The following is a 113,855-nucleotide window of genomic DNA, read 5'->3' as shown; positions in this document are numbered from 1 at the left end:
AAAGGCTGGAGTTCCACTACACCCCCAAGCACGCCAGCTGGCTCAACATGGTCGAGATCGAAATCGGCGTCCTGCGCAGCCAATGCCTCGACCGCCGCATCGAAAGCCACCAGCGCCTCATCGTCGAAGTCGCCGCCTGGGAGCACCAGCGAAACGCCAGCGGCGCGCGCATCAATTGGATGTTCTCGACCGAACAGGCGCGCCTCAAATTGGCCAAAGCCTATCCAAAGCCCACCGCCAAAGAGTCATAATCTCTGTGCACAGGTACTAGCTGTCGGCATCCTTGATGTGGCGGGACCCTCCGGCTGGAGCACGTCAAGTCGCTGCCTTGGCCATCGGGCCTCGCTGGGCCTCAGCTTCATCCAGGCGCACCATCAAGGTTTGGGATTGGCTTTCCGCCAAGCCTCATACTCATCGTTCGCACTTGGGTGCAGCGGATAATAGCGTTGCAACGGCGCACCCTGCATTAGCTTCTCTCGCGAGAACTCCTCCCAATCGTGATGCTTCTGTGCTTCATCGATCACCTTTGCGGCCATCGCGACGGGAAGCACCACCACCCCGTCGTCGTCGGCGACGATGATGTCGCCGGGGATCACCGTGACACCGCCGCAGGCGATCGGAACGTTGACGGCGTTTGGATAGATGCTGGTTTGCACGTGGTAGTTGGGCGTCCAGCCGCGCAGCCATAGCGGCAGATCGAGCTTTTCGACATTGGGCCGGTCGCGCATGCATCCGTCGATGACGATACCCGCGCCGCCTCTGCCTTTGAAATACGTCGACATCATATCGCCGAAGACGCCCGAGCTCATGTCGCCACGCGCGTCGACCACGACCACGTCGCCTTCCTGAGCGTGATAGAGCACGTGCCGATGCAGTTGCGTCTCCGGATCGGCGTATTCTCCCTCGCTGAAGAGGTCCGGCCGCTGCGGCAGGAACTGCAGCGTCAACGCCGGCCCGACGATCGACTTGCCGTGGTTCTGCGCCACCGGACCGACCATGTGCGGATTGCGGAAGCCCATGTGGCCAAGCGTGCCGGCAACAGTCGCGGCTCCGATCTCCCTTAGCGCGTCGATCAGATCCTTGGGTGGCCGCGTGATGTCGGGAGTATGCGTCATTATCGAACTCCGGTTGAAAGGAAACTACCAGTTCGTGACGGAACCGTCGCGGCGCTTGAGATGCGGCGCTTCCCAGAAACGGAAGCTCTGCGCCTGGATCGCCGCCTCGTTGACCTCGATTCCGAGCCCCGGCAGGTCGCTGACCGGGTAATCGGGGCCTTCCAGCCGTGGTTGCACAGGGAAGAATTCGGAATTGTCGAAGCCCAGCTTTCTTTCCGGCGCTCTGGTCTCGAGCCACGCGAAGTTCGGCACGGCGGCGCCGAGATGAATTGTCGCGGCCGTGCACACCGGACCAAGCGGATTATGCGGCATCAGGTCCACATAGTGCGCCTCGCTCCAGCCGGCGACCTTCATCGCTTCGGTGAGGCCGCCGACATTGCAGACGTCGATCCTGTTGAACTGGTGGATGCCGCGCTCGATGTAAGGCAGGAACTGCCACTTGCTGGCAAACTCCTCGCCGACGGCAAAGGGGATGTCGGTCATCGTACGCAGGGACTCGTAGGCCTCCGGCGTCTCGTCGCGTATCGGCTCCTCGAGGAAATCAAGCACGCCGCGGCCGAGCTTGCTGCAGAAGCTCGCCGCCTCCGCCACCGACAGCCGATGATGATAGTCGATGCCCAGGACGACATCGCCGCCCAGCGCCTCGCGCGCCTTGTTCAGCATTCCAGCGGTGGCGCCTATCGACTCGCGCGGCTCGAAGATATCCCTGCCGCTTTGCCCGATGGGGAAGAAGCGGATTGCCTGCCATCCTTGCGCGCACAGTTCGCGGGCTCGTTCGATGGCAACATCGCCCTCGGCCTCGTCTCCGGTCGAGGCGAAGGTGGGGATGCAGTCGCGCTGCTTGCCGCCCAGCAACTCGTAGACCGGAACCCCCAGCGCCTTGCCCTTGATGTCGTGAAGGGCGATGTCGATAGCCGAAATTGCCGCCTGCAGGACCCGCCCGCCTTCGAAGTACTGGCTGCGATAAACCTCTTGCCAGATCCGGCCGATCTGCATCGGGTCGCGGCCGATGAGAAACTCGCGATAGTGCTCGACCGCGGCGGCCACGGCCCTCTCGCGACCGCTCAGGCCGCTCTCGCCCCAGCCGAAGATGCCTTGGTCGGTTTCGACCTTGACCAGCATCTGGTTGCGGGTTCCCACCCACACCGGATAGGGCTTGATCGCGGTGATCTTAAGTTTCGCAGTCATCCACGTTCCACGCGCATCGCCCTGTCTCAGTAGGCATCGAGAGCCATTTCAGTTTCGCCGTCGAACAGGTGCGTGCGTTCCTGATCGAACTCGAGCCAGATCTGCTCGTCTGGTTTGACGACGATGTTGGGGGACACGCTGATGTTGACGATGGCGCCGGAGAGGAACGCTTGCACGAAGGTGACGTCTCCGGTCGGTTCCACCGTATAGGCCTTGGCCGGAATGGCACCGGGGACTGCGCTTTTGTGCAGCTTGATCGTCGAGTGTCGCGCACCGAGCACGATCTTCCTGGTGGTCGCTCCCTGGACCTTGCGCGCGTTGAGTTGCGACAACTCGAGTCTCCAGCCTTCCGCGCTCGTCAGAACGGCGTCGCCGTTTGCCGTCGATGCCTCCAGCGGAATGAGGCTCATCGCCGGGCTGCCTATGAAGCTCGCGACGAACATGTTCACCGGATGGGCAAAGACCTGCGCCGGTGAATCGTATTGCTGCAGGTAGCCGCCGTTCATCACCGCCATCTTGTCGGCCATGGTCACGGCTTCGAGCTGGTCGTGCGTCACATAGATGATCGTCGCCTTCAGGTCCTGGTGGAAGCGCTTGATCTCCGACCGCATCTGCACGCGCAGCTTCGCATCGAGGTTGGAGAGCGGTTCGTCCATCAGGAACACAGCCGGATCCCGAACGAGGGCGCGGCCCAGGGCCACGCGCTGCTGTTGCCCGCCTGAAAGTTCGCGCGGCTTGCGCTCGAGCAGCCGCGTCATGTCGAGCACGCGCGCCGCTTCCTTGACCTTCCTGTCGATCTCGTCACTGGGCAGCTTGCGCATCTGCAGCGGGAAGGCGAGATTCTTATAGACGGATTTCTGCGGATAGAGCGCGTAGTTCTGGAACACCATTGCGATGTCCCGGTCCTTGGGGTCGAGGTCGTTGACCACCCGGTCCCCGATGACGATGTCGCCCGATGTGATGGGGATCAGCCCCGCTACGAGATTGAGCGTGGTCGTCTTGCCGCAGCCCGAGGGGCCGACGAGCGCAACGAATTCGCCGTCATTGACCGTCAGCGAAACCTCGTTGACGGCTTTGAAGCCGCCATAGGTCTTGACGAGATCTTTGAGGACCACGTGGGCCATCAGCAGCTCCTTAATGCTTGACCGCGCCTTCTGTAAGGGCGCGTACGAAATATCGTTGCAGGACGAGGAACAGCACCACGACGGGCACGCTCATCATAAAGCTGGCCGCCATCAGGCCCGGAAAGTCCGTCGTATTTTCCGAGAAGAAGCGCTGGATGCCGACCGGCAACGTCAACTGGTCGTTCTTGGAGAGGAAGGTGTAGGCGTAGATGTACTCGTTCCACGCGCCGATGAAGGAATAGATCGCCGTGGCGATGATCCCAGGCGCCGAGAGCGGCATCACGATCAGGATGAAAGCTTGCAGACGCGTCGCTCCGTCAATGCGCGCCGCCTGCTCGAGTTGTACCGGGATGTTGTCGTAGAAGCCCTTGAGAAGCCAGATCGCCAGCGGCAGCCCGAAGGTGAGGTAGGTGAGAATAAGCGAACCATGCGTGTTCACCAGCCCGATCGCGCGCATCAGGATGAAGAGCGGCACGAGAAAAATCACCGCAGGGAACATGTTGCGCAGCAAAACGGCGAAGAACAGGAAGTTCCGGCCCGGGAAGGTGAAGCGCGAAAACGCGTAGGCCGCGGGAACTGCCACGATCACTGAAAGGATGGTCGTGGCGGTCGAGACGAAAAGACTGTTCCAGAAGAAGCGGAGGAAATCATGGCCGACGCTGTTTTGAGGATCGAGCAGCTTCTGGTAGCTGGCAAGGGTAGGCTGGTCAGGCCACCATTGCGGCGGAAATTGCATCGCCGCGAAGCCGGACTTGATCGATGTGAGCAGCATCCAGATCATCGGCAACGCGGTGTAGAGCAGCATGAACACGAGGAAGACGCGCCCGCCCCACCGCCATCCGTCGACGCGCATGCGGCGGCGGCTGGTCTGGCCTCGAGGGGCTATCTCGGCAACCGTGCTCATGCGCTTGTGTCCTTCCGTTCGTTGCCGCTCAGCGCACGGACGTAGAAGTAGCCGAGCGTCATCAGAATGAGGAACAGAAGCACCGAATAGGCTGACGCGACCCCCCAGCGCTGGCGGCCGAAGGCGAGCTCATAAATGTGGGTGATCCAGATATGCGATGCGTTCGATGGGCCGCCGCCGGTCATGATCCAGGGGATGATGAAGGAATTGAAGTTGGCCACGGCCAGCAGCAGGATCGTCACCGTGGACACGTTTCTCAAGTGCGGAAAGGTGACGTGCCAGAAACGCTGCCATGCATTGGCCCCGTCGACTTTTGCGGCGCGCAGCAGTTGATCGGGGACCGTCTGCAGGCCGGCCATCATCATGATCATGGCAAACGGAAACTCGCGCCAGATATTGACGACGATCAGGGAGGGCAGGACCGTGCTGACGCTATCGATAAAATTCGGCGGCCGGTCGGCCAATCCGAGGCCAACCAGGATCGCGCCGATGATCCCAAAGTCCGAATGGTAGATCCACTTCCAGATATAGGAGGCGGCGACCGCGCTGATGACCCAGGGGATGATCAGGACAGCACGCAGGACGCCACGGCCGATAAAATCGCGGTGGAGCGCCAGCGCGGCGGCAAACCCCAGCACAAAGGAGATGAAAGTGGATGCCAGTGTCCAGATGAGGGTGTTCAAGGTCACCTTCCAGAACACCTCACTGGTCAGGATGGCCGTGTAGTTGTCGATGCCGACGAAGATCTTGTCCCGGAGTTGCAGGCCGGGCGGCGTGTTGAAGAACGACAGCTCGATCGTGTAGTAGATCGGATAGGCGATGACGATGAGCATCACCACTATCGCGGGGAGCACGTACGCGTAGTCAGCGCGATGCTGCCAAATCTTCCGCGGCAGGGGTCGCAATCCTCGCCGAGCCCCGGTCTTGACGGTCACGATCGTCACCTTGGCGTGCCCTTGTTCCTCGAAACGAACCGGCTGCACGGTCGGCGCAGCCGGCGAGATGGTCAGGTTTCGGCTACAGACCACCGCCCATCAGGTCTTTGACCTTCTTGGCCGCGTCGTCCGCCGCCTGGTCGACCGTCATCGCTCCGGTCAGGGCATTCTGCAGCATGTCCGGAACGATGATGTTCATGATCTCGGGAGACTGCGGCAGTGCTGGGAACGGTATGCCGTATGGCAGCATAGAGGTCGTGACATCGAGGAACTTGATGCTGTCCAAACGCTCCTTCATCCATTTGGTCTTGAAGCCGTTGAGGTTGCCGGGATTCGAGCCGGCATAGGCCATCTTCAGCGACCATTCGGGGCTCGTCCACATGCAGATGATGGCCTTCGCAGCCGGCTCGTCCACCTTGCCGCCCTCGACATATTCAGGCTTCAGGATGTGAATGTTCGAGCCGCCGAACACGACTGCGCGCTTGCCGTCGGGACCCGTCGGAATGAGGCCGTAGCGCATGTTGTCGATGACCGTCTGCGCCTTGTCCTTGTCGGTCCCCGTCGCCTTCTTCTGCAGGTCGAGCATGACGTTGTAGTCGGACGGGTGCGAGATCATCATGCCGAGCTGGCCGGCCAGGAACAGGGGCTGGTTGTCGGCCTGCTGGTTCGTGAGTGCCGAAACAGGAACCGACTTGTCGCGAACATACATGTCGTAAGAGGCCTGCAATGCGGCCTTGCTCTGCGGGCTGTTGAGTTCGATGTCCTTATAGGTCGGGTTCGCCGTTGCTTCGTCGAAGACGCCGCCGCCATAAGCCCACAGCTGCGGCATGAAGCGGTAGGGTGTATTGCCGGCATTCTTGCGGGCCACGAGGCCGTAACCGGCAATGCCGAGCTTGTCGTGGATTTGCTTGGAATATTTGACGACGTCGTCCCAGGTAGCCGGAGCCTTGTCCGGATCGAGACCCGCGCGCTTGAAGATGTCGGCATTCCAGATGAACGCCATCGTTTCATTGTTGGTTGGAATGCCGTAGGTCACGCCGTCCCAGGTCACGGCTTTCATGGCGCCGGGCCAGAAGTCCTCGGTCGAATACCCCACATCCTCCGGCTTGAGCGGCTGCAGATAGCCCTTCGAGGCGAACTCGGTGCCGCCCAGGATTTGCAGGCGGACCGCCATCGGCGCCGCATTGCCAAGGAGCGCCGTGCGGAACTTGTCAAGAAGATCGTTATAGGTGAGGGCTTCTTCCTCAAGCTGGATGTTGGGGTAGGTCTTGCGGAAGGTTTCGAAGAAATCCTTGTAGTATTGGCGCAGAAGGTCAGGGTCACCCTCGAACACGCCCTGATACCAGAAAGTCAGCCGCCCCTTGTAGTCGAGCGGAGTGACCTTGGCGCAATCGCCGGCCGTGTCAAAATCCTGTGTGCCCGCGATGGAGCGCACATATTGCGGCGACCACTTGCTCAGGTCGACCGGTGGCGCGCCCAGCGCCGATGTGGACATCAGCGATGCAGCCAAAACTCCGACGACAGTGCCGCGCAGGACCGCACTGCCGAGCATAATCCTCGTCATAGGTATCCTCCCTGGTTCTCCGCCCTGCGATCGCGAGGATGCTTTTTTCAGAACGGTGTATCCTCTCGATCATTTGGCACGTTTTCAGATCGTGGATTGCCTGTCAACGCACTGGATCGTACATTGTTTGTGAGAGCTGTGTGTGATATCGGGCAAAGTGTGTATTAACCTGGAGAAGCCGGCCTTGGCCGAAATGAGCGATTTCAAAGCCATGCCACCCGTGGGGATTGATCCCATTGGGGCTTCCAGCGAAGGCGCCTCGCTTTACGAGCGGATCAGGGAAGATATCATCGAGGGACGGCTCGCCGCCAACGAACGGCTTGTGGTTACCGATCTCGCCCGGCGTCACGGAACTTCGACCAACCCCGTGCGCGAGGCGCTGCAGCTGTTGCGTGGGGAGGGCTTTGTCACTTTTGTCGCCAACCGCGGGGCGCGCGTCCGACCCATAGATCAGGATTTTGTCCGGGATATCTACGAGATCGGTGTTCTGATCGAGCCAGCATTGACGCGATGGTTTGTGAATATGGCGACCAGCGAGGACATCGCCGAGCTCGAACGCCTCCAGGGCTTGATCGAAGAGAACAACTTCGCCGACACGTTCAGGCACAGTGAGCTGGATACCGCCTTCCACACCGTGATGTACCAGAGGCACTACAACCGCCATGCCGCCGAGCTTTGGTGGAAGCATCGCGAAGTGCTGCGAGCCGTGAGCCGGCGTTTCAATTTCACGCTCGCCCGGCGTGCCGCGATCATTCGCGAGCATCGCGAGCTCATTGCGCTCATAAAAGCGGGAGAGGCGGACAAAGCAGCCGAACTCATTTCCCGCCACGTCGAGGGTTCCGGCCGGCATGTTCTCGAGCAGATGCGTGCGCGCAACGCCGCTCGGGCCGGATAGGGCGAGGGATCAAGTCTAGAACATCGTGGCTGACCATTCGGACAAAGGTAGTTGAAATGAAGATCACCAGCATTCGGCCGTGGCTGATCAAGTCCGATGCTTCCTATTGGGGAGAGTACCTGTTCGTCGAAGTGACGACGGACGAGGGGGTGAGCGGGTGGGGAGAGATCACCACCACCACCAAGCTTGCCAACCGGGCGCTCTGCACGATCCTGCGGCAGATCGGCGTCGCCGTGACCGGCGAGGATCCAGCGCGTATCGAGCACCTTTGGCACAAGATTTTCCGCAGCTTCACCTATATGGGCAGCCGCGGTGCCGCCGTCGAATGCGTGAGCGCCGTCGATATAGCGCTGTGGGACATCCGGGGCAAAGTCCTCGGCAAGCCGATATACGAGCTGCTGGGCGGTCCGGTGCGTGATGAAATCGCGCTCTACACCCATCCCAACCAGGCCAAATTAACCAGCAAGGAGGGTGTGGTCCAGGAAATTCAGGACATCGTCGGATCCGGACACACTGCGCTCAAATTCGATCCGTTCCCCCACCAGGGCCGCACCGCCGATGGCCTTTCGCGCGAACAGCGGGACGGCTACCTCGATGGCAGCATGACCCGCAAGGACGAGCGCGAAGCGGCCGAACTCACGGCTCTGATCCGCGAAACGGCAGGGCCGGATGTCGACATCCTCATCGATGCCCATGGCCGCTTCGACGTCCCCACCGCCATTCGGCTCTGTCGGAGTCTCGAGGAAGCCGGCCAGATCGACTGGTTCGAGGAGCCTTGCCCGCCCGAGAGCCTTAACGCGCTCAAGCAGGTGCGCGAGAAGGTCAGCGCCGCCATCTCGTGGGGCGAGCGCGGCCACACGAAGTGGGATTTCGTACCGGTGCTCGAGAACAAGCTCGCCGACTACATCATGCCTGACGTCACCTGGACCGGCGGCATTACCGAGCTCAAGAAGATTTCCGCCCTGTGCGAAGCCTACTATGTGCCGGTCTCGCCGCATGACGCCGCGGGACCGATCAACGTGGTGGCCGGAGCGCAGGTCATGATGACCGTTCCCAACTTCTACAGACTCGAAACGTCTGAATGGAACCTGGGCAAATACGATCATCTCATCGACAGCCCACTCGACGTTTCGAACGGCAACCTCAAGCTGACGTCGAAACCTGGTCTCGGTGTCGAGATGAACCGCGACTATCTTCAGGCCCATGAGATCGAGCTGAGCTAGCAACGCTCTGCGCCGGCCTCCCTGTGGGCAGTGAGCCCGCCGACCAGAACGAGGATAAGTCATGTCAAAGACCGGTGGAGCCGACGAGGCCCTCAATCGGGTGAACACGAACTCCAGGCCGTCCGACCTTCGCATCATCGACATGCGGGTGGCCGAGATCGTCGGCGCGCCGTTCACCTCGGCGCTGCTCAAGATCTACACCAACCAGGGCATCGTCGGCCTTGGCGAGGTGCGCGACGGCGCCAGCGCCACCTATGCATTGATGCTGAAGAGCCGGCTGCTTGGCGAGAACCCCTGCGACATCGACCGCCTGTTCCGCCGCATCAAGCAGTTCGGCGGCCATGGGCGGCAGGGTGGCGGCGTGTCGGCTGTCGAGATCGCATTGTGGGATCTCGCCGGCAAGGCCTATGGCGTCCCCATTTACCAGATGCTCGGCGGCCGGTTTCGGGAGAAGGTGCGCGTCTACTGCGACACCGACGCCGAGAAACCGAGCGGCACCGAAACCGGGAGGCGACTTAAGGAGCGGATGGACCGCGGGTTCACTTTCCTCAAGATGGACCTGGGCTTGATGCAGATCGCCCATATCCCAGGCGCCGTGGTCGCCCCCGCCGGCGCGCTCGACGGGTTTCACGCCAATTCGCGCGGCCGTGGCGGCACGCTCGAGGAGCGCAAGGCTCGCAATCTCGCCTACGATGCGCAGAACGTGCAGCACCCGTTCACCGGCCTGCATTTCACCGAAAAGGGGATCGACCTGCTGGAGCAATATATCCATGAGGTTCGCGAGGTTATCGGATATGAGATTCCTTTAGCCATCGACCATGTCGGCCATATCTCGCTGCAGGACGGCATACGCCTGTCGCGCCGTATCGAGAAATACGTCCCTGCCTGGCTCGAGGACGTGATTCCCTGGCAGTACACCGAGCAATACCGACAGCTGCAGCAAGCGACCTCGGTGCCGATCTGCACCGGGGAGGACATCTACCTCAAGGAAGGTTTTGACCCTCTGCTCAGGAGCGGCGGCCTCTCCGTTATCCACCCGGACCTGCTTACCAGCGGGGGCATTCTCGAGACCAAGAAGATCGGCGACATGGCGCAAGACCACGGCGTCGCCATGGCGATCCATATGGCCGAAAGTCCAATCGCCGCGATGGCCGCGGCACATGTCGCGACCGCGACCGAAAACTTCATGGCGCTCGAATACCACTCCGCCGATGTCGACTGGTGGGACGATATCGTCACCGGCGTTCCCAAGCCGCTCGTCAAGGACGGCTTTATCACTGTTACGGACAAGCCGGGCCTGGGGATCGACGACGTCGTCGACGAGGTGATTTCGCAACACCTGCAGCCGGGTGTCGCCGGCATCTGGCAGCCGACGGATCACTGGGACGACGAGTATTCCTGGGACCGCACCTGGAGCTGAGGCGAAAAGAACCGAAGATGAAGATCACCGACCTCCGCTGCGCCGTCATCGGCAAGCATCCGATCGTCCGCATCGTGACCGATGAGGGTCTCCATGGCCTTGGCGAAGTCGAGTTCACCAAGACCTACCTAAAGCCCTGGGTGCTGCATTTCCGCGAAGCGCTGATCGGCGAGGACCCGACCGACGTCGAGCGGGTGATGCTGAAGATCCGCCAACGCGGCTCCTTCAAGCCCAATGGCGCGGCGGTGAGCGCTATCGAGCACGCGCTGTGGGACATTGCCGGCAAGGCCGCGGGCGTGCCGGCCTACAAGCTGCTCGGCGGCAAGGTGCGCGACAAGGTGCGCGTCTACAACGGCTCGATCCGCCGGCAGCGCAGCGGCGACCGGCCGGAGGACTATGCCGCCGACGTCAAATGGATGATGGAGCAGCCGCAGAACTTCTTCATGATCAAGCAGGGAATCTCGTTCCACTCCAACATGAAGGACACCATAGAGGGGTTCCATTACGGCGTGACGCAGAAGAAGGCCGGCTATCACGGCGCCATGGATCAGGGCGTGATCAGCGAGCGCGGTTTCAATCACATGCTCGATTGCGTGAGCGCGATGAAGGAAGTGCTGGGCGACAAGGTCAGCCTGGCGCTCGACTGCGGCCCGGGCTGGATGCTGCCTGATGCCATCAAGTTCGCTCGCGCGGTCGAGAAGCACAATTTGATGTGGCTTGAGGACATGCTGACTGGCGACTATGTGCCGTGGGTCAATCCGCAGGCCTATCGGGAATTGACCACCTCCACCTCGACGCCGATCCATACAGGCGAGCAGATCTACCTGCGGCACAATTTCAAGGAACTGATCGAGACCCAGGCGGTGCGCGTCATCGGCCCCGATCCTGCCGATATCGGCGGCATTGCCGAGCTCAAATGGGTCGCCGAGCACGCTTATATGCACTCGATCCTGATGGCGCCGCACGGCACGGCGAACGGCCTGCTCGGCCTCGGCGCTCTGATCAATGTCTGCGCCACCTTGCCCGCCAATTACGTGGCGTTCGAATATCCCAGCGCCTCGGACCCGTGGTGGAACGACATCGTCATCGGCCTGCCCAGGCAGATCGTGAAGGACAGCATGGTGGATCTGCTGGAAGCACCGGGGCTGGGTCTCGATATCGACGCCGAAGCAGCCAGGAAGTATCTCAGGGAAGAGGATACAGGCTTCTTCGATTGAACCACTCTTCTTTTCGCGTGACGCCGACGCTTTATGACCCCTTCGGCTCATTCAGACTAGTGGCGCTGCACCAAGGCGTGCAACGGAGCAAAATTCTGCACCGTTGCGGCGCTTCCAAGTCACGGCACAGGATTCTATGGTCTGCGCGCGTCGCTTCGCTCCTTGCTCCGCCATAGAATGACGAGGCTGGGGCGGCCTCGACCAATCCCGGCGTTTGCGCTGATTTCACGGAAATGAACGGAAAAACCTTACACCAAGACAAACGGCAACCTTTCAAAATCCCTGTGTCGGGGAACTAGGGGGTGCGCCGTCCTCCGCAATTAGGGCGCCGTTCTTGAGACCAGTCCACAAACTGGATGGAACATCCTCGCGCGGGACCCGACATTCTATTTCCAGCTCTTCAACCGATCGATCTCGCCGGCAGATCTGCCGTACGGCGCAGGTTGCCGACTGTTTGCGCGAAAATACAATCAGTTCGGTAGATTGCCGTACCCAAGCCTCTGGGTTATTTTAGAGGTTGGTTGGATACGCGATCTGCCTTGCCATCGCGGGCGCGTTTCCTTCCCTGCCGTATTGGCAGATTGTGAAGTCTTTAACAGACCACGATGTCGCAAGCCGTGTTCTTGTGGCCGACAGGTGATAGCAGTTAGGGATTTTGCCATGCTGCGACGCTGTGCGCTGATTGCAGCCTTGATCCTCGTGGGCCTCACGACAGTGCAGGCGCATGCCGATCGAAGAGTTGCGCTTGTCATCGGCAATTCCGAATACCTCGAAATCCCGGCCCTCAAGAATCCAGACAAGGATGCCGAGGATGTGTCGAATACATTTCGGCTGGCCGGGTTCGATGTGTTCGTCGCCAAGGACCTCACCAAACTCCAGTTCGAGAAGGAATTCCGCGATTATCTCGCGGCGGCGGACGGCGCCGACCTGGCGGTCGTCTATTATTCGGGTCACGGCTTTCAGATCGGCGGCGAGAATTTTCTGATCCCGGTCGATGCGTCGCTCAAGGATGCGGCCGACATCGAGGTTCAGGCGGTCAAGCTCGACGACGTCCTGCAGCAATTGCGCGCCAAATCGAAGATCCAGGTGGTCATCCTCGACGCCTGCCGCAACAACCCGTTCCCGCGCAAGGACTACTGGCTGCGCGACCAGTTGATTGCAGCCGGCGGTACCGGCCTTGCGCAGGTGAAAAGTTCGCTGAACACGCTGATAGCCTTCGCCACCGAGCCCGGCGCTGTCGCCTATGACGGGTCGGGCGATCTCAGTCCGTTTTCATCCGCCTTCTCCCGCCGTGCGCTGGCGCCGAACCAGGAGATACGCTCGGTCATGGCGGCCGTCCGCCGCGACGTGGTCGAGGCTACCAAGGGCGCGCAGGTCCCGTGGGAGAATTCCTCGCTGATCGACGAGGTGGTGCTGATGCGACGCGCCAATCGTCCTGCACTGCCGCCGGTGCTGGAGAAGGTCGTGCCATCGGGCGTCGGCCCTGTCGCGCTCGACCTGCCGGTGCCGGTCGATGTCGACGGCGGCGCGGTCACCGTCAGCATTGAAAGGCCGCCGGCGCTGGGGCGTCTGATCCTGGACGGCAAACCGGTCGCAACAGGTGTTGCGATAGCGGGCAAGGATCTGCCGCGGCTCGAAATGGATGTACCGAAGGGCGCCCGCGCTGAGGACGAAGTCGACATGCTGGCCTATGCCACGCATGACGAATGGGGCGGCGGATCGCAGGGCATCCTGGTCTTCCGGGTCAAGAACGGCGACGGTGAAGCGGGCAAGCAACTCGTGGCTTCGCTTGAGTCCGAACAGAAGCAGGAGACGGTGGAGCGCGGCATCCACGTCACCGGCGCCGCCGACGCAATCGACAACCGCGACGTCAGCGTTCCGGTCGGTGTCGGGCCAATTCCGCTGAAGCTGGACTTCCCGACGAAGGATCCGGCGGTCAGCGTGAAACTGGCGAGCTATCCGGCAACCGGGACGCTGTCCCTGCCGGACAGGACCTTGTCTCCGGATTCGAGTCTGATGGCCGACGAGGTCGACAACTTGCGGTACGAACCCCAGATCGGCTCCGTCAAACCGCTCATAGTCGGCTTCGAAATCCGAGCCGACAACACGACAACGAAGCCGGCGACGATGAAGCTGTCGCCAAGCGTCGATCCGTGCGACCAGGCCGCAGGCGAGCCTCTCGACCTGCAGGGTGTCGTCCCCGGCCTCTTGCCGAACGAGATCGGCGCCGGCGCGATGGAAGCCTGCCAGGCAGCGGTGAAGGCCTATCCCGGTGTCGCTCGCTTCCACTATGAACTCGGGCGGGCACTGCTTGCCGCGGGCAAGGTTGACGAGGCAAAGAAGGCCATCCAGAAGGCTGCCGACCAGGGTCATGTCCGCGCCGTTTTCGAGCTCGGCTACCTCAACGCGACTGGGACGGGAATGCCCGCCAATCGCAAGCAGGCCAACACCTTCTACGCAGCGGCGTCTGACAAGGGCGATCCCTACGGCATGACGTCATGGGGCCGCGCCTTGTTCAACGGCTACGGCGTCGAGCGCGACACCGGCAAGGGTCTGGACTTGCTGCTCAAGGCGGCTGCGATGGGGCACACCTATGCCATGAACGATCTCGCGGCGATCTTCACGGAAGGCCGCAACGGCGTGCCCGCCGATACAACTCGCGCCGTGGCGTTCCTCAAGGCTGGCGTCGAGCGGCAGGACATGTATTCAATGAACCTGCTTGGCCGTAACTACCTCGCCGGCACAGGAGTCGAGAAGGATCCCAAGGCCGCGCTCTCGCTCTTCCAGAAATCCATGGATCTCGGCCAGCCCTACGCTCCTGGCAGCCTTGCGCGCATGTACAGGGACGGGGTCGGCGTGCAACTGGATCTTGCCGAAGCGCAAAGGCTGTTCGAACTGGCGACCGATCGCGGCGATCAGTCCGCTGCCTACGATCGCGCGGCCCTGGAGATGCAAAGGGGCGACAAAGCCGATCAGGCTGTCGCCGTACGCTACCTTGCTTTCGCTGCCGCGCTCGATCTCCGCAACGAAATTCCGGATGCAAGGGTCACGCTGGCGAAATTCGGAGCCAAGGCGAAAACGGCGGCTTTGAAACAGATGCGTGGGGAACTCAAATCGAAGATTTCGGCGGACGGTTCGTTGGACGACCAACTGGTCAAGACGGCCAGGGCGGTTTGGGAACAGGCCAATCCGCGTCGGGACTTGTTCTGATCAACAAGGAGGCAATGTGGTGGGCTGGGTATCGAAACAGGCAATCGTCGCAACAATCCTATCCGGCGCTCTGGCTGTCGCGGGGTGCACGACCGCGACACCCGAGGTCGAACCGACCCCGACGGCGAAGCACAGGACTAAGGTCGTCCGCACGACTACTGCGCCAAAAATCGTCAAGCAGAAGAAGGTCACCGCCAAGAAGTTGATCAAACCCATTCAGAACGAAACCGCGCCTGTCATTGCACCTTTGGGCGGCAGCGGAGGCAGCGGGGGCGGAGGTAGTGCCGGCGGCAACGGCGGTTGGAGCGGCTAGAACCGCTCGCCAAGCCGAAACAACTGCTCTATGCTCCCGTCACATGCCGGTATCGATATAGCGTTGTCCTGGGCAAGGGGGGCGTTCCGTGGTCGAAGTCGTCGCATTCTGGCGGAAGACGCAGTTGCGCGCCGTTGCAAGAGCCGCGAGTCTCATCGTCGCCACGCTATTCGCTTTGCTGCTGTTCGAACCACCAGCCGCGAGCGCCGCGCCGAACTGGACGCTCGATCCGTCCGCCTCGGTGCTGACCTACCAGTCGGTCAAGAAGAACACGATCGTCGAGACCAACAAGATCAGGAACATCACCGGCACGCTGAGTTCCGCCGGCGACGCCAAGATCAGCTTCGACCTCAATTCCGTCGATACGGGCGTCGACCTGCGCAACGTCCGTATGCGCTTCCTGTTTTTCGAGACCTTCACCTATCCGACGGCCGAGGTGACGGCGAAGGTGGACCCCGCGGCGTTCGCCGATCTACCGACCAAGCGCCGGGTGAAGACGACCCTGCCGTTCCGTCTCAGCCTGCATGGCGTCGACAAGGATTTGGAGGCGAGCGTCGTCATCACGATGATCAGCGACACCCAGGTTTCCGTCGCTTCGGAAGCGCCCGTCGCGGTCCATGTCGAGGATTTCGGCCTGCTGCCCAACATCGACAAATTGCAGCAGGCCGCCAATGTGACCAACATCGTGCCCACCGCGTCGGTGTCCTTTGATTTCGTCTTCACCGCCGACGGCGGCAAGCTGGCTGCCGTGCAGACCGTTGCGGCCAGCACAGCCGAGGTTGGTCCCGTCGCCACCGATGCCGCGAAAGCCAATTTCAACGACGAGGAGTGCCTCAACAGGTTTGCCGTGCTCTCGCGCACCGGCGCCATCTACTTCCGCCAGGCAAGCGCAAGGCTCGACGCGAAGAGCCGCCCGCTGCTGGCGGAGGTCGAAGGCGTCGTCGGCAAATGCCCGACCCTCAAGGTCGAGGTGTCCGGCTACACTGACTCCGACGGATCGCCCGAGGCGAACAAAGCGCTCTCCGAACGGCGTGCCCAGGCGGTCGCCAATGCTTTGCTTGCCGACGGCGTTCCGCACAACCAGATCAGTTCCGCCGGCTATGGCGAGGACAAGCCGGTCGCCGCCAACGACACGCCCAAGAACAAGGCGCTCAACCGGCGCATCGAATTCTCCGCCAGCAAGCTCGCCAACTGAGGTGGCGGTGGAGCCCGATGTGATCGCCTTTTTCGGTGGCATGTTTCGCGCGGCAGGACTTGTGGCGCTAGCCTTGCTCGCGACGTTGACAGCGGCAAGCGCCGAGCGGCGCGTCGCGCTGGTGCTCGGCAACTCGCAATATCAGCACGCGGCGCCGCTCGCCAACCCGGCACGGGATGCGCAGGCCATGGCCGAGCGGCTCAAGAACCTCGGCTTCGAGGTGGTCTCCGGCTTCGACCTTACCAAGCAGCAGACGCAGGCTACTGTCGCCCAGTTCGCCAAGCAGGTGCGCGGCGCCGACATCGCATTGTTCTTCTATGCCGGCCATGGCCTGCAGGTCTCGGGCAAGAACTATCTGCTTCCGGTCGACGCCGCGCTCGAGGACGAGACCTCGCTCGATTTCGAGGCCGTCTCGGTCGATTTCGTCCTGCGCCAGATGTCGCGCGAGACCAGCATCAGGCTCGTTTTCCTGGACGCATGCCGGGACAACCCGCTTGCCGACGTGCTGGCGAAGACCGCCGGCATAAAAGGCGCAAGCAGCGGCCTTGCCGAAATCCCGATCGAAAACGGCGGCGCCGGCACGCTGGTCGCCTTCGCCGCCAGCCCGAACCAGCTTGCCTATGACGGGTCGGGAGACCACTCACCCTTCACCACGGCATTGCTCCAGCATATCGGCGAATCCAACGTTTCCATCTCTGAAGCCATGAACAGGGTGACCAGTGACGTTTTCAAGGCGACCGCCGGCAAGCAGCGTCCGTGGCTCAATGTCTCGCTGACCACCGAGGTCGTGCTGCACAAGGTCGACCTCAACGCGCCGCTGATCGTCGGCGAGGCGAATGGGCCGCAGGCCGAAGCGGGTTCAGGGACGCGCAATACCGGCGCGGCATCCGGCCAGACCGACGACCAGCTTGCGCTCAATGTTCTGCGCGAGAAGATCCCGAAACTGGCGACGGACGGGCCGATCTTTTTCGATCGTCCGGTCAAGTTCGGCGACCCGGCGATAGACGGCAAGAGCATAGCCCAGTTGATCAAGGGGGAACCGCTTTTCAGCCCGGTCGAAGGCCTGGACAAGTCGGTCTGGCAAGGCAAGCACTGTGACGGGTGTCATGAGTGGAACGAGAGCCGCCTTTGCGAGCAGGCGAAGAATTTCGCCGCCAACGACGTCTCCGTCCTGCGCCTGCAGCATCCGCTCGGCACCCGCTTCAAGGTCGCGCTCGCCAGATGGGCGCAAGGCGGCTGCCAATAATCGTGGATTAGGCTTTCAGAGCGTTGCCGGCGGAAAGCCCCTAATACGCGTCGACCGATTGTCGTTGCGCCTCCATTTCCACCATCTGGATGCCCATTTCGACGAAGGCCGAAAGCACGCCAAAGCGGTCTGCGGTCGAGACGCGGGCCAGCCCCGCCAGGATACCGGCGTTGACCGCGTGGGCGGCGGGAAATCCGGTCGATATCATGTCGAAGGCCGGGTCACGCCACGCCGCTGACAATGCGATCCATGCAGCCGGTGTTGCCGGCGACAGATCAACGGCGTCGCCCAGGGCGGCTTGGCGGTGGCGATTGCCGGGCTCGCCCACCCAGCCGTTCACGAGCGCCAGCAATTCGAGATCCCTGTCGGCAAGCAGCTCGGCGAGATTGCTCAGGCATTCATGTCCCCACCAGACCGCGGCGCGTTCGGGCAGGAGGTAGGCACAGAACGTGATGGCTTCCTCGGGCACGCGTCCCGCGAGCAGGGTGCGGCAAAACTCGAGCGGGGGCTGGGCGGCGGCCGGCGATTTCATGTCCCGGGCGATCGCGGGACAGGCGAGAAAGAGATCCCTTGCTGTTCTGTATCCGAGTTCATTGGCCATGGCTGCCGCACCCCGAGAGCCAGCGAAATGGCACTCAAGCCTGCGGCCGAGCGCCGGTCAAGCCACTCTAGCAGGCGGCGGTCACCGGCAACGTGGACTTGTTCACAGACAATCGCTTCAAGATTTGATATAGTCCACGCCAACGAAACCCGCTTAAAAGCGAACCCCCTCAAATAGGAGTGACGGTCATGCGGTGCGGCAGCTCAGCCTTGGCATTGGCGGCTATGCTTCTTTCAACGCACGTATCCGCCGATCCCCTTCAGAAGTCGGAAGACATCGTGAAGTTCTTCGCCGGCCAGGGCAACCTTGGCGCCTCACGCGGCATCTGCGTCGGCACCGAGGAAGAGTGCAAGAGCAAGGCCGAGAAGAACGGGGCGCCTCAGAAGGGCGGCCTCGACATGATGATCAATTTCGCCCTGGATTCGGCCCAGCTCGACCAGACCGCGCGCACCGAATTGGACGAGTTCGCCAAGGCGCTGAAGGACAACCGGCTGAGCACCTTCAGCTTCGTCGTCGAAGGCCACACCGATGCGACCGGAACGGATCGCTACAACCAGGACCTGTCGCAGCGAAGGGCGCAATCGGTGGCTGCCTTCCTGACGGCGGACGGCGTTCAATCCACCCGGCTCGAAGCGATCGGCCTAGGCAAGTCGCACCCGCGCGTTGCTAATCCCTACGATCCGGTCAACCGCCGCGTGGAAATGCGGGTCAGGTCGGAATAGGCCGCCGGGCGCTGTCGCCGGCCAAGTCCTGGCGAAGCAGACTGCGTGCTCTGCCGACGGAGGGTTGTCCTCGTTCAGTTCTTGAGCGCGCCCACAGCAAAAACGCGGTGTTTGGAGAACCGAAACCGCTCTAGCCGGGCTCCAGCGTATTCTGGATCGAACTTATCAGCGCGGTTATTGCCTGCTTGTACTTTTCGAACTCCGGCGACGTCTGCCGGACTTCGGTCGTGGTCGCCGCGGGCTGGCCCTGATCGGTCACCACGCGCGGCGCTTTCTGCCCCATCTTGCGCTCGGCCCAGTCGATGACGTAGCCGACGCTCTTGCCGGTCAGGAAAGGATTGGCCTGGATGACGGCTGATCCCAGCACGGCGCTCAATTGCGACGAACCAGCCGCCGCCAGCACCTGGTGCGCCCCTTCCATGCCGAGGAAATGACAGAGATAGAGGCGCCCGGCGGTGATCTGGTGGCCTCGGGCGCGCAGATAGGCTTCCCCTTCGCGCGCCAGGTTGCGCACCATTTCGCGCGACAGCGTCGCGTCGTAGCGAAGCGCGAGCAGGTCGGCGGTCGAAAGCGATCGGGCAAGATCGGGACGATAGGTGTTCATCATCCGGATCCAGGTCTTGGTGATGAACTGGCCGGCGCCGGTCGCCGACGAGTTGGGATTCTTGGCGCGGGCGCTGCCGCCGCTTTCGACATGCACGATCCGCTCCGTCAGCGTCTCGACGGCGGAATCGCCAGAACCGCCGGAAACGGCGGTGGCGACCGTAGTGACCGTCCCCAGCGGATCGATCGCCTCGCCGTTCTGGTAGAGCTCGAAATGCAGATGCGGGCCGGTCGAAAGCCCCGTTGTGCCGATATAGCCGATGACGTCGCCGGCTTTTACCTTGGTGCCGACGCCGCTGGCGATGGCGAATTTCTGCATATGCGCGTAACGCGTCTCGCGACCGTTGGCATGCGTGATCTTCACCAGATTGCCGTAGCTGCCGCCATCGCCCTGGAAGGAGATCTCGCCGTCGAAGGCGGCCATGATCGGCGTGCCGACCGGAGCCGCCCAGTCGACGCCCTTATGGATTCGAACCGTGCCGAGGATCGGATGCTTGCGCGGGCCGAAGGTCGAGGTCATCACCCCGCTCACCGGCGTGACCATGCCGTTGGTGACGGTCAGCGAGCGGACCTGATCGTCGCCCGTCACGCAGGCATATTGGCCGTCGCTCTGCTGGAAGACGAAACAGTCGAGGCTCTTGTCCGTGCCCTGGACGCCGACATAGAGCACCCGTCCGGAGATCTCGCCTTGGCCGCGCGGCGTCTGCGAATAGATCAGCACCAGGCGCTGGTCCTCGCTGGCGAAGGCGTCGAGGTCCTGCCCTCGCGACAGATACATGATCGCCTCGCCGATGACGCTGGTCGGCACCTTGTTGCGCGCTGCCGTCGAATAGATCGCGTCGAGCAGGCGGTATTGCCGCTTGGGTCCGCCCTGGTCGGAAGCGCCGGAATAGTTGAAGAGATCCTCGCGCACCCAAGGGTCGACGCCCAACACGAAGGCGCCGGCCGCATTGCGCGTCAGCGTGCCGACATAGACGTTCTTGGCGTAGACGGAGACCTGCATCAGCGACATGGTCGTCGTCTCGCGGTTCGGCCGGAACCCGCGCATGGCCACGACAAAGCCGGGTTCCAGTCCGTCGCGGTTGAACAGCGTCTTCAGCGCCTCGCCGGCAAGCTTCGCGTCATCGGCGGAAAAATGCGCGTCGAGCGCCACGCTGTCCAGGCTGCGGTCGTTGAGGATCTTCACGAAGGTGTCCTCGGTCGCCTCGAAGCGCTGATATTCGCTGATGACGGTCGCAACGGTCGTGTTGTTCTCGATCGCGGTTTTCTTGAAAGCGGGGAGCGCTGCTTCACCCTGGTCGATAGTCTCGCCCCAGCCGGCCTCGGGGTCGTCGGCGTCGGCTTTGGGCGCTGAACCGGCGGGGATGTCGCTCTCGTCCTGCGCCGCCTGGAGATCGTTCTCCAGATCACCTTGCTGACCGTCGGGCGCCGCGGCCGGAGCAGGCGGGGCCGATTGGTCATCATCGGGTGCCGTTGCCGAAGGTTTCGGAGCGGACTGCCGCTGCGCCTGGAAGAAGGCGAAATCCTCCTGTGTCGAGGGGATCGTCGTCATGAACTTTTCGCTGGCGCTCAGCATCACGTCGGACAGGATTTCGATCTGCGGCGAAGCTCCGGAACTGTCGAGCTCGGCCGGGCGCGCGATCGTATGGCCCTTGGTCGAGGTGTCGGCGTCGGGCGCGAGCGTGATCCACATAGGGTCGCCGGCAAGGTCGATGATCGCCGGCACATAGACCGAGGCGTCGGGGGGGACGTCTTCCATGCCCTCGACGGCATGGAGCTCTTCGTCCTCGTCGCCGAACGACCAATAGTCCTTGGTCAGATAGAAGCCGGTGGCGATCGCAATGACGACGAGCGTGGCAAGGCCGGCAAGGGCCCGGCGCCAGAGCTTGCGCCGGCGCTCGGCCAGCCGCGCCTGTTTCTTCTGCCTGAAGCTCGTGTCGATCGAGTGCGTCACGGGCTGCTTCCGGTCAGGAAATAGGTCCAGCGCACCTGCTCGAGCGTGTCGACCTCGACGAAGCGCGCCGCGATATGGCCGCGCTGCCAGCACTCGTCGATGCCGCGGATCGAGAAGCGGCGCCGGTCGATGCACATCTCGGTCGATCCGTTGAGGATCGCGTGGCCGAAGACGTCCGTCGCATAGAGGTAGATGTAGCGATTGGCCAACTCCTCGCGGATGACGTTGACGCACTGGTTGGCGCCGATGGTCCACCATCCGTCCGTCTGGTCGGCATTGTCGACCTTCTGTCCGACGGCGAGATTGACGACGTCGAGCGTCTGGTTGCAGACGGTGAATTCCGCGTGTGCCTTGCTGGGCGAAAGGATTGAGAGCAGCACCGCGCCGAGCAGCGCGGCAAGTTTCATGCGGCCGGAGAAGTCTGGCAGGAATCCGATCCGGCTACGCTGCTTGCGTGGCGAGGGCTGGCACAATGAACGCGGGCTGCGAAGGTCCATCGACGTTCATGCTATCCGCCAAGCCGGAAATACGTAGCCGTGGCGGAGAACTGCGAGCCGTCGGCCTCGATCTCCTCGAGGATCCTGGGCAACAGCTCCGAGGCCGGCGTCGGCCTGGAGAACATCGCGGCCTGGATGTCCTTGGGTCCGGTGATCACCAGCATGATCTGCGGCACCGCCTTGCCGGCTGCCTTGTCCGTGGCGGCAAGGCCGATCGGGATGTTGAAGGTCACCTTGTCGGTTTGCGGCACCATGCGGTCGTTGAGGTTGAACGCGATGCCCTTGTGGTCGATCAGCATTATGTTCGAGATGAGCCCGCCGCCCGTATAGAGCGCGCCGCTGACCGGCGTGCCGTCCGGGACCGATGTCCGGTCGAGTACAAGCTGTGGCTTTTCAGCTGAACCGCGGTCGAGAAAGCGAAGGAAGGTGGGCACTCCGCACTGAGGCGGGGTGATGAGTCGCACGCTGATGTCCGGCTCGATATGGAACCTGGACTGAAAATCGTTGAGCATTTGCTCGAAGGGCTGGACCGCCGTTCCGAATCCCTCGATCGCGGGAGAAGCGCCGGGTCCCGATGTCACGTTCGCGTAAAAACAGCTGCCGCCGCTGAAATCGCGCACCCAGGAGCGGCGCTCGGTCCACTTGGCCGTATCCTGTTCCAGTGACGGAAGCGCCGGCTTGGGCACATTGATGGCGACGTCGGTGTTATCGGCCTGCTTGGTCGGCGGCGGCTGCGGTTGCTGCGCTGGCTGTGCCGGCGCAGTCGGCGGTTCCGGCTGGCTGGCTGTCGGGAGCGGCGCTGGCTCGGCCGGCCGCGCCGGTGTCTGGCTTTCCGAAGCCGTGGGCGGGGCAGCCTTCGGCTTTGGCAGCTTGGAAAGCATCTCCACGAGGTCTTTTACGCTGGGCTTGGTCGCCGGCGGATTTGCTTCCGGCGCTGGCTTGTTTTCAGCCGTCTGGCTCGGTTCCCGCGTGTTGACCGCCGGCGGCTCGCCGGGTTGCGCCGGCTTCGGGCTCTCCGCGGCCTGCGGTGCAGGAGCCCGTGTCGGCGATTGCTCTGCCAGCTTGGTCTCGACCTGGGGAACTTGCACCTGATTGTTGGCTTCGTTCTCCGGCTGAGTGGAAGGCGGCGTTGGCTTCTCGACGGGCGTCTTGAACTCCGCATCCGGTTGGGCAGATGGCTTCGCCGTCTCGATGGTGGTGGCGCTGTCAGGTTTTGGTGGTTCCGGCTGAGGCACGGCCGGCGTCTGCGGCTGAGGTTTCGGCGCCTCCGGTTGTTGCGCTTCGGTTGCTGGTTTGGCTGCTTCCGCGACGGTTTTCGGCGTCAGTGGCTTGGATTCTTCCGCTGGCGGAGGCTGCAGGATGCCGCTGAAATAAAGGCCGCCCCCCACCAGGACCGAGAGCGCCACGGCGCCGCCGGCGATGGTTGGCATCCGCGAAGCCTTTTTCGGCGCAGCGGGTGCGGGCGCGCTGGCCGGAGCGGCCGACGGCGCAGGCCGCGGCTCCGACAGGTACGCCGGACGCACATGCTCAACGAAGCGCGGCTCGCCGGGAGGCGTGGACGGCTGGGGTTTGGAGTCGGGCGGCGCCGTCCAGCCGGCGCGCGGCAGGCCCGAGCGTTCGCGCGCGCCAAACGACACCGGTGGCGGCAATGTCGCCTCGAGATCCTCGCCGCGCGTCGCCCTGGCGATCTCGGCCATGCTGGCCGGCCGGTCGCGCGGATCCGGCTGCAGCATCGCTTCGATGAGCTCGCGGAAATCGGGATCGATGTCCGACAGGTCCGGCACAGTCCGGCGTTTCTCGACGACCTCGTATTGCGAGCCGCTCATGTCGAGCGGCTTTCCTCGCAATGTGGCTGCGAGCACCAGTCCGAGGCTGTAGATATCGGACTGCTCGCTGACCTCGCCACCGTAGAGACCGAGTTGTTCCGGCGAGACGTAATTGTATTTGCCGGCGAACTTTCCGCCGATCAGCGTCTCGCCGCCTACGGCCGCCGAACGGGCGATGCCGAAATCGATGATCTTGGCGCGCTCCACCCGCCCGCCGGGCAGGATGATGTTGTCCGGCGAGAGATCGCGGTGAACCGCGCCCGCCTGGTGCACCGCGGCGAGCCCCGATGCCAGGCGATGGCAAAGCCGACGCACATCTTCCCCCGGCATCGGCCCGCGCCGCATGATGTCGAACAGCGACTGGCCGTCCACGAACTCCATCGCAAGATAGGGGCGGCCGATCCCCGGATCGATGGTGAAGACGTGGTAGCGCACCACCGCGTCATGCGACAGATGGTTGAGGATCGACGCTTCCTTGCGGAACAGCGACAGGATCGTCTGGTCGCGGGCGAATTCGGGCAGCACGATCTTGATCGCCACATGGTCGCCGGTCTGGATGTTGTGGCCGCGGTAGACTTCGCCCATGCCGCCGGATGCGATCCTCTCGTCGAGCTCATAGATGCCGCTGAGCTGAGTGCCGACGCCAGTATAGGTGACGTTCGTCGATATCCTGGTCTTGTCGTCGTCGCTCATCTTGCCAGGCTCTCCGCCCCGGACCGACCCGAATGGTGCGCGCCGTCGTGCCCGCCGCCGATTTTCACGAGCACGATGGTCACATTGTCGGTTCCACCGCGCGCCAGGACCGTATCCAGCAGGTTCTGGCATGCCGCCCGCGGCGTGGCGGATCTGGCCGCGGCTTCTATCTCGGCGTCGCTGACATGCGCCGTCAGCCCGTCGGTGCCCAGAATGAAAATGTCGCCCGGCATCAATTCTCCCTGCTGGAAATCGATCTCGAGCTCGTCGCTGACGCCGACCGCGTGCGTGATCACATTGCGGCGCGGCCAGGTGAGCGCTTCCTCGGCGCTGATCATGCCGCGGTCGAGCAGTTCTTGGACCTCGGTGTGGTCCTTCGAAACCTGGAAGATCGAGCCGTTGCGGACGAGATAAATGCGGCTGTCGCCGGCCCATAGGCAGGCGAACCTCCCATCCATGGCAAGCAGAGCCGCGAAAGTGGATCCGATGGTGACGCCGCGCGATCGCGATATGTCGCGTATCTCGGCATTGGCGCGGCTCAGCCGGTCCTCGAAGCGGGCGCGAAGATCGGGCGCCGAGCTCGCAATGCCGATCGTCGCCAGGTGATCGACGATGCTGGCCGAGGCCACTTCGCCGGCCTCATGCCCACCCATCCCGTCAGCTACGACCCAGAGGCCGGTCTGCGGTTCGATGAGGTAGTTGTCCTCGTTGTGATCGCGCACGCAGCCCTTGTGGCTCACGCCGAAGCTCTCGATGGGGAGGGCGACAGTGCTCAATTTGCCACCAAGCGCTTCGCGAGCGTCCTCTGTGACCAACCATGGGCAGCGTGCCCACGCCACTCTGCCACAAGCGCATACATTAGAGTACCGAAATGAAGGCTCGAGCTGGACATCTCAGAACGCCTTCGGACAGCTGAAGCCGGACAAGGCCGGCAGCAGGAAGGGGTTGACCCCAGACCCTGTCTGGATGGTGTAGGCGACATCGCGCCCGCCGATCACGAAGCGGGCTTCGGTGTTGGCGCCGTCGCCGGTGATGGTCGCCTTGTCGAGCAGCCGCTTCAATGCCCACGGCCCCTCGAATTTGAGCGCGGACTCGCGGCCCGGCATTTCCGGCACGAGGCTGAGGCTAGCGGAAGCCGATGCCGTGCCGTTCGGCCATGTCACCGTACTTGGTGCATTGCCGGCCTGGCTGCTCTGCACGGTCTGGCCATCGATGTTGAGCACCGCGCCGTCCGCATCGCCGTTCAGCGAAGACGGCGTGAAGGTGATCGACACCGATGGTGCTGAGCCGCCGGACGGGAAAAAGGCACTACGGATCTCCGCCGCGGACTGGAACGCTTTCAAGGTCGACTTCGCAAGATCGCGGCTGGAACGCGCGTCCTGTTTCCAGATCCACTCCTGGCCGGTCATGTCGATCAGCGGCGCGAGATTCTGCGCGAAGAAGCGGTCCATCAGGCCACCCGGCGCGAACAGCTTGGCGAAATCCGCCATCGAGATGTCCTCGGTGCCTTCGCTGGCAAAGGGATAGTGGCCGTTGACCGCCTCCTCGCAGGCGCGCGTCACCGTCTGGTCGAGGTTCTGGTTGAGGTTGGCGACGGAGGTCTCGGCAACATTGCCTTCGAACTCGTCCGCCGCCGCGTTGACCATGCGCGCCAGCGGCTTGGGAAGGCGCGAGACATTGGCGCGCAGCGTGGAGATCTGCAGCTGCAGGTTGGCGTTGACGCGTTCGGTCTGCGAGGGGACATCGGCTGAGAGCTTCAGGCTCTGGAAAATGTCGTGGAAATTCTGCGTCAGCGCATCGAGCGGCCGGCGTCCGGCGGCCCCGCCGACCAGCGCCTGGAACGGCCGGAACTGCGCCTCGACGCTCGCGCCGGCATTCTGCGCAACGGTTGAGCTTGCGCCGGCGCGGCTCTGCGACTTGCCGCCGGCGATCTGCAGCCCGATGCGGGCCAGGCCTTTGGCCATGCTGGCGGGGTCCTCCTGCGCCGAGCCGATCTCGCCCTCGGCGGCGCTGTCCTTCGTCAATGCGGTCACATCGGCGATCGCCGTGAACAGCTGGTCGAGAGGCGAGTCCGGCGACGCGACGGCCGAGAGCGCCAGATATTGCGGCTTGTCCTTCAGCATCGCCTTGAGCTTCAGCTGGTCGAGCACGCCGTTCCAGGCGGCGGCGAATTCCTTGCCGTAGCGGTCGATGAGCTCGGGACCGAGCCTGGGCAGGTCCTGGTCGATGCCGCCCTGTTCGCCGCCGCCGCCGAGCACCCACTGGTCGTCGACGAGCATCTGCGCGATGCGCGAGAGCTGCGGCAGGAAGAAGCGATTGAAGCCGGCGCGCGTGTAAAGGCCGGGGACGTGAAGGTCGCCGAGCTCGCTGCCGTCCGTGCGCTCGAACAACAGCTGCGCTTCGGAACCGGCTTTCGCGGCGACGGAGAAATCCTGCAGCCTTGCCGCGTAGACCGCCGACTTGATCTGCGCCGAGGCACGGTCGGCGAGGCTCATGCGCCCCAGCGAGCGCTGCGCGGCCTCGACCAGCGGCCGGTTGAGCTCGAAGACCGGGTCGTAGGCGTCGTCGAGCGCAAGCATGGCGCGCAGGTGTTTTTCGAGCTGCGCGCGGCCCTCGCGGTTGTTCTCGCCGGGGTAGCGGTTCTCCTCCCAGTCCTGACGCATCCAGGAGACGATCAGCTCGTCGTCGACCTTCGGCGCCTTGCCGCCCAGCATCAGGTAGATCTTGAGCGGCTCGTAGAGCACGATCGGATACGCCATCTTGGCCTGGATCGTCCGCTCGGCCTGCACCAGCAGCCGGGAGCGGAAGGTTCGCTCCAGCGCCTGCCGGTAGGCCGTCTTGGAGGCCGACAGCAATCTCTCCCGCTGGCTGAGCCCGAACGTCTCCTCGATCGGCTTTCCCTGGTCGCCGTTTTCGAACCCGGCCGGCAGGGTGCGCAATTGGTCGAGCGGATCGATGACGTTTTCGAGATCGACGTCGGTCACCGTCGTGCTCTTCAGCAGCGAATCGGCGCTGTCGCGATAGTGCGCCATGGCTTGCCTCGTGGCGGCGATCAGCGACTTATTGGCGAAGAAGCTGAGGCCCAGCAAGCCGAGCGCCGCCAATGACGCCAACGCGATCGCGGCCAGGCTGCCGAACCTGGCGAGACTGGCGCGCCGCTCGGCGGCCCTATCGAAGGACACCCAGCCCGATTCCGGGAAGATCACATCGGCTAGCAGATCGTGCAGGAAGAAGCTCTTGCCGGCCCCGGAAAGATGCGCCTGGGAAGTGCTGCCGAAACTGCGGCCGATCGCGCCCAGCACCTGGTCGAAGGGCGTCCCTTCCTGGGTGCCCGATGAGAAATAGAGTCCGCGCAGGCTGACATTGACCTGTGACCGCGAGGCGTCGAACAGGCTGCTGACAAACTGGGTTATCCGGTCCTTCAGGGCCCCGAACTGCGCCGGGAAGCCGAACAGCGCGATCCGCGCTACCGGGTCGGCCTCTTCCTGCAGGCGGTCGGAAACCTCTTCGGCGAGCCGCTTCGCCAGCCCGTCGAATTCCGCGGGCGCATCGCCGGCCATGTTCTTGGTGCGATCGGCGGTCTGGAATGTCGCTCCCCACACCTTGCGCCTGCGCGCCTCGTCGAAATCGCCGAAATAATCCATGAAGCCGGAGACGAGATCGGCCTTGGTGAAGAGCAGATAGACCGGGAACCGGATCTTCAGTGTCTCGTGCAGCTCGCGCAGGCGGCTTCTGATTTCGGTGACATGCGCGTCGAGCTGCTGGTCGTCGAAGCCGATCAGATCGGCAAGGCTGACGGCGAGGATCACGCCGTTGATCGGTTGCCTGGCGCGGTGTTTCTTGAGCAATCCCAGGAAGGCGAGCCAGCTCGCCTTGTCGCGCTGGCGATCCGATTCCTGCGTCGTATAGCGGCCGGCCGTGTCGATCAGCACCGCTTCGTCGGTGAACCACCAGTCGCAGGACCGCGTGCCGCCGACGCCGGCTACCGGCTGCGCGCTGCCGGAGCCGGCAATCGGAAATTTCAGCCCGGAATTGACCAGCGCCGTCGTCTTGCCGGCGCCCGGCGGGCCGATGATGATGTACCAGGGGATGTCATAGAGGAAATTGCGCTTGCCGCTCGTTCGCTTCAGCGTCGCGAGCGCTTCGCTCATGCGCACTTCGAGCACCTGTGAATCGTCGTTCCGCTCGTCGCTGCGCACGATGGCCGTTTCGAGCGCCTTTTGCGCCTTGCGCCGTTGCCAGAAGCGAACCCCGTAGAACAGCGCGAGCCCCGCAATGGTGATGCCGACGATCGTTGCCCTGAGCCACACAGGTCCAAGCGGGTGTGTATCGGCAAAGCGGATCAGCGGCCCGGCGTACCAGATCGCCGCCGAGAAGCCGGCGAGCGCAAGCAGGCTGAAGATACGCAGCATCCAGCGCATCAGTGCCGTTCTCCGCGGCACCAGATCACAGCGTCGCCTCCTTTGGGATCATGACGTCGACGCGGCGGTTCTTGGCGCGGCCGTCCGCCGTTCCATTGTCGGCGATCGGTTCGTCCTCGCCCTTGCCGTCGGCACCGAGCCGCGACGGGTCCTTCAATTGCTTGGCCATCATCGCCTGGACGGCTTTCGCCCGGGCGACGGAAAGATCGAAATTGGATTTGAACATGCTCGACTTCTTCGGCTTCACATTGTCGGTGTGGTCGACGACCTTGATCGGTCCGGGTTCGGCGTCGAGCGCCGTGGCGATGTCGGCGGCGATCGGCTGGAATTGCGGCTTCAGCTCCGCCTGGCCTGACGCAAACAAAAGCTGGTTGCTGATCTCGACGACGATGAACTCGCCCTTCTCGCCGACGCTCAGTCCGCCGCCGGCGATCTCCTTGGCAAGCGCCGCGCGGATGCGGTCGATCTGGCTGGTGTCCGGAACCGCGGGTGGCGGCGGGCTGGCTTGCACCGGCTCAGTGGGCGGCGCCACGCTGGCGCGCTCGATGGTGACGGGCGTCGACGGGTTGAGCGCCAGCAACTCGCCCGCGGTCGCATCGCCTTCGTCGGTGATCAGGACCCGCAGCCCGAAGAAGGCCGCCGTCACCAGCGTCGCGGCGGCGGCCGCGACCGCCCAGAGCGGCAGCCGCGCCCTTGGCTTTGGCATCGCCGCCGCCATGCCTTGCCAGCGGGGCGAGATGTCATCGGCGGCGCGCGGCTTGAAGTAGCGCAGCGTGTCATAGACGTCGCGCCGGACACGTTCGAGCGTGTTCCGCTCTTTGGCCAGCCCGCGATACTGGCCTTCGAAGCCCAGCGACAGGCAGGCATGCATCAGCTCGAGCAGATCGTAATGCGCTTCCGGCTTGGCCAGGATATTGTTCAACGCCTCATAGAAGCCGGCGCCCGTTGGCCGGGTGTGGAAGAACTGCGCCAGCAGGCTGTGCTGAAGCCAGCTGTCCTTGCTCGGCCAGGGCAGATTGCCGACGAGGTCGTCGGCGGTTTCGCAAAGGGCGAATTTGGCGATCCGCGCGTCTTCCTCCCCAATGCCGGCTTTCGCGATTGCGCGCTCGAAGGTCTCGATCGCGTCGGCTATATGCTCCGCCAACGGCGCCGCTTGCCGTTCGACCGGCATCAGCCGCAACTGGCCGAAGAGCATCAGCAGCGGTGCAGCGGCGGCAAGGATCGGATTTGCCGCAGGGTATTTCACGCCGTCGGCGGCGTTGAGCAGGGCATCCTGCGGCAACCCCGGCGCCGCACTGGCGGCCGCTCCCGGAGTGGGTCCTTGAAAGAGCACGGTTCCGGACGACCAGCCGGGCGGCACCTGCCGGCCGCCGCCGGGATCGAACACCGTCGATTCACGGGTAGGCGACGGAGCACGCCGAACGCTGTCCGGACCGGAGCTCTCGGGAGCCGCAAGCGGTCTTTGCTTCGGCCGCGGCGCGCGGATCACGGTTTTGTCCGCTGGCCTGGAGGAATCGTCCTTCGAGCTCATCGGCGGCGCCCCACCGTCCAGGTGCAACGGCCATGTGTTCGCCCAGGGAGACGCGTTTCAGGCAAAGCCTCGGCGACGGGCCGCATGGAAAGGCTCATCTCGCCGAAACATGACATTGCTGCACACGCCCCAAGCCACGCCGCTTTGCCCGCCAGGCAAGCTTCCCTGCGTATCCTAATCGCCGAACCATCCAATTGAAACGGGCAGCCGATTGAAATCGAAAAGCAAGATGATCGAAGGGGCAGCCTCTTCTATGAGGCCCGTCACATACGGTTGGCGCGGTCCGTGCGCATGCGGCTATTTCTGCTTGTCAGCCTTGGCGTAGGCTTCGGCGAAATAGGCGAGGAAGACATCCAGCATGCCGTTCTCGTGCTTGTCTTCCATCGTCCGCCATGTCGAGACAAGCGCATCCCAGGCCTGGCTTTTCCTGGACGAAAAGGACGCAGGCGGGATTTTCTTGGCGATCGCCTCCGGCGACAGGTCGTCGAGCAGCCGAGACAGCGCGGCCTGCATGGCGGCGTAGGTGGCGATTTCGTGCGTCTTCAGATCACGGAACGCATCCTCGATACTGCGCCTGGCATCGAGATAGCCGGCCCTGCGCTTGGCGAACATGATCTCCAATATATCGTCGGTGCCCGGCACGAATTTCAACGGATTGTTGTCCTCGGCGCCAATCATCGTGCGGTGCGCGCTCTTGGCGAGCACCTTTGCCGCCGCGCGTGCCTTGAGCAATTGCGACAATTGCTCGACCGTGGTCCTCAGTACGGCACCGATCTCGGCCGCGACGTCATGCGGATCTCGCGCGTGCAGCAATTCCGGCGCAATGCCGGCCGCCTTGGCGATCTCCCGCAGCATCGCGTCCGCTTCCGCGGGCCGATTGGCTGGGGCTGCCGGGCCGGGCTGCAGCGCCGAGGATGTCGACACCGGGGCCGCCTCGGTCGGGCGCTGCTCCATCGGATTGGAAAATGGCTCGTGGCCGAGATCCAGGGGGCGGCCGGTCGAGGGCGGTAGCTCGCGTAGCGTCGACCCGGTCCTGGCCTGCGGATGTCCGGTCGCGGCTTGTTCGTCTTCAATCGAAACGCCGACGACATAACGGCCGATCAACAGCCGGTCGCCCTGGGCCAGCCGATGCGGCCCGGCCATGCGTTGGCTTGAACCGTTGACGAAAGTGCCGTTGCGCGAGACATCGTAGAGCCAGAACGAACCCGCCTGGTAGCGGACCTCGCAATGCCGGCCCGAGATGAACTTGTCCGGATCGGATAGCGTCCAGTCGCAATTCTCGCGGCCGATCTCGAAGCTGCGGTCGCGGGCGGCGTAGCTGGCGGTGGTGCCGGTCGGCAGCCTGTCGACATTGCTGATCTGGAGAGAGATGAACATCCGGAAGCGTCGCCGAACCTGGTCAATAAATACTTACTTTCGCGCAATTCCCGGCGGAAAACCGTTGCGCGCTTTTCCCGGAATTGCTCCGGCATTCTAGCAGCTTGCAAGCCCAGCGGGAGAGGAGCGTTTCACACCGGCGCACGGGTGCGGTTTAGCCATCGCTGTTATTTGGCCTCCATCAAACATGTGCTAGGCTGACGCCGGTATGGTGCGGTGAATTCGAACGCTCCCGAACGTGATGCAGTTAATAGAGCGGGGGCTTCAAACCATCACACTGGCGGCCGCGTCGAGGAGGGGCACGACCCATGCCGAACGAACGTGCCACGGTTGTGCAGACGCCGGCTGGCGCCGACCTGACCTTCACCCATCTCATCGGCCGCGATGAGATTAGCCGTTGTTTCGCCTATACCGTCGGCTTCGTCTCGAAGAACCGCGACGTCGACCCGTTGAAGATGCTGGGCGGCGTCGTCTCGGTAGAGGGCGAATCCGATCCGAAACGCTGGTTCAGCGGCTTTGTGTCGGATTTCAAGCTAACCCGCATCGAGGACCGGCTGGCTTTCTACGAGGCCACCGTCAGGCCATGGCTCTGGTTCCTCGGCAACACCACCGACTGCCGTATCTTCCAGAACATGACGGCGGTGGAGATCGTCGAAAAGATATTCTCGAAATATGGCATCGCCAAATTCGAAAAACGGCTGCAGGGATCCTATCCCTCGCGCGAATATTGCGTTCAGTACGACGAGAGCGATCTCGATTTCGTTCAGCGGCTGCTCGAGCACGAAGGCATCTTCTATTTCTTCGAGCATGACGAGGGCAAGCACACGCTCATCCTCTGCGATGCGATGAGCAAGCTGAAGCCGGCGCCCGGTTACGAGAAGGTGCTCTATAATTTCGAGGGCCAGGGCTCGCGGCGCGACGTCGAATACATCACCGAATGGATCCCGGGCAGCGCGGTGCGGCCGGGCGCCTATGCCCATACGGACTATGATTTCGAGAAGCCCGGCGCCGATCTGATGGCGAAATCCGCCCAGCCTTTCGCCCATAAGGAAGCCTCGGGCGAGAACTACCGCCAGCCCGGCGCGCATCTCGATGTCGGGCGGGGCGACAAGATTGCGGGTATCCGCCGCGAGGAACTTCAGGCGGTGCACCAGCACAGCACCGCAGTGGGCACCGTGCGCGGCCTTTTTTCAGGCTGCAAGTTCATGCTCGAAAGTTTTCCGCGCGACGATCAGAACCAGGACTATCTGGTGATCAGCGCCGAATACCGGCTGTTCGATCCGGGCTATCGGACCCAGAACGAAGCCCACAGCGAGAACTTCAAGGTGGTGCTCGGCGTTGCGCCCACCAAATTGCCCTACCGGCCGCCGCGGATCACGCCACGGCCGATCATGCGCGGGCCGCAGACGGCGACGGTGGTCGGCCCTTCGGGCGAGGAAATATTCACCGACAAATATGCGCGCGTGAAGGTGCAGTTCCATTGGGACCGCCTCGGCAAGAAGGATCAGAACTCTTCCTGCTTCGTGCGCGTGTCGCAGACCTGGGCCGGCAGCGGCTGGGGCTTCATCCAGATTCCGCGCATCGGCCAGGAGGTCATAGTCGATTTCATCGAGGGCGACCCGGACCTGCCGATCATCACCGGCCGCGTCTACAACGCCGCCGAGATGCCACCCTACGCGCTGCCGGGCAACGCGACGCAATCGGGCTGGAAGTCGAACTCCTCGAAAGGCGGCGGCGGTTACAACGAACTGATGTTCGAGGACAAGGCCGGCTCCGAACTGGTCAATTTCCAGGCGCAGAAGGACCACCATCTGCTGATCAAGCATGATCGCAACAAGACCGTGCAGCACGACCAGTCCGATCGCATCGACCATGATGCCAAGCACTCCGTCGGCCACAACCTCGATGAAGACGTCGGCAACAACAAGACGGTCAAGATCGGCGTCGACCAGACCACAAACATCGGCAGCAACGATACGGAGACGGTGGGCAAGAACAGGTCGCTGACGGTGATGGCCAACGAGACGATTCACGTCGTCGCCAATTCGACGGAGAATATCGACGCGAACCACTCGCAGACGGTGGGTCTCAACCAGACGGTGACGGTGGGTGTGGCGCGGGTCGATACGGTTGGGGCCGCTGAAGCGAGGACCGTGGGTGCTTCGCAGACGAACACGATCGGCGCGTCGCGATCGGTGAGTGTCGGGATCGACCAAAGTCATAGTATTGGCGCCGCGGACAGCTGGGACATCGGTGCGGCGCAGACCGTCAATGTTGGCGCGGATCAAAGCGTCACGATTGGAAGCGCCCAGTCATTCAACGTCGGCGCGGCACGTAGCGCCAGCATCGGAGCCGACGATTCCACAAGTGTAGGGGGTGCTCATTCCCTGACTGTGGCAAAGGACAGTTCAATCAGCGTCGACAAGAACAGTTCGATCACGGTAACCAAGCAACTGGTGATAGATGTAGGCGACGAGATTCTGATTAAGTGCGGTTCGGCCAAAATCATGATGAAGAAGGACGGCACAATCGGCATTGAGGGCAAAGACATTTCGGTGAATGGATCAGGTAAGATCAACATCAAGGCTTCCAGCGACATCACGATGAAGGGCTCGAAGATCAGTGAAAATTGAGGATGCAGCGATGAGCGACGTTCGCGAACGCATTGACGGTGTGGTTATCGGCATCTTTCTCGGTTTCGACGACGACGCCTCACCACTGGTAGTCTTTCCCGGCAATCCGCAAGACACGGCGTTGCCCGCGCGCAGTTTGACCGAATTGACAGCCGGTATGATCGGCTCGGAGGTGGCTTTGCTGTTTCAGGAGGGCGATGCCAGGAAGCCGCTGATTGTTGGACGCATCGTCGAGCCGGCGCGCAAGATCACCGCGCCACAGATCGCCCGCGACGGCCAGCGCGTTCGCATCATCGGCGAAGAGCGAATCGAACTGCGTTGCGGCATGGCGACGATCCTCATGGAAAAGGACGGTCGAATTACCATTCGCGGCACTTATGTCACGAGCCAGGCGAGCGCAGCCAATCGCATCCGCGGCGGCTCGATCGATCTCAACTAATGTCGGCAGCAACCGAGAAACGAAAATCGGACGGCGCGCTGGAGAGGTCAATCGTTCCGGACGTCGTCAGACAGCACGCCGAGCAGGCCGCGTTCTTCTGGGCGCAGCGCGACACGCTGATGCTGGACGATCCGCCAGACCTTCATATCGTGGCCGGCGTCGACCGGCGCTTGGAAGCCAACCTCGATGGGTTACGGATTGCGGGACCGGTCGCCTGGCCGTTCATCGTCGCGGCGTATGATGATTTCCCCGAAAAGGGCGAGTTGTTCCTCTACGCATGGATGGCGATCGAGCAAGACGACGGCCGCATGGCCGAGGCAGTCGAGTTGGGACGACGAAGCAAGGATGAAGCGCGTGGGCTGGTCGGTGCGCTGGGATGGCACAGGCCGGAATCGATCGCCCCGCTAGTGCGGGACTGGATCGGTGCGCAAGATGCGTTCAAGCGATTTCTCGGCGTATCGGCCTGCCTCAGACACGGCGTCGACCCGAAGCAGATGCTGGGGCGACTTATCCGCGATTCAGATGGGCGCGTTCGTGCCGCCGGCCTGCGCCTTGCCGGAGAGTTGAAACGAGCCGACCTTGCCAACGAATTGCGGACCGCGCTGGAGGATACCGAGGAGCAGCCGCGGTTCTGGGCCGCGTGGGCGCTGGCTGAAGTCGGCTCGGGCGATCTTGCCGGCCCCGAATTGCGGAAAGTGGCGGCCGGCGGCGGCCCCGATGCCATGACGGCCCTGCGCGCCGCGATCAAGGCCGCGCCCGACAAAGATGCGCGCGCCTGGATGGGCGGATTGCTCAAATCGCCTGAAACTGCGCCCTTGGCGGTGCGCGGCGCCGGCATGCTGGGCGACCGCACCCTCCTGCACTGGCTGATCCGCCAGATGCGCAATCCGGCGCTGGCGCCTGCGGCCGGTGCGGCATTTCTGGAACTTTTCCCGGAAGCACGCGGGGCGGACCTGTTTACCAGCGAGCCAGGCCAGGTCGGCAGTGCCTTCCAGGATCACTTTGGCGACGATGTTGCGAAAGTACCGTTTGCGGACAAAGTGAAGGATTGGGGCGCTGCCTCGCAGTTGTTGTCTGACTCGGCCGTTACGGCCCAAGGCTGACGGATCGAATTGGCGCCACATTTTGATGGACCCATTCCAGCACGTTCAAAAGACTGTCGAGCGCGCTCTCGTCGGCGCGCATTATTTTGATGAACCAAGCCACGTAGTCGGCCTCGACATTCATGACATCTGGTCCAAGAAAGACGATAGATTCCTCGGGTTTGAACATTTCATTAGCGAATCCTCCCCGATGGGTCGCAAGCAGCCAGGCAGAAAGCGCGTCCACAACCTGGTCCGTTACCGCTTTTGGCTGTGGTGCCGTCAGTTCAATCTCCAAATCGATATCGTCGATCAGTTCACCGATCTCGAGCTCGAAGGAATATCGTGGCCATGGATCGGGAAATTGCGGCTCATCAGTGCGAACCACCCTTTCATGGGCGGGCCACAGAATGGTCGCACGCTGCAACGGGATTATCTTTTCGTGAAGCCAATGCAGCATATTGGCCAGTACGAACAAACTGGCCGGATCAATGATCACATCCCGAAAAGCTGCGCTTACCGTTCTCTCCCTCAGATCGATCGTACGGACAAGTGCTCGAGCTAAGCCCGGATCGTGAGTTTCTCCTGACAATCCTCCACATTCCGCCAAGCCCTGAAATGCCTTCCACACGTCAGTAATTCCAGTTAGCGCCCGATCGTCGGGCGGGTGCGCCAGTGCTAGGTTGACCACCAACTCGCTTCGGTGTTCATTCGGCAGAGCCGACATTGCAAAGGGCCTGTTCATTGGCATCCCGATCAATGCCCCGGCGGGTCAAAGCGCATCGGCCAGCGTGTTGCCAAATCGAGCTCGCTTGGTCCGAGCATCTCCAGTTCGATCCGCACAGGTTTGGTGATTTCGGCTAGCTTTTGAAGGCCCTTCACGTCGGCGGCGCCCCGGTTGACATCGCCGACAATCGGCCGGTCCGCGGCACGTATGATCAGAGCCTCCCCTACATCGAACATCGCGAGCTCGCTTGTTCTCTGTTGCCGCAGCTTATCCTTTCCACCCAACTCTGCCAGGATGTCTGGCCCCAGAACGGTCAACCACGAAACGTTGTAAACGCGGTTTCGAGCCCAGATCCTTATCGCATCTTCCGGGACGTCGAAACCAGTGTATCTCATTGCCTTGCGCGCGATGAATTCGAGCGCCTCGTTCGTAAATGTCATGAACAGGTGCTTGAACGCATAACCGCAATAGCCGGAATCGGGAGCTCGGATCCTGACAAGTCGTGCAAAGAACTCGGCAAGCCTCTCCGCTGCTGGTGGCTCCGCAAACTCCATGGGAAACTCCAGATGGAGTATATTCGCTTCCTTGTCGAAAAAGTCGTCGTCCAAGGGGCCTGCCTTAAAGTGCGCTCCATAGTCGCCGACATTGCCTGCAGGCTCCTGGCCAAAATGAAATTCTGCATAATTGCCTTCTCCGACATCCAACAGGTTGGAAAATACAGAGTTGAAGGTCCGTTGAGTCGCTTTCTTCCAGCTACCACTGTCAGACAAGTAGGTCTGCAAGGCGCCGTCGGGGATAAATTTGATGTACTCCTCAAGAATTTTTGCCACGTCCGCGCCGATGACGTTGGCAGTATCAGCGTAGATCAGGCAAATTGACAAGCCTGGTCGCACGATTGTGTAATCACCATCTGTTGTATCGATAGTAAACGTGAGGTCACTATTTTTCATAGGTCAACCTACTTCTTACAGCGCTTGTTTGTCAAAAGCTCTGGAGGATTCTTCACCTTCGGATTTTGCTTTGCCCCGAGCTTGATCGTTCGAGTCCTTTGGTCTTGCTTGACGATCTTGCCTTTCCTGTTCTTTTTTGCGGGAGTCCAGCTGGTGTCGGCTGTGCCCTGCGAAGGCTTCTTCCTCTTTCCACCTTTGGTCTTTCCCGTGGGTGTTCCAGCGGGGCATCTGAACTTGTATTCAATAAACCTGTTGGTCGAACCGTCGGGGTTGAGCATGGCGGCATCAGGAAAGATCTTCCCCGAGATGCCCGCGAAATAGTCCTTCGCGTCCATTCCAGGCGGCCATTCGCGAGACGCGCTCGGGTCGTGCTCTCCGGTCTTCTCGTCATACCCCTTCTCGGGATCAAATTTCGGCTCTCCGCCGACCTTTTTTACGGCGTCGTCACAGCATTTGTGTTTGGCATCTCCGAGCTCCTTGCAATTCATCATCTTTTGGTTTGACGCCTTGAGCTGCGCCTGCTTAGCATCCACCTGACGGTTGCATTCACAAAGGATGTCTTTGAGCTTTTGGATGCCGCGCGCGGCGACAGCCGGGTCGAGGTCTCCTGCCAAATTCACCGTATTCTTGTCATTGTGGAACTTTTTGTCGGTGTGGCGGCAGGCATTCTTGCCATCCATCTTCACGTCGAAAGAATAGGTGATCCAGTCCGTCGCCTTTTTGAAGACGTTCGACTTAACGCCCCCGACCGTGCCGGGCTCATCGCCGGTGCTCATCCCGTATTGCGAGCCCTTGATAGCGATCATCTTGCCGCCCTTGGCAAAGACGGTCGTCGTTCCGTCCTGCAGGGTCCCCTGGTTTGCGAAGTTGGGGTACGGCATTGGCACTGGGCCGCCAGGGGTTGGCGTCTTGCAGACATCGGGTATCGTCGCGATCGAAACGCCTATCGTGCCCTTGTAGGTCAGACCGAGGCTGTTGACGACAATGTGCGTGGGCATCAGGCTCTCCTCGGTCCGCCCAGCAACACTGCGGCGCGCGAGCCATTTTCGGACCCTGCCCAGATCAGCGACAGAGGCGCGCTCTGGTAGTTGCGCACTTCGGCCTCGGTAATCAGACTGACGAACAACGGACCGGATGCCGCGCCGACATCGCCCCAGCAATCGGCTGGCGTCTCGAAGTCCGCCGCATTCTTGAAGCGGCCTGGATTGCGGATCACAGCGAAGCCGTATTCGTTGCCGCGATAGCGTTCGCCGTTCATGTCGCAAATGATCCGCCCAACCGGATCGACAGGCGCATCTTCGAAGAGAAAGCGGAACGCCGCGCCCAACCCTTCGCCGAGCACCACCGTCTCGGTCTTGATCCTGTTTTCTTCGCTTGCCGTGGAGGCTGCGACGACCTCAAGGAGAGGCTGCAGCCCATACGCCCATGCCGTGGTCAACTTCGTCAGCAGACAGAACCCTGCTGCCTCCCCAGGGCAGAAGCCGTAGATGTTGGCCTCGGAATGGAGCTGCTCGTTTTCGTCAAGCCACTCCAGAGTTTCCGGTTCGAGATAGGTATCGACCCCGCCTGTCAGGCAGAATTCAGCTTTGCCATCTCGCAGTGTTTTGCAGGCATGGTAGATCGCGAGAAGTCCTCCAGCGTGACCGCCCGCGGTCGACCCACCACCTTCGAGGACCGCGTGCTGGGCCAATTGACTGCGCAATTTGGCGTTAACCTGCTCTGCGAAACCCTCCGGCTGTCCCGGCCTCGCTTCACCAGTCGAGAGAATCAGCGAAACCGATGCTGCATGCCGCACAGCTTGCAAGGGCAGTAGCGCGTCGAGGGCAGGCGAGACCGCGATTGCTACCGCACGGGCCGGGCCGGTAAGGGTCACGTCGATGCCGATGTCGCGCGTCACCTTCATCCGCTCGCCGAACCGGTCGATCATGTACGGATGATCCTGAATGGCAGAGATGCCGGCTCGGACCGCTGCGGCACTCGAGGCCGCGTCAAAACCCAGCGGGGTACGCGCTCCCACGCCGACAACGACAATCGTGTCTCTTTTGGCCATCATTCCTCTTCGTCTGCCAGCCAGACACCCGTCGCCGCGATCGTTGGAGAAATCCCGGTGCGTTCGCGGATACTTAGTGTTGTCTGCTTCAGGCGCTCCTCGTCGAACGGCACCGGCAACGTCGACATCCACGTGATTGAGAACTGCCTGAGATCGGGTTTGATGCGAAGCGTGTGAACGATGGCTTCGCCGTTCTTGCGATCCGGGCGGTTGTAGAACTCGGTGTTCATGTCGAAGGTGATGCGCGGCAAGAGGAATTGCCAGAATCCATCTTCTGTGAAGTTGCCCAGCCGGACGGCCTCGTAGCCAATCAGCGGAATCTTGGTTTGCTGATCCTCAGCGGCGCACTGGTAGTACAGGCGGCTGAAATCGCGGGGCAAAAGCGGATCGCGGGTTTTCTCCCATTCCTCGCCGTAGGTGCCGGCATATCTCATGCGCGGCAGCCAGTGCCGCGCCACCGGGCCGAAGCCGGCGGGCTTGCCGCTTCTGTGATCGCGATAGGGCGCATCGGGATACTCAAAATTGGGTCCGGCCTTGCCAATCAACCGCTGCGGGTCGGCCGCAAACCCTGTGCCGACAGGATTGCGCTGGTCCCAATCCGGCTTTGATGCCTCCGTATCCGTGCCACCATACGTTCGGCGCCAACTGATCGGTATCTTCGTAAATGGCTCCGGCCGGCTCATTCGTACCGATACCGGGCCAGGCATGAACACGCGATCACCCACCACCTTGAGGGTCTTGTCCAGATCGCCGACCTTTAGGCGCGCCATGCTCGCGACATTTGGGCGGCCACCAGGCGCATAGACATGTCCTTCAACCAGAATGTCGGTATGCTTTTTCTCAAGATTGAGATCAGTCTCGTCGAGAAGCTCGTTCGGATCCGCGCCATGTACTGGCGCCAGATTCACCGGCGTCTGCTCCTTCATGAGACGCTGTTTGCCATCAGGATCGATCTCGAAGGATGCCTTGATCGCGATCAGCCAGACCTCATGTCCGCGCTCGTCACGCGTCCAGCTTTCCTGGGCGGCGAATGGCGTACCGTTGGACAGTATCCACATTCTTACGCACGCTTCCTTAGGCGATGGCGAAACAACAGGTCTTCACGAGAAGAAGAATTTCCGGTCGCGGCCTCTTCGTCCGCACCGCAGATTGAATGTCGTTAAATGCTCCCTGCATCAGCTCGTCTCCCAGCTCGCGGCGAAGATCTCTTCCAGCGTCGGCTGCGGCGCCTGCGGATCGACGTCGAAAATATCCGTGCGCGCGGTCCACATGACGAGGTCGTCTACGACATCGCCATCCTCGTCGATGGGAGGCGCGGGCAGGGCAATCAGCGCCCCGTCCAGTTCGTCGGGCGTCAACTCGCCCCGCTGGGCTGCGAAGGCGGCTTTCTCGATGCCGTCAAACCAGCTGTCCGAGTAAGCCAGCTTGAGGGACGCCTCGGCGAGCGGAGCGACGACGCTGAGCGGGAACCGTCTGCCGACCCGGTCGGCGCTCTGCACGATGACACCCATCGATGCGCCGAAGCAGGCCGGACCGGCGAGGAAGCGCAGCGCCATGCTCTGGGGCCAGCTTTCTACCCCAAACAGCGGCACGATGTGTTGCGCAAGCCACCGGTCCCAAACGCGCACGAAATCCGCCGGCAGCCGCCGCGTCACGAAATCGCCGGTGGCGGGCATCTTGCCGTAGAAGCCGGGCAGGATCAGATCTGCGGCGGACATGTGAACTTCTTGAACATTTCGAGTGTGTATGGGTTTTCGACGCTGGCTGCCTTGAGTTCGAAATCGGCCCACATCCCCTTCGTGCCGAGCCGCAGGCTGTAGACGTCGGTGAGCTTGGTCGCGTTGAAGCGGCCGCCGCGCAGCATTCTCAGCCACGCCCAGCTGCCGGTTTCGTTGAGCATCACTTCGGGCGAGCCGTCGACCGGCTGGAAGGCCAGCGAGATCACGCCGGTGCCATCCTTGCCCGGCCATGTCATCGGCTGCGGCCTGGTCGCGTTGTTGTAGTAGACAAGGTTCTGGCCATCGAGGTTGAGCGCCACCCGTGCCACGTTGGGCGACAGGTCCTTGGGCTCGAGCGTGAAGTTCATCACCGGGCCGGTGCCGCCGGGAAACAGGTCGTCGCGGATATGCCTTGCCTGCTCGAAGGCTGCGAGCGCCGCCGGATCGAGGCCGAAATCGGCGCGCCATTTCCACGGTTCGCTGGCGGTGTCGACATAGTTGATCAGATGGTCGTTGGTGAAGGCGTCGATCAGCCCGGTCGGCCCGAACAGGCGCTGGAAGTCGCGCACGTTGACGTCGACCGCGCTGTCCGGGCTGAACGGATAGCGGTTGTTGAGCGCTGCCTGGCAGAAGGGCAGGATATCCGCCCGCCAGATGGCGTTGAGCTCATTGGTGACGGCCTTCTGCGACAGGCCGCTGGTGTCGCCGGCAATGCCGCCCAGCCAGTCGTTGATCGGCGAAGGCAGGATCTGCGCCTGCCTGGCGACCGCGCCAGTGAGTTCGGCCAGCCCGCCCTGCTTCTTGATCGCATCCTGCGGGTTGGGATTGGCTGTCACTGTTTGCAGCACATTGGACAGCGCCGTCAGCGCCACTATCGCCGCGTCGAGCGCCGGCGGCTGACCCTCGACCTGTGCGATCGTGCCCTTGAGCGGCTTGAAATGCTCGGCCACCAGGCTGCCGGTCATGTCGACCTGATTGGCGGAGCCGGCGCGCGGCAGGAGCTTCGCGCCTGAGGTCACCACCTTGCCGAGCTTGCCGAGCTTGCTCAGCAATTTCGATCCGGTCTTGGCGGCGCCGCCCTTGTCGTCGGCCGACGCTTCGTCGGAGTGGGTGAGGTCGGTTTCCTGCACCACTGCCGTCAGCAAGCGCTTCAATGCGGAATCGGCGCTCGACAGATCCTTGAGATTCTCGCTGGCGACGTTGAGGTCGGTTAGCGGTGCCAGCCGCATGTCGCGCAGGAAACTATCCCATTGCGCGATATAGTCGTCGTAATAGAGCTTCAGGATGTCTTCCGACAGCGCCGAGACCGACGTCTCAGAATTCTCCGAGCAGCCGCCGGCAAACACCGCGCGATCAAGCGCCGCCTGGCCCGCGACATCCTCGACACGGTCGAGGACCGCGTCATGGAAGCCGGCATAGGTGTAGGGGCCTGGAACGCCGACACGCAGCGTCTTGTCGGAACGGCGCGCGAACACTTTGGCGCCGTTCGGTCCGGCGAAATTGGCCGGCACCCATTCCTTGACGGCTGCCACTTCCGGGTCTGCCAGAAGCTGCTTGTAGGCGCGCTCAGGCAGCGAGATCGTGCATACTGTCTTCAGCGCCTCGGCGACCAGCTCCTTGTCCGGCGCGATGTAGCTGTCGTCGACCGCCATGCGGCGGATCGCGGCGAGCTGATGTTCTTCGGCGTCGGCGGTCGGGAAGGGTGGCGCCGGCGCGAATTGCGGCAGGTTGTTCACCCACCAGTTCTGGACGAAATCGGTGTCCATCTGCGACAGGCCGGTCATCATCCGGTAGGTCTTCAGCGCGCCGAGCATGAAATCCGGGTCGCGGATCTGCCGCCACATCGTGGCCTCGAGCAGCGCGACCATATGCGGCTCGAGCAGGTTGCGCAGCGCATGGTCATAGGTGTCGGTCTGCGCGCGCACCAACTCCGCCGAAGCGGTCGGGCCGAGAAGATTGTGGACGGCATCCGGCGGTGCGGTACGCGCCGTCGCCACCGCATCCATCGCCGCCAGCGCGCCGTCCATGGTCGGCTGCTCGACCGCAGCCGGCATGGCGGCTACGTCCGTCAGTGGCGCCTGCAGCGCCTCGAACTGACCAGCCTGTTCGGTGATCGCATTGCGGTTGTCGAGATAGGACCATGTGAACAATCCGCCGGCGAGCAAGGCGGCGAGCGCGCAGGCGGCGGCCGCGCCGCGCCAGATCCAGGCGCGGCGACGCTGCGCCAGTGGATCGAATGTGCCGAGGCCGGCTTCCTTGAAGATCACGTCGGTGAGAAGGTTCCTGAGGAAGAAGCTGCGCTTCTCGACACGTGCCGCCGGCATGGCGCGGCGTGGCGGCAGCCCGAAGGAGGATGACAGCGCCGCGGTCAGGCGGTCGATCGGCGCGCCTTCCTGGGTCGCCGACGTCAGATAAAGACCGCGCAGCCAAGCCGCCTCCTCGTAGCGGCTTTCGCCGAACATCGCCTCGATCAGCACCTGGATCGGCTCGGAGAGGCTCGCCAACTGTGCCGGGAAACGGAAGATTTCGGCACGCTGGCCGAGCTTGTCCTCGTCCTCCAGCCGCGGCACCAGCCGCCGCTCCAATTCGGTGGCAAGCCTGGCAAGTTCCGTCTGGATCGTGCCGACGTCGACACGGGCGGCGAGCGGGAAAGTCGTTCCCCACACCTGCTCGCGCGCCGTCGTCGACAAGCCGCCGAAGAACGCTTCGAACCCTTTGATCAGGTCGGCCTTGGTCAGCATCAGGTAGACGGGCAGGCGGATCTCCAGCCGGTCGTTCAGTTCCGCCAGCCGACGGCGGATCTTGCGCCCATGCGCCTTGATCGCCTCGTCGCCTTCCGAAAGCGCATCGATCGACAGCGCGACGATGACGCCATTGAGCGCGCGGCGGCCCCGGTGCTTTTTCAAAAGGTCGAGGAAGCCCAGCCATTCCGCCGCATCAACGTCCGGCTGGCTTTCCTGCTGGACGTAGCGGCCCGCGGTGTCGATCAGCACCGCGTTCTCCGAGAAGAACCAATCGCAATTGCGCGTCCCGCCGACGCCCTGCAAATCATCGGTGAGATCGATCGGGAAATTGAGGCCCGACTGGCGCAGCGCAGTCGTCTTGCCGGTGGCCGGCGGACCGACGATCACATACCAGGGCATCTCGCGCAGGAACTTGCGGCCGCCGAGCTTGCGCCGCTTGAGTTCCGCCATCACCTCGCCGAACTTGGCGCCGACCGCCGCGACACTCTCCTCGCCGGGCGTGAGCTGCTTTTCCGCCACGGGCGCCGCGATCTCGGCAACGAACATGCGGTTGGCGCGGATTGCGCGGCGCTGCGCGACGATCAGCCAGATCAGCCACAGGATGATCAGCCCCGCGATCATGGCGATGCGCACATTGTCGGATTCGAACGGCGCGTAAGGACCGACCTGAACGATCGGGCCAAACACCCAGATCAAAAGCGAAAGCAGCGCAATGCCGATCAGCGTCCACAGGAATCGCGACGTGATGACGGCCCAGAGGAAGCGCAGGATGAACATCTCAGAGCCTCTTCTCGACCAGGACCTCGACGCGCCGGTTGAGCGCGCGGCCCTCGCGCGTCGCGTTGTCGGCCACCGGATCGGTCTCGGCCCGACCTTCGGAATGGATGCGGTCCTGCGGCACGCCGGCCTGAACCAGAAGCTTGGCTATGGTCTCGGCGCGCGCTTCCGAGAGACGCTGGTTGCTGGCAAGCGGATTGGTTTTTTGCAGGCGCACATTGTCGGTATGGCCGATGACCGTGATGTTTCCGATCAGCTCCTGATTGGCGAGGATCACCTTGGCGATCGACTCGACCAGCGGTTCGTAGCCTTGGGTCAGCGTCGGCCGCGAAGACTGGAACAGCTCGGGATTGGAGGACTGGATGACCAGCTTGGCCAGCGAGACGCTCTCGGTACCGCTCAGCGCCCCCTTGAGGTTGTCCGGCGCTTCGGCCTTGAATTCCGGCAGCAGCGCGAAATCGACCGGCTGTGGCTCGGGCGCGGGTGCATCCTGCTTGGGCGCGGCGCGGGTAATGTCGCCGCGCGAGGCCGGCGGCAGCGTGCGTACCAGCGCGGAGAGTTCGACCGCCTGGCTGCTCAAGCCCATCGACAGACCGATATAGGCAGCGGCGGCGACGACAACCGCGGCAAGCGCCATCACCCAGATCGGCACGATGAAGCGCTGCGGTTCGTCGGAGGCGATCACGCCTTTCCAGTTCGGCGACAGCGGGGCGTCTTCGGCGTCGGCGTTGCGCAGGAAGCGCGCCGCGGCGACGCGCACGGCGTTGAGCGACCGGTCGCCGGCGCGGCCGGGCACGCGATATTTGCCGCGGAAGCCGAGCGCCAGGCAGTAATATTGCAGCTCCAGCATCTCGCGGTCGCGGTTCGGGTGGCGCTCGAGCTCGTCAAGCCGGGTGAAGAACTGGGTGCCGGCATCGACGTCGCCGCGCAGCATGACCACCAGCGGCTGGCGCGGCCAGGCGCTGGCGCCGCCCCATGGCGTGTTGAGCGCGAGATCGTCGAGCGTTGCTGCCACCGCCCATGCCGCCTGGTCGGCGCGCTCCAGCGAGGAACCCGCCGCAATAGCGGCGTCGCGTGCCCGCACCAGCTCGTCGAGCAGGCGCGTGCGCATCACTTCAGGGTTCTCCGGCGCCAGCGCGCTTTCGAGCTCCGGCGCGAATTCGAGCAGCGGCGCGAAGATGTTGATGAGCGTGTTGGGGTGCGCGCGCGCCCGTTTGACCGGTGCTCCCGGTGCCAGCGGCGCCATCGGCCGGGGCGCAGCACCCGTCAGCCGGATGCGGGTGCGCTCGCGATCCTCCGACAGTCCGAAAGGATCATCCCGGCTCATGGCCTCACCTGTTCACCGAATAGCAGTCGACCTGCGGCTCGCTTGGCAGCACGCCGGAAACGCCGATGACGAAGCCGGGGGCGTCGAGCAGCGAGGCCCAATGCTCGCTCTTCTGGTCGAGCTCCAGGCACAGCCGGTCGCCGTCATAGGGAATCTCGCGCGGCTGCGAATGGAGTGGTTTCAGTGGAATGCCTGGGAGGCGGGATTTCCACAGCCCTTCGAACTGGTCGGCGGCGCCGACCGTCGCCTGATTGACGAAGATCTTGCGCAGCGCGTCTTCCGAGAGTTCCGATCCGACGCGGATGACGATGCGGCTCGCGACCAAAAGCTTCGGGTTGTCGATGCGCACTTTCCAGACATTGGTCGCGTGCCGCATGACCGGCAGCGCGCGTGATTTCGGTTCGATGTAGCGCAGGCTGAGGATGAGCGAGCGCAAGGCGTCGGCCAGCGCCATATAGGCCGGACCGGGCGCCATGTGGTCGTAAGCCGGCAATTCGCCGAGCCGGCGAGAGCTCGAGCCGTAGGTCGCCATCTCGCCGGCGAGACCGGCAAGTTCGAGATAGAGCTCGGCCGGATGGAAGACATCTTGCGCAAGCATATGCGCGAGCCGTGGCCGCGCGGCATTGGCAAGATGCAGCATCAAAAGGTCCTCGACGCTGCGGCCGGCGCCGCCCATCACCATCTTGCCATGCGCTTCCGCGATCTGGTCAAGGCCGGTCACGACCTCCTGCAGCAATTGCCGGTACCAGTGGATGGCGCCGGTGATCAGCGTCGGCGGCAGGAATGTCTCGTCGAGCGAGATGCCGCCATCGGCGCGCACACCTTTGACATCGGCGATCGGCAAAGCGGTATAGCCGCCGACCGATTTGCCGGGCGCCAGCAGCACCGCTTGCGGCCGGGCGATTTCGATTTCCTCCGGATCGGCGCCACCCTGCACGGCATCGCGCACCGAGACGATCTTGCCGTGGTATCGCGCGCCCGTCGATGCGGCATGCGCCGGATCGAATCCGACGCCGCCGGGCGGCTCGAGCGGCAGGGCGACCAACACCGGCCCGGCGCCGGTGTCGGCCGTGACGGGCAACGGCTTAGGCGCGTCCATCAGCTCCGGAATGGAGAAGGGCGTGCCGTCCGGGAAGATGCCCCGGGCGGACACGATCGAGACCTGCCCGGCATCGAGCAGCGACTGGTCGAGCGTCAGTTGCTGGAAACCGAACGTATGGAGCTGGCCGGCCTGCAAGGCGCCGCGCACCATCCCCTCGAAGAACCGGTCCTGCTGCTGGAAGTGCTGGGTCCTGAGAAACAGGCCCTCCGACCACAGCACCCTGTTTGCGTCGCTCATGCCGTTACTCTCTGCACGGAACCATCTGCTGTCGATTGGGTCAGGAGCATGATCGTTTCCAAAACCGGTTCCCACTTTTTGGGATCATGCTCTAAGCGGAAATGCCGCCCTTGCCGAGGCTGACGTTGATGGTGAATTTCGACCCTGGCGAAACCGACTTGGTCGTGCGCCAGTTGCGTCCGCCAGGTTCGCGGATCAGCGCGACGAAGCCGAGCGCCGTCGCGTTCGGTTCGACCGTGATGGTCTTTGCCGAGGTCTTGCCCGGCGCGACCGAGATCGCGTCGGAGCCGATCAGGTCGGCGCCGAGCGCCGAGCCGGCATCGCCCTGCAGGGCGAAATAGTCGGCCGAATTGAACTTGCCGGTGCTGGCAAGCCGCATCACCAGCACGGTCACCGGCCGGTCGCCGCCGCCCGGTCCCGGATTCATGCCGGCGCCACCAGTCACATTGACCGAGATAACCGATGGTTTCGGCGGGCCGCTCTGGCAAGCCGCAAGCAGCCCCGTCGCGCCGATGGCAACGATGAATTCGCGTCTGTCGATCATGTCCCTACTCCTCTTCATATGCATCCCTGAAATCTGCGCCGATCTCGCCCAGGAAGCTCGATTCCGCGCTCTGGGCGATGTCGCGGTGGCGTTTCTGGTAGAGCTCCCACAGCTTGGCGTTGCGTCCGCCGGACAGCAGATTGCCGATTGCGGAATTGGATTTGAGCTCTTCCTCGATCGCGGCCGGATCGAAACGGTCGATCATGCGCCGCAGAGCTGCCTGCACGCCGCGCCAGGCGCGCACGTGATGTTGCGCGAGGTCCTTGACCGCGTCGCCGATCGCCGCCTCGCCGGAGAGAAAACCGGGACTGCGTTCCGCGATGATGGTGACGATGACATCCTCGACCGTCGGCAGGAATTTGAGCGGGTTGACCTCGGAGGCGCCGACCATCGTCTGGGCGACACGCGCGCTTCCCTTCTCCTCGGCGCGCTTGCGCAGCAGCTGCATCAGGCCGTCGAGCATCAGCCTGTATTCCCGCCCGAACTTCTCCATTTCGGCAATCGCATCGCGCCCCGGAAAATCGGCCTCCTCGATGCCCATGCCGCGCAAGAAAGCGGCGCGCAGTGCCATGTCGCTGGGCGCCGGTTGCGTCGGGCGTGACGGCTTGGGAACGGGAACAGGGCGTGGCGGCGGAGCAGGGGGTTCGGCCACCTGCACCGGTATCTCCCATGGACGAGCGGCCTGCGGCTTTTCGGCGGGGCGCTCGACACGACCAGCTGGATCGGTGCCGTTGCCTGGAGCGGGCGTCGCGGCCGGCCCGAAACTGAAATCGTCATCGAAGCCGGACGGTTTCGGCGCGGGTTGTGCTGAATCGCCGCGCGAAGGCATCTCGCCGAAGGCGAATGGATCCGACCGGCCAGCGGCGGGCTCTTCGTTCGAGGCCGGCGTCGCCACCGGATCGAGGCTGAACGGGTCGTCGAAGGCCGGCGAGTTGCGCTGGCTCGAGGCGCGATCGTAAGCCCCGGGCACCGGCTGCTCGAACGGATCGGGCAGCCCGGCCGGGCGCGGCCGCTGCGGCTCTTCCTCGACCTTGGCCGAGAAGAAGTCGTCGCCGCCGATGCTGGCCGGAGTCGGTGCTTTCGGCGATGACCATGCAGGTGCGGGGTGGCTAGCGACCGGGGCCTGGCCGACTGACGTCCGGTTCGTCTTGGATTGAACCTCGACATGGAGCACATAGTCGCCCATGCGGAGCCGCATACCGCTTTGCAGCCGCGTCGACCTGCCGGTCCCGAGCGGGCTGTCGGAGTCGTCGATGAACAATCCGCTGCTCGACGTGTCGGTGACGTAATAGCCGTCGCGGCCGCCACTGATCTTGCAATGGGCGCGTGAGACGAACATGTCCGGGTCGTCGATCTGCCAGCCGGCATCGGCGCTGCGCCCGATCACCAGTTCGCCCTCGTCCAGCCGGGTCTGCCTGACCACCTGTGAACGTGGGCCCTGTTCCAAGGTCAGAAGCAGACTCATGCGGCTGCCTCCGCCATTTCCGGCCGCCAGCCGACGATGGTGCGCAACCTGAGATCGTCGGCATCCCCCTTTTCGGCGGGGCGCGGAAGCCAGGAGGTTCGGCCGAGCTGGATGGCTCCGATCTTCGGCTGCGGCACCGCGTCGCGCGCAAGCACGATGCGCAGATCGACATCGAGCGCTTCGCCGATCATGTCGCGCACTGCTTTCTTGAACAGGGCGAGGCGCCGTTCGCCGGGCAGGAACGACTTGAAGTCGTCGAGGCTCAGCGGACCGACCCGCAACTCGATCCGGCTCTGGCGGCTGAAGACGCGCGGGCCGATCGTCGCTCCGCTGCCGAGCGCCGCATAGGCCTTGCCGATGCGGCTCTGCAGCGCCGCCGGGATGGTCATCCAGGCGGCGACGAATTCTTTGATCCGCACGGGCACCTTGAAGGCCGTGGCGAGAAACAGCGTCAGCCGCTCCGCGCCATCGACCTGGTTGGCCAGCGATCCAGCTTGACGCAGCCGCACCGCATCGAGCTCGGCATCCTGTGTGCCGGGAAGGCCGATCCCTGCCATCGCCTCAAGCATGGCACGGACGCGTCCGCCGACCGAACGTTCGACCTGCACCGCCGGATGCGCGTCGGCCCAGGCGCGGTAGTAGAGCGCGATCATGCGATGCTGCAGGATGTTGACGAAGTCGACGAAGGTCGTGTCGCTGGTCTGCTCGGCATCGGCGCCGGTGAACCAGCGCTGCGACAGCCGGTCGAGCACCCAGCGCGTCAGATGCAGAGGCATCGGCCCTTCCGGCCCGAGCAGGCCGAGATTGGCAACGGTCACCCGCGCCGGAGCCTTGTCTCTGGCCTCCTGGAATTTGACCACGTCGCTCGCCGAGAAGCTCAGGCGCACATGCTGGCCGAGCCTTGCCGGCTCGCGGTCCGCGGTTCCGGAATGGCCGAACAGCCCGCGCCGCTGCTCCAGGCGACGCAGCAGCTCGAAGAAGTCGAAGCTCTCCGACAGCGCCTTCGGGGCAGGCCGCGCTAGATCAGGTAGCGATTGCCGGGCGTCATCGGCCATGGCACATCCTCCTGCTTCTGCAGCAGCCGCGTACGGGTCCGCACGAAACCGTTTATCCCGGCATGGCGGGCAAACAGCCGCGCAAGCAGAGCCGAAAGCAGCAGCGAGCTTTGACCCGCCAGCACCGACTGGTCGACATGCAACGTCACCTCGGTGCCGCGTCCGAAACACATCGGTCCGTCGATCTTGAGCCGCTCGATGACAGGGCGCGAGTCGATGCGGGTGATCGAATGCACGTTGCGGGCAAGGCTTGGATCACCGCGATCGGCGTAGAGGTCGAGCAATGCATGCAGCGGATCGACGCCGCGGCCTTCCTTGGCAAGGCTTAGGAAGTTGAGCGAGAGCTGCGCCACCAGTCGCCAGGCGAGATTGTCGGCGCGGGATTCACCCTCGGCGCCGGCCGGCAGCGCTGCCGGGATCGCCGGCTGCGGCGGCCGCAGCGCGCCCAGCAACCGCACCGCTTCGACCGGATCCGCGGTCTCCAGCGTCAGCGCCGGCGTGTCGTCCAGGATCGGCAGGTCGCGGTTGGTGCAGAGCGCCATGATGTCGAGCCGCTTCAGCGGCCGATTGGGCTGGCTGCCGGCCGGACGCGAGACGGCGAGGAACACGTCGTCGCCCGTGTAGGAGGTGCGGGTCAGGCCGTCGCGCCGCTCGTCCTCCGTGGCCCGGCGCGGGCGCCGCTCCGTCGAATAGACCCAGCCGCTGCCGCGGTTCTGTCCCAGGCTGAACAACTCGGGAATTATCGCTTCGCTGCCTTCCGCGTCGGCATCTTCCACCCGGATAACGCGGAAAATCTCGAAATCCCGCGCACGGGTGCGGTCGGCGTGCAGCACCTGGCGCGTCCGGCGCGGATCGATCTCGATGACGTTGCATTCGCGTTCGAAGAGATTGATGATCGGCGTTGCGAACAGTTCGAAATCGGCGACCGTCACATCGGCTAGCTCCGGCACCGGACGCCGGAACAGGAAGATGATCTCGATTCCCCCATCGCATTTGCGAACCACCGGCTGCAGGCCGGCGACCCGCACATAGTGGAAGCGCTCGGGGATCATGAAATATTCGCGCAGCAGCCGGTAGCCTTCGAAGGTCGGGCGTGTGCGCGGCATCAGCGCTTCATCGTCGCTTATGCCGATCATTTCGGGCTCGGGCAGCGCAGCAAGCGGATTGGTCTTGCCTTCCGGCCGCGCGCCGACGGCCGAACAGGCGCCGAAGATCGCGTCAAAGATGAGCGGCGCCTTGGCGCGCCCGGCGAAATAAAGGTCGAGACGGTCGAGCGACAATTCGCTGAGTTTGCCCTTTCCGGTTCGGGTGAGCGCGATACGGAATGCCGCCTCGCCGCGCACGCCGCCGACCGGCGCGATGCCGGCCGCCCCCAGCGCGCTGCGATCCTGGAAATAGCTGACCGAGGTGATCGCTATCGGCCACAGCGTGACTTCCTGCGCGGTGGTGAAGGTTGAGCGCGTCGAAAGCCCCGGATGCAGGCTGGAGACCAGCCGCGTGCCGCGGGCGACGGCGTGGCCGGCGATCATCGACTGCACTTGCTGGCCGGGTTTCAGCACGGCCATCGCCGTCGCCGGCGCCGGTGTCACCAGGTCCGGATAAAGCACATCGAGCACGGCGCGCGAGAAGCGCGAGCGCTCCGCGTCGACCTTCAGCCGCGTGCGCGCGGCAAGAAAGGCCACGCCGTCGAGCAGCCGCTCGACATAAGGGTCGGGGCAGGGAACGGTGTCGAGGGAAAGGTTGCGGGCAACCGCCGGATGCATATCCGCGAATTCGGCGGCCAGCGCGCGGATATGGGTCAGTTCTTCTTCGTAATACTCCACGAAGACCCGATCCATCTCAGGTCTCCCTGAATTCGGTTCGCGCCAGGCCGTTGTCGAGATTGATCGTGGTGCGCAGCCGCATGCGTTCCGGCGTCGGCGTCATGATCAGCACGGCATCGATTTCGATCTTGAGGCCGACGCTTTTGTCGCCGAGCGTGACATTGACGGTCGTGGCGCTCTCCTTGAGACGCGGCTCGAAGGTGGCGAGCACGGCGCGGATCTCGCGCGCCAGGGTATCGCGGTCGAAATCCCGCGAAGAGCGGCCCGAAAAGGATGGCACGCCATAATTGACGACGCTGCGGCGCACTTCCGGAAAATCGGCGAGCGGCGGCAGTTCGTCCAAAGGCTGTTCGTGTTCGGTATCGGAAAGCATCGGTACGGACTCGAAGCGCTCGGTGTTGAACAGGGCCTCGATGTCGCGCCGAACGGCTTCCCGCAGCACGCGCGCCGAAACCACCACGCCGCGGCTCTCGATTTCGGTGCGATGCTCGGTCTGGAAGACAAGCCGCTGCAGGCGCCGTTTCTGCTCGGACGTGAGCTCGGCATCGGCATCGATGGCCCGCGCGCTGCCGGCAAGAAGTACCTCGACGCGCTCGGCGCCGAGTTCTTCTTCCAGCAGACGGCGCAGCCCGTCGATCTCCGACGTCAGCCCGGGCAAGTCGTTGACGAGGCGGTCCCAAAGGGAGGGCTGGACCGCCTCGCGTTTTGCCCGGGAACTGCCGGCAAGCTGCGCTTTCGCACCAGGCCGCCTGGCCTCACTTGCCGACATAGACGTCCATTTCGATCTCGTCGTCCTTGTCGTAGACGAACTTGATCTTCTTGTAGGCGAAGCTGACTTCTTCCTCGATCAGGTCTGGCTCGTCGCGAGCCTGCCGCATGTCGTATTCCATGATCGAGGCGTCGGTGAGCGTCACGACCAAATAGTCGCTGGTCTCGCCGTCAATGGTGCGGCGCGCCGAAAACACCACCTCGTCCAGCGCCTTGTTCTCGAACAGCGCCTTCTTGAGGTAGGGCGACGACTTGTCGTAATGCTTGAAGAACTTGATCATGCCCATCGACACGCGGCCGCGTCGCGACAGCGAATTAGGGTCGTAGGGCGCGATCATCTTGTAATCGACGCCATGGATCTCGATCTGGTCTTCATGGCCGTCGCGCTTGCTCGGGCCCTTGATATCCGGGACTTTCAGGAAGCCGTCGATTTTCATCGAAGGCGCATCGGTTCTGTCTGGCATTGTCTTTCTCCACCGCTTTCAAACGAAACAAGATGACTTTGCTTATGATTTCAGCCCTTCACCGACGGCAGTTCAGATACCAGCCGGAGCGAGGCGTTGATGCCTTCCAACTGGTAGTGCGGCCGCAGATAGAAGCGGGCATTGTAGTAACCGGGCCGGCCCTCGACGCTGTCGACTTGCACCTCCGCCGCGGCAAGCGGGCGCTTGGCGCGCGCCTTGTCGTCGGCAAAGGCCGGATTGGCCAGCACGTATCGGTTGATCCATTCGGTCAACCAGATCTCCATGTCGGTACGCTCCTTGAACGACCCGATCTTGTCGCGCGCGATCGCCTTCAGGTAATGCGCGAAGCGCGACACCGGGAAGAGGTAGGGCAGGTTGGCTGAGAGCCGCTCGTTCGATTGAGCGTCCGGATCGACCAATCGCCCGGCGCGGGTCTCGTCGTCCTGCAGCGAATGCGCACCGATGAACGCCGCCAAGTCGGTGTTCTTGCGGTGCAGGATCGGCATCAGCCCGAGCTTGGCCAATTCCGCCTCGCGCCGGTCGTCGATGGCGACTTCCGTCGGGCATTTCATCGCGATCGACCCGTCATCTGTCGGGAAGGCGTGCACCGGCAGGTTGAGCACCGTGCCGCCGTTTTCGACGCCGCGGATCTGGGTGCCCCAGCCGTAGAGCTTGTGGCTGCGGTTGATGTTTACGCCCATTGGGAAGGCGGCATTCATCCAGACATATTTGTTATGGTCGCCGCCCACCTCCTCCTCGAAAGTGAAGCCTTTCACCGGAACGGTTTCGGAGCCGTAGGGCAGGCGCCCCAGCACGCGCGGCATGGTGAGGCCGATGTAGCGGGCATCCTCGCTTTCGCGCAGCGACTGCCACGATGCATAGGCCGGGTTGTTCACGATCATCTGCAGGTCCTGCGGGTTCGGCAGTTCCTGCCAGCTGTCCATGCGGAACAGCCGTGGCGAGGCCGCCGCGATGAACGGCGTATGCGCCGAGGCACAGACACCCGAGATGTTGCGCAGCAGGCCGACGTCGCGCGGATGGTTGGAGAACTCGTAGGCGCCGATGATGCAGCCGATCGGCTCGCCGCCCAGCATCGAATACTCGTCCGTGTAGACTTTCTTGAAGATCGGGCTCTGGTCCCACATCTGGCCTTCATAGTCTTCAAGCGTGTCGGCCAGCTGCTCCTTGGAGATGTTCATCACCCGGATCTTCAGCTTGGTATCCGTCTCGGTGTTGTTGATAAGGTACCAGAGGCCGCGCCAGGTGCCTTCCATCTCGCGCACTTCGGGCGCATGCAGGATCTCGTTGACCTGCGTCGTCAGCATCTTGTCGATGCCGGCGATCAGCGACTTGATCGACCTGATCGCATTGGACGAGATGGTCGTGGTCTCGGAGCGCGATTGCGCGGCCAGCGCCAGATTGCGCACCAGCTGCTGCAGCTTCTCGCTGTCGTCCTTCTTGACCTTGAAATCCTTTTCAAGGAGTCCGCTGAATTCGCCGAGATCGATGGCTTCCGCCTCGGCGGTGGCGGTTGCGGTCTTTTGCTGTTCGGCCATGACTTACTCCTCGCCCTTGCCGTCATCCATCGCCTGGCCGGCGATCTTGCTCAGCAGCGGCTCGTTGTTCAGAAGCTGCGCGATGCGCTTTTCCGCGTCGACGCGGCCGTCCATGAAGCCCAGCAGCTCCTCGAGCTGACGGCGCATCTTCAGGATCTCGGCCAGTTGCGGGACCTGCTCGGCGACTTTGTCCGGCGCGAAATCGCCCATCTTGGAGAAGGTGAGATCGACGGCTAGCTCTTCGTCGCGCTCCTGGCCCTCGGCCTGCGGCAGGGTGTTCTTCACCCGCGCCTTCACGCGTGGCCCCATGGCCTCCATAAATTTCGGGAAGCGGTTGGCGTCGGTTTCGACGAAGTTACGGTCGAGGACCGACTTCGACGCTTCCTTGGTCTGTGAAGCGCCGGAAAGGTCGGCCATCACGGCCATGACGAACGGCAGTTCGATCGTCGTCGGGCTGCCGTAGGTTTCAACGTCGTAGGCGATCTGCACGCGCGGTGCGCGGTTTCTTTCGATGACCTTCGCTTTGCTCTCTGCTGGCATGCTTGTTACCTTTCATCCTTCTGGGCCGGCTTCTTGGGATCGGGGACACCGGCAAGCAGCCGGAATTCCTTCAGCCCCGATGGGGCGAGATCTTCCATCAGCTCCACGAAATCCATGTGCACCATCCGGCGCACGCGGCGCGCGAGGTGCGGAATGGGGCTGGACGGTTCGGTGCGGTCGTAGAAGGCGACGACGAGGTCGAGGCATTTGACGACTTCATCGCGCGAGTTGATCCGGTCCGGCAGACCGGTGCTCGCGTCCACAGAGCTTGCCACACTTGCCATCGTCTCGGCTCCATGACCGTTTCGGGCGGTCGTCGATGCCGGCTGTGCCGGCTGCGGGGCAGTTTTTGCAGCGCCATTCGCAGCGGCGCCGGCACTGGAATTTCGCTCCAGCGTCGTCAGCAAACGCTGCAGGAACTTCTTCAATTCCGGGACAGTGGCGCCATTGCCTTCGATACGGGTGTTGAGCGCAGCGTCCACCGCGTCGAGGGCCGCGATCGCGGCGCGCGCGTCGGCCAGCAGCGTCGTCATCGCGTCCGCTGCCTGATCGATTTGCGCCGCGCATCCCGTGCGCACCCGGTTCAACAGCTGGTTGTGGGCGCTCGTCAGCGCCGCCTTTTCGGCGGTCCCCAGACCAGAGGCTGCTTCTTGCAGCATGACGCGCTCGTCGAGCGCAGCCTGTTCCAGGTCCCGGCCGCTGATCGGCCCGATCGCGCGCGGTGAAAAGAAAATCTCCTGCCTGAGGTTCGCCAGCAGGCCTTCCTGGCCGTTTTGCAGGTCAAGCAGCGCGTTGATGCGGCGCAAGGCGGCTTCGCGCGGCGCGCCGGTGCGCAGCGACGGGTGCATCGTGTCCCAGTACTGCTCGAAGGTCCGCGTAATCAGCGTCAGCCCCTGGGCGAGGCCGGCCAGGCCTTCTTCATTGGCGAGAGCGCGCGTGACGAGAACCAGCAGACGCAAGTCCCGGCCGCGGAGCCGCAATTCTTCTGCCTTTTCCAGAACGGCTGCCCAGTTTACCGGGAGAGTGGTCTGCGAGGTTTTGTTGCCGCCGTCGTGGACCACCTTGAGCTGGGCTTCGGTCAGGCGCTCCAGCTCGTGAAAAGCCGGGTCGTTGCGCAAGTCCTCTCCCGACGGATTCGCACCGTTCAGAGGATTCAGCCAGAGTGCGAGATCAATCACACCTACCCCCAGCCAGCGGCCCTGAGACCCCTATGTGACGCAACGTTATCACCGGCCCCACGCCACGACAATTGAGCATCTGCTCAAAAACTAACGGAAGCTAAACGCGACCGTTCTCATTCGCCGAACCCATCGCGCGATTGCCGGACCGGGTATGTGAAATGGCTCGCATAGCCCAGGCAGCAATCCGGTGTTTGTTGCAGCGAGTTTGCAAGGCTTGTGTAACCGGGCGGTGCCGCCCGGATAGATACAAACGCCTTATCCGTCACACGGCTTTGTCAAGCGGCCGCTTATATGGCAGGGTACGGGCGACAGGTTGCGGGGAGCAGGTTCGATGGAACAGCGCCGGTCATCGCAAAGTTTCAAGCGTAAGGAATTGGTCGCAAAGCTCAATGCCACGGGGGTGCGCGCCTTCAAGGCGGCGGCCGACACCGCCAAGCTGCGCGGCAATCCCTATGTCGAGCTCGTCCACTTCATCCAGCAACTGGTGCTGTCCGAGCGATCGGACGTGCAGATGATCCTTGCCGACGCCGGCATCGATGCCAGCCGGCTGACGGCGGACATGACCCGCGCTATCGACAAGCTGCCTTACGGCGCCACCTCGTTGGAGGAATTCTCCGACCACATCTTCCACGCCATCCAGGAGGGTTGGAACCTGGCAACGCTGGAATTCGGCGTGGAAGAGGTGCGCAGCGCCCATATCCTGCTTGCCTGCCTGAAGACGCCGGTGCTGGAAGGCCTGGTGTCGAAGATCAGCGCCGAATTCGACAAGATCGATGCCGACGGTGTCATTTCCCGCTTTGCCGATGTCACGGAAGGCTCGCTCGAAGCCGGCTCATCTCCTGCCGCTCCTGCCGCCGAGACGCCGATGAAGCGCGGTCCGGGCGGGGATTCGGCACTGGCGAAATACGCCACCGATCTCACCCAGCGCGCCCGCGACGGCAAGATCGATCCGGTCGTCGGCCGCGATCCGGAAATAAGGCAGATCGTCGACATCCTGATGCGACGCCGGCAAAACAACCCGATCCTGACCGGCGAGGCCGGCGTCGGCAAGACGGCGGTCGTCGAGGGCTTTGCGCTGCGCATCGCCCAGGGCGACGTGCCGCCGACGCTTGAGAACGTCAGCGTGCGCATGCTCGATGTCGGGCTGATGCAGGCGGGCGCCAGCGTCAAGGGCGAGTTCGAGAAGCGGCTGAAGGCGGTGATCGACGAGGTCCAGGCCTCCGAGGTGCCGATCATCCTGTTCATCGACGAGGCGCATACGTTGATCGGGGCCGGCGGCGCGGCGGGGACAGGCGATGCGGCCAATCTGCTGAAACCGGCACTGGCGCGGGGCGAGCTGCGCACCATCGCGGCGACCACCTGGGCCGAGTACAAGCAGCACATCGAGAAGGACCCGGCGCTGACCCGCCGTTTCCAGGTGGTCAAGATCGAGGAACCATCGGAAGCGGTGGCCGTGCTGATGCTGCGCGGCGTCGCCGGCGTGCTCGAGCAGCACCACAAGGTGCAGATCCTGGACGAGGCGATCGAGGCGGCGGTCTCGCTTTCGCATCGCTATATCCCGGCCAGGCAGTTGCCGGACAAGGCGGTCAGCCTGCTCGACACCGCCTGCGCCCGCGTCGCGATCTCGCAGCATGCGACGCCGGCCGAGGTCGAGGACATCCTGCGCCGCCGTCAGGCGCTCGAGGTCGAGAGCGGCATCATCGGCCGCGAGGCGGCGATCGGCATCGACGTCGTCGACCGGCAGGCGAGGGTCGACGCCGGGCTGGCGGAAACCGAGACGACTTTAGCCGCCGCCCAGGCGCGTTGGGATCGCGAAAAGACGCTGGTGGCCGAGATCCTCGACCTGCGCGCCAAATTGCGCGGCGAGGGTGTGCCGCTCGACGAGGCGGCCGAGGAGGCCGACGGGGAAACGGAAAGCGCGGACGCGGCGGCGAAGGCGCCTGTGCAAAAGCCGGCCGAGAGCAAGGCCGCTGAGACCAAGGCTCAGAAAGCCAAGGCCTCGAAAGCCAAGGGATCCAAGACTGCAAAGGCCGAAGCGGCTTCCGCCGAGCCGGAGGATAAAGCCGCCGCCGACCTTGCGCGGCTGCGCGAACTGATGGCGGAACTCGCCGCGGCGCAGGGTGAGACACCACTGATCCTGCCTTCGGTCGACCGCAACGCCGTGGCGGCTGTTGTCCAGGATTGGACCGGCATTCCAACCGGACGAATGCTGTCCAGCCAGACCGAGAAGGCGTTGAAGCTCGCCGCTACGCTGTCCGAACGTGTCGTCGGGCAAGACCATGCGATGGAAATGATCGCCAAACGCGTGCAGACCAGCCGCGCCGGTCTTGGCGCGCCGGAAAAGCCCGTCGGCGTGTTCCTGCTTTGCGGCCCCTCCGGCGTAGGCAAGACCGAAACTGCGCTGGCGCTTGCCGAGACACTTTATGGCGGCGAGCAGAACCTGATCTCGATCAACATGTCTGAGTTCCAGGAAGCGCACACCGTCTCGACGCTGAAGGGGGCGCCGCCCGGCTATGTCGGTTACGGCAAGGGCGGCATCCTGACCGAGGCGGTGCGCCGAAAACCCTATTCGGTGATCCTGCTCGATGAGGTCGAGAAGGCGCATCCAGACGTGCACGAGATCTTCTTCCAGGTCTTCGACAAGGGCATGATGGATGACAGCGAGGGCCGGCGCATCGATTTCAAGAATTCGCTGATCCTGCTCACCTCGAATGTCGGCTCCGACGTCATCATGGATCGCACGAAGAATGGCACCGTACGGACCGGGATCGACGATCTGGACACCGCCTTGCGCGCTCCGCTCCTGAAAGTGTTTCCCGCCGCCTTCCTCGGCCGCGTGGTGACCATCCCCTACTATCCGCTCTCGGACGCGATGATCGAGGCGATCGCCAGGCATCAATTCGGCAAGATCGCGCGCCGGCTCAGGGCTACCAACGATGCCGAACTGGTCATCGGCGACGGCGTGATGGATCTGGTGAAGGCGCGCTGCACCGAGATCGAATCCGGAGGGCGCATGATCGACGCGATCCTCACCAACACACTGCTGCCGGAACTCAGCCGCGGCGTGCTCAACCGCTCGCTCGAGGGCAAGAAAATGACGAAAGTCATCGTCGGCGCCTCGGCGGAAGGATTTACCTACGCGTTCGAATAGTTCTGCACGGGAGCGGCCCGGCATTCCGGCGGCTCAAGTTGCCACGCTCACGTCGCCACGCGCCGGGCCTGACCGGCGGGGGCTGAACGAGAAACATGGCACCGGCTGAATTAAGCCATATCAGCTTTTGCTAATTTTTCTGCCATGCGAACGAAGGATACGAGCGGCCAAAAGGGTCCGGACGGCCACGCCTCCGCGTTTTGGTGGCGAAGACGCGCAAGGGCGAGGAAAGCGGCGGCAACGACTTCGGGAAGAGAGTCAGCGTCGGGAATCACCTAGGTTAAAGCCGGGCTCGCCAAGGTGACGCAATATCGCTTTGCCTCACCGTCCCTCGGGCGAGGTGAGACCCGGCCTACGGTCCTGGTCAAGAACATGATCCGGTCGGCCGAATCTCTTGGGAGGACATTTATAGGCGCGTGCATTTGGAATTTACACTGAATGGCCGGTTCATCTCGGGAGAGGTTGCAATGGCTTTGTCCAACCGCCTGTTCGACCAGGATCTGACGTTCCAATGCCCCCTCTGCCACGCCGGGTTGGTGAAGAAAGGCTCCTGGATCAAAAGCATCACGACCTTCAAGTGCGAACAATGCCAAGAAAGGGTGCGGCTACCCTATGGCGACAAGCTGGCGATTTTCGAGCGGCACCTGCGGCTGGCGGGATGATGGCATTCGGCCTTGGTGTCAGGCGCTCTCGCGTTTCAGACCCGGTCCAACATGGAAGTAAGTTCGCCGGTCACCACGGCGGAGCCGGGTACCGCTCGGCAGGCCCGGGAGGCCCGGATTGCAGCCCAGACCGGCTTACCGGAAAGCGCGTGACATCTGGTCGGTGAGCGGCTTCAGCAGATAGGACCAGACGCTGCGCTGGCCTGTACTGATATGAACCTCGGCCGGCATGCCGGGCTTGAGCACCTTCGTGTCTGTCAGGCAATCGGTCTTGTTTTCGACGCTGATGCGCGCCGAGAAATAAGAGAGTTGGCGCTGCTGGTCCTTGATCAGGTCTGCGGAAATCCACTTCACCGTCCCCTGGCAGGCGGGTGTCGTGCCGGCGTCGAATGCCGGGAAACGGATCGAGACGGGTTGGCCGGAACGAACGTCATCCACTCGAGACGGAGGAACGAGCGCGTCCACAACCAGATTGTCGGCATCGGGGACAATTGTCATGAGCAACTCCCCTGGAGCGATCACGCCGCCGACCGTATGGACACTGGACTGTTGTACCGTTCCCGACTGCGGGGCGCGGATTTCAGTTTTGGTCAACTCGTCCTGCGCCACGATCTTGCGCTCGTCGAGTTCGGTCCGCTTGGCTTCCGTTTCACGCAGCTCCTTCGTTACTTCGCTGCGTCTTTGTTCGTCAAGCTGCAGCACCTGCAACTCGGTTTCGGTGATCTTGACCTGGGCTTCCGCGACCGCCGCCGCCAACCGCCCGGACTCACCCTTGGCCCTTGTCGCGTCCAGCCTGACGTTGCTAAGCCTCTCTTTTGAAACCAATTTCTTCGAATAGAGAGAATCCACATCCGTGAGATCGCGGCCTAGCAAAGCCGCGGATTCGTCCATCGCAGCCTGCTGGGCCTTCAGTCCTTCGAGCTGACGCTGAATCTGCTCGGTTTGGCTCCGAAGAAGCGTTTTCTGGCCGGCCAATTCCGACGCTCGCGTTTCGAGCAAGGCGCGCTCGCCATCGACCAGCGCCACCACGCCTGGCTGGCCCATCTGTGCCTGAAGAGCGGCTGGAAGCCGCATTGTCGCCAGCCCCTGACGCTCCGCCTCCAGCCGGGCAAGCCGTGCCGTGGCGCGGTCGAAATCCTCGCTGATGATCTCGAGGTTTGCCCGCGCCAGCGTATCGTCCAGCCTGACCAGCACGTCGCCGGCCCGAACATGATCGCCATCTTGCGCAAAAATGCCGCTGATCGTGCCGCCAGCCTGGTGCTGGACCTTCTTGGTATTGCTTTCAACCACCACGGTCGCGGGTGCGATCACGGCACCTGCAATCTCGGTCAAGCCAAGCCACAGTCCTCCGCCAACGACCAGCAGGCAAGTCACCGCCAGTCCGAGAGCCAGGCTGGATCCGAGGCTGCCGGGCGGCTTCAATAAGTTCGCACCCACGGAGGGCGAAGCAGCATCGAACCAGGCATAGGACCGCAGGAACGCAAGAACGCGAGGCAGGACGTCACGCATGTCCACTCACGCCCCTTTGCGTCGGAATAATCGGACGTTGGATGGCTGGAGCGGGCGGTCGCGCCATACTGGCCAGGACCTCCTCGCGGGAGCCGAACGAGCGGACCATGCCGTTGGCCAGCACCAGAACCTGATCAATGTTGGTGAGGGCGGACGGACGGTGCGCAACAACAATGACGATGCCCCCGCGCTGCCGCACGGCCAGAATTGCTCCGGCAAGTGCTGCGTCACCTTCGACATCGAGATTTGAGTTTGGTTCATCCAGGACAACGAGAAACGGCTCGCCATAGAGTGCCCTGGCGAGGCCGATCAATTGTCTCTGGCCTGCCGACAAAGCCCTGCCGCCCTCGCCAATGCGTGTATGGAAACCCTCCGGCAAATGCATGATCATCGAGTAGACGCCTGCGGCCCTGGCGGCTGCAAGCACGCCTTTGGGATCGCTCTTGCCACCGAACCTGGAGATGTTGTCCGCTACGGTTCCATCAAAAAGTTCAACATCCTGCGGCAGATAGCCGATATAAGCGCCGAGCGCATGCGGGTTCCACTGATCGAGAGGGGCTCCGTCCAACCTTACTTTACCGTTGAGCGGTCGCCAGGCTCCGACCAACGCCCGCACGAGCGTCGTCTTGCCGGACCCGCTCGGGCCCACGATGGCCATGCCCGCGCCGCGGGACAGTTGGAAATTTACGTCGAGCACGGTCGGCTTTGGCATGCCAGGCGGCGCCACCGTCAACGTCTCGACCGTCAGCCGCGTTTGCGGCCGGGGCAATTCCATGGGTTCGATCGGGTCTTCAAACGACTCCAGCATCGCCTTGAGTTGGAAATAGCTATGTCGCGTCGCCAGAAAGCCTTTCCAGTTTGCAATCGCCGCATCAACCGGAGCAAGCGCGCGGCCCAGCAGTATCGATGATGCGATGATCACCCCAGGGGAGGCTTCGCCGCCGATGACCAGGTAAGCGCCGAGGCCCAGCACTGAAGACTGTAACGCCATCCTCAACGCCTTCGACAGCGAGCTGGTCCCTCCAATGATATCGGAGAGCCGCTCCTGATGTGCGAGGTAGCTATGAACGACGTCGCTCCAGCGCCCGGCCAGTCTGGAAGACAGGCCCATCGCATGGACGACCTCTGCATTGCGACGGCCGGACTCGGCAAGGGTGCGCTGCGAGATCATGGCTTCGGATGTCAGCCTGGCAGGCCTGCGACCGAAAATTTCCGCGACCGCGGTCAGCGCCACGACGGCAAGAGCACCGATGGTCGCCAGCACGCCGAGCGACGGGTGCAGCATATAGATGACCAGCAGATAAAACGGAATCCAAGGCGCATCGAAAATGACTGTCGGCCCGGATCCCGAAAGAAAGCCACGCAGGTGATCGAGGTCTCGCAACGGGTCCAGCCGGTCTGCCTCCCGGCCGGCCTTGAGCGGCAACAGCACCGATATGGCGAATGCCCTTTGGTGAAGATTTCTGTAGAGCCGGCTCGCAATGCGGACCAATAGACGAAGCCGCACGAAGTCGAGCAGTCCGTAGGCCGCGTATAGGCCCAGCATGCCAACGGTCAATCCAACCAGCGTCGGAACGCTCTGGGACGGCAGCACCCGGTCATAGACCTGGAGCATATAGAGAGACCCGGTCAATGCCAGGAGGTTCGTCACCGCGGAAAAAAGCCCAATCCCAAACAATCCCGGTGCGCAGTCCGACATTGCGGTCCGTAAAAGGGAGGATGATTCTTGCTTGCTCTTCATTTGCCTTCTGATTTTTCACACGGAGAACCGCGCGGCTTGGTTGGCCTTGCGCGATATGGGAAACCTTCACTGCATGGATATTGTCATGTCCGGGCGATATGCAGGACGTGAGGCGGCTCTAATGTAGCCTACTTTAATCGAAATGAAGCGAAATCGTGACCCTGTCCCAAAATGGGAGCGGGTGAATCAGTGGAAATCGGGGACAATATCGGGAGACGCGCTTCGTGATATGTTGACTAACGAAGCGCGACTGGACTGAAAACGCTGAGTTTTTTCTTGAAGCGGTCAACGAACGAACGGGTCGCGATCAATTATTTTGACCGGCGAAATCTGTATGTGATTTCTGTCTAATGTACCTTTCGTCTAGGCAAGCGGCGCGGGGGGCGTTGCCGAATTACAAGAAGGAACAAGCATGGCAACTCTGCACTATGCATCGGGCGGTTCGGCCGCCGAGGTTGCGACGGCCGGATTCAATCTGGCCGACGTCCAATATGTTTCCCAGGTGAATGAGCTTCCTGATGGAATGAAAGGATTGGTTTACCTCGGCGCCCATGACGGCGTTACCCAGTCGTTTATCGATAAAGTCACCCCGTTCCTCAACAATCCGAAGGTTTTCGGATTCTTCCTGATGGACGAGCCGGATCCGACCGGGAAATGGGGAACCTATGCCAGCACAGCAAATCTGAAGGCGGAATCCGACTGGATTCACTCGCATTTTCCAGGCGCGAAGACCTTCGTCACCATGATGAACATGGGGTCCTCAACCAATCCGGATTTCACCAACACCTATAATCCGGCCAGCACGGGGATCGACTACTACGGTCTTGATCCCTATCCGGTGCGCACCGGCACAACCGGCGTCGACTACAACATGATCGACAGAGCCGTGGCTGCCGCAGTCAAGTCCGGTATCCCGATCGACAAGATCATCCCGGTTTACCAAACCTTCGGCGGTGGTGGTTGGGAGACCGACACCGGCGGAAAGCACGTCATGCCCACCACGTCGCAAATGCAGACGATGATGGATCACTGGGCCAAGCTCGTGCCGTCGCCGGCATTCGACTACGCCTATGCCTGGGGTTCGCAGAATGGCGACACCGCGCTTGAGAACTCGCCGGAATTGCAGGCCTTCTTCCGGCAGCACAATGCCAACTCGACTTCGTCGACGCCGCCGACGACGACAGAGCCGACACCGCCACCAACCTCCGAACCTACGCCGTCAACGTCCGACGCGACGCCGCCGAAGACGACCACCACGGATTCTTCCCACGGCGATCATGTTATCAATGGCAGCAAGGGCAATGACACCTATCACGTCAACAATGCGCACGACAAAATAATGGAAGGTGTCGCTGGCGGCTTCGACAAGGTGATGGCCTCGGTCAGCTATGCCCTGTCCGCCGGCTCGCATATCGAACAGCTCTCCACCTCCAAGACGAGCGGCAAAACCGCCATCAATCTGACAGGCAACGAGTTCGGCCAGACGATCCTTGGCAACAACGGCGACAACAAGATAAACGGCGGCGGCGGGTCAGACCTGTTGAAGGGTTATGGTGGCCACGATGCCTTCGTGTTCAACACGGCCCTTGGCGCGAACAATATCGACAGGATCGCCGACTTCAACGTTTCTCAAGACAAGATCCATCTGGACCACGCCGTATTCGCCGGGCTTCAGAAAGGCGCGCTTGCAGCCGGCAATTTCCACGTCGGTCTCAGTGCACATGATGCGAGCGATCACATCATCTACAACAGTAACACAGGAGCGCTCTCTTTCGACAGCGACGGAATTGGCGGCCATGCGCAGACTCAATTTGCAAGCCTCGCGCCGCATCTGCACCTGGGCGAGAACTCCTTCCTTGTGATCTGACAGAGCGCCGGACCGGTAGGAGCGACTCAACGCTCCTACCGGTCCGGCCGCGTGCCGTTCCACGACATGGTCGGCCAACTGGAGTAAACCTCGACCGGACGACGATCAGCTCTCGTCCATTCGTCGCCCACTCGTCCTGTACGGTTTTTGCAACCGCTTTTCCCTGGACGTCAGATCCACCTTCAAAATCCGATCACCGCGCGCGCGTAGGATCGCAGCCCTCACGGCTTTTCCTGGCTTTGTGGAACATTTTGCCGCGATCGAGGTTGATGGGATTGGTCGCGGGACAAGGGTGCGGGAGGACAGCATGCCGAACTACGAGGTCGAGGAGATCTTCGCCGGAAAGGTGATCATCTCGCACAAGGTTGTTGCGCCAACGCCATTCCGAGCTGCAAAGCTCGCAACAAATCGGGACATTACCCTGCGAAACTCCGAGGTCCGGTGGATACGGGTCTTTGAGGAAGACAGACGGAACCGGGCATACGAGTATACCGCCATTGAGCGACCTCAGTTTGCGTCGCGCGGCGAGCCATTCTAGACCCTCCGATCATACGTTCGACAGGAAGGAATGCTCCTCCAAGGCAGCGTTAAAGCGCGCCTGAGCATTGCCGCTAGAACCTGGATAGGTTCCCGGCTGATCGCCCTGATCACTGCGCCGAACCGACTGGCTTCTGTCATTCGAACAGACGAGGACAAGCTTAGGGCCCGCCCATAGCTTTGATGGCCGATTGAACGCATTCCTCGCAAAGATAGCGGGCCATGAGAGACTATCCAGGTTCCGGCCATTTCGGGCAGCAGGCGGACCGTAGATTTTTGGGGGTGGCAAAATGAAGCCGCACCTGGTCTGCGTCGGCGGCGAGGATCACGCGCTAAGAATTCCATTTCTCATGGAGATGCGCGACAGGGGTTTTCAAGTCACTGCCGTTTCGACTTGCGACGGCGCCTCATTCCTGAGACACGGGATTGCGCACAGGCACTATGGATTTGACCGCTTCAGCAGCGGCAGCGGGAAAGCAGGCACGATCAGGGCACTTCGCAGATTGATAGCGGAGTTGCGTCCGGACATCGTGCAAAGCTTCGATACCAAGCCTAACCTCTTGACCCCGCTCGCGGCACGAGGACAGGTGCCGGTCGTCCGCACGATCAACGGCTTGGGCTGGACCTTTTCGTCGCTTGCGCCGCGCGCTTTGGCGCTTCGTCCGGTCTTCTGCGGCCTGCAGTGGCTGGCCTCGTTTTGGACAGCAGCGACGGTCTTCCAGAACCGTGACGATCAGACGTTCTTTGAAAGATATCGGCTGCTCGGATATGGCGACAAGCGCCTCATAGCCGGTTCCGGCATCGACTTAGGCTCGTTCGCGGCCGCAAGGCACCTCGGGCCGCCAGCTACGAGGATGCGCCAGGAATTCGGTCTTCAATCGGCTGAAGTCGTGATGTTTGTCGGGCGCCTTACTCGTCAAAAAGGCGTTCCGACGCTCCTCAAGGCTGTCCCAAAGATTCTCGCCAAGAGGCCGAATGCGCGCTTTGTTTTCATCGGGCCCTGGCAGTCCGAAGGGCCATTCGCCGTCGACGAAGCGGAATTTCGGCGATTTGGTTCGAATATTGTCGTGTTGGGGAAACGCCAGGATGTTCCCGCGCTTCTGGGTATGGCTGACGTATTCGCCTTTCCAACCGAATACCGCGAGGGGATTCCGCGTGTATTGCTGGAGGCCGGGCTTGCGGGTCTGCCCATCGTTGCCTCGAGGATGCCAGGCTGCACCGATGTCGTCCAGGATGGATGGAACGGCTATCTGGTTGAGCCGCGCGACGCGGACGCACTGGCAGATCGCATAGTCGACCTGCTCTCGGATCGCCAGCGCGCCAAGATCATGGGTGGCCGTACTGCCGCACTTGTAAGAGAGCGTTTTGCCCTCCCGCAAGTCGTTGAACAGTATTGCGATCTTTACAGGAACGTCCTCGCGGCTCAGGACAGAGGCGGTCTGGCACATCCAGTCTCGGCGGGTCTTATCGCCAAGCGCCGTTTGGACGAGGCGCGCCGATGATAAGGGATGCGTTGCTTGCTGCGGGCGTAACCTTGTCCTTCGCGTCGCAGATACTCGTGCCGGGCCTGCCATTCGGTTACGGCGAGCTTTGCCTCGTGCTTTGGATCATGCTGTCGGTCGGCCGGATATTGGCGGGCGCCCCCATCGAAGCGACGCCGGCCTTTCAACAACTGGCGAAGTTCTGGTCGCTCTTGTCGCTGACCCTGGCGATCGGCACAGTCGTCGGCTACTTCACGTCGGTGCTCTACCTCACCGGGTTGTCGCACGACGTGATGGCCTATGCTCTGCTGGCGAGCGTCACCTGCCTCGCAGCATTGGAACCTGACGCCGAGCGCCATCTGCGGCGTAGTGCATGGTGGGTGATCGCAATCGCCGTCGGCGCCTTCGCGATACAGCTCGGGCTTGGCTGGGGCTGGATCCAGCAGCCGGGAGTCGATCCTTGGTACTGGGACCGCTTGCGTGGGTGGTCCGAGAATCCCAACCAGCTCGCCCTTTATTGCGCCGTCTTCGGTCCACTGGCGCTGCATCTTGCAGTGACCACCGACAAGCGATGGGCTCAGTTCCTCGCGCTCTCCAGCCTTATCCCGATCTTTTATGTCGGACGGCTGACCAAAAGCGACACCTATCTCTACACGACCGTTCTGAGCAGCCTCGTTTTCCTTGGGCTGCGGCTGAGAGCATGGTTCGCGTCTGGCGGCGGCAGAGCCAGCTTTCCCCGGCAAATTGCGCTTTTGCTGATGGTTGCCGCTGTCCCGCTCGCGACAGCGGCGGCACCGTTTGCCGTTGCCGAGGAGAGCAACATGGCAAAGTTCGCCAAGAGCCTTACCAAGGACGGAGGCGGTGACGCAACGGAGGAGACATTCGACCTTCGGGTCTTTCTGTGGGGCGAGGCAATCGAGAAGGGATTGCAATCCTGGTCGCTCGGGCTTGGTCCCGGTCCGCACCTGGAGCGTCCGCCGGTCGCGGACAGGCAGTTTTTGGAGCGGCCATTCGAGGCTCACAACACAATACTGGATCTTTACCTTCAGGGAGGACTGGTGGCGGTCCTCGCCTTGGTTTGGATAGTCCGAGCGGCCGCCATCTCCGCCTGGCGCAGCCGTTCCGACGCGCTATCGGTGCTTCTTGCCTCGGTGGTTGTTTTCAGCATGCCACATCTGATCATCCGCCACCCGATCGTCTGGTTCGCGCTGACCTTCTGCCTGGTTGCAGGAATATCTCGCGACGTCCGCCCGCAGTCCCAGCATGTAAGGGTCGCGTGATGTGTGGCATTGCAGGAATTCTTGTCACACCCGAGGTGATGGATCCGAAGCTGCTCGAGGCGATAGGACAGATGACGAGCTCGCTGCGGCACCGCGGACCGGATGGCGAAGGACTATGGATGGATCGTGACGCCGGGGTTGCCCTGGGTCACCGACGCCTGGCCATAGTGGACCTGTCGAGGGCAGGGCACCAGCCGATGCGTTCCGCCACTGGACGGTTTGTAATTACCTTCAACGGGGAGATTTATAATTTCCGCGACCTGCGGCGCGAACTCGAAGGCGCAGGTCATCAGTTTCGCGGGACCGGCGACACCGAAGTCCTGCTGTGCGCCATCGAGATGTGGGGTCTCGAACATGCCCTGAGGCGCTGTGCAGGCATGTTTGCCTTTGCGTTGTGGGACCTGAAGACAAGGACCCTTCACCTCGCCCGGGACAGGATGGGCAAAAAGCCACTTTACGTCGCATTGGCCGGGCGTGCCCTGGTCTTTGCGTCGGAGCTCAAGGCTATCAGGTGCTTTCCGCTCTTTTCTCCTGAGCTCAATCTTGATGCCGCCGGGTCCATGCTTTCGAAAGGATGGGTGCCGGATCACACATGCATCTGGCAGAATGCGTTCAAGCTCCCTCCGGGTTCCGTGCTCTCGGTCAAACCCACGGATCTTGCGGGGACGAGCAGTGCGGCCTCGCTTTCCCGGCGTGTCGAGCATTGGTGGTCGCTGGCAGAAGTCGCCGCGAAAGGCCGCGAAGGACCAATCGCGGGCAGCGACGACGATCTCACCAATGAGCTGGACGGTCTGCTTCGGCTCGCAGTCCGCGAACGTATGATCTCCGATGTGCCTTTGGGCAGCTTTCTGTCCGGTGGGATCGACAGCTCCACCGTCGTGGCTCTGATGCAAGCCCAGTCCAGAAGTCCGGTGCGCACTTTCACCATCGCTTTCGCGGAGGGTGGCTTTGACGAGAGCTGCTATGCGGCCCAAGTGGCACGGCACCTAGGCACTGACCACACGGAGCTTCGCCTTTCGCCCGATGCCGCGCGCGACGTCATCCCGGAACTGCCCCGGATATGGGACGAGCCGTTCGCCGACGAATCCCAGATCCCCACTCTGCTCGTGGCGCGGCTCGCCCGCCAGCATGTCACGGTCGCTCTGACGGGCGACGGCGGAGATGAGTGCTTCGCCGGCTATGGCCGACACTTCATGGCGAACCGGCTGAAGCGCCAGCAAAGCCTTCCCCTGGCAGTGCGGCGAACGATGGCCTTGGGTCTAGGTCTGCTGGCCCGTGCAGCGCGCGAGGATATCCTGGGCAGGCTCCCTCTCACGGCAAATGTGCGCCACATGCTACGCAGCGACCGGCTCAATCGTTTCGCCGGCTTGCTCGGCGCAAGGCATGAAGATGAATTGTATCAGCGGTTGGTGACATCACCGACCGCGAGCCTCACTCGCCATGATCAGCCTGCTTCGGTCGACAGCTCGCCGAAACTCGACGGACTGCTGTCACGACTTCTCTATGATGACATGGCTGGCTATTTACCCGGCGACATACTGGTGAAGCTGGACCGCTCGACCATGGCCAACGGGCTGGAGGGGCGGTGTCCCTTGCTTGATCACCGCGTCGTGGAGTTCGCCTGGCGCTTGCCGTCGGATGCAAAGGTGCGCAACCACAGGGGTAAGTGGATCCTTCGCAATCTGCTGCGTCGGTATCTTCCTGAGCAGTTGATCGACCGGCCGAAGCAAGGGTTCGACGTTCCTGTTGCCGCATGGTTGAGAGGTCGATTGCGCAACTGGGCGGCCGATCTTCTCGCAGATATCCGGCGCGACGGCGATGACGTGCTGGATAGCGCCAAGGTTGACGGCTGCTGGCGCGATCATATGCGAGGGCAGGACCGCTCACGCGAATTGTGGTCCGCGTTGATGTTTCAGGCCTGGCGCAATGAGGCAAGGCAAACGCCCGCCACGATCCCATCGCGCGAACTCGACATGGCAGGAGTATGAAAATGGCAGGTTCCGCCGTCAGCCGAATCAAACTTCCGCGAGGCGCCTCGCAACCTGTCCCAACAGTTATCGAATCCAGGGAACGCCCGCGGCCGCGGCGCGAAAATATCGACCCATCGACTACCACCCACCAGACGTTGGTGCTTCTGGCGAGAGGGAAATGGTTGATCCTTGCCTTTGCCGTTTTGGGCGGAATCCTCGCGGCGCTTGTGGGACTTGCTCGCCCCGTGATGTTCGAGGCGACCAGCCAGCTGATAATCGACCCGCCGGAACGCAGCTCGATTGCTCCGGGTGGGTCTTCCGCGCAGGACCTTGTCGATTCCAGCATCGATGACCACATCACCATGCTTTCGTCGCAGGGGCACCTGCGCCGGGTCGCGGCGGCGCTGCATGACATGGAAAGCGTCACGCCGGTCGCGCGCGCGCCCAATACCGAAACGTCCAAGCCTGGTTCAGGTCCAGCATCGACAGGGTCACGTGCCGCCGAGATCATCGAGCGACTTTGGCCGCAAGGCGCGCAGGCGGCCGTCGATCCCGACCTGAAGGTGCTGAGGAATAGAACAAGGATTGGGCAGGAACTGCGCTCGAGGGTCATCTCCGTCGCTTTCGCGGACGAAGATCCGGTGCGGGCTGCCCTGGTGGCCAACACATTTTCTAAAGTCTACATCGACGAGCTCGCGAAAAAACGGCAGGCCGAGGACAAGCTGGAACTCGATTCTGTCACCGCCAGTCTGCCAGCCGTGCAAAGCGATCTCGTCGCGGCGACCGATCGGCTGGAGAAATACCGGCTGAGCCATGGGGCCGTCGATCAAGGCGCGGCTGATAATGCAGCCAGGGAAAGGGCTGATCTCAGCCAGCAGATATCGATGTCAAAGGCCAATCTCGCGGCGACGGAAGCGCGCCTTCAACATATTCAGGACCTTCGTAAACAGGGTGCTCCAGTCGCCTCGCTGGCCGAAGCCATGGGCACACCGGCGTTGGCTGATCTTGCGGATCGCCTTGCCAAGGCGCCGGCGGACAAGGATCTAAGCGCGGAGATTGACAATGAGGTCCAGCAAGGCCTTGCGAGGATCGAGGCGGAGGTGAGCACGTATCGAGCTCAGGTCGACACGCTGGAAGATCGCACCAATGTTCTCGACGTGGTCGTCGCCGACACCGCCAGCCGGCTTTCCGGGTTGCGCGCACTCGAGCCGCAGGTCAACCTGCTCACCCAAAGATACAACGAGCTCCTGAGCCGACAGCAGGATCTGACGAGGCGCGTCGGCGCTCCCTCGGCAGGCGTCTCGATCCTTTCTCCGGCATGGCCGCCGGCCAAACCACAGACCTTGCCGCCGATCTTCCTGGTGCCGCCGGGGATGATTGCGTTCGCCCTACTTGGCGCGATCTTCGTGCTGGCCCGCAACAGATTCAACCGCACCTTGCGCGGTGAGGCCGAGACCGAAGCAGCGCTCAGAGTGCCCTGCATCGGCCTTCTCCCCGATCCGGGCAAGGTCCATACGAAGCAGCTGCGGGAATTGATCCTCGGGCAGCCCAAATCGGTTTACAGTCGCGCCGCGATGTCACTTCTGGTCGCGGCGGCTCCAAATCAAGCCCGGGCCCGCTCGCCACATACTATTCTTGTCACATCCAGCCTGCGCGATGACGGCGCGAATGAACTTGCATGGAGCCTGGCACTGGCTGCTACACGGCTGGGCGGTCCAGTTCTTCTGATCGATCTTGAACCCACACACCATCAACTCACGCTCGAGTTCCTGCATCAATGCAGCGGGCCCAAAGCGCGCCGTTCGTTCGGCGAGTTCATCGGCAACCGCTGTACCTTGGAGGATGCGGTCGCTGGCGTGCCTGGCGTAGGCGTCGACCTGATGACCCTTGCGCCGGGCGACGATCTGCTTGGACTTCTGACGCGCGCGGACAGCCTCGAATGCAGGGATGAACTGCAGGCTGAGTACAGCCTGATCATCATTAACGGGCCGTCCGGCCTTGCCGGACCGGAAGCAAGGTTCCTGACGAGTTGGGCGGATGCGATCCTTCTTGCCATCCGCTGGAATAGGACGCCGCGCGATATCGCTCGCGGCGTTTTGGAGCTGCTTCAAAGGGACGGCGCAGTTTCGATTCCGATAGGGAGCGTCCTTACCCGGGTCAATCTCAAACGACACGCCAAATATCGGTTCGGTGACAGCGCGGATTTGTTGCTTGCGCGGATACTGTGAGTCCCGGCCGCCATGTCGAGTGTTGAACCGTGATCGTCGAGCTCTTCGGTCCGCCCGGTTCGGGCAAGACAACCTTCGCTCACGCTCTCGCCAGCCGATTGCGCGAGGACGGGTACCGTGCCGAGGTTGTCCGAAGTTACCGACCAACGACCAAGTCCGGAACGCTCGATCTCGGCGTCTTTCTGTTCGTGGCGAGGATCGTCTCGGCGACCGTTTCCACGGCTAAGATCATTTTTTTCCCGCGAAACGGCGGGTCGAATCTATCGAAATCCCTGTTGATGCTCAGGGCAATACCACCGAAAAAGCCGATCTGGCGTGCTCGGATTTGGCAGCACATACTAAAGCTGTCGCACGCTTGGGATCGAGCTAAGCTGGCCCAGGATATTCTAATCTTCGACGAGGGTTATGTTCAGGCAATTGGATCTCTGGCGCTGCTCAACGGGAATGCGGACAAAGCCATTCTCGAAACGATGCTAAGCAATGTACCCGTCGCGGATTTCACGATCAGAGTTGTGGTGCCACGAGCGATGGTGGCGGCCCGTCTTCGCCGGCGCATGGAACGCGAGCCCCCAGCAGAGCGGCTCTTCGAGGCCGATTTCGAAGTCAATATGCGTTCCCTCAGCGTCTTCAAGACGATAAGCGACATTCTTGCCGTGTCAGGGCGGGACGTCATTTGTGCGAAAACCTCAAGCCAACGCTCGACGGTGAAAAGCACGCAAGACGTCGAGCAGGCGATCATCGCCAGGTACATTCTGGATAAAACGGATGGTGAGCGCCGACGGGGCGATCAGTCGTCCCAAACACTGGGCCTCTACGGGCCATAGGCAGCCGCCTTAGGGCCATTCAACCTGCTGATCCAACTCGCCAAAAACGTGGCTGATACGCTGACAGGGCTGTTGGTCGCCAACGGGGCTTCGTCACATCCGCCGTCGGCGCTTCATTTCCCGCACTACGGAATCGGGCCGGCTTTGGACGTGCGCCATCATTCAGGTGAATGATGGCGAGGTGCGGCAGCCACCGTACGCTCCCCATTCCCAGTTGTCAGCTGCTTCTCGGAATCGCGAGCCAATGTCCTACAGCGACTTTCTGAGATCCGGAGAGGGGCAGGTAACGGCAAGCCCGATCGGCAAAATCGTCCGCGCGGCGAGCGGTGTTTCAGCAATGGCGATCGCAGGGCAACTCATCCTGGTCGCCACAATTCCGATATTGGCCCGTCTCTATTCCCCTGCGGATTTCGGCGTCTTCACGATCTATCTTTCGACCGTCAACATACTCGGCGCGGTCGCAGCGCTGCGCTTCGAGCCCTCGCTCTACGGCGTCAAGGAAACCGAGCAGACCTATGTCACAGTCAAGCTCATCGTGCTGGCCGTATTGACGACTGGTATCCTGACCTTTGCAGTCGGGCAGGCGCTTCTGAGCTTTGCGCCTGCCCAGTTCAGACAGCTGTTCTGGCTCGTTCCGCTGGGAATGAGCGGCGCGGCGCTCGTTGAAACCATGAATTGCTGGGCCTTGCGTGCGGGCCTGCTGCGCGACTTCGCCCTCGGCCGTCTGATCCTGCCGGCCACCATGGCGCTGCTGCAACTGGGCTTTGGCCTCGCCCATCTGGGAGGTGAAGCCATGGTGCATGCGCATGTCATCAGCCAGTTTGTCTTTCTCGCTTTCCTGGGCTTTCGGATACTGAGTTGGGACGACGTGCGTGGCATTTATCGAGCGCCATTGAGAAGTGCCTTCGACAAGGCTGTCAGGGAATACAAATTCCCATTGTTCGATATCCCCGCGACTCTCGGCAGCTATGCCATCAACAATCTTCCGGCCATTCTCGTGGGTTCGTTGTTCGGCGCGGCTTTCGCCGGTTACCTCGGCGTCGCGAGCCGGCTGGTGACCGGGCCCATCGTGCTGATTGCCACTCCGCTCAGCAACGTGTTCGTCGCCGAGGCGAACAAGAACAGCAATCGCGGCCATATGCTCGGCATCGCGCGGGGCCTTCTGATCCTTGCCGCAGGCCTCACCGCATTACCGATATTGGCGCTTGGGCTGGCAGCTCCCTACCTTGTCGTTCCGCTCCTGGGCGAAGCTTGGATCCCGACGGCCCAAATCATGACTGCTTTGGCATTCATGGGCGCCGTGCAGGCTTTATCGACACCGCTCGGCGAAGTTCCTACTCTGTTGCGGCGGCAGGAGGTGCGGTTGGTCGTGGACGCGGCCCGGATGGTGCTTGTCTTCGGTCCGCTGCTCGCGGGCGCCAGAGCGGGCTGGCCGCCTATCGACGTCATTTATCTCATGGCGGCTGGCGGGACGGTGGGGTTCGCCATCAAAACCGCAGCCTCATTGTACCTTCTGAAGCGGGACACCGAACCGGCACAGGCAACAATGTCGAGTCCGTATCCAATCGCGAGGAAAAAGCACGATGAAGCTCCTGTCGAGTAGCGACGCGCGCCCTGAAGGAGTTGCGACGTCGGTAGAGCCCGTGGCGGGCGACAAAAGCGGGACAGATCTGCCGCCTGGTTCCATGACCGATGTCGCTCATCCTGCCGACGCTTCGACCGTGCGACCATTCATTTCGGTCGCCGTCCCGACGTATCGCCGGCCGGACACCATTCGGCGCACCATCGACAGTATCGTGGGGCAGGACTTTTCCAACTGGGAACTCGTTGTCAGCGACGACGAGGGACGAGGGGGGCCGAGTTGGCCTATTGTAGAAGAGTATGCGCGAGGCGATCCGCGCATCCGAATCGTTGAAAATCGCGGGGGCAGAGGGCAGGTGGAGAACACCAACAATGCCATGCTTGCCTGCACGGGTAAGTGGATCAAATTGCTGCATGATGACGATTGGCTGGCCCCGGGTGCTCTGAAAAGATTCGCCGAGATCTCGGTCCGATATCAGTCGGCAGCGTTCATGACCTGCGCAGCGCATGTTGTGGAGGAGAACCGGGTCGTAACGCGGTCGGACCCGCCGGAGCAAAACCGGGTTTCGCTCTATTCGAGCCAGCAGTGCCTGACGGACCTGTATCTCGTACGGGTGACCAGGAGCCTTGGTATCATACCTTCGACGCTCTTGATCAACGCTGCGGTAATTCACGCCGGATGCCGGATGCGCGCACATAAATCCATCCCGGCTGGCGTCGATCAATTGTTCTTTGTTGATCTGGCCCGTTTTGGGGAGATGGTGGCAATCAATGAAGGTCTGATCTTCTACGATGCGACACATCATCCGAGCATAACGACGTCGAAGAGCTACGAGGAAGTGGACGAGGTCACCCTTGCCGTCAAACAGCTCAATTGGCGTCTGATCGAGGATAGAAAGGGCCTTCCGAGACCGGAGTCGCTTTTGCGTGCGCTGCGGGTCGCTCGCATCCCAGCCAGGTTCCGACATCAATCCTGGAGAACGACAATGCGAGACGCACTGCAAATCCTTCGGCCGTCCGTCATGAGGATCGCAAACCAGTACGTCCTGGAATACCTGTTCAAGATACGCCCAAAACTGGGCGCAGTGCAGACCCGCAAACGCTGACGCTACCCTTGTGAGGTGCTAGGGCACTGTTCTTAGAGCAACTCCAGGAAAAGTGCTTAGCGGTTTCCGTCCGGAATTGCGCAAAAACAAGTCTTTGAAACGCTGAACTGCTATCGGAAACTGCGTAGCATTCGCAAGACAGATCAATGCCCCACATCCGACGAGCGCCGTCCGCATCGACGAGGCCCATTCGATTGGTTCGTGGGAACAAGCCCGCGCGCTGCGCCGCCATTGCTTTAAGTAAGTAAACCCAGAGCCGGTGACGCTCCGCAACGTGGAGGCGCACCGAATATTCGGAAGGATCCCGGTTCTACGGCAGCACCGAGATGCGCCCTAGAAGGGCGACCAGTTCCGCTTGGCGCCGCGTCTCCGTCTTGGCAAACAGCGACGCGAGCTGGGTGCGGATTGTGGTTCGGCTAAGCCGGCTGCGCTCCGCAATCTCCAAGGGAGCATCGCCACTTGCCAAACGCAACGCCAGATGCGTTTCGGCGCCGGTCAATCCAAACATTTTCCTCAGGGTCTCCGGATTGGGCCCGGTTCTCGGCTGGCGGTCGAGGAGTGCGACCATGATCGACCCATCGGGGGTGACAACGCCTTCTTCATTCATGATAACCGGCCGATCCCCGGCGTTGCGGATTACGATCCAGGACAACGATCCGGCCACAAAATGAGTAGGCACGCCTGCTATCAGGTTCCTCAACGCCGCCGATAGATCACCAGGCGGATCCAGAGAATCCTCACAGGCGGTGAGGATGGTTTCGGCGGCCATATTCCATTCGAGCACCCTCTTTGCCTCGCTGAGCACAAGCCACCCACAGCCTATTCGCTCGAGCATGCCGGTTATGGAATCAAGGCACGGCCGCACGTATTTGCCAGCTGTGATCGGCCTGATGGTTTTACGAGAGGCGCTTCTGGCGAAGGCAGTCGTTGTTCTGCTGCCGGATCCAGCCGCTATCATGCCAGGTCTCGCGATCAACCTCGTGTCGTTCCGCTCGCTGATCAGATTCATGGATCATCCATCCTCATTCTCTATCTCTGCTATCCGTGCTTGACGATCGATAGCCAGAAGATTGGTGCCGGTTTCATAAGGCCTTGATTTTTGGCGATCTGAAAGTGAGCAGACGTACTAGCTGCACGCTCGACGGTCTAATCTCGACGGGTTAAGCCAAAAGTTGTAGTTAGGTTGGATGAGGTTGCCGAGGAGGTCCAATCCTGTCGCGAACTCACCTGGCGTCGACGGCTGTACTGATCGCTACGCTGCTCTTCGAGGTAAGTGTTTCCCTACCGGGCGCCACAGACCCAGCCTTCCTCGAATTTATTCCGGCGATAGTTGTCGTCGCCTTCCTGGAAAACCGCCGGATTGCAGTCGGATCAACGCTTTTGATGGCGGTCGCCGGCCTGGGTGCCCGGACAATCGTGAGTGGCCAGATTCTCGCCGATGAGTGGGTACGCGCAGTCCTGCTTGTGCTTTCCGGCGGGATGATTGCCTTTCTTTTCGAGCGATCCAGGCAAACCTTGCGGGTCGCATCAGATGTCAAGCTCGCCGCGGTCGAGGCGGCGGAGTCGCGGTACCGCCGAGCCTTTGAACGAGCCGCCTTGGGCTTTGCGACTGCCAACGACAGTGGAGAATTGCTATGGCTGAACAAACGCCTCAGCGCCTTGCTCGGCTACCTCGAAGACGATCTTGCCGGGCGGCGGATAGGTGAGCTTGTCCATCAAGACGATCGCGCCCTGCTCAAAAAGTCGCTCGCGGCATTGACCCCCGAAACGCCGTGGTTCGGCTCGGAAATGCGCCTGGTCAGAAGGGACGGCAGCACACTTTGGGCTTGGTTGACGCTTTCTCTTTCTGCGTCAGACACTATGCCGTCGGACAGTCTGTTCGTGGTGGTCGATGACATAACCGAGCGAAGAGCTGCCCGAGAAGCGCTCGTAGCTCAGAACGAGTGGCTCGACCTTGCATTGTCAGCCGGCCGGTTGGGCACCTGGCGAATAGAATACGGCCAGAACGTCATCTCGGGCTCACGTCAGTTCTGGGACATTCTTGGGTTGCCCCCGGCTGCATTCCGGCCCCTGTCCGATCTGGCATCGATCGTCCATCCCGCGGACTGGGACACGCTCGTATCACCTCCAGGAAAAGGTCAGCCGGTCGCCAATTACGACGTGGAGGTTCGTCTCACGCGACCGGACGGCCAGGTCCGGTGGATCGCCTTGCGGGGACGCGAGGAAAACCATAATGGCCGTGACCAACGCATTGGCATCGCAGCGGATTTGACTGAGCGACGCCAAACTACACTGTTGCGGGCTGCGGTAAGAAAGCAAGAAAAATTGATGCTTGAGCAGCGCCACCGGTTCAGCAATCTGTTCCCCGTCATCACCGCGATTGTGAAGATGCTGGATGCGCCGGAGGGCAACATCGTCAAATTCAAAGAAACCCTTGTCGAGCGAATTCGCGCGCTCGAGACGACGCATATGCTGCTCACGCACAGCGCGGATGGATCATCCACCATTCGTGATCTCGTTGTTCAGGAACTCAAGCCCTTCTCGGAAGCCGGCAAGACAATAATCACGGGCCCTGACGTCACGATTTCAGGCGGGGCGGCCGAGAGTTTTGCAATGATAATCCACGAACTCACCACCAATTCGATCAAGCATGGCGTGCTCGGCGACGCGCCAGGCAAGGTCGAGGCACGTTGGGCGTTTGCGTCAGGCGCGGCGGGCGATGAGATTGTTTTTGACTGGATAGAAACGGGGCGCCGACGTTCGGCTCCGATCAAGCGCCAGGGTTTTGGATCGATGGTTCTTGGGGTCGACGGAACGCCTCTTGTGGGTCATTCCTCGCAATTCGAAGTCAGGGAGGATGGATTGCGATATTCCCTCCGGCTGTCGCCGAAGGAAGTCCAAGCTTAAAGCGCGTCGCGATGAAACGGATTCAGGCGACGCGCTTTAAGTCTTTGTTTTGATGCAATGTCGTTATCCCAAAACCGCTGCGCACTTTTGGGCGACATGCATTAGCTCACACTGTTCCCAACCAGGTCTTTATCAGAACTGCGGCTTCCGTACGGTTTCGAACCCCCAATTCCCGCATAATTGCAGCCGCATGAATCTTCGTCGTAGCCTCGGCGATATCGAGATCCCGCGCAATTTCTTTGTTCGAATATCCTTCCGCCATCAGCCGTAGAACATCCTTTTGCCGGGATGTGAGCCTTTCGAGAGCGCTGGCGCCGGCGCTGTTCCCGTGGCGGATCTCGAGTGCCTGCTCGTGCGTTCCCAAGTGCCGGGACAGGAGCGCTGGCACGTAGATGCGACCTGACAGGATTTCCTTGACTGCCAGCACGACCTCGTCATCGCTTTGCGATTTCACGATATAGCCGTGCAGCCCCACATTGAGAGCAGTCAGGATTTCGGAGCGTGAATCGTTTCCGGAAACAATCGCAAACCGTGTATTCGGGTACGCCGCCAGGACGTCGCCCAGCACTTCTTGCGTGAAGAGCCCCGGCATGTTCAGATCAAGCATCGCCAGGCTGACGCACTCCTGTTCGGCAAGGAGGCTGACGACCGCATCAAAACACGTGGCTTCGAATATCTCGGCGTCCTCGATGCCGGCGCTCAGCGCCAACCTCAAGCCACGCCTGTAGAGACCGTGATCATCGGCAATGATGATCTTGTACATCGCACCCCAACGCACACATCTCCGGCATGCGGACGACGGCAAGCGTCCAGAACGTTATTTGCTAGCGCGGTCGTTCTGTGACGATGTCGGCCTGCCCGTTGGCCGGACCAACAAAAGATATTGACCCTCTCATGAACCTTTTCAGGTCCAAGGTTACTCCGCGTTTACCATGATGCAAAGTCAGACCTTGGTCTGTTGCACCCCACCCGACATTGGCAACTTCCAACTTTCTTGCCATGCCACCCCAGCAGGGGCGCCATTCGAATGCACGACGACACGCCTGCTACCCGAGCGTAATTTCGCGCCGAATTCGGAGCACGTCCGGCAGCTCAAACGTCACAATCCATACTCAGCCGGGCAAGTGAAGTTTCGGATGCCGAGCTTGATTGTCGGCCTGTGTCGGCCATGTGCGCAGGGAGTGTCATATGAAAGCGGTTATCCAATGCGGTGGAATGGGCATGCGTCTGCGCCCCTTTACGTCAGTTCTGCCAAAACCTCTGATGCCTATCGGTGCCCGGCCAGTGCTTGAGTTGCTGCTTAAATGGTTGCGGCGCAACGGCATCGAAAACGTCTACGTCACAACCGGCTACCTGGGTCATCTGATCCGCAGCGTGTGCGGCGACGGTTCGCAATGGAACCTGAAGATTCGCTACACGCAGGAAATGGAACCGCTCGGGACCATCGGCCCACTCTCCTTGATCAGAGATGAACTGGACGAACCGTTTCTGGTCCTCAACGGCGATGTGCTTACCGACCTGAGCCTCAGCCGTTTCGTGGCGGCGCACCGGGCCCACAAGGATCTTGTCACAATCGCCACGGCGGCGCGTGTCACCAAAATGGACTTCGGCGTCATCGACGAGGTTAATAACACTGTCCAGGTGTTTCGCGAAAAGCCTGCGCTCACGCATTTGGTAAGCATGGGAATTTACTGCATGGATCCAGCCGTTCTGCGGTTCATTCCATCAGGCATTCCCTTCGGGTTCGACGATCTCATGCTGCAAATGCTCCAAGATGGCCAGATCGTGCATGTCTACAAGCACGACGGTCTTTGGCTGGACATTGGCCGCGTTGAAGATTTTCAGAAGGCGCAGGCCATTTCCTGGGAGGAGCAGTCGTCTTCGATCGAGGTCGCCGCGGCTGCGGCCTGAGGTGTTTTTCGAGGCGCGCATGAGTTCGCCGGGAGGTTGGGATGCTCTTGGTTAGTGCCCCCGTGCTGGGTGTACCGGAGAAGGCCGCTTTGTCGAAGGTGATTGACAGCGGCTGGCTGACGATGGGCGAGCGCGTCAGGGCATTCGAAGAAGCGTTCGCCGCGATGCACGGCGCCGATGATTGCGTCGCCGTCAGCTCCTGCACCGCAGCCCTCCACCTCATTCTCTATGGACTTGGGATCGGACCCGGTGACGAGGTTCTGGTGCCTTCATTAACCTTCGTGGCGACTGTGAACGCAGTCTTGTATGTCGGTGCCAAGCCGGTCTTCGTCGACATAGAATCCGATGACGTGCCTCTTATGTCGATCGAAGATGCGGAGGCAAGCTGCACCTCCCGCACCAGGGCTGTGATCCTCGTCCATTTTGCAGGCTATCTCGCAAACAAGCAGGAGTGGCAGACATTCGCAAGCGTGCGAGGGCTCTACATCATCGAGGACGCCGCGCATGCACCCGGCCTGAAGGAGGTCGGCACGTTTGGCGCGGGAGCGGCGTTCAGCTTTTACGGCAACAAGAACATGACCACCGCCGAAGGCGGCGTGGTCATTACGCGCGACCCCGGCTTGCGGGAGAAGATTCGCCAGGCACGTGGCCATGGCATGACCACCGGCACGCATCAGAGACTGAACAGCCGCACCCCGCAATACGATGTGACCATGCTGGGCTTCAATTATCGCATGGATGAAATGCGGGCTGCCGTCGGCCTGGTTCAACTTCGCAATTTGCAGGAATGGAATGAGGTCAGGCGCATACTTGTCGCGCTGTATCGACGCCTTATCGCCATGCGCTGTCCGGCCGTTTCGATGCCATTTGCCGAAGCGCGCACCTCTGCCTATCACATCATGCCGATCCTCTTGCCGCGCTATGTCAACAGGCAAGATGTCATCGATCAATTGCGCGAGCAGGGCATACAGACGACAATTCACTATCCGCCCGTTCATCATATGACGCTCTACCGGGAGCTCTTTCCCGGAGTTCACCTGCCGCGCACGGAGGATTTCGCCGACCGTGAGCTGACCATTCCGCTCCATCCGCAGATAACGTCTCCCGTGGCGGAGGCAGTAGTGGATGCCCTGGCATCCGCTCTCAACGGCGGCGCTCGGGCAGGGACAGCGGCATGAACGCGTTCGACATGCCCATTGGCCGGCTTGCGATGCGTTGCGTAAGCCATGGACTTGGCCGACGCGCCATGGACATCATTGCCGCATTCGTCGGCCTCATCGTCCTGTCACCGCTAATGCTGCTTATTGCAGTGGCGCTGCTGTTCGAAGGCGGCCGCCCAATCCTTTTTGTTCAGCCGCGCATTGGCGCCGGCGGTCAGCTTTTCCATATGTACAAGTTCCGAAAATTCCATCCGCGGTGCGATGCGGGGGGCCTCGCGCTGACCCTTGCCAATGATGCCCGGATGACGACGGTGGGCAGGTTTCTCGCTTTCAGCAAATTGGATGAACTGCCGCAGTTGTGGAACGTCCTGAGAGGCGAAATGGCCCTGGTCGGCCCGCGTCCGGAGAGTCTGTCTTTCGCGGAGTGCTTCAGGGACGGCTACGAGGCCGTCTTGCAATACAAGCCAGGCTTGTTCGGCCCTGCTCAGATCATGTTCCGCCATGAGGCTCTCTTCTATCCTCGAGATATCGAGCCAACCGTTTTCTACAAGGAAGTCCTGTTTCCGGCAAAAGCCAGGATCGATCTTTCTTATTATGGTCGCCGGACCATCGTCACGGACGCAGAACTCATCATTCGAGGTGTTTTCATCGTCCTTGGCATGGCCGCGGAACATCCAGGCGATACTTGAGCCCTTCCCATTGGTGGTTCGCAGTATTCGCAAAATTTGGGTCTAGGTGGTGCAGGGACTGTCTGGTCATGACCTATAAGGGCAAACGAGTTCTGGTCACCGGCGCGGACGGATTCATAGGATCGCACCTGACAGAAGCCCTGGTTCGCGCCGGGGCCGATGTGACGGCGTTGGCTCTCTACAATTCGTTCGACAGTCATGGGTGGCTGGATGATCTTCCGGATGAAGTCCGAAGCCAGCTTAAACTCGTCCGCGGTGACGTTCGCGACGGTGCGTTCCTGAACCGGATCGTACGTGGCCAAGCCGTCGTGTTTCATCTCGCGGCATTGATCGCCATTCCGTACTCTTATGCAGCTGCCCAGTCCTATGTAGAGACCAACGTCCTGGGCACCGTAAATGTCCTTGAAGCGGCCCGCCAGTGGGACACCGAGCGCATAGTGCACACCTCGACCAGCGAGGTTTACGGCACCGCTTTAACCATGCCGATCAACGAAACCCACCCGCTGCAGGGCCAGTCGCCATATTCGGCTTCCAAGATCGGGGCCGACATGATGGCGGAATCTTACGCTCGCTCGTTCGACGTTCCAGTCGTGGTGCTCCGTCCATTCAACACATTCGGGCCACGGCAAAGCGAACGGGCAATCGTTCCGACCATCGTCAGGCAGGCCATCGACCCAACGTGCCCAGCTATCATGGTGGGAGATACCAGTCCGGTTCGCGACCTTACCTTTGTTGAAGACACAGCCGCGGCGTTTCTCAGTGCAGGCTCTGCCGAGCTCGAATTCGGGCATGCCTATAATGCCGGAAGCCAGCGTGCCGTGACGATATCGGACGTGCTGGGCCTGGTGTTGGCGTTGAGCGGCTCCAACAAGCCAGTCCATCGCGACGAGCGCCGGCTGCGGCCGCAAAATTCCGAGGTTCGGGCGCTGCTGGCAGATTCGTCCCGACTTGAGAGCGCAACAGGATGGAGGGCACAAACGGATTTGCGCGAAGGCTTGAAACGGACCATCGCGTGGTGGCAGGCACGCCTCAACGAGGGGCTGGTGCGTCATGAGATGGGCTACATGACATGAGGCCGCGGTTCCTTGCTGCTGCATTCGTGCTGTTTTGCGTTGCCGCGTTTCTGAATCTTCGGGAGGCTGGCAGCCAAGGGAGCAACGCGTCCGGTTTCGTCGCGCCTGTGGCAATGGCGCTGCCAGAACTTCTCCATCCTGCGGTGGACCCGGCATTCGGCACAAGCGTCGTTCGCATCACCAAGCCTGGCCCTCTCGGAAATGGCGTGGTCTGCGGACCCAAATATTGCAGCCATCGCTATTCGAGCGCTCAAGCCTGGAACGCAGACCAGACATTGCTCCTGCTCGCCAACGGCTGCAACGGAATGTGCTTTCTCGACGGGCATACCTACGTGGCGCTGTTTTGGCGCAACAGAGGGGGAGAGTGCGAGTGGCATCCTCGAAATGCCGAATTGATGATCTGTGTTCAAGGCCGGACGGTATCGACCTGGGCGCCACGCACGAACCACGAAGACATCCTTTTCACATCCGCGGATTACCACGATCTGCAATTCGGTCCTTCGAAAGGCAATCCGAGCCGGGACGGTAGCCGCATCGCGGTCCGCGCAGTCCGCAAGGACGGCGCGGACGTCGTTTTTGCCTATGATCTGGACCACCGGGAGAAATACCCGGACATTGACCTTTCTCGCGTTCCGGGGAAAGCAAGTTCCTGCACGATCTCCCCGCTGGGTGCGTATATCCTGTGTTTCCAAAACCTCCCGGACGGCACAGAACAGAGAGCCGTTTTCAACGTTGACGGTACCTTGCGTCAGAGATGGACGGACCATCATCGTCCCGGCCATGGCGATCTGACGGTCGATTCCGACGGCAGCGAAGTCTATGTCGGCATAAGCAAATCCGATCCAGACAAGTTCCACATAATCAAACGCAGGCTGTCGGACGGGAAGGTGACCTCTCTTACCGCATACGGCCAGGCGGAGCATGCATCGACCCGCGCGGTGGCCAAGGGCGATTGGGTTTTCCTGAGCTATGGCGGCGATCCGGCCGAGGTCGCGGCCAATCCGGGTTGGGCTCCCTACGCGCGCGAGATCATCGCACTTCGCATTGACGGCAGCGGTGCCGTCCGCCGTATGGTGCAGACGCGGAACCCACCTTCCGATTACTGGAGCGAGACGCATGCTTCGCCTTCTCCCGATGGCACCCAGGTGATCTGGTCGAGCAACTGGGGCGTGCCGGGCGGCCCGGTCTACGAGTTCGTCGCGCGCCTCGACTGGCGCGAACACCAAAACCCGAAGGAGGTTGTTGCCAATGACCAACCTTAGCAGGTCCATCCTTGCTGCGCTTGCGATCTTGAGCACCGCGCCGATGGCCGCCGCGGCCGATAGTTTGACGGCCTACCGGATTTCGCCAGGCGACACGGTCGAGATCGGAATAGCCTCCGTTCTCGACCGGACCCAGCGTGCCGTTGTCCAGGTGGACGGCACGATCGTGCTGCCTGATGCCGGCACGGTCTCGGTCGGTGGTCTGACGCCGCCCGAATTGCAGACGCGGATGCAAACGATTCTGCCGACCAAGATTTTTCACATCCGCATGCCGGACGGCCGCGAACAGATGGCGGTCGTGAGACCGAGCGACGTGACGGCGATTATCGCGGAGTATCGCCCCATTTATGTAACCGGCGATGTGCTTACCCCGGGGCAGCAGGCCTATCGTCCGCTTATGACCGTACGACAGGCGGTCGCGGTGGCTGGGGGTTTCAGCCTCTTGCGGGCGCGGACAAACCAGGCGGGACCGGACCCGACGGATTTGCGGCGCGACTATGAGATGATCTGGGGAGAATACACCAGGGACTACTTCCACAGCGCGCGCCTGCGCGCGGAACTCGACAAGCAGGAAAGCTTCGACATGCAGCCTCCGCAAGGATCGCCCCTTTCTCCTTCGCTCGCGGCGGGGATAGCGAAGGCTGAAGCCGAAGCGCTTAGGCTCTCCCTCGACAATTTTAAGCAAGAGCAGAGCTTTGTCGAAAAAGGCGCCAAGGATGCCGCAGCGCAGGTCGAAGCGCTGATGAAGCGCGCGCAGGATGAATCGGATGGAGTCAAGGCCGATGAAGACGACCTGGAGCAGGTCACCAAGCTGTTCAAGGCTGGAAACCTGACGAACAACAGGCTCGCCGATGTTCGGCGTTCCGTCCTGCTTTCGTCCAGCCGGGCGCTGGAGACATCGGTTGAACTCATGAGAACACGGCGCCAGCAGGATGATTTTGCCAGGCAACTCGAGCGCAACGAGAATCAAAGGCGTATCGGTTTGCTGAACGAATTGCGGGACACCGAGGTTCGGCTGGCCGACATCGGCACAAGGCTTCGCGCGGCGAGCCAGAAGTTGCAGCCATTGGGTGCAACCGCCGCGCCTCTGTCGATCGCCGGCGAAACCGTCCGAGCCCAGATGACGATCGTTCGCAACGTCGATGGGCAATGGCGCAAGCAGGCTTCCGACGAGGACGCCGAAGTAGCGCCAGGGGATACGATAGAAGTCAGGTTCAGCAACGAACTGGAGAGCGCGGCGGCACAATAGCGCCGGCATTTCTGCACCAATCGGCGAGCGCTGGATCTGGTTGTGGAGGCAAGTCTTGAGCGAGGACATCGACGTCGCGGACGCCTATGGCAAAGGTAGCGCGGTCTTCATGGGAATGGAGATCCTTGTTGCGTCCGGTGCACTTGTCCCGAGGCCGGAGACAGAGCTGTTGGGCTCGACCGCCGTCGACGTGTTGCATCAAATGAACCTGCCGGCGCCGCGCATTGTCGATATGTGCTGCGGCGCCGGCAATCTTGCTTGTGCTATCGCCCATCGGGTCCAGACGGCGCGGGTCTGGGCAAGCGATCTTACCGATGCATGTGTCGAGGTGGCGCGACGGAATGTCGTCCATCATGGGCTGGCTGGGCGGGTGTCGGTCTTCCAGGGCGATTTGTTCGAAGCTCTCTCCACCTCGCTGCCGCGGGGTACGATTGACGTCGTCATATGCAATCCGCCCTATATTTCGGAGAAACGGCTCGAGGGCGACCGCTCCCATCTGGTGGCTCTCGAGCCGCGCGAGGCCTTCGCGGCCGGGCCTTACGGCATCGCCATCCACATGCGTGTCGTGAAAGATGCCCTGCGGTACCTGCGGCCCGGCGGTGCTTTATTGTTTGAGGTCGGCCTCGGCCAGGATCGCCAGGTCGCAAGCCTGCTGGAGCGCAGCAGGGGCTACGACAATATCCGCATCCTCACCAATCTCGCCGGCGAGGCGCGCGTCGTGCTCGGATACGCAAAGCCGCAGGCCTGAGCGATACGCAGATCGGGTTTCATCCTCTCTTTCGCGCAATGAACTGCGCTATTCCCTGGATGGAATCGAGGTTCTCCGGCAGGAGCTCACTGTCTTCGACGATGATGCCGAAGGTCTCTTCGATGAAGCCGATGATCTCGAGCACGCCGGTGGAATCGACGATGCCCTGATCGAGCAGCGATTCCGTGGTGCTGAGCGATGTCACATCCGCGATGTAGAAGTTTGAAGCCAGGAAATCGCGAATTTGTCTGGTGTAAATGTCGCCTGCGGGCTTCGTTGCCAAAATCGTATCCATAACCCACCCTCCAATAAAAAAATTCAAATACGTTCCGCGTCGTCCAGCAGCGCTACGAAAGAGCCAGCTTCTTGAGTTTGCCGGTATCCGTCTTCGGCAGACTGGGCACGATGACGATGGACTTCGGGACCATGAAGTTTTCAAGCCGCTTCTGGCATTCCATCTGAAGCTGCCGCTCGCCGACAATCCGGCCTTGCTCGATCACGACGAACGCCTTCACCGCCTGGCCCAGAAGTGCGTCCGGGACACCGACCACAGCGGCCTCCTTGACGCCTGGGATATTCATCAGCACGTCTTCGACTTCCTTCGGCGCAACTTTCTCACCCCGGGACTTTATGATCTCGTCGCCGCGGCCGATGAAGTAGAGATAGCCGTCCGCGTCCATTCGACAGTAATCACCGGTGTAGAGGACCTGCTCGCCCGGCAGGGGACCGGGCCTGAGCTTCCGGGCGGTCGCTTCCGGCTTGCCCCAGTAGCCCTTCATCACCGTCGCGCCCCGGATGACCAGCTGGCCGACGGTCCCTGGCTCGACCCGTTTGTCGTTCTCGTCGACGATCCATATTTCCGTGTTGGGGATCGCGATTCCGACGCTCAGCGGCTTTCGCGCGAGATCTTCCGGTGGCAAATAAGTGCAGCGTTTGCACTCGGTGAGGCCGTACATCGAATAGATTCGAGCGCCCGAAAATAGCTCCCTGAGCATAGAGATGTGCTTGAGCGGCAAGGCGGCCGCGGTGTTGGTGACATAGCGGATGCTCGAAAAGTCGTGATCCTTCAGCGATTTTAGTTCCGCAAGCGAGGCGAAGATGGTCGGCACCCCGGGGAAGCCTGTGATCCTCTCGTCCTTGATGATCTGTAGGATCTGCGCCGGGAAAGCGAATGAGCGTTCGAGAACGAGCCGAGCGCCGGTGCGGAAGGCCATCAGCATCTGATACAGGCCGTAATCGAAGGCGAGGGGCAGGACGTTGAGGATTACCTCGTCTTCGCGAAGCTCCAGATATGATGCTATCGACGTGCATGCCGCGGTCATGTTGCGGTGTGTCAGCATCACGCCTTTGGGTTCGCCTGTGGACCCGGAGGTATAGATGATGGCGGCGAGGTCGATGTCGATCGATTTGCGTACCGGCGCGGCCGGCGTTCTTCTGGCGGCCGTTTCCCAGCGTATCGCGTGCGGCAGCCGGCTGAGCTCGTCGTCCTCGATCAGCCCTGACACGATCACCTTCCGCAGCGAGCGACAGCTGCGCGCCGGCCCGTCGAACACGGAGCGCAGATGCTGGTCGGTGATCAGCGCCGCCGGTCGGCAATCACCAAGGAGGTAGTCGAGCTTCTCGCTTTTGGTGAGCGGGTTGACGATGCACACGACGGCGTTTGCCTTCAGCACCGCCCAGAAGCTGACGACTGTCTCGACCGTGTTGTCGGCGAAGATCATCACCCGGTCGCCGCGTTGCACCCCCGCTGTCACCAGACATTGCGCGATCCCATTGGAACGCTCGTCGATTTCGGCATAGGTGACGCGTTTCCCGTTGCAAACCAGCGCCACCTTGTCGCCGAGCCGGCCGGCGGAGTGGATCAGATAATCATGCAGGAGCGGTACGGCATCATGGATCATGCCGGCACCCTTTCCCGATGCTCGTAGTCGACGTCGGTGCCGAGAGTTGGCATTGTTATGCCAGCGGGACGACTTGCGACAAATTGCTGGTGCAGAAGCTGCGTCGACAGCACGCCCACCAGGGCCATATTGTCGGAATTCGACATGTCGCCGCCGCCAGCTCTGGCCTGGCATTTCCCGACCAGGCGTGTAACCGACTGGGGATCGAAGACGCCTGATGCCCGCAATGCCGTCTCGGACAATGCTTCACGAATGTATGCCGGGGCGTCAGCGGTGAAGAAACTTAGCGCATTCGGCGCCCGGTAGGGTTGCTTCTTTCGGGCAACGACCTGCGGCGGCAGGATGGGCGCCGCCACGCGTTTCAACACGTGTTTCTCGTCGAGGCCCCGTAGCTTGTAAGCATCGGGAAGCGCATTCGCCAAGGCGACGACGTTGTCGTCCAGGAAGGGAAAGCGGCCCTCGATGGAATGAGCCATCAGCATCCTGTCGCCTTGCGAGGAGAGCAGATAGCTCGACATCAGGGTCCGGATCTCCAGATACTGGTCCTGGGCAAGGGAACTCCAGCGCGCGAATTCGGCCGGCAGCGCGCAGAGCAGTTCAGTCACAGCGTCGCGGCGTTCGGAGGCGGCGCGCATATCCGGGCAGAACAGGCGCTTGATGGCGCTGGTCGTGCGCCAGCGCGTGTCATGCGCAAATCCAGCCACGGCGTGGGCCTCGATATTGCGGCCGAAGAACTGCCGGGCCAGCGCCTGCTGATGAACTGGTGAACGCGAGAGGTAGGGGTAGAGCCGTTCGAGCAGCCGGGCGCGCCTGGTCGAAGCCGGTTGCCGTCCCCAGAAGCGGCGCACCTTGCCTTCGCGAAACAGGTCATAACCGGCGAACATCTCGTCGGCGCCTTCCCCGGTCAGCACCACTTTGATGCCGCGTTCCCGCACCAGTCTTGACAGCAGGAAGAGCGGTGCCGGAGCGGTCCTGAGGATTGGCCGCTCGGTGTGGCGGATCACCTCGGGAAATATCTGCGCGATGTCGCTGCGCGAAACGGTCACCTCATGGTGCTCGCTCCCGGTTTGGGCGGCAACGAGCCGCTGGAAATCGGTCTCGTCATATTCGGCATCCGCAAAACGCAGCGAGAAGGTCTGGAAACGCTCGCCGGCGAAGCGCCTTCCGAGTGCTGCGACAAGGGAACTGTCCAGCCCGCCCGACAGATAACAGCCAACCGGCACATCGGCCTGCACGATTCGCAAGGCCGTGGCGGCTTCCAGCATCAGCTTCACCTCTTCGACCGCCTGCTCCAGGGAGCCGACAAACCGGTCCCGGTCCTCACCATTGATTTCCGGGAAGCGCGGTTGCCAGAATGGGTATTCTCGCGCCGCTCCCCTCTCATAGAGGCGCACATGTCCGGGCGGGAGTTCTCGGATGCCCTGGAACACGTTCTGCGGAGCAACAGCCGTCCACATGGTGAAGGTTTGATCGATGCCCGCCGGATCGAAGGCGCGCGGGATCGCGACCTCGGCCGCGAAAATCGCTTTGACTTCGCTCGCAAAGAACAGGCGCCCGCCATGCTCGCAAAAATGCAGCGGGCAAATGCCGTAGCGATCGCGCGACAGTATCAGCCGGCCGGCAGCCGGGTCCCAGATTGCCAGCGCCCATTGGCCGTTCATACGCTCGAAGGCGGCCTGGCCCCACTCGCGATAAGCGTGCAGGACGACTTCGGTATCGCTGCGGGTGCGGAACCGATGGCCGAGGGCGAACAGCCTGTCGCGCAGTTCGAGATAGTTGAAAATCTCGCCGTTGAAGACAATCCATGCCAGGCCGTCCGCGTCGGCGAGGGGCTGCTGCCCATGCTGAAGATCGACGACCGACAAACGGGCATGCGCCAGCCCTGCGCGTCTGTCGCGGTACAGCCCCCGCTCGTCGGGACCGCGATGCGCAAGCGCGCCAGCCATGCGCAACAGTGCTTCGCGTGAAGGCGGTTCGGCGGTGGCGTTCAGCGCCAGTATTCCGGCGATCCCGCACATCGGCGTCAGTCCACATCCATCGGCACGGACGCCAAGGGCCGCGCGTGAAGATATCGGGCTGCCCGGCGCTTGGCTTCGATGTCCTTGAAGACTTTCTCGACCTGGCCGCCGGTGAGGCCCGCAGCCGCTGCAACCTCGTCGGCGCATAACCCATGGTTCACGCCATAGAGGCACAGATCCGTCAGGTGGTAAGGCAGCGCGAAGTAGAACTCCTCCTGGCTCTGCGCCATGGAGAACGTGTCGGTGGTCGGTGGCCTGCGGCGGATTTCTTCGTCTACTTCGAGATATTCCGCCAACTGATAAACTTGCGTTTTGTAGAGGTGCACGATCGGCATGACGTCGGCGATGCCGTCGCCTTGCTTGACGAAGAAACCCTGGTCGTATTCGAGTCGGTTTGGCGTTCCCGCAACAGCGTAGCCGAGGCGATCGGCATGATAATATTCGGTCATCTTGCGAATGCGCTGCTTGTAGTTGGTCGCGGCAACAATCTGCAGATAGGCTGCCATGGGCAGCCGAACCGTGTTGATGTTGCCGTCAGGATCCTGAACCGTGAGACGGGTGATGTTGAGGCCCTGGCTCTCCAGGACCGAGGTAAGCACAAGTTTGCACTTCCAACCTTCGTCGTAGTCCGGGACGACGGCGCGGATGGCCTCGATCTGCCGGCGATAGGCGCCGATGGCATCAAGCGCCGGGGCTATGTCTTCAACCAGAGTGTCGATGCCGAGTTGGGCGGCGACGACACGTCCGAGCCTTAGCGAGTCTCCGGAGGAGTCACGCTCCGGCATGAAGATCCCCAGCACCTTATCCCTGCCGAAGGCGTGCACGCACAATGATGCGACAACGGAACTATCGATGCCGCCTGATAGCCCAACCACCACTCCACGCCGACGAAGCGTTGCCAGAACCTGCTCACGGGTCGATGACACGATGCGGTCTGCCTCCGCCGCGGCGTCCAATGCCAGCACTTCCTTGGTGAATCCCGAGATCACGCCGGCTGGCCCTCCAATTGCAGAGTTTCGGCCGTCGTATACGTTTGTAAGACGGCCTTTTCGATCAGCGGACGGTTGGTCGCGACGTGAGGCTCCGCGACGAGATCGATGTGTGTGCCGACGATCGCGATCACCTGCAGGTCCCGAAACACTTGATCCCACCCGATGGCGCGGGACATGCCCGGGCGAGCACAGCGAAACAGTGTGCCATGAATCGGAAGCACCGCTTTGGGTTCCTCCAGCCAGCGGAAAAACGCTTGAGCCCGCAAGACTTCCTGCAGCTCCAGCTTGACCCGGAAGCACGCTCCGTTGAACTGACCTTCGGTGTAACGGTCGATCGCGCCAGCGAGGCGGGTTTCGTAACCCATTCTGACCGCGATCTTCGCCAGGGCGCGGCAGGCGACGCGATGGAACGAGATGCGGTTGGACCGCAGCCGGCGCGCTGTGCGGGTGACCGTATCCCAGAGGCGGCTGCGCTCGCCCTCAAGGCTTGTGTCGAGGATGCCGACGAACTTGACCGACCGTCCGGCCTTTAGCAGACGCACCGCGACTTCCAGCGCGACCGCTCCGCCGAGCGAGTGGCCCAGAAGCCTGACATGTCCCGACGGCTGAGCGCGGCTGACTTGTTGGACAGCGGCGTCTGCCATGCTCGCGAGATCACTCTGTCCGCCGAGGATGAATGCGAGGGCCGGGTACCTGATTGGAACCACCTTTGCAGTTTTCCCCATGGCAGAGGCAAAGGCGGCAAGACTTGGACCGTAGCCGACAGACCCGGGAAACAGAAAAAGGAGTGGCGGGTTGCGCTCGGGGGCGGCTTTGCCAGATGAGGCTGGTTGTGCTGCCACAACAGCCTTCACCATTTCGTCGGCGCTCATCCCGACCGTAAAGCTTTCCAGCCCGAGTTCCTGACCGATGAGATTCTCGATCTCCATCACGCAGTGCAGCAGTTTCAGCGAGTCTCCCCCAGCCTCGTCCCACCTGCCCACGGCTGCTCGCGTATTGAGAACCTTGATCCATGCCTTCCGCACCACCCGACCTACCGCCGGGTCGCTATCGGAACTTGACGGATCGGCGGCGGCAGCCGGCGTCCTGGCCAGGAGGTCCATCTTCCCTAGTTTGGCCAGGTCGATCTTTCCGCCGGCAAGGTATGGGATCTCACCGACACGGTGGAGCCGCAGAGGCCGCAACGGTGGGGGCAGCGTGTCTCCAATCAACCGGCGCAGATCATCCACAAAGTCCGGACCGGCGGAATCGTTTGGGATCGCGAATGCGACAAGTTCGCTTGCCTCCGTTACGATCGCGACAGCGTCCCGGACCGATGGGGCGGCTCGCAGAGCCCTTTCGAGCTCGGCCGGCTCGATACGTCGACCGTTGATCTTTATCTGCCTCCCCTTGCGGCCGATGATCCTCAACAGACCATCGCTGTCCAATCGCACGAGATCACCGGTCGGAAAAATCCGCTCGCGCGGATTGTCGGGGTCCGCATCGACGGGAACGACGGTGCCATTCTCCCAATGCCCAAGGAGGACATAGGGGCTCTTGATCACAAGCTCTCCCGTCTCACCGGGCCGGACGACGTATCCCTCTTCGTTCACGATAGAGAATGCGATCCCCGGCAAAAGGCGTCCAACCGGCACATCGGGCTCGGTGTTCGGCGGCTCTGACGGCAGGAACCACTGCGATCCTGTCGTTTCCGTGGACGAATAGCCTATCTGGATGAGGCAATGCGGCGGGACGGCTTTTCGCAGAAGAGCAATATCGGTCCAAAGCACTTTCTCGCCCCCGACGCGGACAACTCTAAGCGAGCTGAACGTATCGGCAGGAGCATCAGCCATCAGCGTTCGAAGCAAGGCGGGCACGAGATAGGTGACAGTCGCGCCCTGGTCTTGCATCCTCGCGCGAACGCCGCGCAGGCCGATCGCTTCCAATTCAACGAGCTGCAAGGTGGCGCCAGTAAGAACGGCAGCCAGAATCTCACGACAGCCGGCTATCGTGGCCAGGCCCGCCAGGGGGAGGAAAACATCCTCCGAGTCGACGTGACAAGCGTCGACATATTGTTGCACGCGCCACAGCAAGCTGCGCTGGCTGTTGACGATGCCCTTGGGACGCCCTGTGCTGCCCGAAGTATAAAGAATGATGGCCGGCTCATCGACGGAAGGCCGCGGAAGAGGCGTCGCCAACAGGTTTCGCTCCGAGGCCGAACTTACGCCCATGTCGATCCATTGGACGTCTGCAGCCAGATCGCGCGGGCGGTCTCCCATGCCCAGCATCGCCGAGAGCTTGGCCGCTGACACGATCTCCTTGACCCGGGGGCCGGGATCTCTCGCATTAAGCGGAATTGAAACCCGTCCAGCTGCCATCGTTGCGAGCATGGCGACGATGCTCCAGACCGAGTATGGCTGGCAGATTCCGACTGGCTTCCCCGCGGGAACGGCGCTTGCAACTCGGCGGGATAGAATCTCGACGGCGGCGCCGAGCGCCGAATATGAGAGTTCGTCCGCGCCGTCATTGATGGCGATCTTGTGCGGATGTTGCCTGACAATAGTTTCCAGCCGGGGACCGATCCCGATATCCGCAAACCCGGCTGGCAGAGGCAGATATGGCCGCAGGGCCGGTTCGCCCTGGTCCAGAGCATAATCATACACCTCTGCCCACCTGGGGGGCCCCGGCGGAAGAGGAGCCTCATCAAGATCCTGGTCCGTTGCTGGTGCCTTCACATATGCCGGGAGCATGGCTTGCCTGAGCTAGAGATGAAGTTCGGTTATGGTCCCGCTCAGCAGATGTTTCATCGATCATTCTGATGATGCTTCCTGGGATAAATGGAGGCGAGGGTGGAAGTGGGTGTGAATCTGGTCACAGCTTAACGTTAGGGCCATGCCGTGACATCAAACAGGCCTGTTCTTGTCACCGGGGCAGCCGGTTTCATCGGCTTTCATCTGTGCCGGAGACTGCTTTCCGACGGCTGGCAAGTCGTCGGCCTCGATTCGATGAATGAGTACTACGACGTCAACCTGAAGCGAGCCCGGCTCGATCAGTTGGAAGAATTTCCGCATTTCCGGTTCGAGCATGTCGACCTCACCGATCGGGATCGCATTTCGGCGCTTTTTGCCTCGGTCGATCCGGAAATCGTCGTCAATCTCGCAGCCCAGGCCGGCGTTCGTCATTCGCTGATCAACCCTTACGCCTATGGCGAAAGCAATCTAAGCGGGTTCCTCAACGTCCTCGAAGGATGCCGCCACGCGTCAGTCGGCCATCTGGTCTATGCATCCTCGAGCTCGATCTATGGCGGCAGCACGCGGATGCCGTTCTCCGTTCACGATTCCGCCGATCACCCGCTCAGTCTTTACGCCGCCAGCAAGAAGGCCAATGAGTTGATGGCACATGCCTACAGCCATCTTCTCGGGCTGCCGGCGACTGGTTTGCGGTTCTTCACCGTCTACGGGCCGTGGGGGCGGCCGGATATGGCCCTGTTTATCTTCACAAAGGCCATACTTGCAGGCGAGCCGATCGACGTCTTCAACCATGGCAACATGCAGCGTGATTTCACCTATATCGATGACATCATCGAGGGCGTGGTCCGCATAATGCAGCTGCCTGCGACACCCAACAGGGAATGGAGCAGCGCCGCGCCTGACCCCGCGACCAGCAATGCGCCATTCAGGATCCACAACATCGGCGGCAGCTCGCCGGTTGAGCTGAACCACTTGATTGCGCTGCTCGAAGAGGCGCTGGGCAGAAAGGCGAAACGCAACTGCATGCCGCTCCAGCCAGGCGACGTGCCTGCGACATGCGCAGATGTCAGCTCACTTGAGAAAGCGACCGGCTTCAGGCCGAGGATTCCGATCGAGATCGGGGTCCGGCGTTTCGTGGAATGGTATCGGGAATTCTATCGAGCATGATCCGGACAGCTCCGGTTCAGGGCGGTCATCGCGGTCCATGTGGCAAGGCTGTCCGGCGAAGAGAGCGATGAAGAGCGCGCCATCCGCGAGAGATGGTCAAAAGATGTAGCGGGACAGGCGAAAGCGGCCGGGCCTGCGCTCCGCCGCGGTTGCTTCCCCGAATCTCGCGGTGATTTCCGTGCCTTGGTACCTTGAGGAACCCAAGCTCGAAGAGGCTCATTGAATATTTCCGGGTTCATTCAACCGAGCCGCTCCATCGAAACTTCTGGTCGAGCGATCGAAAACAGGAACGTTCCTTTTTCTCAGGCATTCTCCTTGGGCTGCACCTCCTTCACCCTACCTGCTGGGATCGGGACATTGTCACCCAGAGAGCACAACTTTCCAAACCACGACGCCGACGAGATTTCCATTGTCGATCTGATCCCTGCCTTGCGGGCTTTTGCGCGCACGTTCTGTCGCGTGCCGGACGATGCCGACGATCTTGTGCAGGAGACATTGACCAAAGGGCTTGCCAATCTGGACAAGTTCGAGCCGGGGACGCGCCTGAAGTCCTGGCTCTTCACCATCATGCGCAACACCCATTATACGCGCATCAAAGCGGCGGCCAGGGAAGCGCCGGGGCTGCTCGACTGCGCCTCGAGCCGTCCGATTTCGGAGCCATCGCAGGATTGGTCCGTCCAAAGCAGAGAAGTGCATCAGGCCATCCAGAAACTGCCGTCACATCAGCGCGAGGTCTTGATGCTGATCGGCGTGCTGGGCGTAAGTTACGAAGAAACCGCGGGAATATGCGGCTGCGCCGTCGGCACGGTCAAAAGCCGCCTCAACCGCGCGCGCGCCGGCGTTCTGGAGTTCTTGGGGGAAAGTTCGCCGCAGACGCTGGTTGAGCGGCGCCATCAAGTTTCGGATAATCACTGGGATGCCGAAAGCGCAAGACGCTAGAACAGTTCAGCGTTCGATAGAATCGCTGACCTGCTCTAATGCCGGACGGAAAACAGCTGCGCACTTTTCCTGTAAGCAGATTCAGTGCCTATCGGTCACTGAGGTGCTTTCATGGCTTTCGCCTCCCTCATCAAAGAGGCCCAATTCAAGCCAAGCAGAGAAACAAGTTCGAGCGCCTGCGCTTCGGTAATGCCCGTCTTTTCGACCAGCCGCCGAACGAATTCGCCTACTTCCGGGGATCTGCGGTCCTGTACCATCGGACTACTCCCAATCGACGACAACGATTAACTTATGTTAACGTTCCATTGTTGCTGGTAGGAGTTGCCGATGCGCGCGCGGGGAGGCGACCGAGCCCCACCCGCCGAATAATGCCGCATGCTTCTCGGTGATATCCGCCGCTATCGGTGGCCGGAGCGCGTCTGCGGTTCCGTGAACCGACGAACCGCTTCCCCTGTCGCATCGAGTCTGCGTTTTTCGACCAGCGCGTTCTGAAGCTCGAGTGCAAGCTTTGTGAGCCGGTCAGGGACCTTCTCGCGCTCGATAGCGGTCAACAGGGATGCGATCTCCTGGTCCAAGCCCAGGCTTGCCTGGTCGCAAAGATCGCGCTGGCTCGTGCGAGACATCGCCGTCTCTTAACAATAGAGGCCCCTTCAAATTTCACCGAGACATACCCCACCCGCCTTTGCAAGGCGCTTGCCGCAAGCCGTGGAGTTTCTGGCTCGTTGTCACCGGATTTCGAACATCCAGCTGGACCGAATGTTCCTTGGACGGCAGGATTTCGGCACGGTCGAATTGCCTTGCCTTACTGGCCGACGACGGAACCATCGGGGGCTCCGGCTGTTGGGCATCAGCATGGAGCAATCGCCATGGGGCTCTTTTCCGACCTGAACAAGAAGCTGACCGAAAACATCTATGCCCATGGCAGCTATCTGAGCGATCCGAGCGCCGACCTGCCGCGGCGGGTCGAGGAGACGGTCGACCTTCTGATGCCCTTCATCCAGCCCGCTGCACGCGAAGCGGTGAGGCTGGAAATCCTCGGCATCATCCATGAGCATATCTACGACGAGGAGTAACGGGCCGTTGCCGCGCGGCCGCTGATATCGTTGCCACGGCTGTGGCGGCGATCTCAGGCGCTATTCCGAATGCCGCCGGGACCGCTGCTTCTCGGCGTCCCGCAACACGCGGACAATGGCATCCACGGGGGAAGGGTCGGCCGTGGGCTGTGCTTTCCACCGCCAGAGATGACGAAACAAACTTCTCAAGCTCGGCATCGCAATGATCTCCTTTTGCGTTATCAAACCTGCAACAAGGAGCGATGTTCCTTCTCGCCGACCACCAGAAGACCGCGGCGAACAGGAATGCGGCCGCCGCCAGAAACACGATCACCGGCACCGGGCCGTTCCTGCGCGGCTGCAGGCCGGGCGGCGGCCCCGCCTGGATGTCGCAACGCTGCTCGGTGTTCGCTCGTTCGATGGCATCTGGCCTCTCCTTCGCCCCCGAACCTCTGTCCAGGTCCGCTGTTCCAAAAGGTCTTGGAAATGAGAAGAGGCCCGACTGAGTTTGTTCGCGAGCGCTCATTCGGCGACGGGCCTCGAAGATCGATTCCCGAGTGCAGACGGAACTTTGATACGAGCGGGGCCTTGTATTCTTAATGATGCCAAGACCGAGAGGCAAGAATGCAAGTTGTCGATAGTGAAATACATATCGGGCCAGAAGGTGTTCTGGCCGAGTTCCTCGGTGAGGGCGGCGAAAAGAAAGCCGTTACCGTATCTGTACCCGATCCGCGACTGGCGCAATTCCGGACGGAAAACCGCTGGGCGCTTTTCCTGGAATTGCCCCAGAGGAGGTCGTTATGCGGGCGCCCTTGGCACTGATCATTGAAGACGAATATCTGATCGCTTCCGACGTGGCGAACGGCTTGAAGGCGCGTGGTTTCGAAGTGGCCTGTGTGGCTTCCGAGCGGGCGGCCGTGACCTGGCTCGAGGACAACAAGCCGGACCTGGCCATTATCGACATCCAATTGCTCGACGGGCGACGTGGCGTTGCCGCCGCTCGCCTCAAGGAGGCGGGTGTGCCTTTCCTGGTGCATTCGGGCTACGATCCTGAGTTTCAGTCGCCGATCTTCCACGGCGCGCCTTACCTGTCGAAACCCGCGCCGATCCCGCACCTGGTCGAACTTGCGAGCCAGTTGGTGGAGTCATAGGCAGGCCCGTTCTCAGCCTGACGCGGCGCTCCCGCGGAACCGCGACACCGCCTCGACTAGCACGTTGTAATTGACTGGCTTGGTGAGCTTCGGCGCGTCCCGAAACTTGTCGGGAAAGACCGTGACGCTGTCGTAGCCCGTGAGGAAAATAAACGGGACATTACCGAGGGCAAGATGCTCGGCCAAAGGGAAGCTGGGCTCGCCCCGAAGGTTCACGTCCAGCACAGCGCCGTTCAGCGCGACGCCCTCGATACGTTGGAGCGCCTCGGCAACCGTAGGCGCCGGGCCGATCACGGTGCATCCTGCCTGGGTCAACTGATCGGAGAGGTCTTCCGCAAGCATAAACACGTCCTCGACAACAAGGACAGTCAGGCCGGATAAGAGCATGTTTGTGTCCACTCCTTATCGCATAGCGGCAAATGTCAGCGAGCTGTGCCTGACGCCAGCGGAATGTCTATGTAGCATTCAACTCCGGAGCGCTCGAACCTCAGATCGACCTTGCCTCCCAGTTCGTACTCCAAACTTTGCTGGATGAAGCTTGTTCCGAAATTCCGCCGTGGCGGCTCCTTGACGGCAGGCCCGTCGATTTCTCTCCAGCGGATCGACAGAAGGCCGGGCTTGTCGGTGTTCCACGCCACGTCGACACGACCGTCCTCGGTAGAGAGCGCCCCGTATTTCGCGGCATTGCTGGCAAGCTCGAAGAACACCATGCCGAGCGTCGCGGCAGCGCTTGCGCCGAGCTGCAGCGGGCGCCCTTGGATGACGATATTCTGGCGCTGCTTGTTGCCGTAGGGCGAGAGGACCGCCCGCAGCAACTGCTCGAGATCGGCATCTCTCCAGTTGTAGGAGGACAGCACCTCGTGCGTTCGACCCATTGCCTGCAAGCGCTCCTGGAACGAAGTGGAAAAATCGCTCATCGACGTCGAGGTGCGGACCATGCGGGAGGTCAGCGCAGTGACTGTGGCCAGAATGTTTTTCACGCGGTGCTGCAGTTCGTGCAGCAGCCTTTCCTGGCTGCGTTCCGCCTCTTTGTGGCTCGATATGTCGACCAGCGCCGCGATGGCGCCGCGCACCTTGCCCTTTTCATCGAAGAGCGGGTTGGCCGACATCATGACGTCGACGCTGGTGCCATCCTCATGCCGGATCTGCGCTTCGTAGCCCGGAATTGCCTTGCCGGTGTGGATTGCCTTCAGCAGAGGCTGATCATCGGCACCCACTTCGGCGCCATTTAGCGTCAATGGCAAGACGGTGGGCACGGATATCAGCTTGTTGCCGGCGGCGCGCTGGTCCAGGAGCTCCGCCGCACGCCGGTTGACGCGGATCTTCACGCCATCGCCGTCCTCGGCGATGAAGATGCCGACCGGCACAAGGTCGAGCAGGGTTGCGAGGCTTTCGACACGGTTGCGCAGGTCATGCGAGAGCACGCCGATCCTTTCCTCGGCCCGCACGATCTGGGTGACGTCGACGAAGGTGACGACGACGCCGGCGATAACGTTGTCGACGGTCCGGTAAGGCAGGACACGCATGATGTAGCGGCGGTCATTGTCGACGTCTCCGATCTGCCGCTCGATCGTGCCCAGCCTCTGCAGCACCTGCTCCAGATCGGACTGAAGCCCGTCGGCGGGAAAGCGCGGGCGCACGTGAGCCAGCGGCCGGCCGACATCGCTTTCGACCAACCGGAACAGGTCGCGCGCCGTCGGCGTGAAGCTCTTGATGCAGAGCTCGCGGTCGAGGAACACGGTCGCGATCTGCGTGCTTTCGAGCAGATTGGCCATGTCGTTATTGGCGCGGCTGAGCTCGTCGACGCGGATGTTCAGCTCCGCATTGACGGTCTGCAGCTCCTCATTGATCGACTGCAGCTCTTCCTTGGAGGTCTCAAGCTCTTCGTTGGACGACTGCAGCTCCTCGTTGATCGAGGACAGTTCCTCGTTCGAGGATTTCAGCTCCTCATTGGAGGATTCGAGCTCCTCGGTGGTGATCTGCAGCCGCTCCCTGGTTTCCCTCAGCTCCCTTTCGAGCTGATTGACATTGGCGCTTTCGACGTCGTCGGTCGTATGGACCGGCTCGCTCTGGGACTCCGCCTTGATACCGCCGATGTCGCGGAAGACCAGCATGTAGAGCGGGTCGGAAGAACCGTCGGACGGCAGTGGTTGCACTGCAAGGCTGATCGTCTGGCGGCCGCCATTGGTGCCTATGCTGATCTTGTTCTGGATCGCCACCTGTCCGGTGCTCGCCGCCTTGTGGAGCGCCGCCCGCAAATCCATGCGCAGGCCGCGCCTTGCCATGGAAAAGACGTTGTGATCGGGAGCGCCGGCGGCGAGCTCCAGGTACTTTCCCGTGCCTCCCGAACTGTGCATCAGCTCGCCGGCGGCGTTGGTCACCACATAGGCAGGCGCATAGCGCTCGACGAGAAGACGCTCCGCGGCCTCCTGCAGGGTTCCGGCCGCCGCCCTCGGCCTTGGATGCGGGACTGTCTGTCGGGGGGCGGCGGCGAGCGGGAATTCCGGCAGGCGTTGCGGAGCCACCCCACCGCGCTTCTGGAAGATACGGGTCGCCTTGTCGACGGTGGAGAACAGGCGCACATGCCGCGTGACGTTCTCCGACGATCCAAGGAGAAGATAGCCGTTGTTGCGCAGTGCGTAGTGGAAGATCGGAATAATCTTTTCCTGCAACTCCGGACCCATGTAGATCAAGAGGTTCCGGCAGGCGATCAGGTCGAGCTTGGAAAAGGGCGGGTCGCGCAAGAGATTGTGCGCCGAAAACAGGCAGACCTCGCGGAGATCGGCCGAAACGCGGTAAGTGCCGTCCTCGCGCGAGAAGAACTCCTTGAGCCGTTTCGGTGTTATGTCCGTCGCGATCGCCGCCGAGTAGCGGCCGGCGCGGGCCACTTCCAACGCGCGCTCGTCGATGTCCGTGGCAAATATCTGCAGATTGAGCGAGGCGGATCCGCGCAGCGCGTTCTCCTTCAAGAGCATGGCGATCGAGTAGGCTTCCTCGCCGGTGGCGCAGCCTGGAACCCAGACCCTGACGGTCTCGTCCGGCTTGCGGCCCTCGAACAGCTTGGGGATGACCAAACGTTCGAGGGCGTCGAAGGCTTGCGCGTCGCGGAAGAAGCTGGTGACGCCGATGAGCAGGTCCTGGAACAAAAGATCCACCTGCTGGGGCTCGTCGCGCAGCCTTTCGTAGAAGGCGGCCGGATCGTCGATCTGCAGCACCTGCATGCGGCGCTGAATGCGCCGCAAAATCGTGTTGTCCTTGTAGCCGCTGAAATCATGGCCGGTGCGCACGCGAAGCAGCGCCGCGATGCGCGAAAGCTGTTCGGCCACTTCGCGCTTGTGGCGCTCGCGCTCGCTCTCGGGGCGGTTGGAACGGCTGAAGTAGCTGACCAGCTTGCTCGCCATTTCCTCCGCGGGAAGGACCATGTCCACGAGCCCGCTCTGGACGGCGCTGCGCATCATGCCGTCATACTCGGCACTTTCCTGCGCCAGGGTCAGTCCGCCGCGCTCCTTGATTGCCCGGAGCCCGATGGTGCCGTCGCTGCCGGTTCCGGAAAGGATGATTCCAGCCGTCTTTTCCGACTGGTCTTGCGCCAGCGAGTTGAAGAAATCGTCGATGGGCGTCCGTCTGGTGCGCGCTGCCGCCATCTTCGCCATACGGAATCGCTGGTTCTCGACGGTCACCGATACGCCCGGAGGGATGACGTAGATATTGTTTGCCTCGATCTCCGCGCCCTCTGCCGCGGTTTGCGTTTCGATCGCGGTCGAACGCTGGATGATGCTGGCGAGCACGCTTTCGTGCTCGGCATCGAGGTGTTGAATGACCACATAGGCAAAGCCGCTGTCGTCCGGCACTTCGGGAAAGAATTTCCGCAACGCCGCGATGCCGCCCGCCGATGCGCCGATGCCGATGATGGGGAAGGGCGCGGACTCTTTCGCACCCTGCCGCGAACTAGTTGTGGCCTTCCTCGATGTTGCCTTCCTCGCCGCCTGCGCCATTACCTGTTACCTGTTCCCGCCTGCTTTCGAGAATACGCCCGATAAGAGCCGCATCCGAATCGTATTCCTGCGCCCGCTTGACGAATTCCGCGGCGAGTCCGGAGCGGTCCTTTGTCCTTTGCCGCTCGGCCATCCGCCTCGCAAACTCAGCCCGCTGCTGATGCGAGCGCAGCAGGCTCCACAGGATCTCGTCCGCCTCGGTCGCCTGCGCTTCCATAACAGCGTCGGCGGTGAAGGCGTGCCCGGTATGGCACCGATAGCGCAGCATGTCTCCGTCTTCGATCTCCCACAGCGGCCCGTGGCATTCCGGACATGTAAACACCGACAGTTGCCCAAGTCGATCTTCATCTTTCATGGTCGAATGCTCCTGCGCGGCAATGGCCGCCTCCAGCCTGACCGCTGCCGGGGGGCGAAAGGATTCGCCGGCCGGTTCGGCCACGAGTTCTGCCAGCAAAGGGCCGATCTGCGCCGCGGGGAGGCAGTGGTCGACCTCGACATAATGCAGCGCGCTTTCGACCATAGCCGGCACCAGCGTATCCTCCGGATGCTGGACGACAGTCAGCCCGCCGACGGCCTTGACGGCCCTCAGCCCGGCGGTGCCGTCGGAAAGCGAACCCGACAGCAGCACACCGATGACGCTCGCGCCGTAACTTAACGCCGCAGAGCGGAACAACGGGTCGATTGCCGGCCGCGCGAGATTTTCGCGCGGGCCGCGCCGCAGCAGCATATGGCCGTCATGAAGGAGAAGGTGGAAGCCGGGCGGCGCCACATAGATGCAGCCTGTCCTGAACGCCGCCCCATTCCCGGCCGATATGGCGTCGAGCGCTCCCGCGCGGTCGAGGATCTCCGGCAGATAGCTGACCTGGCCGATATGCACCACGACGAAGACGGCCGCCGGCAGATCGGCGGGCAGGTCGCCGACAATCCGCTTCAGCGGTTCGATCCCGCCGGCCGACGCTCCGATGACGACGATGTTGTGATTTTTCGATGGGCCTTTGAAACGAGCCATTTTGCCAACCAACCTCCCGGTCAGGCGGTGGGAGCATCCCCTGCGGCGATGGCACCATCGCGGTTCAAGCGCCCGGTCAGTCGTTTAACCGTTCAAAGGGTCCGAATGTTCCATTGCCGGCCGGTTTCACCCATCAGGCGCGAGCCTCCACGGGAGCGGCAAAGTTCCGTTGGCGAGAAGGACTGCTGGAACATAGGGGATCGCCCGCAGTTCGGTTTCGCTTCGGACGTCGCGAGGCGTCTGTTGAAGATCGGTGGACAACACCTGGTCGGCCCGCGCCTGTCCCTCACAGGTGCGGGCTTGAGGCCGCGGCCGGACATGCAGCCGCGGCGAGGATGTCGCCGCCCAACCACAGGAGACAGCAATGAAGCATCAGACATCACATGAACTTCAATCGGTTGCGGTCATCGACCGTCTTGGATTGATTCCTCTGGCAACGAGAACGCAGCGGATAGAGCGGTGGGCGGAATTGCTCGACCGAAATCCCCTGCGGTGCCTCGCGGCCTTGGCAGGCACCGAATATGTCGATCCCGAGGTTCGCGCAGGAGCCCGGGCGGCCGGATCTCCGCTTGCGGTTGCCTTCGAGGACCCACTGCTGCGCGCCGCCGGGTTGCAATCGGACACGTATGGCGAAGCTAAGCGCTTTTTCGAACTTTCCGATTGGCAACTGCATGACGTCGTCTGCAGCTGTCATGCCGGCGCGACGATGCAGGCCAGCTGGGCCGCCGCGCGGGTCCGCAGGCTGATAAGCGGCAACCGGGTCCTCGCCTGGCTCAAAAGCCGCCTCGTGCATTGAGAATAGCTGGCCGCCCGGCGAGCGCAGGTCGCCGGCGACACGGCCGAGTTGTGAGGTCAGTGCAGCAAAGACGCCCCGCGCGAATGCGCTATCTCGCGCATGATGGCGTTTAGCCAATCGGCGATGGATGACCCGGCGGACCTTTTGTCGATATCCTCAAGCGCCCGTTCCAAAGTCCGTTCGACAAGGCGATCGGAAGCTCCTGCATCGTCCAGCAGAAGACGCGCGGTGAGCCGCAGCTTGGGTAGCAGCGCAACGATGTCGTCGGCCGTGGACGCCGGCTGCGCAACCGCAGGAGTCCCAGACCCAGGCTGGGGTTCTGGAGGAAACAATGCATCCGAAACAGCGGCTTGGCTCGACGACTTGCTCAGGCTGCTCGCAAAACGCAAATGCTCCGGAATGGCAATCTCGTCATAACCGCTGAAGAACACGAAGGGCACGTTGCGCCGCATCAACTCATCCGCGATAGGGAAAACGTGTCGGCCTTTGAGATCGATGTCCAGAATGGCGGCCTCGGCCATCCTCGCATGCTGTTCAGCCTGCTCCACCGTCGCCACCGGACCAAGAATGATCACGCCCATGTCGGCGAAGAACTTCGCAAGATCGCTGGCCAGCAGCCACTCGTCTTCAGCGATCAAGAGGTGAAGTCCCCTGAGGTTCCGCACACCAAGCTCCTTCTGTTCGTGTTTCGAGGGGCCTCAGCCGCGATGCGGATGCTGCGCCAGCACCGGGTGCACATCGCAACGTCGCAGGAAAACCGAGTCTTAGAACGCGGCTATGAGGGAACCGTTCCAGATGGCTGTTGTCTTGCGCGTTGAAACCATTCGGCGGGCCTGCAGTTCGGCACACGGCGAAATCGACCAGGAAGGCGGCACAAAGCCGGCGACGCTGCCACGCGGTGACGCGGGCAGTTCTTTCAGCCATTCTGATCGATAGCGTGGGGCGGGGGCTGCTGGCTGCCGCCGCTCGGGCGCTCGTTGTTCTGGTCAGCCCAAACCCAGACGGCGGCCATCACGATCACCGGAATGCCGCATCGGCCCGCCGCCGTGCTCAGCCGCCCGGCCTGTTGGCAGCCGGATCAGAGCCAGCCGCGGGATCCGGCGCCACCGGACCGCGCTCGGCTTCCGGGCTTTCCGACTCTATCTCCTGGACGGCTTGGTCCCAGTGTTCCTGCTGGCGCCCGTCGGGACGGCCTTCGCGTTCCCAGATTTCGTGCGCGCGTTGCCTGATGCGATCTACCCTATCCATGCGAACCTCCTCTTGCGCCTGGGCTGGCGCTGCTTGTGCCCAATCGGATGCCAGAATGTTTGTTCCATCGGATCCGAACTTGGTTGAGGTGGAGTGCGCCGTATCGGGAACGTCGCCTTCGCGCCGCTGTTATTTCTTCATGCGAAACCGGAGATTAAGTCATGAACGACAATGAAAACCGCCGCGAGACCGGCGCCACAAAATATCCCGCCAACACCGATCCGGATCCTGCCGATCAATTTTCGCAGCACGCCGCCGACAACGAAAAGCCTCGCGAGGGCATGGGCCTTACCCGGCGACAGGGCGAGGTCGAGGACAAGACCCATCAGTCGGAGGGTCGCAATCCGCCGCGCCAGGCGACACCCAGCCCGGTGACGGAAAAGAGTTCAGGGGCTGGCCCGGCGGTCGCCGAGCGTTCCAAGGCGGCCAAGGCGCCCAGGAGCGGCCGTCAGCCCGGCGCCTATGTGAAGGCCGGCGCCTATGTGAAGGAATGAACAGCGCGGCCGCCGTGGAACATAGCTTTGACCTGTGAGTTCGATAGCGGCCCGCCGCCGACGATCCGGCGGCGCATTGTGCGGCTCCGGATATCCGGGCCGCCGCAACCACGGCGGAACGGCAATGTGCAGAAGCGCACGATTTCAGAAACGGGCAGGTGCATAGGTGGCGTCCCGCTCGCCCGGCTGGCGTTTGGTGAAGGGATGGCTGGCTTTGCCGGCAAGCCTGCTGGCAAGTTTTCTTTGCGTCCCGGCGTCGGCGCACCAGGCACCGGCGGGCTGGCAATACGATCCTTCCTGCTGTGCCGGCGTGGATTGCTATCAGGCGCCGCCGTCGGACGTGAAGGAGACGAGATACGGCTATCGGTTGTCCACCGGCGAACTGATCCCATACAGCGATCACCGCATCAAGCGATCTCGCGACGAATATTTCCATGAATGCAAGCCGGGCGGCGACACCATGTCCCAGCATTCGTTCTGCCTCTATGTCCCGGACCGCGGCATGTGACGCTGGACGGATCGATCGGAGATCGTGAAGGAGAAGGCGGCCTTTCCTTCGAAAAGGCGGGCCTTCTCAGTGTGCAGAGGCAAAAGGCGCCTAAGACCTATTTGTTGCAATTCTGCATGTTGGACGTGGTGTTGCCGCTGGCCGTATTGTTGTCGATGTCGTTGCCGGCCGCATCCTTGCACCGGTCGCCCGCGCCGTTGGACTTCGTCGTGGAGCTGGTGCTGTTTGTGGTGTTTGGATCGACCGTTCCGCCATTGCCGTTGTTGTTCATGCCATTGGTCCCTGTCGTGGCACCTGTGCCATTGGTTCCGGTACCGGGGCTGCTGGATTGTGCCATTGCGGACGTGGCCAGGACAATTGCGAGAGCCGAAGCCGAGAGAAGTTTAATCATGGGAAGTCTCCTGTTTGATCGCCTGATTGCGATCTGAGTCAACAATGAATTCCTCACGATGTTCCAATGGGCGAGTTGCGAGCGCCACTTTGTCGTTGCTTACTTTGTTCAAGCGATAACCATACGATGCGGCGTCGCATCTGGTGTAGGAACATCGAGGTTTACTTGTTGGTTCGAATTTTCTGGCGCGGGTTGATTCCGCCCGCGGAGGTGGTGTCGTTTTCGACATCGCCCTCGACCGTGTTTTCGCCGTGCTCCAGTTCGTCGCCTTCCTTGATGGTGCCCTTGGAGGTGCCGATGCCGGGATCGTTGCCCATGTCGGCGTCGCTCGGTTTTTTCGATTTCGGGTGCTGGTTTCCGCTCATGGCCGTTCCTCGCGCTCTCTCTCTCTTTCTCTTTGGAACCGGAAGGTGCGCCGAATGTTCCGCCGTTCAAACGCTGAATGGTTTCCGGCACGCCTGTTGCCGCGTGCCTGGGTCCGAGCGACGTGACGGCGGTTTCTCGCAGAGCGCGTCGCCTTGGCTGGCCGCGGATTTGCTGCCCCAAACGAGCGCTATCCGACTTCGGCATTTCCCTAAAAAAATTGGTGCAGGCAACATCTTGACGGCCAAAATCCACAAACCCATATCGCCGCCAGGCCAGGGCCGCTGTCGGTTCCTGCCTGTCCCAAAGCTCAATGTTCGTTCGGTTTGGAGGATCTTATGAACGATCGGATGTTCGACAGCCCTGTTTTCGTAAGAAGTGGAAACAGCCTTATCCAGGAGATCGCGTGTCTGGAGGATGCTTTGGAATTCCTGTACGAGTGGCCAAAGCACAAACGCGGTCCGATCTATGATACCGCCCTTCGCGCTTGCCAACGGGCCTTCGACAGCGATTACCCGCTGACGTCGGCGCAGGTTGCGTTTTCCAACTTTGCCAAATCGGCCAGAATCCTCGAGCAAGTGAGTGCTCCGCCGCTATGGATGACGGGCACGAGCGGCCGCGGCGGTGGACTGACAGCCTGACGTCATCGCGAATGTAACGGAGTTCGCAATGCTGTCCAAACCCTTTGACAAGCCAGTCCGCGTGTGGGTCGGATTGGGCTTCCCGCGTCAACTCAATACGGTGGTCGACGCTTACCAGTTCGCAGTGGACTGGTGCGGCAACAGTCCCGAGCAGAAGGCAGCCATTCGAGCCTGCAAAGCCGCGTTGGTCGGAGACGTCGACGCCGAGACCGCGAGGGGTGTTTTCGTGGCCTTCGCGCGAAGGAAAGACATTTTGGTCGAAGACGGAGAAATCCCTCCCGTCATCGGAAATAGCCGACCCACTCACGCTTGATATCGGTGGAGCGCCTGACGGTCGTTCGGGCGCTCTCCATTCCGTCACCATTTTTACGAGTTAAATAGATGACCACAACCGATTCAGTGATCAGGCCGCCCAAACATGAGATCAATGCCGCCCATTATGACAATGATTGCCAAGATGCCCTCGCAGCGCGCCTTAACGAGCTGATCGAAATGGCGGAGAGGGCGGGCTGGAATAGAAATAGGGTAGCTTCGGCGCTGATGTATCTAGCTGCAAAGAGGCTCAATAGCGGCTCGCGGTAGCCGCGACCCTTCGCCAGGGGCAACGCTTCCAAAGCCGCGAGGACCGACACAGCCAGAAAACCAAGTGCCGATAGTGCGAATTTTCCGGCGATGGGGCAGCACCTTGGCGGCGTCGGTCGATGCGAGCCATCGTGAGAAGGAACCTTTTTTCCGCCGGTGGGTTACTCGGCAGGCATTAACCCATGTTAGGGAACGGCGGTGGCACGGAAGGTTCGTCAAATGCTCAGGTCGGAGGAGGAATCCTCCGAGACCACGACACTAGAACGCGAGATGACCGTCGCGTTGGATGCGTTAACATACGATGCGCCTTCTCGAATGTTAGATCTGGCGCGCAAGCTCGATGCTGCGATCGCGTCACAGGCGCGCAAATCCCAACCGAATTAACTGTCATCCGACGCGACTTAACTGGCATCTGTTCGCGGCGCTGGGGAACAAGATACCCGGCCTTCGATTTTCCTTTTGTGGGGGCAAACCGCCAGCCAGGGAGGCTGCAATGAGCGAGGCCATGACCACCACAAATCACGAAGTGATCCGCGCATGGATTGAAGCGCGCGAGGGCAGGCCCGCCGTCGTCGCGGCATCGGGAAAGGGCGCGATCCTGCGCGTCGATTTCGGTTCAGCCGACGAAGATTTGCGGCCGATTGAGTGGGACGATTTCTTCCAGGTGCTGGAGGAGAATAATCTGGCGTTCCTGCACCAGGACATGACCGCGGAGGGCGCCACAAGTCGCTTCAACAAGTTCGTCGCGCGCGATTGAACGAGCCGCGCAAGCAAACGAGCTGTTGCGGGAGCGCTTGGCGGCAGGCAGAGGGATGAGGGTGAGGCCGCTTTTCTCGGAGCAGCTGAATTTCACCATGGCGCCTGAGAGCACCGCGATCCCTCGCTGCTGCCGTCGTGCTATTGGTTGGTAACGGCAGGAAGCGGGATAGCAGCCGTGAAATTGAGACCGCTCGGGGCGATCCGCAAGTCCACCGCGGCCCCCAGTTCGTAAGGCAACGTCCGCTCCAGCACCTCGAAACCGAAGCCGCGCCGTTCGACCGGCTTTAAGTCATGGACACCGCTTTCTGTCCACACGAAGCGGAGCAAGTCCTCTTCCAAGCGCCATTCGATGTCGATGCGGCCCGCCCGGCTCGAGCTTGAAAGCGCTCCATATTTCAACGCGTTCGTCGCCAGTTCGTGGACGGCCAGCCCCATCGCCTCGGCAGCCTTGGGAGCGAGCGCCAACGGCGGGCCTTCGATCGTCAGGTTCTCGCCTTCCCGGCCGCCCGCGGCGCGCAATCCCTCCGCGACGATCGACGTCAGATCGATGCTGATCGAATGGCGGCGCGTGATGGCCGCCTGCACGCGGGCGAAGGCGTTGATGCGTCCTTCCAGGTGGGCCGCGGCTTCGTCCAGGGATTCGCTTTTCTCCATCGTGCGCCGCACGATGGAGCGGATGACGGCCAGCGTGTTGCGCACGTGATGCTGCAGTTCGGCAAAGCGTGATTGCTGCTGTTCTTCAGCCTCCTTCTGGGGCGTGATATCCTGACCGACACCGCCGATATGGGCAACCTTTCCCGCATCGTCCCGCATCGGAAAATCGGCATCGCGCAGCCAGCGTATCTCACCATCGGCAGGCCGGCATATGCGGTATTCGAAGGTCACGCGTTCGCCGTTGCGTATGCGCTCGAACTGGGCCAGCACATACTCGCGATCTTCGGGCAGGACAAGGTCGATCCAGGTTGCGAAGTTGTCGCCGGCCAGAGCCTTTTCGCGGTTCATTCCGTAGATGGCATCGAAGGCCGGCGTCAGGTATTCCCACTGCAGCGTCTCGGCATTGCGGATCCATAAGACATCCGAGGCGGCCTCGCCGAAATCCCGCACGCTCTTTTCGCTTTCGCGAAGCCGGGCTTCGGCACTCGCATGCTCCCGCAAGGCTGGCTTGACCCCTGTCAGGCCGCCTTCCAGGTGCTTATTGGACGGCGCTTTCGACATCACTCCTCATTAGCGTCGAGATGGCTGCCTTCGCGATCGAGATGCAGATAGTTGGGATTGAACAGCGCGATGTCCTGCAATGCCTTGAGGTTGGGAATGGTGAGTGTCCTGTCCTTCAGCACGATGAGGTTCGAAGCGCGCAGCTCCTGCAAGGTGCGATTGACATGAACCGTCGACATGCCCAGCGTCTCGCCCAGTTCCGTCTGCGTCAAGGGGAACTCGCAACTGTGGTCGCTCGTGCAGCCGGCGGCTTCCAGCCGGATGAACAACTCGCACAACAGATGCGCCATTCGTTCCAGCGCGTCGCGCTGGCCGAGATTGACCGTCCACTCGCGCTGGATCGCCGCGGCGACCAGCGATTCCCACCACAGCGCCTGGGTGATGCGCGGGTGCCCGATCATCATCTCGTCGAAAGCCGCGCGCGAGATTTCCGAGACGACGACCGGCGTTACGGCGCCGATCGAGTGGTCCATTTCCTTCAGGATGAAGACATTGAGATCGCACAGGTCGCCGGGCAGGAAAAACGCAATGATCTGCCGGCGGCCATCTTCAAGGGTCTTGTAGCGGCAGGCCCAGCCCTCACTGACCAGATTGATGAATTCAGGCTTCTCGCCCTCGTGGATGATATCTTCGCGCGCGGCGAAGCGCCGGATCCGTTGCGCCGCTATTCTGACCAGCATTTCCTTGTCGGCCCGGGAAAGCCGGGTGAATTTCTCAAGCTTACGGATCAGAGGTCGCTTCATCCTTATCCACTTGTCCTGTGATACATAAAACGATCCGACAGCAACCTTTACCTATGTTAATGTCTGGCGTCGCGGGACGCTTCAAATGCTGCCTTCAGGAGGCACACTATGGACGAGAAAGACGTCGCTGCACGTGTTCTGGTTGTGGAAGACGAATATTTTCTGGCTCAGGATATCACGAAAGCGCTCGCCGCGCTTGCGCTGGCCGTTATTGGCCCGGTCGCGACCACTCAAAAGGCATTGAATGTCCTTGAGGAGGAGCGCGTCGATGCCGCCATACTCGATCTCAATGTCGGCGGAACCATGGACTTTGCCGTGGCGGACGAGCTGCTGAAAAGGCATCTCCCGTTTGTGTTCGCCACCGGCTATGACGACGCTGTCATTCCTTCTCGCTTTGCCGACATTCTCAGGTTTGAAAAGCCTTGGGACGCAACCGAACTGGCGCGTCACCTCCTGGACATGACGCGCGGACGTTAGCTCCACCTCCGACCGATAGAGACTCCTCGGCGGGTTAGACGCTCATCAAGTCGAAGCTCACGGCATGGCCGTGCCTGACGGCCGAGCGCGCGATCATATTGCACAATTGCGGGCTTTCGACCGAGCAATCCGGCATCACGGTAAGGATGGCTCTCGTGGCCGCGGCCACCGATACCGGCGATCGGCGCGAGGAACGTGTTTCCATGTAATGGTCGATGAGTTCGTTCAGTCGGACAGGATGATACTTGATCACGCCGCACCTCCCTAAGCCGCGTTTTTATTATCTTGCAGACAATCATTGCTCCCGGTCTCGCGGCCGCGCATTAACCCATGAGAGCGAGTTGAAATTCTTTTAAGGCGTCAGCGCCGGGAGCGCACCGCCCCGAGAAAGGGCCCGCCTCGCCTGGGGGTAGAGTCAGGCGGGCCCCTCCGGCTCTTTTGGGTCGCCACCGTTGTTAAGCCGCGCTTTGCAACTTATTCGACGCCCAAGGGATTCGCTTTAACTTGCGTTATTGTCGGTCCGCCCCGACGAACCGCTCGAGGCGGCCGGACAGCAACTCGCAGTAGAAAATGAAAACCTTACGTCAGACGTGGTCGCCAGGAAACGCGGAACAACGCCCGGTCGCCGCTGTTTATCGAAACAGGTGGATGAAGATCAAAAGCCGGAGCAACGGTTGATGGCCAACGACGAGTTGCCGGGAGTGCTGGCGACGCTTCCTGTGATCGATGCGAAGGCGGAGCCGACGCTGAAGAGCGCCGAGGCGGAAGCCTTCTACACGCACGCGATCCGCGA

General features: G+C 61.9%; 98 protein-coding genes (1 of these 98 running past the window's edge). 46 read left to right on the top strand and 52 right to left on the bottom strand.

Going from position 1 to position 113,855, the window contains the following annotated elements; all coding sequences use genetic code 11:
• Nucleotides 1-251: transposase (locus tag RFM68_RS04410; RefSeq protein WP_320231454.1), on the top strand; the 251-nt coding region annotated here is incomplete at its 5' end.
• Between the two features lie 123 nt (nt 252-374).
• Here RFM68_RS04410 and RFM68_RS04405 read toward each other — a convergent pair.
• The 6 genes from RFM68_RS04405 to RFM68_RS04380 form a co-directional block, all read right to left on the bottom strand.
• Nucleotides 375-1,115, bottom strand: a complete 741-nt coding sequence (locus tag RFM68_RS04405) for a ribonuclease activity regulator RraA (protein ID WP_320231453.1) — start codon at nt 1,113-1,115, stop codon at nt 375-377.
• Between the two features lie 24 nt (nt 1,116-1,139).
• A complete protein-coding gene (locus RFM68_RS04400; RefSeq protein WP_320231452.1) occupies nt 1,140-2,303 on the bottom strand; it encodes a mandelate racemase/muconate lactonizing enzyme family protein in 1,164 nt (387 codons plus the stop codon).
• A 26-nt stretch (nt 2,304-2,329) separates the two neighbouring features.
• The gene (locus RFM68_RS04395) at nt 2,330-3,427 is read right to left on the bottom strand and encodes an ABC transporter ATP-binding protein (RefSeq protein ID WP_320231451.1); all 1,098 of its coding nucleotides are present in this window, start codon (nt 3,425-3,427) and stop codon (nt 2,330-2,332) included.
• A 10-nt stretch (nt 3,428-3,437) separates the two neighbouring features.
• A complete protein-coding gene (locus tag RFM68_RS04390; protein WP_320231449.1) occupies nt 3,438-4,331 on the bottom strand; it encodes a carbohydrate ABC transporter permease in 894 nt (297 codons plus the stop codon).
• Nucleotides 4,328-5,275 (bottom strand): carbohydrate ABC transporter permease, encoded by a 948-nt coding sequence (locus RFM68_RS04385; RefSeq protein WP_320231448.1) that lies wholly within the window; start codon nt 5,273-5,275, stop codon nt 4,328-4,330. Before RFM68_RS04385 ends, RFM68_RS04390 begins: the two co-directional genes overlap by 4 nt.
• 73 nt (nt 5,276-5,348) lie before the next feature.
• Nucleotides 5,349-6,830 carry an ABC transporter substrate-binding protein gene (locus tag RFM68_RS04380; RefSeq protein WP_320231447.1) on the bottom strand — a complete coding sequence of 494 codons (1,482 nt, stop codon included), beginning with the start codon at nt 6,828-6,830 and terminating at the stop codon, nt 5,349-5,351.
• Nucleotides 6,831-7,014: 184 nt separating this feature from the next.
• Here RFM68_RS04380 and RFM68_RS04375 point away from each other — a divergent pair, with 184 nt between their 5' ends.
• From RFM68_RS04375 to RFM68_RS04340, 8 genes are all read left to right on the top strand, one after another.
• Nucleotides 7,015-7,725, top strand: coding sequence for a GntR family transcriptional regulator (locus tag RFM68_RS04375; protein ID WP_320231446.1), 711 nt, complete (start codon nt 7,015-7,017; stop codon nt 7,723-7,725).
• A gap of 35 nt (nt 7,726-7,760) precedes the next feature.
• A complete protein-coding gene (locus tag RFM68_RS04370) occupies nt 7,761-8,948 on the top strand; it encodes a mandelate racemase/muconate lactonizing enzyme family protein (RefSeq protein WP_320231473.1) in 1,188 nt (395 codons plus the stop codon).
• A 61-nt stretch (nt 8,949-9,009) separates the two neighbouring features.
• Nucleotides 9,010-10,368, top strand: coding sequence for a mandelate racemase/muconate lactonizing enzyme family protein (locus tag RFM68_RS04365; protein ID WP_320231445.1), 1,359 nt, complete (start codon nt 9,010-9,012; stop codon nt 10,366-10,368).
• A 17-nt stretch (nt 10,369-10,385) separates the two neighbouring features.
• Nucleotides 10,386-11,585, top strand: coding sequence for a mandelate racemase/muconate lactonizing enzyme family protein (locus tag RFM68_RS04360; RefSeq protein WP_320231444.1), 1,200 nt, complete (start codon nt 10,386-10,388; stop codon nt 11,583-11,585).
• Between the two features lie 660 nt (nt 11,586-12,245).
• Nucleotides 12,246-14,795, top strand: a complete 2,550-nt coding sequence (locus tag RFM68_RS04355) for a caspase family protein (protein WP_320231443.1) — start codon at nt 12,246-12,248, stop codon at nt 14,793-14,795.
• A gap of 19 nt (nt 14,796-14,814) precedes the next feature.
• Nucleotides 14,815-15,108: a hypothetical protein gene (locus RFM68_RS04350; protein ID WP_320231442.1), complete on the top strand. Its 294-nt coding sequence runs from the start codon at nt 14,815-14,817 to the stop codon at nt 15,106-15,108.
• A gap of 88 nt (nt 15,109-15,196) precedes the next feature.
• Complete coding sequence (locus RFM68_RS04345; protein WP_320231441.1) at nt 15,197-16,303, top strand: OmpA family protein; 1,107 nt, start codon at nt 15,197-15,199, stop codon at nt 16,301-16,303.
• Between the two features lie 19 nt (nt 16,304-16,322).
• Nucleotides 16,323-17,549 carry a caspase family protein gene (locus tag RFM68_RS04340; protein ID WP_320231440.1) on the top strand — a complete coding sequence of 409 codons (1,227 nt, stop codon included), beginning with the start codon at nt 16,323-16,325 and terminating at the stop codon, nt 17,547-17,549.
• A gap of 40 nt (nt 17,550-17,589) precedes the next feature.
• Here RFM68_RS04340 and RFM68_RS04335 read toward each other — a convergent pair whose 3' ends face one another.
• The gene (locus tag RFM68_RS04335) at nt 17,590-18,150 is read right to left on the bottom strand and encodes a DUF6931 family protein (protein WP_320231439.1); all 561 of its coding nucleotides are present in this window, start codon (nt 18,148-18,150) and stop codon (nt 17,590-17,592) included.
• Nucleotides 18,151-18,374: 224 nt separating this feature from the next.
• Here RFM68_RS04335 and RFM68_RS04330 point away from each other — a divergent pair, with 224 nt between their 5' ends.
• Nucleotides 18,375-18,872 carry an OmpA family protein gene (locus tag RFM68_RS04330; RefSeq protein ID WP_320231438.1) on the top strand — a complete coding sequence of 166 codons (498 nt, stop codon included), beginning with the start codon at nt 18,375-18,377 and terminating at the stop codon, nt 18,870-18,872.
• A 130-nt stretch (nt 18,873-19,002) separates the two neighbouring features.
• On the opposite strand, the gene RFM68_RS04325 is transcribed toward RFM68_RS04330, so the two are convergent.
• The 7 genes from RFM68_RS04325 to tagH (RFM68_RS04295) form a co-directional block, all read right to left on the bottom strand.
• Nucleotides 19,003-21,429: a M23 family metallopeptidase gene (locus RFM68_RS04325; protein WP_320231437.1), complete on the bottom strand. Its 2,427-nt coding sequence runs from the start codon at nt 21,427-21,429 to the stop codon at nt 19,003-19,005.
• Entirely contained in the window at nt 21,426-21,926 is a 501-nt protein-coding gene (locus RFM68_RS04320) for a DUF1036 domain-containing protein (protein ID WP_320231435.1), read from the bottom strand. Before RFM68_RS04320 ends, RFM68_RS04325 begins: the two co-directional genes overlap by 4 nt.
• An 11-nt stretch (nt 21,927-21,937) precedes the next feature.
• Nucleotides 21,938-24,445: a protein kinase domain-containing protein gene (locus RFM68_RS04315; RefSeq protein ID WP_320231434.1), complete on the bottom strand. Its 2,508-nt coding sequence runs from the start codon at nt 24,443-24,445 to the stop codon at nt 21,938-21,940.
• Entirely contained in the window at nt 24,442-25,221 is a 780-nt protein-coding gene (locus RFM68_RS04310; protein ID WP_320231433.1) for a PP2C family protein-serine/threonine phosphatase, read from the bottom strand. The genes RFM68_RS04315 and RFM68_RS04310 overlap by 4 nt, the downstream gene beginning before the upstream one ends.
• 117 nt (nt 25,222-25,338) lie before the next feature.
• The gene (tssM, locus tag RFM68_RS04305) at nt 25,339-28,866 is read right to left on the bottom strand and encodes a type VI secretion system membrane subunit TssM (RefSeq protein ID WP_320231432.1); all 3,528 of its coding nucleotides are present in this window, start codon (nt 28,864-28,866) and stop codon (nt 25,339-25,341) included.
• 25 nt (nt 28,867-28,891) lie between these two features.
• On the bottom strand, nt 28,892-30,397 hold the full coding sequence (gene tssL / locus RFM68_RS04300) for a type VI secretion system protein TssL, long form (protein WP_320231431.1): 1,506 nt from the start codon (nt 30,395-30,397) through the stop codon (nt 28,892-28,894).
• Nucleotides 30,398-30,694: 297 nt separating this feature from the next.
• Nucleotides 30,695-31,774: a type VI secretion system-associated FHA domain protein TagH gene (gene tagH, locus RFM68_RS04295; protein WP_320231430.1), complete on the bottom strand. Its 1,080-nt coding sequence runs from the start codon at nt 31,772-31,774 to the stop codon at nt 30,695-30,697.
• Between the two features lie 308 nt (nt 31,775-32,082).
• Here tagH (RFM68_RS04295) and RFM68_RS04290 point away from each other — a divergent pair, with 308 nt between their 5' ends.
• From RFM68_RS04290 to RFM68_RS04280, 3 genes are all read left to right on the top strand, one after another.
• Nucleotides 32,083-34,407, top strand: coding sequence for a type VI secretion system Vgr family protein (locus tag RFM68_RS04290; protein ID WP_320231429.1), 2,325 nt, complete (start codon nt 32,083-32,085; stop codon nt 34,405-34,407).
• Nucleotides 34,408-34,417: 10 nt separating this feature from the next.
• Nucleotides 34,418-34,846: a DUF6484 domain-containing protein gene (locus tag RFM68_RS04285; RefSeq protein ID WP_320231428.1), complete on the top strand. Its 429-nt coding sequence runs from the start codon at nt 34,418-34,420 to the stop codon at nt 34,844-34,846.
• 119 nt (nt 34,847-34,965) lie between these two features.
• On the top strand, nt 34,966-35,949 hold the full coding sequence (locus tag RFM68_RS04280; RefSeq protein ID WP_320231427.1) for a HEAT repeat domain-containing protein: 984 nt from the start codon (nt 34,966-34,968) through the stop codon (nt 35,947-35,949).
• Here RFM68_RS04280 and RFM68_RS04275 read toward each other — a convergent pair.
• From RFM68_RS04275 to tssA, 18 genes are all read right to left on the bottom strand, one after another.
• Nucleotides 35,933-36,655, bottom strand: coding sequence for a hypothetical protein (locus RFM68_RS04275; protein WP_320231426.1), 723 nt, complete (start codon nt 36,653-36,655; stop codon nt 35,933-35,935). The two genes, RFM68_RS04280 and RFM68_RS04275, sit on opposite strands and share 17 nt — an antisense overlap.
• A gap of 29 nt (nt 36,656-36,684) precedes the next feature.
• Nucleotides 36,685-37,605 carry a type VI immunity family protein gene (locus RFM68_RS04270; protein ID WP_320231425.1) on the bottom strand — a complete coding sequence of 307 codons (921 nt, stop codon included), beginning with the start codon at nt 37,603-37,605 and terminating at the stop codon, nt 36,685-36,687.
• Between the two features lie 8 nt (nt 37,606-37,613).
• Nucleotides 37,614-38,603: a DUF4150 domain-containing protein gene (locus RFM68_RS04265; RefSeq protein WP_320231424.1), complete on the bottom strand. Its 990-nt coding sequence runs from the start codon at nt 38,601-38,603 to the stop codon at nt 37,614-37,616.
• Nucleotides 38,603-39,658, bottom strand: coding sequence for a beta-ketoacyl synthase N-terminal-like domain-containing protein (locus RFM68_RS04260; RefSeq protein ID WP_320231423.1), 1,056 nt, complete (start codon nt 39,656-39,658; stop codon nt 38,603-38,605). Before RFM68_RS04260 ends, RFM68_RS04265 begins: the two co-directional genes overlap by 1 nt.
• On the bottom strand, nt 39,655-40,713 hold the full coding sequence (locus RFM68_RS04255) for a DUF2169 family type VI secretion system accessory protein (protein ID WP_320231422.1): 1,059 nt from the start codon (nt 40,711-40,713) through the stop codon (nt 39,655-39,657). The genes RFM68_RS04260 and RFM68_RS04255 overlap by 4 nt, the downstream gene beginning before the upstream one ends.
• Before the next feature lie 117 nt (nt 40,714-40,830).
• On the bottom strand, nt 40,831-41,373 hold the full coding sequence (gene tagF, locus RFM68_RS04250; RefSeq protein WP_320231421.1) for a type VI secretion system-associated protein TagF: 543 nt from the start codon (nt 41,371-41,373) through the stop codon (nt 40,831-40,833).
• A complete protein-coding gene (gene tssM / locus RFM68_RS04245; RefSeq protein WP_320231419.1) occupies nt 41,355-44,894 on the bottom strand; it encodes a type VI secretion system membrane subunit TssM in 3,540 nt (1,179 codons plus the stop codon). The genes tagF and tssM (RFM68_RS04245) overlap by 19 nt, the downstream gene beginning before the upstream one ends.
• Nucleotide 44,895: 1 nt before the next feature.
• The gene (tssL, locus tag RFM68_RS04240) at nt 44,896-46,221 is read right to left on the bottom strand and encodes a type VI secretion system protein TssL, long form (RefSeq protein ID WP_320231418.1); all 1,326 of its coding nucleotides are present in this window, start codon (nt 46,219-46,221) and stop codon (nt 44,896-44,898) included.
• Nucleotides 46,222-46,225: 4 nt separating this feature from the next.
• Nucleotides 46,226-47,560 (bottom strand): type VI secretion system baseplate subunit TssK, encoded by a 1,335-nt coding sequence (gene tssK / locus RFM68_RS04235; protein WP_320231416.1) that lies wholly within the window; start codon nt 47,558-47,560, stop codon nt 46,226-46,228.
• 91 nt (nt 47,561-47,651) lie between these two features.
• Nucleotides 47,652-48,104 carry a type VI secretion system lipoprotein TssJ gene (gene tssJ, locus RFM68_RS04230; RefSeq protein WP_320231414.1) on the bottom strand — a complete coding sequence of 151 codons (453 nt, stop codon included), beginning with the start codon at nt 48,102-48,104 and terminating at the stop codon, nt 47,652-47,654.
• Between the two features lie 4 nt (nt 48,105-48,108).
• The gene (gene tagH, locus RFM68_RS04225; RefSeq protein ID WP_320231412.1) at nt 48,109-49,569 is read right to left on the bottom strand and encodes a type VI secretion system-associated FHA domain protein TagH; all 1,461 of its coding nucleotides are present in this window, start codon (nt 49,567-49,569) and stop codon (nt 48,109-48,111) included.
• Nucleotides 49,566-50,624: a type VI secretion system baseplate subunit TssG gene (gene tssG, locus RFM68_RS04220; protein ID WP_320231410.1), complete on the bottom strand. Its 1,059-nt coding sequence runs from the start codon at nt 50,622-50,624 to the stop codon at nt 49,566-49,568. Before tssG ends, tagH (RFM68_RS04225) begins: the two co-directional genes overlap by 4 nt.
• Nucleotides 50,588-52,462, bottom strand: coding sequence for a type VI secretion system baseplate subunit TssF (gene tssF / locus RFM68_RS04215; RefSeq protein WP_320231409.1), 1,875 nt, complete (start codon nt 52,460-52,462; stop codon nt 50,588-50,590). The genes tssG and tssF overlap by 37 nt, the downstream gene beginning before the upstream one ends.
• Nucleotide 52,463: 1 nt before the next feature.
• A complete protein-coding gene (gene tssE / locus RFM68_RS04210) occupies nt 52,464-53,216 on the bottom strand; it encodes a type VI secretion system baseplate subunit TssE (RefSeq protein WP_320231407.1) in 753 nt (250 codons plus the stop codon).
• The gene (locus RFM68_RS04205; RefSeq protein WP_320231471.1) at nt 53,203-53,652 is read right to left on the bottom strand and encodes an Hcp family type VI secretion system effector; all 450 of its coding nucleotides are present in this window, start codon (nt 53,650-53,652) and stop codon (nt 53,203-53,205) included. Before RFM68_RS04205 ends, tssE begins: the two co-directional genes overlap by 14 nt.
• A gap of 77 nt (nt 53,653-53,729) precedes the next feature.
• A complete protein-coding gene (tssC, locus tag RFM68_RS04200; protein WP_320231406.1) occupies nt 53,730-55,235 on the bottom strand; it encodes a type VI secretion system contractile sheath large subunit in 1,506 nt (501 codons plus the stop codon).
• A 3-nt stretch (nt 55,236-55,238) separates the two neighbouring features.
• Nucleotides 55,239-55,775, bottom strand: a complete 537-nt coding sequence (gene tssB / locus RFM68_RS04195; RefSeq protein WP_320231405.1) for a type VI secretion system contractile sheath small subunit — start codon at nt 55,773-55,775, stop codon at nt 55,239-55,241.
• A gap of 5 nt (nt 55,776-55,780) precedes the next feature.
• Nucleotides 55,781-56,953: a type VI secretion system protein TssA gene (gene tssA, locus RFM68_RS04190; protein WP_320231404.1), complete on the bottom strand. Its 1,173-nt coding sequence runs from the start codon at nt 56,951-56,953 to the stop codon at nt 55,781-55,783.
• 334 nt (nt 56,954-57,287) lie between these two features.
• Between tssA and RFM68_RS04185 the strand changes: the two genes are divergently transcribed.
• Nucleotides 57,288-60,107: a type VI secretion system ATPase TssH gene (locus RFM68_RS04185; protein WP_320231403.1), complete on the top strand. Its 2,820-nt coding sequence runs from the start codon at nt 57,288-57,290 to the stop codon at nt 60,105-60,107.
• Between the two features lie 467 nt (nt 60,108-60,574).
• Nucleotides 60,575-60,769 (top strand): hypothetical protein, encoded by a 195-nt coding sequence (locus tag RFM68_RS04180; protein ID WP_320231401.1) that lies wholly within the window; start codon nt 60,575-60,577, stop codon nt 60,767-60,769.
• A 135-nt stretch (nt 60,770-60,904) separates the two neighbouring features.
• Here the strand turns inward: RFM68_RS04180 and RFM68_RS04175 are convergent, their stop codons facing one another.
• On the bottom strand, nt 60,905-62,278 hold the full coding sequence (locus tag RFM68_RS04175) for an HlyD family type I secretion periplasmic adaptor subunit (protein ID WP_320231400.1): 1,374 nt from the start codon (nt 62,276-62,278) through the stop codon (nt 60,905-60,907).
• On the bottom strand, nt 62,271-64,019 hold the full coding sequence (locus RFM68_RS04170; protein ID WP_320231398.1) for a type I secretion system permease/ATPase: 1,749 nt from the start codon (nt 64,017-64,019) through the stop codon (nt 62,271-62,273). The genes RFM68_RS04175 and RFM68_RS04170 overlap by 8 nt, the downstream gene beginning before the upstream one ends.
• A 412-nt stretch (nt 64,020-64,431) precedes the next feature.
• Here RFM68_RS04170 and RFM68_RS04165 point away from each other — a divergent pair, with 412 nt between their 5' ends.
• From RFM68_RS04165 to RFM68_RS04125, 9 genes are all read left to right on the top strand, one after another.
• A complete protein-coding gene (locus RFM68_RS04165; RefSeq protein ID WP_320231397.1) occupies nt 64,432-65,886 on the top strand; it encodes a calcium-binding protein in 1,455 nt (484 codons plus the stop codon).
• A 307-nt stretch (nt 65,887-66,193) separates the two neighbouring features.
• The gene (locus RFM68_RS04160; protein WP_320231396.1) at nt 66,194-66,424 is read left to right on the top strand and encodes a hypothetical protein; all 231 of its coding nucleotides are present in this window, start codon (nt 66,194-66,196) and stop codon (nt 66,422-66,424) included.
• 289 nt (nt 66,425-66,713) lie between these two features.
• Nucleotides 66,714-67,925 (top strand): glycosyltransferase family 4 protein, encoded by a 1,212-nt coding sequence (locus tag RFM68_RS04155; protein WP_320231394.1) that lies wholly within the window; start codon nt 66,714-66,716, stop codon nt 67,923-67,925.
• A gap of 107 nt (nt 67,926-68,032) precedes the next feature.
• Entirely contained in the window at nt 68,033-69,184 is a 1,152-nt protein-coding gene (locus tag RFM68_RS04150) for an O-antigen ligase family protein (RefSeq protein WP_320231393.1), read from the top strand.
• Nucleotides 69,184-71,172 carry an asparagine synthase (glutamine-hydrolyzing) gene (asnB, locus tag RFM68_RS04145; protein WP_320231392.1) on the top strand — a complete coding sequence of 663 codons (1,989 nt, stop codon included), beginning with the start codon at nt 69,184-69,186 and terminating at the stop codon, nt 71,170-71,172. Before RFM68_RS04150 ends, asnB (RFM68_RS04145) begins: the two co-directional genes overlap by 1 nt.
• 2 nt (nt 71,173-71,174) lie before the next feature.
• Nucleotides 71,175-73,382, top strand: coding sequence for a GumC family protein (locus RFM68_RS04140; RefSeq protein WP_320231391.1), 2,208 nt, complete (start codon nt 71,175-71,177; stop codon nt 73,380-73,382).
• A 29-nt stretch (nt 73,383-73,411) separates the two neighbouring features.
• A complete protein-coding gene (locus RFM68_RS04135; protein WP_320231390.1) occupies nt 73,412-74,206 on the top strand; it encodes an AAA family ATPase in 795 nt (264 codons plus the stop codon).
• Between the two features lie 244 nt (nt 74,207-74,450).
• Complete coding sequence (locus RFM68_RS04130) at nt 74,451-75,809, top strand: lipopolysaccharide biosynthesis protein (protein ID WP_320231389.1); 1,359 nt, start codon at nt 74,451-74,453, stop codon at nt 75,807-75,809.
• Nucleotides 75,790-76,893, top strand: a complete 1,104-nt coding sequence (locus RFM68_RS04125; RefSeq protein ID WP_320231388.1) for a glycosyltransferase family 2 protein — start codon at nt 75,790-75,792, stop codon at nt 76,891-76,893. Before RFM68_RS04130 ends, RFM68_RS04125 begins: the two co-directional genes overlap by 20 nt.
• Before the next feature lie 310 nt (nt 76,894-77,203).
• Here the strand turns inward: RFM68_RS04125 and RFM68_RS04120 are convergent, their stop codons facing one another.
• Entirely contained in the window at nt 77,204-77,902 is a 699-nt protein-coding gene (locus RFM68_RS04120; protein WP_320231387.1) for a helix-turn-helix transcriptional regulator, read from the bottom strand.
• A gap of 374 nt (nt 77,903-78,276) precedes the next feature.
• On the opposite strand from RFM68_RS04120, the gene RFM68_RS04115 reads away from it, so the two are divergent.
• A complete protein-coding gene (locus RFM68_RS04115) occupies nt 78,277-79,800 on the top strand; it encodes a sensor histidine kinase (protein ID WP_320231386.1) in 1,524 nt (507 codons plus the stop codon).
• A gap of 106 nt (nt 79,801-79,906) precedes the next feature.
• Here RFM68_RS04115 and RFM68_RS04110 read toward each other — a convergent pair whose 3' ends face one another.
• Nucleotides 79,907-80,563 carry a LuxR C-terminal-related transcriptional regulator gene (locus tag RFM68_RS04110; protein WP_320231385.1) on the bottom strand — a complete coding sequence of 219 codons (657 nt, stop codon included), beginning with the start codon at nt 80,561-80,563 and terminating at the stop codon, nt 79,907-79,909.
• Between the two features lie 425 nt (nt 80,564-80,988).
• Here RFM68_RS04110 and RFM68_RS04105 point away from each other — a divergent pair, with 425 nt between their 5' ends.
• The 7 genes from RFM68_RS04105 (at nt 80,989) to RFM68_RS04075 (ending at nt 87,892) form a co-directional block, all read left to right on the top strand.
• Nucleotides 80,989-81,711, top strand: coding sequence for a nucleotidyltransferase family protein (locus RFM68_RS04105; protein WP_320231384.1), 723 nt, complete (start codon nt 80,989-80,991; stop codon nt 81,709-81,711).
• 41 nt (nt 81,712-81,752) lie between these two features.
• Nucleotides 81,753-82,889 (top strand): DegT/DnrJ/EryC1/StrS family aminotransferase, encoded by a 1,137-nt coding sequence (locus RFM68_RS04100; protein WP_320231383.1) that lies wholly within the window; start codon nt 81,753-81,755, stop codon nt 82,887-82,889.
• The gene (locus RFM68_RS04095) at nt 82,886-83,560 is read left to right on the top strand and encodes a sugar transferase (protein ID WP_320231381.1); all 675 of its coding nucleotides are present in this window, start codon (nt 82,886-82,888) and stop codon (nt 83,558-83,560) included. Before RFM68_RS04100 ends, RFM68_RS04095 begins: the two co-directional genes overlap by 4 nt.
• 68 nt (nt 83,561-83,628) lie before the next feature.
• Nucleotides 83,629-84,633, top strand: a complete 1,005-nt coding sequence (locus tag RFM68_RS04090) for an SDR family NAD(P)-dependent oxidoreductase (RefSeq protein ID WP_320231379.1) — start codon at nt 83,629-83,631, stop codon at nt 84,631-84,633.
• Nucleotides 84,630-85,895, top strand: coding sequence for a TolB-like translocation protein (locus tag RFM68_RS04085; RefSeq protein ID WP_320231377.1), 1,266 nt, complete (start codon nt 84,630-84,632; stop codon nt 85,893-85,895). Before RFM68_RS04090 ends, RFM68_RS04085 begins: the two co-directional genes overlap by 4 nt.
• The gene (locus RFM68_RS04080) at nt 85,882-87,144 is read left to right on the top strand and encodes a polysaccharide biosynthesis/export family protein (protein WP_320231376.1); all 1,263 of its coding nucleotides are present in this window, start codon (nt 85,882-85,884) and stop codon (nt 87,142-87,144) included. Before RFM68_RS04085 ends, RFM68_RS04080 begins: the two co-directional genes overlap by 14 nt.
• 55 nt (nt 87,145-87,199) lie before the next feature.
• Complete coding sequence (locus RFM68_RS04075; protein ID WP_320231375.1) at nt 87,200-87,892, top strand: N5-glutamine methyltransferase family protein; 693 nt, start codon at nt 87,200-87,202, stop codon at nt 87,890-87,892.
• 19 nt (nt 87,893-87,911) lie between these two features.
• Here RFM68_RS04075 and RFM68_RS04070 read toward each other — a convergent pair whose 3' ends face one another.
• Genes RFM68_RS04070 through RFM68_RS04050 form a run of 5 tightly spaced genes read right to left on the bottom strand, consistent with a single transcriptional unit; the run spans nt 87,912 to nt 95,445 of the window.
• Entirely contained in the window at nt 87,912-88,187 is a 276-nt protein-coding gene (locus RFM68_RS04070) for an acyl carrier protein (protein WP_320231374.1), read from the bottom strand.
• A gap of 52 nt (nt 88,188-88,239) precedes the next feature.
• Nucleotides 88,240-89,793: a class I adenylate-forming enzyme family protein gene (locus RFM68_RS04065; RefSeq protein WP_320231373.1), complete on the bottom strand. Its 1,554-nt coding sequence runs from the start codon at nt 89,791-89,793 to the stop codon at nt 88,240-88,242.
• The gene (asnB, locus tag RFM68_RS04060; RefSeq protein ID WP_320231372.1) at nt 89,790-91,811 is read right to left on the bottom strand and encodes an asparagine synthase (glutamine-hydrolyzing); all 2,022 of its coding nucleotides are present in this window, start codon (nt 91,809-91,811) and stop codon (nt 89,790-89,792) included. The genes RFM68_RS04065 and asnB (RFM68_RS04060) overlap by 4 nt, the downstream gene beginning before the upstream one ends.
• Before the next feature lie 5 nt (nt 91,812-91,816).
• A complete protein-coding gene (nadE, locus tag RFM68_RS04055) occupies nt 91,817-92,800 on the bottom strand; it encodes an NAD(+) synthase (RefSeq protein WP_320231371.1) in 984 nt (327 codons plus the stop codon).
• Entirely contained in the window at nt 92,797-95,445 is a 2,649-nt protein-coding gene (locus tag RFM68_RS04050; protein ID WP_320231370.1) for an AMP-binding protein, read from the bottom strand. Before RFM68_RS04050 ends, nadE begins: the two co-directional genes overlap by 4 nt.
• Nucleotides 95,446-95,679: 234 nt before the next feature.
• Between RFM68_RS04050 and RFM68_RS04045 the strand changes: the two genes are divergently transcribed.
• Both RFM68_RS04045 and RFM68_RS04040 read left to right on the top strand, forming a co-directional pair.
• On the top strand, nt 95,680-96,699 hold the full coding sequence (locus RFM68_RS04045; protein WP_320231369.1) for an NAD-dependent epimerase: 1,020 nt from the start codon (nt 95,680-95,682) through the stop codon (nt 96,697-96,699).
• A 357-nt stretch (nt 96,700-97,056) separates the two neighbouring features.
• Complete coding sequence (locus tag RFM68_RS04040; RefSeq protein WP_320231470.1) at nt 97,057-97,638, top strand: sigma-70 family RNA polymerase sigma factor; 582 nt, start codon at nt 97,057-97,059, stop codon at nt 97,636-97,638.
• A 95-nt stretch (nt 97,639-97,733) separates the two neighbouring features.
• Here the strand turns inward: RFM68_RS04040 and RFM68_RS04035 are convergent, their stop codons facing one another.
• On the bottom strand, nt 97,734-97,895 hold the full coding sequence (locus tag RFM68_RS04035) for a hypothetical protein (RefSeq protein WP_320231368.1): 162 nt from the start codon (nt 97,893-97,895) through the stop codon (nt 97,734-97,736).
• Between the two features lie 609 nt (nt 97,896-98,504).
• Here RFM68_RS04035 and RFM68_RS04030 point away from each other — a divergent pair.
• The 3 genes from RFM68_RS04030 (at nt 98,505) to RFM68_RS04020 (ending at nt 99,841) form a co-directional block, all read left to right on the top strand.
• Complete coding sequence (locus RFM68_RS04030; RefSeq protein WP_320231367.1) at nt 98,505-98,711, top strand: hypothetical protein; 207 nt, start codon at nt 98,505-98,507, stop codon at nt 98,709-98,711.
• Between the two features lie 242 nt (nt 98,712-98,953).
• Nucleotides 98,954-99,196 carry a hypothetical protein gene (locus tag RFM68_RS04025; protein ID WP_320231366.1) on the top strand — a complete coding sequence of 81 codons (243 nt, stop codon included), beginning with the start codon at nt 98,954-98,956 and terminating at the stop codon, nt 99,194-99,196.
• Between the two features lie 294 nt (nt 99,197-99,490).
• On the top strand, nt 99,491-99,841 hold the full coding sequence (locus tag RFM68_RS04020) for a response regulator (protein ID WP_320231365.1): 351 nt from the start codon (nt 99,491-99,493) through the stop codon (nt 99,839-99,841).
• 12 nt (nt 99,842-99,853) lie between these two features.
• Here the strand turns inward: RFM68_RS04020 and RFM68_RS04015 are convergent, their stop codons facing one another.
• Genes RFM68_RS04015 through RFM68_RS04005 form a run of 3 tightly spaced genes read right to left on the bottom strand, consistent with a single transcriptional unit; the run spans nt 99,854 to nt 104,845 of the window.
• A complete protein-coding gene (locus RFM68_RS04015) occupies nt 99,854-100,228 on the bottom strand; it encodes a response regulator (RefSeq protein ID WP_320231364.1) in 375 nt (124 codons plus the stop codon).
• A gap of 35 nt (nt 100,229-100,263) precedes the next feature.
• Nucleotides 100,264-103,836 (bottom strand): CheR family methyltransferase, encoded by a 3,573-nt coding sequence (locus tag RFM68_RS04010; RefSeq protein WP_320231363.1) that lies wholly within the window; start codon nt 103,834-103,836, stop codon nt 100,264-100,266.
• The gene (locus tag RFM68_RS04005; protein WP_320231362.1) at nt 103,790-104,845 is read right to left on the bottom strand and encodes a chemotaxis protein CheB; all 1,056 of its coding nucleotides are present in this window, start codon (nt 104,843-104,845) and stop codon (nt 103,790-103,792) included. Before RFM68_RS04005 ends, RFM68_RS04010 begins: the two co-directional genes overlap by 47 nt.
• A 364-nt stretch (nt 104,846-105,209) precedes the next feature.
• On the opposite strand from RFM68_RS04005, the gene RFM68_RS04000 reads away from it, so the two are divergent.
• Entirely contained in the window at nt 105,210-105,641 is a 432-nt protein-coding gene (locus tag RFM68_RS04000; protein ID WP_320231361.1) for a hypothetical protein, read from the top strand.
• 56 nt (nt 105,642-105,697) lie between these two features.
• Here the strand turns inward: RFM68_RS04000 and RFM68_RS03995 are convergent, their stop codons facing one another.
• Together RFM68_RS03995 and RFM68_RS03990 are read right to left on the bottom strand one after the other, a co-directional pair.
• A complete protein-coding gene (locus tag RFM68_RS03995) occupies nt 105,698-106,279 on the bottom strand; it encodes a response regulator (protein ID WP_320231360.1) in 582 nt (193 codons plus the stop codon).
• 412 nt (nt 106,280-106,691) lie between these two features.
• Nucleotides 106,692-106,889: a DUF2934 domain-containing protein gene (locus RFM68_RS03990; protein ID WP_320231359.1), complete on the bottom strand. Its 198-nt coding sequence runs from the start codon at nt 106,887-106,889 to the stop codon at nt 106,692-106,694.
• Between the two features lie 161 nt (nt 106,890-107,050).
• On the opposite strand from RFM68_RS03990, the gene RFM68_RS03985 reads away from it, so the two are divergent.
• Together RFM68_RS03985 and RFM68_RS03980 are read left to right on the top strand one after the other, a co-directional pair.
• Complete coding sequence (locus RFM68_RS03985; protein ID WP_320231358.1) at nt 107,051-107,383, top strand: hypothetical protein; 333 nt, start codon at nt 107,051-107,053, stop codon at nt 107,381-107,383.
• A 166-nt stretch (nt 107,384-107,549) separates the two neighbouring features.
• A complete protein-coding gene (locus tag RFM68_RS03980) occupies nt 107,550-107,891 on the top strand; it encodes a hypothetical protein (RefSeq protein WP_320231357.1) in 342 nt (113 codons plus the stop codon).
• 97 nt (nt 107,892-107,988) lie between these two features.
• Here the strand turns inward: RFM68_RS03980 and RFM68_RS03975 are convergent, their stop codons facing one another.
• Both RFM68_RS03975 and RFM68_RS03970 read right to left on the bottom strand, forming a co-directional pair.
• Nucleotides 107,989-108,282, bottom strand: coding sequence for a hypothetical protein (locus RFM68_RS03975; RefSeq protein ID WP_320231356.1), 294 nt, complete (start codon nt 108,280-108,282; stop codon nt 107,989-107,991).
• Between the two features lie 161 nt (nt 108,283-108,443).
• Nucleotides 108,444-108,647, bottom strand: a complete 204-nt coding sequence (locus RFM68_RS03970) for a hypothetical protein (RefSeq protein ID WP_320231355.1) — start codon at nt 108,645-108,647, stop codon at nt 108,444-108,446.
• Between the two features lie 336 nt (nt 108,648-108,983).
• Between RFM68_RS03970 and RFM68_RS03965 the strand changes: the two genes are divergently transcribed.
• The 4 genes from RFM68_RS03965 to RFM68_RS03950 all read left to right on the top strand — a co-directional run bounded on the left by RFM68_RS03965 (nt 108,984) and on the right by RFM68_RS03950 (nt 110,625).
• On the top strand, nt 108,984-109,286 hold the full coding sequence (locus RFM68_RS03965; RefSeq protein WP_320231354.1) for a DUF982 domain-containing protein: 303 nt from the start codon (nt 108,984-108,986) through the stop codon (nt 109,284-109,286).
• A gap of 28 nt (nt 109,287-109,314) precedes the next feature.
• Nucleotides 109,315-109,599: a DUF982 domain-containing protein gene (locus RFM68_RS03960; RefSeq protein ID WP_320231353.1), complete on the top strand. Its 285-nt coding sequence runs from the start codon at nt 109,315-109,317 to the stop codon at nt 109,597-109,599.
• 68 nt (nt 109,600-109,667) lie between these two features.
• Nucleotides 109,668-109,868, top strand: coding sequence for a hypothetical protein (locus RFM68_RS03955; protein ID WP_320231352.1), 201 nt, complete (start codon nt 109,668-109,670; stop codon nt 109,866-109,868).
• A gap of 493 nt (nt 109,869-110,361) precedes the next feature.
• On the top strand, nt 110,362-110,625 hold the full coding sequence (locus RFM68_RS03950) for a hypothetical protein (protein WP_320231351.1): 264 nt from the start codon (nt 110,362-110,364) through the stop codon (nt 110,623-110,625).
• A gap of 140 nt (nt 110,626-110,765) precedes the next feature.
• Here RFM68_RS03950 and RFM68_RS03945 read toward each other — a convergent pair whose 3' ends face one another.
• Together RFM68_RS03945 and RFM68_RS03940 are read right to left on the bottom strand one after the other, a co-directional pair.
• Entirely contained in the window at nt 110,766-111,842 is a 1,077-nt protein-coding gene (locus RFM68_RS03945; RefSeq protein WP_320231350.1) for a sensor histidine kinase, read from the bottom strand.
• Nucleotides 111,842-112,585, bottom strand: coding sequence for a Crp/Fnr family transcriptional regulator (locus RFM68_RS03940; RefSeq protein WP_320231349.1), 744 nt, complete (start codon nt 112,583-112,585; stop codon nt 111,842-111,844). Before RFM68_RS03940 ends, RFM68_RS03945 begins: the two co-directional genes overlap by 1 nt.
• 108 nt (nt 112,586-112,693) lie before the next feature.
• Here RFM68_RS03940 and RFM68_RS03935 point away from each other — a divergent pair, with 108 nt between their 5' ends.
• Nucleotides 112,694-113,062: a response regulator gene (locus RFM68_RS03935; RefSeq protein WP_320231348.1), complete on the top strand. Its 369-nt coding sequence runs from the start codon at nt 112,694-112,696 to the stop codon at nt 113,060-113,062.
• Nucleotides 113,063-113,096: 34 nt separating this feature from the next.
• On the opposite strand, the gene RFM68_RS03930 is transcribed toward RFM68_RS03935, so the two are convergent.
• A complete protein-coding gene (locus tag RFM68_RS03930; RefSeq protein ID WP_320231347.1) occupies nt 113,097-113,315 on the bottom strand; it encodes a hypothetical protein in 219 nt (72 codons plus the stop codon).
• 424 nt (nt 113,316-113,739) lie between these two features.
• Here RFM68_RS03930 and RFM68_RS03925 point away from each other — a divergent pair, with 424 nt between their 5' ends.
• A protein-coding gene (locus RFM68_RS03925; RefSeq protein ID WP_320231346.1) for a nucleotidyltransferase family protein crosses the window boundary here: on the top strand, nt 113,740-113,855 show its 5' end (the start). Its footprint extends 691 nt past the window's final position; the window shows 116 of its 807 coding nt (coding positions 1-116); it begins with the start codon at nt 113,740-113,742; its stop codon lies beyond the right edge, outside the window.

This window comes from Mesorhizobium montanum (assembly GCF_033977145.1).
Taxonomy (GTDB): domain Bacteria; phylum Pseudomonadota; class Alphaproteobacteria; order Rhizobiales; family Rhizobiaceae; genus Mesorhizobium; species Mesorhizobium montanum.
Note: the sequence above shows the minus strand (reverse complement) of the source record. Positions and strands in the feature narration are given on the sequence as shown.

Coding starts and splice junctions, on each gene's coding strand:
- RFM68_RS04405 (WP_320231453.1), bottom strand. CDS start 1,115: ATGACGCATACTCCCGACATCACGCGGCCACCCAAGGATCTGATCGAC.
- RFM68_RS04400 (WP_320231452.1), bottom strand. CDS start 2,303: ATGACTGCGAAACTTAAGATCACCGCGATCAAGCCCTATCCGGTGTGG.
- RFM68_RS04395 (WP_320231451.1), bottom strand. CDS start 3,427: ATGGCCCACGTGGTCCTCAAAGATCTCGTCAAGACCTATGGCGGCTTC.
- RFM68_RS04390 (WP_320231449.1), bottom strand. CDS start 4,331: ATGAGCACGGTTGCCGAGATAGCCCCTCGAGGCCAGACCAGCCGCCGC.
- RFM68_RS04380 (WP_320231447.1), bottom strand. CDS start 6,830: ATGACGAGGATTATGCTCGGCAGTGCGGTCCTGCGCGGCACTGTCGTC.
- RFM68_RS04365 (WP_320231445.1), top strand. CDS start 9,010: ATGTCAAAGACCGGTGGAGCCGACGAGGCCCTCAATCGGGTGAACACG.
- RFM68_RS04360 (WP_320231444.1), top strand. CDS start 10,386: ATGAAGATCACCGACCTCCGCTGCGCCGTCATCGGCAAGCATCCGATC.
- RFM68_RS04355 (WP_320231443.1), top strand. CDS start 12,246: ATGCTGCGACGCTGTGCGCTGATTGCAGCCTTGATCCTCGTGGGCCTC.
- RFM68_RS04335 (WP_320231439.1), bottom strand. CDS start 18,150: ATGGCCAATGAACTCGGATACAGAACAGCAAGGGATCTCTTTCTCGCC.
- RFM68_RS04330 (WP_320231438.1), top strand. CDS start 18,375: ATGCTTCTTTCAACGCACGTATCCGCCGATCCCCTTCAGAAGTCGGAA.
- RFM68_RS04320 (WP_320231435.1), bottom strand. CDS start 21,926: ATGGACCTTCGCAGCCCGCGTTCATTGTGCCAGCCCTCGCCACGCAAG.
- RFM68_RS04315 (WP_320231434.1), bottom strand. CDS start 24,445: ATGAGCGACGACGACAAGACCAGGATATCGACGAACGTCACCTATACT.
- tssM (WP_320231432.1), bottom strand. CDS start 28,866: ATGCGCTGGATGCTGCGTATCTTCAGCCTGCTTGCGCTCGCCGGCTTC.
- tssL (WP_320231431.1), bottom strand. CDS start 30,397: ATGAGCTCGAAGGACGATTCCTCCAGGCCAGCGGACAAAACCGTGATC.
- tagH (WP_320231430.1), bottom strand. CDS start 31,774: ATGTTCATCTCTCTCCAGATCAGCAATGTCGACAGGCTGCCGACCGGC.
- RFM68_RS04290 (WP_320231429.1), top strand. CDS start 32,083: ATGCCGAACGAACGTGCCACGGTTGTGCAGACGCCGGCTGGCGCCGAC.
- RFM68_RS04285 (WP_320231428.1), top strand. CDS start 34,418: ATGAGCGACGTTCGCGAACGCATTGACGGTGTGGTTATCGGCATCTTT.
- RFM68_RS04280 (WP_320231427.1), top strand. CDS start 34,966: ATGCTGGACGATCCGCCAGACCTTCATATCGTGGCCGGCGTCGACCGG.
- RFM68_RS04275 (WP_320231426.1), bottom strand. CDS start 36,655: ATGTCGGCTCTGCCGAATGAACACCGAAGCGAGTTGGTGGTCAACCTA.
- RFM68_RS04270 (WP_320231425.1), bottom strand. CDS start 37,605: ATGAAAAATAGTGACCTCACGTTTACTATCGATACAACAGATGGTGAT.
- RFM68_RS04265 (WP_320231424.1), bottom strand. CDS start 38,603: ATGCCCACGCACATTGTCGTCAACAGCCTCGGTCTGACCTACAAGGGC.
- RFM68_RS04260 (WP_320231423.1), bottom strand. CDS start 39,658: ATGATGGCCAAAAGAGACACGATTGTCGTTGTCGGCGTGGGAGCGCGT.
- RFM68_RS04255 (WP_320231422.1), bottom strand. CDS start 40,713: ATGTGGATACTGTCCAACGGTACGCCATTCGCCGCCCAGGAAAGCTGG.
- tagF (WP_320231421.1), bottom strand. CDS start 41,373: ATGTCCGCCGCAGATCTGATCCTGCCCGGCTTCTACGGCAAGATGCCC.
- tssM (WP_320231419.1), bottom strand. CDS start 44,894: ATGTTCATCCTGCGCTTCCTCTGGGCCGTCATCACGTCGCGATTCCTG.
- tssL (WP_320231418.1), bottom strand. CDS start 46,221: ATGAGCCGGGATGATCCTTTCGGACTGTCGGAGGATCGCGAGCGCACC.
- tssK (WP_320231416.1), bottom strand. CDS start 47,560: ATGAGCGACGCAAACAGGGTGCTGTGGTCGGAGGGCCTGTTTCTCAGG.
- tssJ (WP_320231414.1), bottom strand. CDS start 48,104: ATGATCGACAGACGCGAATTCATCGTTGCCATCGGCGCGACGGGGCTG.
- tagH (WP_320231412.1), bottom strand. CDS start 49,569: ATGAGTCTGCTTCTGACCTTGGAACAGGGCCCACGTTCACAGGTGGTC.
- tssG (WP_320231410.1), bottom strand. CDS start 50,624: ATGGCCGATGACGCCCGGCAATCGCTACCTGATCTAGCGCGGCCTGCC.
- tssF (WP_320231409.1), bottom strand. CDS start 52,462: ATGGATCGGGTCTTCGTGGAGTATTACGAAGAAGAACTGACCCATATC.
- tssE (WP_320231407.1), bottom strand. CDS start 53,216: ATGTCGGCAAGTGAGGCCAGGCGGCCTGGTGCGAAAGCGCAGCTTGCC.
- RFM68_RS04205 (WP_320231471.1), bottom strand. CDS start 53,652: ATGAAAATCGACGGCTTCCTGAAAGTCCCGGATATCAAGGGCCCGAGC.
- tssC (WP_320231406.1), bottom strand. CDS start 55,235: ATGGCCGAACAGCAAAAGACCGCAACCGCCACCGCCGAGGCGGAAGCC.
- tssB (WP_320231405.1), bottom strand. CDS start 55,775: ATGCCAGCAGAGAGCAAAGCGAAGGTCATCGAAAGAAACCGCGCACCG.
- RFM68_RS04185 (WP_320231403.1), top strand. CDS start 57,288: ATGGAACAGCGCCGGTCATCGCAAAGTTTCAAGCGTAAGGAATTGGTC.
- RFM68_RS04180 (WP_320231401.1), top strand. CDS start 60,575: ATGGCTTTGTCCAACCGCCTGTTCGACCAGGATCTGACGTTCCAATGC.
- RFM68_RS04175 (WP_320231400.1), bottom strand. CDS start 62,278: ATGCGTGACGTCCTGCCTCGCGTTCTTGCGTTCCTGCGGTCCTATGCC.
- RFM68_RS04170 (WP_320231398.1), bottom strand. CDS start 64,019: ATGAAGAGCAAGCAAGAATCATCCTCCCTTTTACGGACCGCAATGTCG.
- RFM68_RS04165 (WP_320231397.1), top strand. CDS start 64,432: ATGGCAACTCTGCACTATGCATCGGGCGGTTCGGCCGCCGAGGTTGCG.
- RFM68_RS04160 (WP_320231396.1), top strand. CDS start 66,194: ATGCCGAACTACGAGGTCGAGGAGATCTTCGCCGGAAAGGTGATCATC.
- RFM68_RS04155 (WP_320231394.1), top strand. CDS start 66,714: ATGAAGCCGCACCTGGTCTGCGTCGGCGGCGAGGATCACGCGCTAAGA.
- RFM68_RS04150 (WP_320231393.1), top strand. CDS start 68,033: ATGCTGTCGGTCGGCCGGATATTGGCGGGCGCCCCCATCGAAGCGACG.
- asnB (WP_320231392.1), top strand. CDS start 69,184: ATGTGTGGCATTGCAGGAATTCTTGTCACACCCGAGGTGATGGATCCG.
- RFM68_RS04140 (WP_320231391.1), top strand. CDS start 71,175: ATGGCAGGTTCCGCCGTCAGCCGAATCAAACTTCCGCGAGGCGCCTCG.
- RFM68_RS04130 (WP_320231389.1), top strand. CDS start 74,451: ATGTCCTACAGCGACTTTCTGAGATCCGGAGAGGGGCAGGTAACGGCA.
- RFM68_RS04125 (WP_320231388.1), top strand. CDS start 75,790: ATGAAGCTCCTGTCGAGTAGCGACGCGCGCCCTGAAGGAGTTGCGACG.
- RFM68_RS04120 (WP_320231387.1), bottom strand. CDS start 77,902: ATGAATCTGATCAGCGAGCGGAACGACACGAGGTTGATCGCGAGACCT.
- RFM68_RS04115 (WP_320231386.1), top strand. CDS start 78,277: ATGGCGGTCGCCGGCCTGGGTGCCCGGACAATCGTGAGTGGCCAGATT.
- RFM68_RS04110 (WP_320231385.1), bottom strand. CDS start 80,563: ATGTACAAGATCATCATTGCCGATGATCACGGTCTCTACAGGCGTGGC.
- RFM68_RS04105 (WP_320231384.1), top strand. CDS start 80,989: ATGAAAGCGGTTATCCAATGCGGTGGAATGGGCATGCGTCTGCGCCCC.
- RFM68_RS04100 (WP_320231383.1), top strand. CDS start 81,753: ATGCTCTTGGTTAGTGCCCCCGTGCTGGGTGTACCGGAGAAGGCCGCT.
- RFM68_RS04095 (WP_320231381.1), top strand. CDS start 82,886: ATGAACGCGTTCGACATGCCCATTGGCCGGCTTGCGATGCGTTGCGTA.
- RFM68_RS04090 (WP_320231379.1), top strand. CDS start 83,629: ATGACCTATAAGGGCAAACGAGTTCTGGTCACCGGCGCGGACGGATTC.
- RFM68_RS04085 (WP_320231377.1), top strand. CDS start 84,630: ATGAGGCCGCGGTTCCTTGCTGCTGCATTCGTGCTGTTTTGCGTTGCC.
- RFM68_RS04080 (WP_320231376.1), top strand. CDS start 85,882: ATGACCAACCTTAGCAGGTCCATCCTTGCTGCGCTTGCGATCTTGAGC.
- RFM68_RS04070 (WP_320231374.1), bottom strand. CDS start 88,187: ATGGATACGATTTTGGCAACGAAGCCCGCAGGCGACATTTACACCAGA.
- RFM68_RS04065 (WP_320231373.1), bottom strand. CDS start 89,793: ATGATCCATGATGCCGTACCGCTCCTGCATGATTATCTGATCCACTCC.
- asnB (WP_320231372.1), bottom strand. CDS start 91,811: ATGTGCGGGATCGCCGGAATACTGGCGCTGAACGCCACCGCCGAACCG.
- RFM68_RS04035 (WP_320231368.1), bottom strand. CDS start 97,895: ATGGTACAGGACCGCAGATCCCCGGAAGTAGGCGAATTCGTTCGGCGG.
- RFM68_RS04030 (WP_320231367.1), top strand. CDS start 98,505: ATGGGGCTCTTTTCCGACCTGAACAAGAAGCTGACCGAAAACATCTAT.
- RFM68_RS04025 (WP_320231366.1), top strand. CDS start 98,954: ATGTTCCTTCTCGCCGACCACCAGAAGACCGCGGCGAACAGGAATGCG.
- RFM68_RS04020 (WP_320231365.1), top strand. CDS start 99,491: ATGCGGGCGCCCTTGGCACTGATCATTGAAGACGAATATCTGATCGCT.
- RFM68_RS04015 (WP_320231364.1), bottom strand. CDS start 100,228: ATGCTCTTATCCGGCCTGACTGTCCTTGTTGTCGAGGACGTGTTTATG.
- RFM68_RS04010 (WP_320231363.1), bottom strand. CDS start 103,836: ATGGCGCAGGCGGCGAGGAAGGCAACATCGAGGAAGGCCACAACTAGT.
- RFM68_RS04005 (WP_320231362.1), bottom strand. CDS start 104,845: ATGGCTCGTTTCAAAGGCCCATCGAAAAATCACAACATCGTCGTCATC.
- RFM68_RS04000 (WP_320231361.1), top strand. CDS start 105,210: ATGAAGCATCAGACATCACATGAACTTCAATCGGTTGCGGTCATCGAC.
- RFM68_RS03990 (WP_320231359.1), bottom strand. CDS start 106,889: ATGGATAGGGTAGATCGCATCAGGCAACGCGCGCACGAAATCTGGGAA.
- RFM68_RS03985 (WP_320231358.1), top strand. CDS start 107,051: ATGAACGACAATGAAAACCGCCGCGAGACCGGCGCCACAAAATATCCC.
- RFM68_RS03975 (WP_320231356.1), bottom strand. CDS start 108,282: ATGATTAAACTTCTCTCGGCTTCGGCTCTCGCAATTGTCCTGGCCACG.
- RFM68_RS03970 (WP_320231355.1), bottom strand. CDS start 108,647: ATGAGCGGAAACCAGCACCCGAAATCGAAAAAACCGAGCGACGCCGAC.
- RFM68_RS03965 (WP_320231354.1), top strand. CDS start 108,984: ATGAACGATCGGATGTTCGACAGCCCTGTTTTCGTAAGAAGTGGAAAC.
- RFM68_RS03960 (WP_320231353.1), top strand. CDS start 109,315: ATGCTGTCCAAACCCTTTGACAAGCCAGTCCGCGTGTGGGTCGGATTG.
- RFM68_RS03955 (WP_320231352.1), top strand. CDS start 109,668: ATGACCACAACCGATTCAGTGATCAGGCCGCCCAAACATGAGATCAAT.
- RFM68_RS03950 (WP_320231351.1), top strand. CDS start 110,362: ATGAGCGAGGCCATGACCACCACAAATCACGAAGTGATCCGCGCATGG.
- RFM68_RS03945 (WP_320231350.1), bottom strand. CDS start 111,842: ATGTCGAAAGCGCCGTCCAATAAGCACCTGGAAGGCGGCCTGACAGGG.
- RFM68_RS03940 (WP_320231349.1), bottom strand. CDS start 112,585: ATGAAGCGACCTCTGATCCGTAAGCTTGAGAAATTCACCCGGCTTTCC.
- RFM68_RS03935 (WP_320231348.1), top strand. CDS start 112,694: ATGGACGAGAAAGACGTCGCTGCACGTGTTCTGGTTGTGGAAGACGAA.